95 protein-coding genes and 7 pseudogenes (1 of these 102 cut by a window edge) are annotated in these 113,734 nt (G+C 71.8%); 47 read left to right on the top strand and 55 right to left on the bottom strand.

Features of this window, described 5'->3' with window-relative positions; genetic code table 11:
* Positions 1-18: 18 nt before the first annotated feature.
* Positions 19-1,008, bottom strand: a complete 990-nt coding sequence (locus OIU81_RS01540; protein ID WP_329142296.1) for a D-cysteine desulfhydrase family protein — start codon at positions 1,006-1,008, stop codon at positions 19-21.
* 214 nt (positions 1,009-1,222) lie between these two features.
* Between OIU81_RS01540 and OIU81_RS01535 the strand changes: the two genes are divergently transcribed.
* From OIU81_RS01535 to OIU81_RS01525, 3 genes are all read left to right on the top strand, one after another.
* The gene (locus OIU81_RS01535) at positions 1,223-1,774 is read left to right on the top strand and encodes a MarR family winged helix-turn-helix transcriptional regulator (RefSeq protein WP_329142294.1); all 552 of its coding nucleotides are present in this window, start codon (positions 1,223-1,225) and stop codon (positions 1,772-1,774) included.
* Positions 1,771-4,389, top strand: a complete 2,619-nt coding sequence (locus OIU81_RS01530) for an MFS transporter (RefSeq protein WP_329142292.1) — start codon at positions 1,771-1,773, stop codon at positions 4,387-4,389. Before OIU81_RS01535 ends, OIU81_RS01530 begins: the two co-directional genes overlap by 4 nt.
* A 217-nt stretch (positions 4,390-4,606) precedes the next feature.
* Entirely contained in the window at positions 4,607-6,067 is a 1,461-nt protein-coding gene (locus OIU81_RS01525) for an SDR family NAD(P)-dependent oxidoreductase (RefSeq protein WP_329142290.1), read from the top strand.
* A 26-nt stretch (positions 6,068-6,093) separates the two neighbouring features.
* Here OIU81_RS01525 and OIU81_RS01520 read toward each other — a convergent pair whose 3' ends face one another.
* Positions 6,094-7,098, bottom strand: coding sequence for a LysR family transcriptional regulator (locus OIU81_RS01520; protein ID WP_329142288.1), 1,005 nt, complete (start codon positions 7,096-7,098; stop codon positions 6,094-6,096).
* A gap of 98 nt (positions 7,099-7,196) precedes the next feature.
* Between OIU81_RS01520 and OIU81_RS01515 the strand changes: the two genes are divergently transcribed.
* Positions 7,197-7,814 (top strand): maleylpyruvate isomerase family mycothiol-dependent enzyme, encoded by a 618-nt coding sequence (locus OIU81_RS01515; protein WP_329142286.1) that lies wholly within the window; start codon positions 7,197-7,199, stop codon positions 7,812-7,814.
* Between the two features lie 83 nt (positions 7,815-7,897).
* On the opposite strand, the gene OIU81_RS01510 is transcribed toward OIU81_RS01515, so the two are convergent.
* Positions 7,898-9,922, bottom strand: coding sequence for a M3 family metallopeptidase (locus tag OIU81_RS01510; protein ID WP_329142284.1), 2,025 nt, complete (start codon positions 9,920-9,922; stop codon positions 7,898-7,900).
* 205 nt (positions 9,923-10,127) lie between these two features.
* On the opposite strand from OIU81_RS01510, the gene OIU81_RS01505 reads away from it, so the two are divergent.
* A complete protein-coding gene (locus tag OIU81_RS01505; protein ID WP_329142281.1) occupies positions 10,128-10,562 on the top strand; it encodes a CBS domain-containing protein in 435 nt (144 codons plus the stop codon).
* A 172-nt stretch (positions 10,563-10,734) separates the two neighbouring features.
* Here OIU81_RS01505 and OIU81_RS01500 read toward each other — a convergent pair whose 3' ends face one another.
* The 3 genes and pseudogenes from OIU81_RS01500 to OIU81_RS01490 all read right to left on the bottom strand — a co-directional run bounded on the left by OIU81_RS01500 (position 10,735) and on the right by OIU81_RS01490 (position 13,322).
* Entirely contained in the window at positions 10,735-11,724 is a 990-nt protein-coding gene (locus OIU81_RS01500; RefSeq protein ID WP_329142279.1) for a glycine betaine ABC transporter substrate-binding protein, read from the bottom strand.
* Positions 11,724-11,957 (bottom strand): annotated as a pseudogene (locus OIU81_RS01495) (ABC transporter permease); the annotation flags it as partial. The pseudogene OIU81_RS01495 and the gene OIU81_RS01500, both read right to left, overlap by 1 nt.
* Before the next feature lie 537 nt (positions 11,958-12,494).
* The gene (locus tag OIU81_RS01490; protein ID WP_329142277.1) at positions 12,495-13,322 is read right to left on the bottom strand and encodes a helix-turn-helix transcriptional regulator; all 828 of its coding nucleotides are present in this window, start codon (positions 13,320-13,322) and stop codon (positions 12,495-12,497) included.
* A gap of 72 nt (positions 13,323-13,394) precedes the next feature.
* Between OIU81_RS01490 and OIU81_RS01485 the strand changes: the two genes are divergently transcribed.
* Together OIU81_RS01485 and OIU81_RS01480 are read left to right on the top strand one after the other, a co-directional pair.
* A complete protein-coding gene (locus OIU81_RS01485; protein ID WP_329142275.1) occupies positions 13,395-14,111 on the top strand; it encodes an SDR family oxidoreductase in 717 nt (238 codons plus the stop codon).
* 89 nt (positions 14,112-14,200) lie between these two features.
* Entirely contained in the window at positions 14,201-14,632 is a 432-nt protein-coding gene (locus OIU81_RS01480) for a cytidine deaminase family protein (RefSeq protein WP_329142273.1), read from the top strand.
* Positions 14,633-14,794: 162 nt separating this feature from the next.
* Here OIU81_RS01480 and OIU81_RS01475 read toward each other — a convergent pair whose 3' ends face one another.
* Positions 14,795-15,487 (bottom strand): transglycosylase family protein, encoded by a 693-nt coding sequence (locus OIU81_RS01475; RefSeq protein WP_329142270.1) that lies wholly within the window; start codon positions 15,485-15,487, stop codon positions 14,795-14,797.
* Positions 15,488-16,099: 612 nt separating this feature from the next.
* Between OIU81_RS01475 and OIU81_RS01470 the strand changes: the two are divergent.
* Positions 16,100-17,715, top strand: a pseudogene (locus OIU81_RS01470) (FAD-dependent monooxygenase).
* Between the two features lie 80 nt (positions 17,716-17,795).
* On the opposite strand, the gene OIU81_RS01465 reads toward OIU81_RS01470, so the two are convergent.
* Positions 17,796-18,284, bottom strand: a complete 489-nt coding sequence (locus OIU81_RS01465) for an EF-hand domain-containing protein (RefSeq protein ID WP_329142268.1) — start codon at positions 18,282-18,284, stop codon at positions 17,796-17,798.
* A gap of 306 nt (positions 18,285-18,590) precedes the next feature.
* On the opposite strand from OIU81_RS01465, the gene OIU81_RS01460 reads away from it, so the two are divergent.
* The gene (locus OIU81_RS01460; protein ID WP_329142266.1) at positions 18,591-19,016 is read left to right on the top strand and encodes a hypothetical protein; all 426 of its coding nucleotides are present in this window, start codon (positions 18,591-18,593) and stop codon (positions 19,014-19,016) included.
* Positions 19,017-19,204: 188 nt separating this feature from the next.
* A complete protein-coding gene (locus OIU81_RS01455; protein WP_329142264.1) occupies positions 19,205-19,936 on the top strand; it encodes a L,D-transpeptidase family protein in 732 nt (243 codons plus the stop codon).
* A 100-nt stretch (positions 19,937-20,036) separates the two neighbouring features.
* Here OIU81_RS01455 and OIU81_RS01450 read toward each other — a convergent pair whose 3' ends face one another.
* The gene (locus OIU81_RS01450; RefSeq protein WP_329142262.1) at positions 20,037-20,423 is read right to left on the bottom strand and encodes a thiol-disulfide oxidoreductase DCC family protein; all 387 of its coding nucleotides are present in this window, start codon (positions 20,421-20,423) and stop codon (positions 20,037-20,039) included.
* A 90-nt stretch (positions 20,424-20,513) separates the two neighbouring features.
* Positions 20,514-21,017: a hypothetical protein gene (locus tag OIU81_RS01445; RefSeq protein ID WP_329142260.1), complete on the bottom strand. Its 504-nt coding sequence runs from the start codon at positions 21,015-21,017 to the stop codon at positions 20,514-20,516.
* Between the two features lie 468 nt (positions 21,018-21,485).
* Here OIU81_RS01445 and OIU81_RS01440 point away from each other — a divergent pair, with 468 nt between their 5' ends.
* Both OIU81_RS01440 and OIU81_RS01435 read left to right on the top strand, forming a co-directional pair.
* Positions 21,486-22,310 carry an SDR family oxidoreductase gene (locus OIU81_RS01440; protein WP_329142259.1) on the top strand — a complete coding sequence of 275 codons (825 nt, stop codon included), beginning with the start codon at positions 21,486-21,488 and terminating at the stop codon, positions 22,308-22,310.
* A 74-nt stretch (positions 22,311-22,384) separates the two neighbouring features.
* The gene (locus OIU81_RS01435; RefSeq protein WP_329142257.1) at positions 22,385-22,888 is read left to right on the top strand and encodes a metallophosphoesterase family protein; all 504 of its coding nucleotides are present in this window, start codon (positions 22,385-22,387) and stop codon (positions 22,886-22,888) included.
* A 22-nt stretch (positions 22,889-22,910) separates the two neighbouring features.
* Here the strand turns inward: OIU81_RS01435 and OIU81_RS01430 are convergent, their stop codons facing one another.
* The 5 genes and pseudogenes from OIU81_RS01430 to OIU81_RS01410 all read right to left on the bottom strand — a co-directional run.
* Complete coding sequence (locus OIU81_RS01430; RefSeq protein WP_329142256.1) at positions 22,911-23,420, bottom strand: mycothiol transferase; 510 nt, start codon at positions 23,418-23,420, stop codon at positions 22,911-22,913.
* A gap of 479 nt (positions 23,421-23,899) precedes the next feature.
* On the bottom strand, positions 23,900-25,480 hold the full coding sequence (locus OIU81_RS01425) for an IS1182 family transposase (protein ID WP_329154787.1): 1,581 nt from the start codon (positions 25,478-25,480) through the stop codon (positions 23,900-23,902).
* Between the two features lie 93 nt (positions 25,481-25,573).
* Positions 25,574-26,563, bottom strand: a pseudogene (locus OIU81_RS01420) (IS5 family transposase).
* A gap of 75 nt (positions 26,564-26,638) precedes the next feature.
* Positions 26,639-26,857: pseudogene (locus tag OIU81_RS01415) on the bottom strand (glycoside hydrolase family 15 protein); the annotation flags it as partial.
* Between the two features lie 6 nt (positions 26,858-26,863).
* Positions 26,864-27,625 (bottom strand): annotated as a pseudogene (locus OIU81_RS01410) (transposase); the annotation flags it as partial.
* Between the two features lie 134 nt (positions 27,626-27,759).
* Between OIU81_RS01410 and OIU81_RS01405 the strand changes: the two are divergent.
* Both OIU81_RS01405 and OIU81_RS01400 read left to right on the top strand, forming a co-directional pair.
* Positions 27,760-28,368 carry a YdeI/OmpD-associated family protein gene (locus tag OIU81_RS01405; protein ID WP_329142254.1) on the top strand — a complete coding sequence of 203 codons (609 nt, stop codon included), beginning with the start codon at positions 27,760-27,762 and terminating at the stop codon, positions 28,366-28,368.
* 377 nt (positions 28,369-28,745) lie between these two features.
* Positions 28,746-28,886 carry a hypothetical protein gene (locus OIU81_RS01400; RefSeq protein ID WP_443073889.1) on the top strand — a complete coding sequence of 47 codons (141 nt, stop codon included), beginning with the start codon at positions 28,746-28,748 and terminating at the stop codon, positions 28,884-28,886.
* Here OIU81_RS01400 and OIU81_RS01395 read toward each other — a convergent pair.
* Positions 28,870-29,535 (bottom strand): HAD family hydrolase, encoded by a 666-nt coding sequence (locus OIU81_RS01395; RefSeq protein ID WP_329142252.1) that lies wholly within the window; start codon positions 29,533-29,535, stop codon positions 28,870-28,872. The genes OIU81_RS01400 and OIU81_RS01395 overlap by 17 nt on opposite strands.
* A 240-nt stretch (positions 29,536-29,775) precedes the next feature.
* Between OIU81_RS01395 and OIU81_RS42200 the strand changes: the two genes are divergently transcribed.
* The 6 genes from OIU81_RS42200 to OIU81_RS01370 all read left to right on the top strand — a co-directional run bounded on the left by OIU81_RS42200 (position 29,776) and on the right by OIU81_RS01370 (position 35,024).
* Complete coding sequence (locus OIU81_RS42200; RefSeq protein ID WP_443073888.1) at positions 29,776-30,543, top strand: GP88 family protein; 768 nt, start codon at positions 29,776-29,778, stop codon at positions 30,541-30,543.
* A complete protein-coding gene (locus tag OIU81_RS01390) occupies positions 30,533-31,669 on the top strand; it encodes a hypothetical protein (RefSeq protein ID WP_329142250.1) in 1,137 nt (378 codons plus the stop codon). Before OIU81_RS42200 ends, OIU81_RS01390 begins: the two co-directional genes overlap by 11 nt.
* Positions 31,666-32,568: a thymidylate synthase gene (locus OIU81_RS01385; RefSeq protein WP_329142248.1), complete on the top strand. Its 903-nt coding sequence runs from the start codon at positions 31,666-31,668 to the stop codon at positions 32,566-32,568. The genes OIU81_RS01390 and OIU81_RS01385 overlap by 4 nt, the downstream gene beginning before the upstream one ends.
* The gene (locus OIU81_RS01380; protein WP_329142246.1) at positions 32,562-33,326 is read left to right on the top strand and encodes a hypothetical protein; all 765 of its coding nucleotides are present in this window, start codon (positions 32,562-32,564) and stop codon (positions 33,324-33,326) included. The genes OIU81_RS01385 and OIU81_RS01380 overlap by 7 nt, the downstream gene beginning before the upstream one ends.
* Before the next feature lie 61 nt (positions 33,327-33,387).
* Positions 33,388-33,750, top strand: coding sequence for a hypothetical protein (locus tag OIU81_RS01375; RefSeq protein WP_329142244.1), 363 nt, complete (start codon positions 33,388-33,390; stop codon positions 33,748-33,750).
* Positions 33,747-35,024: an MFS transporter gene (locus OIU81_RS01370; protein ID WP_329142242.1), complete on the top strand. Its 1,278-nt coding sequence runs from the start codon at positions 33,747-33,749 to the stop codon at positions 35,022-35,024. Before OIU81_RS01375 ends, OIU81_RS01370 begins: the two co-directional genes overlap by 4 nt.
* Positions 35,025-35,114: 90 nt before the next feature.
* Here OIU81_RS01370 and OIU81_RS01365 read toward each other — a convergent pair whose 3' ends face one another.
* Positions 35,115-35,624 carry an 8-oxo-dGTP diphosphatase gene (locus OIU81_RS01365; protein ID WP_329142240.1) on the bottom strand — a complete coding sequence of 170 codons (510 nt, stop codon included), beginning with the start codon at positions 35,622-35,624 and terminating at the stop codon, positions 35,115-35,117.
* A gap of 39 nt (positions 35,625-35,663) precedes the next feature.
* Between OIU81_RS01365 and OIU81_RS01360 the strand changes: the two genes are divergently transcribed.
* From OIU81_RS01360 to OIU81_RS01350, 3 genes and pseudogenes are all read left to right on the top strand, one after another.
* Positions 35,664-35,960, top strand: coding sequence for a hypothetical protein (locus tag OIU81_RS01360; RefSeq protein ID WP_329142239.1), 297 nt, complete (start codon positions 35,664-35,666; stop codon positions 35,958-35,960).
* The gene (locus OIU81_RS01355) at positions 35,957-36,646 is read left to right on the top strand and encodes an ABC transporter ATP-binding protein (RefSeq protein ID WP_329142237.1); all 690 of its coding nucleotides are present in this window, start codon (positions 35,957-35,959) and stop codon (positions 36,644-36,646) included. Before OIU81_RS01360 ends, OIU81_RS01355 begins: the two co-directional genes overlap by 4 nt.
* Positions 36,647-36,708: 62 nt before the next feature.
* Positions 36,709-37,752: pseudogene (locus OIU81_RS01350) on the top strand (FtsX-like permease family protein); the annotation flags it as partial.
* Positions 37,753-37,962: 210 nt separating this feature from the next.
* On the opposite strand, the gene OIU81_RS01345 reads toward OIU81_RS01350, so the two are convergent.
* The 11 genes from OIU81_RS01345 to OIU81_RS01295 all read right to left on the bottom strand — a co-directional run bounded on the left by OIU81_RS01345 (position 37,963) and on the right by OIU81_RS01295 (position 55,631).
* Positions 37,963-39,171, bottom strand: a complete 1,209-nt coding sequence (locus tag OIU81_RS01345; RefSeq protein ID WP_329142235.1) for an IS701 family transposase — start codon at positions 39,169-39,171, stop codon at positions 37,963-37,965.
* 55 nt (positions 39,172-39,226) lie between these two features.
* Positions 39,227-39,676 (bottom strand): hypothetical protein, encoded by a 450-nt coding sequence (locus OIU81_RS01340; RefSeq protein ID WP_329142233.1) that lies wholly within the window; start codon positions 39,674-39,676, stop codon positions 39,227-39,229.
* A 97-nt stretch (positions 39,677-39,773) separates the two neighbouring features.
* On the bottom strand, positions 39,774-41,012 hold the full coding sequence (locus OIU81_RS01335) for a cytochrome P450 (RefSeq protein WP_329142231.1): 1,239 nt from the start codon (positions 41,010-41,012) through the stop codon (positions 39,774-39,776).
* The gene (locus OIU81_RS01330) at positions 41,009-41,749 is read right to left on the bottom strand and encodes a TetR/AcrR family transcriptional regulator (RefSeq protein WP_329142229.1); all 741 of its coding nucleotides are present in this window, start codon (positions 41,747-41,749) and stop codon (positions 41,009-41,011) included. Before OIU81_RS01330 ends, OIU81_RS01335 begins: the two co-directional genes overlap by 4 nt.
* A 257-nt stretch (positions 41,750-42,006) precedes the next feature.
* On the bottom strand, positions 42,007-44,862 hold the full coding sequence (locus OIU81_RS01325) for a condensation domain-containing protein (RefSeq protein WP_329142226.1): 2,856 nt from the start codon (positions 44,860-44,862) through the stop codon (positions 42,007-42,009).
* Entirely contained in the window at positions 44,852-46,768 is a 1,917-nt protein-coding gene (locus OIU81_RS01320; protein ID WP_329142224.1) for a non-ribosomal peptide synthetase, read from the bottom strand. Before OIU81_RS01320 ends, OIU81_RS01325 begins: the two co-directional genes overlap by 11 nt.
* 1 nt (position 46,769) lies before the next feature.
* A complete protein-coding gene (locus OIU81_RS01315; protein WP_329142222.1) occupies positions 46,770-48,689 on the bottom strand; it encodes a non-ribosomal peptide synthetase in 1,920 nt (639 codons plus the stop codon).
* Positions 48,686-51,874, bottom strand: a complete 3,189-nt coding sequence (locus OIU81_RS01310; RefSeq protein ID WP_329142220.1) for a non-ribosomal peptide synthetase — start codon at positions 51,872-51,874, stop codon at positions 48,686-48,688. The genes OIU81_RS01315 and OIU81_RS01310 overlap by 4 nt, the downstream gene beginning before the upstream one ends.
* A 146-nt stretch (positions 51,875-52,020) precedes the next feature.
* Positions 52,021-53,313, bottom strand: coding sequence for a non-ribosomal peptide synthetase (locus tag OIU81_RS01305; protein ID WP_329142217.1), 1,293 nt, complete (start codon positions 53,311-53,313; stop codon positions 52,021-52,023).
* 104 nt (positions 53,314-53,417) lie between these two features.
* Positions 53,418-54,728: an MFS transporter gene (locus OIU81_RS01300; protein WP_329142216.1), complete on the bottom strand. Its 1,311-nt coding sequence runs from the start codon at positions 54,726-54,728 to the stop codon at positions 53,418-53,420.
* 327 nt (positions 54,729-55,055) lie between these two features.
* Complete coding sequence (locus tag OIU81_RS01295) at positions 55,056-55,631, bottom strand: TetR/AcrR family transcriptional regulator (RefSeq protein ID WP_329142214.1); 576 nt, start codon at positions 55,629-55,631, stop codon at positions 55,056-55,058.
* A 91-nt stretch (positions 55,632-55,722) separates the two neighbouring features.
* Here OIU81_RS01295 and OIU81_RS01290 point away from each other — a divergent pair, with 91 nt between their 5' ends.
* Positions 55,723-56,865 carry an agmatine deiminase family protein gene (locus OIU81_RS01290; RefSeq protein WP_329142212.1) on the top strand — a complete coding sequence of 381 codons (1,143 nt, stop codon included), beginning with the start codon at positions 55,723-55,725 and terminating at the stop codon, positions 56,863-56,865.
* Between the two features lie 93 nt (positions 56,866-56,958).
* On the opposite strand, the gene OIU81_RS01285 is transcribed toward OIU81_RS01290, so the two are convergent.
* The 4 genes from OIU81_RS01285 to OIU81_RS01270 are packed head-to-tail and all read right to left on the bottom strand — an operon-like array spanning position 56,959 to position 62,516.
* Positions 56,959-57,780 carry a class I SAM-dependent methyltransferase gene (locus OIU81_RS01285; RefSeq protein ID WP_329142210.1) on the bottom strand — a complete coding sequence of 274 codons (822 nt, stop codon included), beginning with the start codon at positions 57,778-57,780 and terminating at the stop codon, positions 56,959-56,961.
* A 22-nt stretch (positions 57,781-57,802) separates the two neighbouring features.
* The gene (locus tag OIU81_RS01280) at positions 57,803-59,134 is read right to left on the bottom strand and encodes an MFS transporter (RefSeq protein ID WP_329142208.1); all 1,332 of its coding nucleotides are present in this window, start codon (positions 59,132-59,134) and stop codon (positions 57,803-57,805) included.
* Positions 59,131-61,146, bottom strand: a complete 2,016-nt coding sequence (locus OIU81_RS01275) for a PEP/pyruvate-binding domain-containing protein (RefSeq protein WP_329142206.1) — start codon at positions 61,144-61,146, stop codon at positions 59,131-59,133. Before OIU81_RS01275 ends, OIU81_RS01280 begins: the two co-directional genes overlap by 4 nt.
* Positions 61,143-62,516, bottom strand: a complete 1,374-nt coding sequence (locus OIU81_RS01270) for an ATP-grasp domain-containing protein (RefSeq protein ID WP_329142204.1) — start codon at positions 62,514-62,516, stop codon at positions 61,143-61,145. The genes OIU81_RS01275 and OIU81_RS01270 overlap by 4 nt, the downstream gene beginning before the upstream one ends.
* Before the next feature lie 338 nt (positions 62,517-62,854).
* On the opposite strand from OIU81_RS01270, the gene OIU81_RS01265 reads away from it, so the two are divergent.
* Both OIU81_RS01265 and OIU81_RS01260 read left to right on the top strand, forming a co-directional pair.
* A complete protein-coding gene (locus tag OIU81_RS01265) occupies positions 62,855-64,138 on the top strand; it encodes a PAS domain-containing protein (RefSeq protein WP_329142202.1) in 1,284 nt (427 codons plus the stop codon).
* A 200-nt stretch (positions 64,139-64,338) separates the two neighbouring features.
* A complete protein-coding gene (locus OIU81_RS01260) occupies positions 64,339-64,749 on the top strand; it encodes a hypothetical protein (RefSeq protein ID WP_329154785.1) in 411 nt (136 codons plus the stop codon).
* A gap of 85 nt (positions 64,750-64,834) precedes the next feature.
* On the opposite strand, the gene OIU81_RS01255 is transcribed toward OIU81_RS01260, so the two are convergent.
* The 4 genes from OIU81_RS01255 to OIU81_RS01240 form a co-directional block, all read right to left on the bottom strand.
* Positions 64,835-65,200: a hypothetical protein gene (locus OIU81_RS01255; protein WP_329142199.1), complete on the bottom strand. Its 366-nt coding sequence runs from the start codon at positions 65,198-65,200 to the stop codon at positions 64,835-64,837.
* Between the two features lie 266 nt (positions 65,201-65,466).
* Positions 65,467-66,342: an HpcH/HpaI aldolase/citrate lyase family protein gene (locus OIU81_RS01250; RefSeq protein WP_329142198.1), complete on the bottom strand. Its 876-nt coding sequence runs from the start codon at positions 66,340-66,342 to the stop codon at positions 65,467-65,469.
* A gap of 5 nt (positions 66,343-66,347) precedes the next feature.
* Entirely contained in the window at positions 66,348-67,421 is a 1,074-nt protein-coding gene (locus OIU81_RS01245; RefSeq protein WP_329142196.1) for an HpcH/HpaI aldolase/citrate lyase family protein, read from the bottom strand.
* Between the two features lie 222 nt (positions 67,422-67,643).
* The gene (locus tag OIU81_RS01240; protein ID WP_329142194.1) at positions 67,644-68,945 is read right to left on the bottom strand and encodes a glycosyl hydrolase family 28-related protein; all 1,302 of its coding nucleotides are present in this window, start codon (positions 68,943-68,945) and stop codon (positions 67,644-67,646) included.
* Between the two features lie 40 nt (positions 68,946-68,985).
* Between OIU81_RS01240 and OIU81_RS01235 the strand changes: the two genes are divergently transcribed.
* Positions 68,986-69,717 (top strand): CDP-alcohol phosphatidyltransferase family protein, encoded by a 732-nt coding sequence (locus OIU81_RS01235; RefSeq protein WP_329142192.1) that lies wholly within the window; start codon positions 68,986-68,988, stop codon positions 69,715-69,717.
* Positions 69,718-69,794: 77 nt separating this feature from the next.
* On the opposite strand, the gene OIU81_RS01230 is transcribed toward OIU81_RS01235, so the two are convergent.
* The 5 genes from OIU81_RS01230 to OIU81_RS01210 form a co-directional block, all read right to left on the bottom strand.
* A complete protein-coding gene (locus tag OIU81_RS01230) occupies positions 69,795-70,223 on the bottom strand; it encodes an adenylyltransferase/cytidyltransferase family protein (RefSeq protein ID WP_329142190.1) in 429 nt (142 codons plus the stop codon).
* A 22-nt stretch (positions 70,224-70,245) separates the two neighbouring features.
* Complete coding sequence (locus OIU81_RS01225) at positions 70,246-71,787, bottom strand: fibronectin type III domain-containing protein (RefSeq protein ID WP_329142188.1); 1,542 nt, start codon at positions 71,785-71,787, stop codon at positions 70,246-70,248.
* Positions 71,788-71,878: 91 nt separating this feature from the next.
* Positions 71,879-73,450 carry an oligosaccharide flippase family protein gene (locus tag OIU81_RS01220; RefSeq protein WP_329142186.1) on the bottom strand — a complete coding sequence of 524 codons (1,572 nt, stop codon included), beginning with the start codon at positions 73,448-73,450 and terminating at the stop codon, positions 71,879-71,881.
* Positions 73,447-75,132, bottom strand: coding sequence for a lipopolysaccharide biosynthesis protein (locus OIU81_RS01215; protein WP_329142184.1), 1,686 nt, complete (start codon positions 75,130-75,132; stop codon positions 73,447-73,449). The genes OIU81_RS01220 and OIU81_RS01215 overlap by 4 nt, the downstream gene beginning before the upstream one ends.
* Entirely contained in the window at positions 75,129-76,631 is a 1,503-nt protein-coding gene (locus OIU81_RS01210) for a hypothetical protein (protein ID WP_329142182.1), read from the bottom strand. The genes OIU81_RS01215 and OIU81_RS01210 overlap by 4 nt, the downstream gene beginning before the upstream one ends.
* 185 nt (positions 76,632-76,816) lie before the next feature.
* Between OIU81_RS01210 and OIU81_RS01205 the strand changes: the two genes are divergently transcribed.
* Positions 76,817-78,025 (top strand): glycosyltransferase, encoded by a 1,209-nt coding sequence (locus OIU81_RS01205; protein WP_443074111.1) that lies wholly within the window; start codon positions 76,817-76,819, stop codon positions 78,023-78,025.
* Between the two features lie 38 nt (positions 78,026-78,063).
* On the opposite strand, the gene OIU81_RS01200 is transcribed toward OIU81_RS01205, so the two are convergent.
* From OIU81_RS01200 to gmd, 3 genes are read right to left on the bottom strand one after another with little or no spacing between them, the layout of a single operon-like run.
* Positions 78,064-79,194, bottom strand: coding sequence for a glycosyltransferase (locus tag OIU81_RS01200; RefSeq protein WP_329142178.1), 1,131 nt, complete (start codon positions 79,192-79,194; stop codon positions 78,064-78,066).
* Complete coding sequence (locus OIU81_RS01195; protein WP_329142176.1) at positions 79,191-79,745, bottom strand: DapH/DapD/GlmU-related protein; 555 nt, start codon at positions 79,743-79,745, stop codon at positions 79,191-79,193. Before OIU81_RS01195 ends, OIU81_RS01200 begins: the two co-directional genes overlap by 4 nt.
* Complete coding sequence (gene gmd, locus OIU81_RS01190) at positions 79,742-80,755, bottom strand: GDP-mannose 4,6-dehydratase (protein ID WP_329142174.1); 1,014 nt, start codon at positions 80,753-80,755, stop codon at positions 79,742-79,744. The genes OIU81_RS01195 and gmd overlap by 4 nt, the downstream gene beginning before the upstream one ends.
* 179 nt (positions 80,756-80,934) lie before the next feature.
* On the opposite strand from gmd, the gene OIU81_RS01185 reads away from it, so the two are divergent.
* Positions 80,935-81,879 carry a GDP-L-fucose synthase family protein gene (locus tag OIU81_RS01185; RefSeq protein ID WP_329142172.1) on the top strand — a complete coding sequence of 315 codons (945 nt, stop codon included), beginning with the start codon at positions 80,935-80,937 and terminating at the stop codon, positions 81,877-81,879.
* A gap of 76 nt (positions 81,880-81,955) precedes the next feature.
* Here OIU81_RS01185 and OIU81_RS01180 read toward each other — a convergent pair whose 3' ends face one another.
* The gene (locus tag OIU81_RS01180; protein ID WP_443074110.1) at positions 81,956-83,299 is read right to left on the bottom strand and encodes a sugar transferase; all 1,344 of its coding nucleotides are present in this window, start codon (positions 83,297-83,299) and stop codon (positions 81,956-81,958) included.
* 435 nt (positions 83,300-83,734) lie between these two features.
* Here OIU81_RS01180 and OIU81_RS01175 point away from each other — a divergent pair, with 435 nt between their 5' ends.
* Positions 83,735-84,412 (top strand): AIM24 family protein, encoded by a 678-nt coding sequence (locus tag OIU81_RS01175; RefSeq protein ID WP_329142168.1) that lies wholly within the window; start codon positions 83,735-83,737, stop codon positions 84,410-84,412.
* 205 nt (positions 84,413-84,617) lie between these two features.
* Here the strand turns inward: OIU81_RS01175 and OIU81_RS01170 are convergent, their stop codons facing one another.
* Entirely contained in the window at positions 84,618-84,767 is a 150-nt protein-coding gene (locus OIU81_RS01170) for a hypothetical protein (RefSeq protein WP_329142166.1), read from the bottom strand.
* Positions 84,768-84,858: 91 nt separating this feature from the next.
* Here OIU81_RS01170 and OIU81_RS01165 point away from each other — a divergent pair, with 91 nt between their 5' ends.
* From OIU81_RS01165 to OIU81_RS01150, 4 genes are all read left to right on the top strand, one after another.
* Positions 84,859-85,608: a ribonuclease H family protein gene (locus tag OIU81_RS01165; RefSeq protein ID WP_329142163.1), complete on the top strand. Its 750-nt coding sequence runs from the start codon at positions 84,859-84,861 to the stop codon at positions 85,606-85,608.
* 93 nt (positions 85,609-85,701) lie between these two features.
* The gene (locus OIU81_RS01160; protein WP_329142160.1) at positions 85,702-86,058 is read left to right on the top strand and encodes a VOC family protein; all 357 of its coding nucleotides are present in this window, start codon (positions 85,702-85,704) and stop codon (positions 86,056-86,058) included.
* A 327-nt stretch (positions 86,059-86,385) separates the two neighbouring features.
* Positions 86,386-88,806: an excinuclease ABC subunit UvrA gene (locus OIU81_RS01155; protein WP_329142158.1), complete on the top strand. Its 2,421-nt coding sequence runs from the start codon at positions 86,386-86,388 to the stop codon at positions 88,804-88,806.
* A 263-nt stretch (positions 88,807-89,069) separates the two neighbouring features.
* Positions 89,070-90,266, top strand: coding sequence for an IS110 family transposase (locus OIU81_RS01150; RefSeq protein ID WP_329142155.1), 1,197 nt, complete (start codon positions 89,070-89,072; stop codon positions 90,264-90,266).
* Between the two features lie 8 nt (positions 90,267-90,274).
* Here the strand turns inward: OIU81_RS01150 and OIU81_RS01145 are convergent, their stop codons facing one another.
* A complete protein-coding gene (locus OIU81_RS01145) occupies positions 90,275-92,461 on the bottom strand; it encodes an FUSC family protein (RefSeq protein WP_329154782.1) in 2,187 nt (728 codons plus the stop codon).
* A 479-nt stretch (positions 92,462-92,940) separates the two neighbouring features.
* On the opposite strand from OIU81_RS01145, the gene OIU81_RS01140 reads away from it, so the two are divergent.
* A complete protein-coding gene (locus OIU81_RS01140) occupies positions 92,941-93,483 on the top strand; it encodes a DUF4232 domain-containing protein (protein WP_329142152.1) in 543 nt (180 codons plus the stop codon).
* Positions 93,484-93,580: 97 nt separating this feature from the next.
* Here OIU81_RS01140 and OIU81_RS01135 read toward each other — a convergent pair whose 3' ends face one another.
* Complete coding sequence (locus OIU81_RS01135) at positions 93,581-94,537, bottom strand: NAD-dependent epimerase/dehydratase family protein (RefSeq protein WP_329142150.1); 957 nt, start codon at positions 94,535-94,537, stop codon at positions 93,581-93,583.
* 211 nt (positions 94,538-94,748) lie between these two features.
* Between OIU81_RS01135 and OIU81_RS01130 the strand changes: the two genes are divergently transcribed.
* On the top strand, positions 94,749-95,480 hold the full coding sequence (locus OIU81_RS01130) for a TetR/AcrR family transcriptional regulator (protein WP_329154780.1): 732 nt from the start codon (positions 94,749-94,751) through the stop codon (positions 95,478-95,480).
* 77 nt (positions 95,481-95,557) lie between these two features.
* Here OIU81_RS01130 and OIU81_RS01125 read toward each other — a convergent pair.
* A pseudogene (locus tag OIU81_RS01125) lies at positions 95,558-95,635 on the bottom strand (nuclear transport factor 2 family protein); the annotation flags it as partial.
* Positions 95,636-95,673: 38 nt separating this feature from the next.
* On the opposite strand from OIU81_RS01125, the gene OIU81_RS01120 reads away from it, so the two are divergent.
* A complete protein-coding gene (locus tag OIU81_RS01120; protein ID WP_329142148.1) occupies positions 95,674-96,126 on the top strand; it encodes a MarR family winged helix-turn-helix transcriptional regulator in 453 nt (150 codons plus the stop codon).
* A 111-nt stretch (positions 96,127-96,237) separates the two neighbouring features.
* Here the strand turns inward: OIU81_RS01120 and OIU81_RS01115 are convergent, their stop codons facing one another.
* Genes OIU81_RS01115 through OIU81_RS01100 form a run of 4 tightly spaced genes read right to left on the bottom strand, consistent with a single transcriptional unit; the run spans position 96,238 to position 100,363 of the window.
* Positions 96,238-96,909: a response regulator transcription factor gene (locus OIU81_RS01115; protein ID WP_329142146.1), complete on the bottom strand. Its 672-nt coding sequence runs from the start codon at positions 96,907-96,909 to the stop codon at positions 96,238-96,240.
* Entirely contained in the window at positions 96,906-98,222 is a 1,317-nt protein-coding gene (locus tag OIU81_RS01110) for a sensor histidine kinase (protein ID WP_329142144.1), read from the bottom strand. The genes OIU81_RS01115 and OIU81_RS01110 overlap by 4 nt, the downstream gene beginning before the upstream one ends.
* A 10-nt stretch (positions 98,223-98,232) precedes the next feature.
* On the bottom strand, positions 98,233-99,402 hold the full coding sequence (locus tag OIU81_RS01105; protein ID WP_329142142.1) for an acyltransferase family protein: 1,170 nt from the start codon (positions 99,400-99,402) through the stop codon (positions 98,233-98,235).
* Positions 99,395-100,363, bottom strand: coding sequence for an alpha/beta hydrolase (locus OIU81_RS01100; protein ID WP_329142141.1), 969 nt, complete (start codon positions 100,361-100,363; stop codon positions 99,395-99,397). The genes OIU81_RS01105 and OIU81_RS01100 overlap by 8 nt, the downstream gene beginning before the upstream one ends.
* 406 nt (positions 100,364-100,769) lie before the next feature.
* Between OIU81_RS01100 and OIU81_RS01095 the strand changes: the two genes are divergently transcribed.
* From OIU81_RS01095 to OIU81_RS01065, 7 genes are all read left to right on the top strand, one after another.
* A complete protein-coding gene (locus OIU81_RS01095; protein ID WP_329142139.1) occupies positions 100,770-101,585 on the top strand; it encodes a thioesterase II family protein in 816 nt (271 codons plus the stop codon).
* A complete protein-coding gene (locus tag OIU81_RS01090; RefSeq protein ID WP_329142137.1) occupies positions 101,582-103,186 on the top strand; it encodes an MFS transporter in 1,605 nt (534 codons plus the stop codon). The genes OIU81_RS01095 and OIU81_RS01090 overlap by 4 nt, the downstream gene beginning before the upstream one ends.
* A gap of 248 nt (positions 103,187-103,434) precedes the next feature.
* On the top strand, positions 103,435-103,698 hold the full coding sequence (locus OIU81_RS01085) for an acyl carrier protein (protein ID WP_329142135.1): 264 nt from the start codon (positions 103,435-103,437) through the stop codon (positions 103,696-103,698).
* Positions 103,698-104,927 (top strand): beta-ketoacyl-[acyl-carrier-protein] synthase family protein, encoded by a 1,230-nt coding sequence (locus tag OIU81_RS01080; RefSeq protein ID WP_329142133.1) that lies wholly within the window; start codon positions 103,698-103,700, stop codon positions 104,925-104,927. The genes OIU81_RS01085 and OIU81_RS01080 overlap by 1 nt, the downstream gene beginning before the upstream one ends.
* Before the next feature lie 99 nt (positions 104,928-105,026).
* On the top strand, positions 105,027-106,562 hold the full coding sequence (gene crtI / locus OIU81_RS01075; RefSeq protein WP_329142132.1) for a phytoene desaturase family protein: 1,536 nt from the start codon (positions 105,027-105,029) through the stop codon (positions 106,560-106,562).
* On the top strand, positions 106,559-107,572 hold the full coding sequence (locus tag OIU81_RS01070) for a phytoene/squalene synthase family protein (protein ID WP_329142130.1): 1,014 nt from the start codon (positions 106,559-106,561) through the stop codon (positions 107,570-107,572). The genes crtI and OIU81_RS01070 overlap by 4 nt, the downstream gene beginning before the upstream one ends.
* Positions 107,569-108,573 carry a DUF5914 domain-containing protein gene (locus OIU81_RS01065; RefSeq protein WP_329142128.1) on the top strand — a complete coding sequence of 335 codons (1,005 nt, stop codon included), beginning with the start codon at positions 107,569-107,571 and terminating at the stop codon, positions 108,571-108,573. The genes OIU81_RS01070 and OIU81_RS01065 overlap by 4 nt, the downstream gene beginning before the upstream one ends.
* 41 nt (positions 108,574-108,614) lie before the next feature.
* On the opposite strand, the gene OIU81_RS01060 is transcribed toward OIU81_RS01065, so the two are convergent.
* Both OIU81_RS01060 and OIU81_RS01055 read right to left on the bottom strand, forming a co-directional pair.
* Entirely contained in the window at positions 108,615-110,180 is a 1,566-nt protein-coding gene (locus OIU81_RS01060; protein ID WP_329142126.1) for an FAD-dependent oxidoreductase, read from the bottom strand.
* A 79-nt stretch (positions 110,181-110,259) separates the two neighbouring features.
* Positions 110,260-111,447 carry a lycopene cyclase family protein gene (locus OIU81_RS01055; protein WP_329142124.1) on the bottom strand — a complete coding sequence of 396 codons (1,188 nt, stop codon included), beginning with the start codon at positions 111,445-111,447 and terminating at the stop codon, positions 110,260-110,262.
* A gap of 200 nt (positions 111,448-111,647) precedes the next feature.
* Here OIU81_RS01055 and OIU81_RS01050 point away from each other — a divergent pair, with 200 nt between their 5' ends.
* The 3 genes from OIU81_RS01050 to OIU81_RS01040 form a co-directional block, all read left to right on the top strand.
* Positions 111,648-112,889, top strand: a complete 1,242-nt coding sequence (locus OIU81_RS01050; protein ID WP_329142122.1) for an NAD(P)/FAD-dependent oxidoreductase — start codon at positions 111,648-111,650, stop codon at positions 112,887-112,889.
* 155 nt (positions 112,890-113,044) lie between these two features.
* Complete coding sequence (gene sigK, locus OIU81_RS01045; protein WP_329142120.1) at positions 113,045-113,635, top strand: ECF RNA polymerase sigma factor SigK; 591 nt, start codon at positions 113,045-113,047, stop codon at positions 113,633-113,635.
* Positions 113,632-113,734: the 5' portion of an anti-sigma factor gene (locus tag OIU81_RS01040; protein ID WP_329142118.1), read on the top strand. It continues 644 nt past the right edge of the window; the window shows 103 of its 747 coding nt (coding positions 1-103); it begins with the start codon at positions 113,632-113,634; the stop codon falls past the right edge of the window. Before sigK ends, OIU81_RS01040 begins: the two co-directional genes overlap by 4 nt.

The following is a 113,734-nucleotide window of genomic DNA, read 5'->3' as shown; positions in this document are numbered from 1 at the left end:
GTACGGGGCCCGCCGCCGCTACGGCGACAGGACCGTGAGCGTCTCCTGCGACCGGGCGACGGCGGCACAGTGGCCGAACAGACCGGGCAGCCCGCCGGAGTGCAGCAGTACGGTGCGCCGCCCGGCCGCCACCGAGCCGTCCCGCACCGCCGCCCGCAGCCCGGCCAGTGCCCGCCCGGTGTAGACGGGGTCCAGTGCGAGGCCCTCCGTACGGCCCGCCAGAGTCAGCGCGTCCATCGACTCCTCGGTCAACGTGCTGTAGCCGGCGCCGACTTGGTCGCGCCGCAGCCGCAGCGCCTCCGGGGCGTGGACGGTGCCGGACAGCCCGGAGACCAGCCCGGTCACGGTGCCCGCCGGATCGTCCACCGCGCCGCAGTCGACCCCCAGCACCCTGCCGGGGCCGAGGGTGTCCACCAGGCCGGCCATCATGCCGCCGGAGCCGAGCGCGACGACGACGGTGTCCAGATCCGGTGCCTGGCCGAGCAGTTCGCGCCCGCACTCGGCGTAGCCGTACGCACCCAGCGGGCTGGAACCCCCCAGGGGAATCACGGAGGGGACGGCGCCCCGCTGCCGGAGCCCTTCCGCCACCCGCTCCGCCGCGGCCGCGAGCTCCGCGCCCCGCACCTTCCCGGCCCACACGACGGTGGCCCCGAAGAGACCGTCGAGGACGAGGTTGCCGGAGGCTGACGAGCCGGGTGAGCCGGCCAGCACCAGCACCACGTCGAGTCCGAGCCGGGCCCCGGCCGCCGCGGTCAGCCGGGCGTGGTTGCTCTGCGCGGCGCCGGTCGTCACCAGTGTCGTGGCGCCCTCGGCGAGCGCCGCACCGCACAGCCACTCCAGCTTGCGCACCTTGTTCCCGCCGCCGCCGAGACCGGTGAGGTCGTCCCGCTTGACCCAGAGGTCCTCCGCGCCGAGCCCCAGCGCGCGGGCCAGCCGCGGCGCCGGTTCCAGCGGGGTCGGCCACGTCCCGAGCGCAGCCCGCCGCCGAGCGCCGTTGCCCACACCCATCGTCGGCTTCCTTCCGTCCGCCTGCCCTTACCGGTCCGCGATCAGCGTGCCATGCCCCCGGTGCCGGCGGGGCGGCACGGCCGGAAGAGGGCGGTGCCGGGCTCCTTCCCCGGATGCCGAGGGTGGTGCGACGTGGCCGATTCCAGCCGCTATGCTTGCTGGATACAAGCAATGTATTCAGTGGGCCGACGACACCACCGCGAGGATCACGACGATGAGCAAGGGCACGGTCCATACCTGCGACCGGGCTGCCGCGCAGGTCACCGCCTCATCGAGGCTGGAGGAGGCCGCCGCCGGGCTGGGGACGGAGATCGTCCGTTTCTCCCGGCTGATCGCGGCATGGAAGCAGCGCGCGAAGACCGACGGCGGCGCGGCCGACCGGGTGCTGCTGGCCAGGCTGGTGGTCGGCGGCGACCAGCGGGCGACGGATCTGGCTGCCGATGCCTTCCTCGACCTGTCGACCGTCAGCCGTCAGGTGCGTTCGCTGGTCGAACGGGGCCTGGTCACCCGGCGCCCCGATCCGGAGGACCGCCGCGGCTCGCTGCTGGCCGCGACGGATTCCGGGCGGGCCGCCTTCGCGCAGTACCGCAGACAGCGCGACGCCGAACTCGCCGCGCTCCTTGAACCGTGGTCGCCCCAGGACCGGGCCGATCTGATCCGGCTGCTGGGCCGCCTCAACGAGGACATGGCAGAACGACAACACACACGGCTGGGTCCCGGGGGAGACCAGGGCGCCGCCGTGGAGCAGGGAGACATACGTACATGAGCACAGCCACCTCTCCGCCCGAGGCGTCAGCCGGGGCGATACCCGCCCCAGGCTTCCTGAGTCACCGTCAGATCCTCACCATCCTCAGCGGCTTGATGCTGGGGATGTTCCTGGCCGCCCTCGACCAGACCATCGTCAGCACCTCGATCCGGACCATCGCCGACGATCTGCACGGCCTCAGCCAGCAGGCCTGGGCGACCACCGCCTATCTGATCACCTCGACGATCGCCACCCCGCTGTACGGCAAGCTGTCCGACCTGCACGGCCGCAAGCCCTACTACCTGGCGGCGATCACGATCTTCGTCGGTGGCTCGGTACTGTGCACCTTCTCCACCTCGATGACCGAACTCGCCGCCTTCCGGGCCGTCCAGGGCCTGGGCGCCGGCGGTCTGATGTCGCTGGCGCTGGCGATCCTCGGTGACATCGTCCCGCCCCGGGAACGCGCCCGGTATCAGGGCTACATGCTCGGCACCTTCGCCACCTCCAGCGTGGCCGGGCCGCTGATCGGCGGGGCCCTGGCAGGTCAGGACCAGCTGCTGGGCATCACCGGCTGGCGCTGGGTCTTCCTGGTCAACGTGCCGATCGGCATCATCGCGCTGTTCGTCGTCGCCAAGGTCCTCAACATCCCGCACACCCGGCGCGATCACCGCATCGACTGGTGGGGCGCGGTCACCCTCTCGCTCGGTGTCGTGCCGCTGCTGCTCGTCGCGGAGCAGGGCCGGGAGTGGGGCTGGGACTCGTCCCGGTCGATCGCCTGCTATGCCATCGGCGCGGTCGGCATCATCGCCTGGATCTTCGTCGAGCGGTGGATGGGGGAGGACGCGCTGATCCCGATGCGGCTGTTCCGCAACGGCACCTTCAGCAAGACCAGCGTGATGTCCGTGCTGATCGGTATGGGCATGTTCGGCGGGATGCTGATGATCCCGCAGTACCTCCAGATCGTGAAGGGCGCCAGCCCCACGAAGTCGGGTCTGGAGATGCTGCCGCTGATGGCGGGCATGCTGATCGCCTCGGTCGCGTCCGGCCAGATCACCGGCAAGACCGGCCGCTACAAGATCTTCCCGATCATCGGCACCGCGCTGATGGTCGCGGCGATGCTGCTCTTCCACTTCCGCGTCCAGTGGGACACCCCGCTGTGGCAGACCATGGTCTACATGCTGCTCTTCGGCCTCGGCCTGGGCGGCTGCATGCAGACCCTGGTGCTGTCCGTACAGAACGCGGTGCCACCGCGGGACATGGGCGTGGCGACCTCCTCGGCCACGTTCTTCCGGCAGATGGGCGCCACCGCCGGTACCGCGATCTTCCTGTCGGTGCTGTTCAGCACGGTCGGGGAGAAGATCTCCACGGCGTTCAAGGACGCCGTGCACACCGAACGGTTCCAGGCCGCGCTGCACGACCCCGCGGTGCTGCACGACCCGGCCAACAAGCCCGTGCTGGACATGCTCAAGCACCCCGGCAACGGCAACTCCTCGGGCGTGCTCAGCGACTCGTCGTTCATCCAGCAGCTCGACCCGCGGCTGGCGGAGCCGTTCAAGCGCGGCTTCGCGGACTCGATGCACACCGTGTTCCTGATGGGCGCGATCGTCGTGGCGCTGGCCTTCGTGCTGATGTGGTTCATCAAGGAGATGCCGCTGCGGCAGCTGTCGGGTCTCCAGGCGCGGGCCCAGGCCGACGCGGAGGCCGACGCGGAGGCGCAGCCCGCCGCGGGTACGGCGGACGGCGCCGAGGATGCCGCGACGGCGCTCGACGCCGCCGGCCCGCCCACCGCGGCCGCACCGGCCGTTGTTCCGGCGGACGCCCCCGCACCGGCCCTCACCAAACCGCCCGTGGGCGCGGTGACCGGCGCGACCGGTCCCGCGATCCGGGGCACGGTGCGCGACGGCGACGGCAGGCCGGTGGACCGGGCCGCGGTCACCCTGATCAGTGTCGGCGGCCGGCAGCTCGGCCGTGCCTCGACCGGGGCCGACGGCGGCTACTCCCTGCCCACGACGGGAGCCGGCACCTATGTGCTGATCGGCTCGGCGGGGGCCCGCAGGCCGCAGGCCGCGACCGTCGTCGTGGGCGAGGAGCCGGTGGCGTTCGACCTGACCCTCAGCGGCGCGGCCGGCCTGTCGGGCGAGGTCCGGGAGGACAAGGGCGACGACCCGGTGCCCGGCGCGCTCGTCGTGGCCACCGACGTCCGCGGCGAGGTCGTGGCGTCGGGGGCGGCCGGCCAGGACGGCGGCTTCGCCTTCGCCGAACTGAGCCCGGGCAGCTACACCCTGGCCGTCAGCGCCGAGCACCACCGGCCCTCCGCCCTCCAGGTGGAGGTCGTCTCCGGCGCCCGCAACTGGTACGAGGTCCGGCTGACGCCCGGTGCCCAGGTCCGGGGCACCGTCCGCACGGCACACGGCAGTCCGGTGGACGACGCCCGGGTGACCCTGCTGGACCCGGCGGGCAACGTGGTGGGCACCGCCACCAGCGGCCGGGACGGCGAGTACGTCTTCACCGATCTCGACAGCGGCGACTACACCCTGATCGCCAGCGGCTACCCGCCGGTGGCGACCCCGCTGTCCGTGGGGGCCGCCGGGCACGGCGAGTGCGACATCGAGCTGGGCCACGACCCGGTGACGTGACGGTCGTCGGGTGAGGCGGAGCCGAGGGGCCCGGCGCGACCGGCGCCGGGCCCCTCGGCCGTGACCTGCGCGGTGCCGTGCAGGTCACGCACCGCCTTCCGCCGGGCGGCGGCCACGGCCCGCGCGCCCACCGGGTTTGGCGCTGCCGCCCCCGGCTACGTACAGTTCCGCCGAAGCATAAATAGAACGCGCGATCCCAGGGGAAGCAGCAGCGGCAATGACGGTGACCGAAACAGGCATGGCCGCGGACGCGGGTATCGAGGCGGAACGGATGGCGGTCTGCCTCAGCGTGCTGGAGGAGCTCGACGCGCTGCCCATCGACCACCCCGACGCCATCGCGATACGCCGTGCCACCGCCGGGATCTACCGCAAGGTGAAGCAGCGCCGCCGGCAGGAGCGCCGGGCGGCCAAGTCCGCCAACGACAGGGCGGTGACCGCGGCCACCGCCACGGGCGCCCCCGACCGGATCGACGACGAGACGCAGGGCCTGGCCCTCAGCAGCTCCGTGACGTCCGAGATCGCCGGCATCCTGGAACGGCCCCGGTCCTGCTACACCTGCAAGAGCCGCTACGTCCAGGTCGACGCCTTCTACCACCAGCTCTGCCCGCCCTGCGCCAAGGAGAACCGGGCCCGCCGCGACGCCCGCACGGACCTCACCGGCCGGCGCGCGCTGCTCACCGGCGGCCGGGCGAAGATCGGCATGTACATCGCGCTGCGGCTGCTGCGCGACGGCGCCCACACCACCGTCACCACCCGCTTCCCGAACGACGCCATCCGCCGCTTCAAGGCGATGCCGGACAGCGCGGAGTGGCTGCACCGGCTGAAGATCGTCGGCATCGACCTCCGGGACCCGGCGCAGGTCCTCGCGCTCGCCGACACCGTCAGCGCCGAAGGTCCGCTCGACATCCTGATCAACAACGCCGCCCAGACCGTCCGCCGGTCGCCGGAGGCCTACGGACAGCTGATCGCCGCCGAGTCCGCGCCGCTGCCCGCCGGGGAACTGCCCGCCTCGGTCGTCCTCGGGCACTTCGGCAGCGGCGCCCCCGCGGCCCTCCCCGCCGTCGCGGCCGGCTCCGGCGCCCTGACCGCCGGGGACATCACCGCGCTCGCCCTGACCACCGGCTCCGCGTCGCCCGCCCGGATCGAGGCGGGCACCGCGATCGACGCCGGCGGGCTCGTCCCCGATCTGCACGCGACCAACACCTGGATCCAGAAGGTGGACGAGGTCGAGCCGATCGAGCTCCTGGAAGTCCAGCTCTGCAATATGACCGCGCCGTTCCTGCTGGTGAGCAGGCTGCGCCCGGCGATGGCGGCGGCCACCGCCCGCCGCAAGTACGTGGTCAACGTCTCGGCGATGGAAGGCCAGTTCAGCCGTGGCTACAAGGGCGCCGGGCATCCGCACACCAATATGGCCAAGGCGGCGCTGAACATGCTCACCCGCACCAGCGCCAGGGAGATGCTGGAGACCGACGGCATCCTCATGACCGCCGTGGACACCGGCTGGATCACCGACGAGCGCCCGCACCCCGACAAGATGCGCCTGGCGGACGAGGGCTTCCACGCCCCGCTCGACCTGGTCGACGGCGCCGCCCGGGTCTACGACCCGATCGTCCGCGGTGAGCTCGGCGAGGACCTGTACGGCTGCTTCCTGAAGGACTACGCCCCCGCGGCCTGGTGATCCCCCCCGGGTGCCTGCCGAGGGCATCAACGGGCAGGACGCACGCGCGGCGCAGCCGCCTCCTGGGCACCGGGAGGCGGCGCTGTGGCCGTCTCCCCGGGCTCCTCACGCACAGCCCCGTCGGCCCCCGGGACGGGCAGCGCGTCGCGCAGCCGCGCCAGCAGGGCCCTGGCCGCGGGGCCGCTCGGCCCCTCCGTCCGCCAGGTCAGGGCGACCCGGCCGCGCAGTGCCGGTGCGGTGAGCGCCCGTGTCCGCAGCCCGGCCGCGGCCCCGTCCGCCGGCGCCGGGACGACGGCCACGCCGAGGCCACGGGCGGCGAGCCGCTCCAGCACCTGCGGAGCGGCCGCCTCGAAGGCGATGCGGGGCCGGAACCCCGCTTCCGCGCAGGCGCGTTCGAGCACCCCGCGCAGACCGGTCCCGCGCGGCAGACTGATCAACGGGCGGTCGCGCAGCGCGGTCAGCGGGATGCCCTCACCGGCCGGATACGTGCCGAGCAGAGGGTCGTCGGGAGCGACGGCGGCCACGAGGGGCTCGTCGACCACGAGCCGCAGTGCGAGGCCCGGCGGCGGTTCGTCCGCTGCGAGGCCCGTCACGGCGAGGTCGAGTTCGCCGGCGTGCAGCGCGTCGAGCATCCGCTCGGAGGTGTCCTCGGTGAGGGAGATCTCCACCTGCGGATGGGCGTCGTGGAAATCGGCCAGCAGCGACGCCAGGTCGAATCTGCGGGTGCTCGCGCCCGAGACGAGGCCGACCCGCACCCGTCCCCGCAGCAGCCCGCTGAACTCGTCCACGCTCTGCCGGATCCCCTCGGCGGCGGCGAGGGCGGCCCGCGCGTAGGGGAGGACGGCCCGCCCCACCTCCGTCACGGTCACCGCCCGGCCCCCGCGGTCGAGGAGCGGCTGCCCCAGCTCCCGTTCGAGCTGCCGTATCTGGGCGCTCACCCCGGGCTGTGCCAGATGCAGACGGGCCGCGGCCCGGGTGAAGTTGGCCTCCTCCACCACCGTGACGAAGTACCGCAGCTGACGAAGTTCCATAACCGGTGATTCTAGTGAGCAGAAACAGCGGCTCTTGGACTTATGACGGGCGCTCCAAGATCCTTGAAGCCGGAGGCAGGGGAGAAAGGGACGTGCCGATGGACATCAAGGCGGAGATCGCGGCCGAACGGCGGGAGCTGGCGGCCGTGCTGGACGGCCTGTCGGCCGCACAGTGGCAGGCACCGACCCTGTGCGCGGGGTGGCGGGTCCGCGAGCTGGCGGCCCATATGTCGATGGGGTTCCGCTACTCGCTCCCCAGGACGCTCGCCGAACTCCTCAGATCGGGAGGCCACCTCCACCGGATGACCGACCGGTGCGCCCGCAGGGACGCCGCTGCCGCCTCGGCCGGTGAACTCGCCGGCTTCCTCCGGGACCACGCGACGCACCCCTGGACCCCGCCCGTCGGCGGACCCGCCGCGGCGCTCGGGCACGATGCCGTCCACGGCCTGGACCTCACCGTCCCCCTCGGCCTCGGCCGGCAGGTCCCCGCCGCCCGCATCCGCTTCCTCCTGGAGCAGGTCACCCCGAAGACCACCCGATTCTTCGGGGCCGACCTCGCCGGTGTGCAGCTCCGCGCCGACGACCTCGACTGGTCCCTGGGCACCGGAGCCCCCCTCCACGGCACCGCCCAGGACCTGCTGCTGGTCGCCTACGGCCGCAAGCTCCCCCCGGGCCGTCTCCAGGGGGAGCCGCAGCACCGCTTCGTATCCGGCTGACAGCGGTGACGGGCGGGTCGCGACGCCGGGGCCGTGGACCGTCGGTCCTCCGCCGACGGCCCGCAGCCCCGCGCCCGTACCGCTCAGCCGTCCAGCCCGTGGCGCGCCAGCAGCGGCTCGATCCGCGCCTCCCGGCCGACCACCGCGCGAAACGCCCCGAGCGGATCGACGCTGCCGCCCTTGCTCAGCAGCTCCCGGCGGAAGATCTCCCCGCTCTCGCGCACGGTCTTCCCGTTCTCCCGGAACCAGCACACGGTGTCGGCGTCCAGCACCTCCGCCCAGCGGTAGCCGTAATACCCGGCCGCGTAATCGCCGTGGAAGACATGGGCGAAGTAGCCGGTGCGGTAGCGCGGCGGGATCGCCGCCATCGCGAGCCCGTGGCGCTGAAGGGCGGCGGCCTCGAAGGCCTCGGCGGCGTCCTCGTCCGGCACCTGGTCGGCGGAGAGGCTGTGCCAGGCCCAGTCGAGCACCGCGGCCGCCTGGTGCTCCACCATCCGGAACCCCGCGCCGAAGGCCTCCGCCTCGCGCAGCCGGGCGGGCAGTTCGGGCGGCATCGGCTCACCGGTGACGTGGTGGCGCGCGTAGTGCGCCAGCACCTCGGGCCGGTCCGCCCACACCTCGTTGACCTGGGACGGGAACTCGACGAAGTCGCGCGGCACCTGGGTGCCCGACAGCGACGGGTAGCGGACGTCGGAGAACAGACCGTGCAGCGCATGCCCGAACTCGTGGAACAGCGTGTGGACCTCACGCCACGTCAGCAGCACCGGCTCGCCCGCCGGCGGCTTCGCGACATTCAGGTTGTTGACCACCACCGGCCGGTGGCCGAGCAGCCGGGACTGCGAGACCAGCGCGTTCATCCAGGCACCGCCCCGCTTGGACGCACGGGCGTGGAAGTCGCCGATGTACAGGCCCAGCGGACTGTCGTCGGAGTCGTGCACCTCGTAGACGCGGGCGTCCGGATGGTACGGCACCAGATCGGGGCGCGCGGTGAACGTGATGCCGTAGACCAGCCCGGCGGCGTGGAAGACACCGTCGTGCAGCACGGTCTCCAGTTCCAGATACGGTCGCAGCTCCGCCGCGTCGAGGTCGAAGCGCTCCTTGCGCACCCGCTCGGAGTAGAACTGCCAGTCCGCCGCGCCGATCTCGGCGACGCCGGCCGCCTCGGCCAGGGCGGCGCCCTCCCGCTCGGCGTTGGCGACGGCGGGAGCGACCAGCCGGCCGAGCAGGTCCTCGACGGCGTCGGTGGTACCGGCGGTCCGGTCGGCGACCTCCCAGGCGGCGTGGCTGGGGTAGCCGAGCAGCGCGGCACGCTCGGCACGCAGCCCGGCAAGGGCGACGGCCACCGGGCCGTTGCTGTCGCTGCCGCGCCCGAGCGAGGCGGCCAGCAGCCGCGCGCGCAGGGCGGGATCGGTCAGCGAGGCGAGCTCCGGCTGGTTCGAGAAGTTCTTCATACTGAGCACGAACTTCCCCTCGTGCCCGAGCGCATCGGCGTTCCGGGCGGCGGCCGCGATCTGGTCCGCGGACAGCCCGGCCAGCTCCTCGGCACGGTCCAGCACCAGCGCGGCGGCCGCGTCGGCGGTACGCAGATTCCGCCCGAACTCGGTGCACCGGGTGGCGATTTCGGCATTGAGCTCGCGCAGTCGTTGCTGTTGTTCCGGCGTGAGCCGGGCACCGGCGCGCACCCGGCGGGTGTGATGGCGCTCCAGCAGCATCCGCTGTTCCGCGTCCAGTCCGAGCTGCTCGCGCCGCTCGAAGAGCGCGTCGAGCCGGGCGAACAGCGCGGGGTCGAGCAGCAGCGCATCGTCGTGGGCGGCCAGCCGGGGCGTGAGCTCGGCCTCCAGCGCCTGGGTCTCGTCATCGGTGTCCGCGGCCGCCTTGTTGAAGAACACCCGGCTGACCCGGTCCAGCACGGCGCCGCTGCGCTCCAGCGCCTCCACGGTGTTCTCGAAGGTCGCCGGTTCGGCAGCCGCGCCGATCGCCGCCACCTCGGCCAGTTGCTCGTCCATGCCGCGGACGAAGGCGGGCAGGAAGTGCTCGTTACGGATCCGCGCGAAGGGCGGCAGCTCGTAGGGCAGGTCGCTCGGCGAGAAGAAGGGATTCGAGGTCACGTCGGCCGACACTACGCCGCAGACACGGCCCGGGTCCGGCAGTCACCACAGCTTGTGTGCGCGGGTAGTTGAGACGGAAAGGGGTGGGCGGCTCTTCTCCCGGCCGCGGCGCCTCCGCCTCCCGCCCCGCTCCCGGGGAGCGACGCCGGAGCATCCGTGATGTGATCGAAGGCAAGGCAACCACATTCCTGAGACAGGAGGAATCATGGCCGGCAAGCTGCGGGCGCGGGACATCATGTCCGGCGGAGCGCACTGTGTAGGGGCACACGAATCCTTGAGGGACGCGGCGAAGATGATGCGGGAGCTGGACGTCGGCTGCCTGCCCATCTGCGGTGACAACAACAAACTGACCGGGATGATCACCGATCGTGACATCGTCGTCTCGTGTTGTGCCGACGGCATCGATCCGGCGACGGTACAGGCCGGTTCCATGGGCGGACGGCTGCACTGGATCGACGCCGAGGCGGACGCCAGCGAGGTGCTGCAGACCATGGAGCAGCAGCACATCAAGCGCCTGCCGGTGATCGATGTCAAAGGCGGCCACCAACTGGTGGGAATGATCACCGAGGCCGATCTTGCCAAGAACCTCAGCGACCAACAGATCGCGGAGTTCGCCACCCGGGTCTACGCAACGGCCTGACCCGACACGGCTCCGTCGTACCCGACACGGCTCCGTCCGTGGCGGCCCGCCTCGTGACGCCCCTGGGGCGCCTCGTTCGGATCATGGTGTCCCGGCCCTCCGGACGGCAGCGTCCACGCGAGCGGCAGGGCGCTCCCCTCCTGCTCGTCGGACGCTCGTGCGATTCCGTCTGTCAGCCTTCCCGGATGAAGCCCTCCCGCACCAGCCAGTCCTTCGCCACCTCGTGCGGGTCCTCCCCGTCCACGTCCACCCGCGCGTTCAGCCGCTGGGCCTCCGCCCCCGTCAGCCGCTTGGTGATCGGGGAGAGGAGGTCGGCGATGGCGGGGTACTTCCTCATTGTGGCGCTGTTCATCTCGGGTGCCGCGTTGTAGTTGGGGAAGAAGTGCCGGTCGTCCTCCAGCACCTTCAGCTTGAGTTCGGGAATGCGGCCGTCGGTGGTGGCCGCCACGCCGAGGGCGCAGGCCGCGCCCTCGGCGACCTGGGTGTAGACGACGCCGTCGTCCATCTTTTTGAAGTTCCCACGCCGGAGGGCGAATCCGTACGTCTTCGCCACGCCCGGCAGGCCGTCCTCACGCACCGAGAACTCGCTTCCGCCGCAGATCGTCGCCGCGCCCGGGTCATTCTTCGTCAGACGTGCCACGTCGGAGAGTGTGCGCAGCCGGTACTTCTGCGCATTCGCCTGGTTCGCGACCAGCGCGTAGGTGTTGTTGAGCGGGGCCGCGGGCAGCCAGGTGATGCCGTTGCGGCGGTCCTCCTCGCGTACGGCCTCCCACTGCTCGTGCGGGTCGACGACCCGCTTGGTGTGACCGAGGTAGGTGATCCAGGCCGTGCCGGTGTACTCGTACATCCCGTCCGCCGCACCGGACTTGACCGCCTCGCGGGCACCGATCGAGCCCTGGATGTTCGTCCGGTCCACGACTTCCGCGCCGGCCGCTTTGAAGACCAGCCCCATGATCTGGCCCAGGATGATCTGCTCGGTGAACTCCTTTGAGGTCACGGTCAGTTGGGCGCCACCCAGCGGTCGCCCCTTCCCGATGGAGCCGGGCCGCACCGAGTCGGCCAGCGGGCTGCCGCTGGTCAGTCCGCAGCCGCTCAGCCCTGCGGCGGCGAGCAGCAGGGCGCCCGCGCCCGCGATGGCCGTCCGTACCTGGGCCAGGCGCATCAGTCCACCTCCAGGCCGCGTGGGCGTAGCGGCAGCTCGACGAGCGTTCCCGGCCAGTCCCTGATCCGCGCCATGACGACCGTCAGTACGGAGCCGAGCACCGGCACCGGCATGCGCTGGTCGGTGATGCCGGAGGTGGCCGGCGTCGCGGTGCCGAGGTTCAGCACGAGCGCGGTCCGTACGCCCGCCAGGATCAGCGGGACGGCCAGGGGCAGTTCGCCCCGGAACAGCATCAGCAGCGAGGTCACGTCTCGGTCCCTCTCTCAAGGCCGGTCCTCCAGCGGTCAGCGGTCCATACGGCGCCTGCCGCGACGCCTGGCGCACCAGTGGAGTGATCCGGAGCGGCACCGGATTCTCCAACGTGATCGCCGTCGAGGCCCGCACGATGCCATCGAATCCCCCCATCCGGTCGATCACGCGCCGCAAGTCGGCATTCGAGCGTGCCACCAAACGGCACAGCATGTCACCACCCCGACAGTGGCGAGGAGCGCTTGGCCGCGCCCGACGGGAGCCGCCTCACCGGCTCGGCAAACTCGCGCTGCTCGCCAACCGCTGACCATCCGACACGACTCCCCCGGTGGTGAGGGGACGGTACCGGGTCGGAGGGATTCCCGGTGTCCGTGACAGGTCGTTTGACACGGATGACGGCGTCGCCGGCACGCGGGGGCGTACGAAACGGCTGGACCGGGAACGTAGGCGGCCGGGTAGGGCAAGAGGCGGGTAGGTCGTGCAAGACAGCGTCCCACCCGCCTCTTGCGGCGGTGCAGCGGCTACTGGGCTGCCCAGGTCGCCTGCCTGGCCAGCGTTTGCAGGGCCCGCACGGTAGGTGATCCGGGGTCGGCCGTGATCAGGACGACTTCCTGGTCATCCTCGGGCACGAGCAGGACGTCGCAGTTCAACCGCAGTACGCCGGCTTCCGGGTGGTCCACGGTCTTGGTGCGGTGCCCGGGTGCGTGGACCGGATGCGTCTCCCAGATCTGCCGGAATTCCTCGCTGCCGGCGTGCAGTTCGTCCAGCAGGGCGGTCAGCCGCGGGTCGTGCGGGTAGCGGTCGGCGGACCGGCGCAGTCGCGCCACCACGATGTGCCCGAACTCCTCGGTACTGGAGCTCGCATACATCCGCCCCCGGCCCAGGAAGCGGCGCCGGGCCAGGTTTGTCGTCCCGCGTGCGAGGTCGCCGCCGAACAGTGCCTGGGCCAGGGGGTTCCAGGCGACGACGCCGTATGCCGCGTCAGTGACGATGGCAGCGGTCGCCGGCAGCCGCTCCAGCATCTGGGCTACGTGCGGGCGGACCCGCCGCACGGTGTTGGCGCCGGGTGGCGCGTTCGATCCCGCCAGGCGGAACAGGTGGCTGCGCTCGGCCGGCGTGAGACGCAGCACCTGGGCCAGCGCGTCCAGGATCCGGGCCGATGGCCGCGGTCCCCGTGCCTGCTCCAGCCGCGTGTAGTAGTCGACCGACATGTGGGCGAGCTCCGCCACCTCCTCACGGCGCAGGCCCGGCGTACGGCGGGCGCTGCCCGTCGTCGTCACCCCTGCCTCCTGCGGACGCAGGCCCGCCCGACGGTCCCGCAGAAAGCGGGCCAGCTCCTGCCGCGCCATGCCACCTCCGGCCGCTTGCCTGGTACAGACTGTCCCTGGCAGGGCGCCCACCGCCAGGGGACCGTAGTTTCCATGAACGATCGCACAGCTCTGGTCACCGGTGCCAACAAGGGCATCGGCCGGCACATCGCCCACCTGCTCGCGGCCGAGGGCCTCACCGTGTACGTGGGCGCCCGCGATCCGGGGCGCGGACAGCGGGCCGTCGAGGAGATCGGTGCCGGCGCCCGGCTGCTGGTCCTCGACGTGACGGATCCCGCCGGCATCGCACGGGCCGCGGCTCAGGTGGACCGCCTGGACGTGCTGGTCAACAACGCCGGCATCGCACCGTCACTCGCCCCGCCGACCGCCACCGGCGTCGAGGAATTCCGGCGCACCTACGAGACCAACGTGTTCGGGGTGGTGGCGGTGACCAATGCGTTCCTGCCCGCCCTGCGCCGGTCCCCACACCCGCGCATCGTCAACATCTCCAGTGGCACCGCGTCGCTGACCTGGAGCACAAACCCCAATCCCCAGTTCACCCCGGGAAGCGGTGGCGCTGCCGCCTACCGGTCGTCCAAGGCCGCCCTCAATGCCCTGACCGTCCTCTATGCCCAGACGCTGGCCGAGGACGGCTTCAAGGTCAACTCGCTCGCCCCCGGCCTGCGGGCCACCGATCTCAACCCCCGGGCCGCCACTGCCGGCGGTGACCCGGCCGAGGCCGCGCAGGGTGCACTCCGCCTGGCCCTGCTACCGGACGACGGCCCCACCGGCGGCTTCTTCTCCTGGGACGGAACGCCCGTGCCTTGGTGAGGGGTGGCCCGTCCTCCGGCAAGTCATCGGACGCAGAGGAGAATGCAGGCCATGCTGGTGAATGCCGACACCGGACGAAGGCAGAGAAGATGACCACGCAGCCCCACCACGTCGACCGCGAACTCATCCAGGCCGCGGCGCACGTCGCGCGCACTCGCTGTCGGGGTGACCACCACACCATGGCGGCCGCGGCCCGCGCCCAGGACGGCCGGATCGTCACGGCGGTGAATGCCTACCACTTCACGGGAGGCCCCTGCGCCGAGTTGGTCGTCATCGGCGCGGCAGCCGCCCAGGGCGCCTACGAACTGGACACCATCGTCGCCGTGGGCGATCGCGACCGGGGGGTTGTGCCCCCGTGCGGCCGGTGCCGTCAGGTCCTTCTCGACTACTTCCCCGCCCTCAAGGTCATCGTCGGCGAGGGCGACCGCGTCCGAACCGTCCCTGTCACCGACTTGCTCCCCGAAACCTACGTCTGGGCCGACCACCAGCTCGACGTCCCGCAGGCCGCTGAACCCGGGTAGCAGGACCCGCATCCACCGAAATTACCGCGCGGTGAAAGCACCTGACGGTGGCCCGTCCACCCGGACGAGCCACCGTGCCGTTCAGGAGTGGACCATCAGCGGATTCCCCCGGCCGGAGCGCCGGCTGCCGGGCCGGGTAAATCCCGTGAATTCAGGGCGTGTTCAGTGGCCGGCGGTATGCGGCACGGCCAGTCGCATTCCGGGGTAAATGAGGTCCGGATTCGCCCCGATCACCTTTCGGTTCAGCCGGTAGAATTCCTGCCAGCCGTATCCGTGTGCAGAGGCGAGGCCGCTCACCGTGTCCCCGGCGTTGACGACGAGCGACCCGCCGGTACTCCGATGGGGTCCCTCTTTGTGGCGCTTCTCGTGAGTCTGCGGATGCCGTACCCGGCTGTGGGCCGCCGCCCCGGCATGCCGCTTCGGGGCGACGTGCGCGGTGCCGGCCCGTGGCGCGCTGTGCCGGGTGGCCGAGTTGAGGCCCAGGGAGGCCGAGCAGGCCGGCCAGGCACCCCAGCCCTGACGGGCCAATACCCGCTCCGCGACCTGAATCTGCTGTGCGCGGGTAGCCCGCGCGGCCCGTGACGCGTAGCTGCCGCCGCCGAACGAGTGCCAGGTGGAGTGGGCGAGTTGCAGCCCTCCGGAGAAGCCGTTCCCCGTGTCGATACGCCAGTTCCCTCCGCTCTCGCACCCGGCCAGACGGTCCCAGGCTCCGCTGCCCCGGGCCTCGGCCGGCTGCCCGGCCGCGAGGTTCAGCGCACCGGCCGCCAGCAGGACGGCCGCCGCAGTGATGCTCCGGATCCCGTGGCCCCGGAATTCATTCCGGGCCGCCGATTCCGATGCCTGACGAAATTCCATGCGGGTACTCCCGTCGCCCGCCGCGCAGTTGCCTGGCGGCGTGTGAGGAAACCCGGCGCCGTAATGGTGTGCTGTTCGAGTCGCACTCGAACCGCATTTCCGTACGGCGCCGTGAATTTGACGGGGACGAGACAATCATGCTCCGAGTTGGCCCCGGCAGAGCGCGCGGGAGCGCCGTCGCTGCCCGCCTTGCCCCCTTGCCGTCGGTGCGCGGCCGTGCCTGTGTGCGGCGCACCTGATCAGACGGGCAGGGGCGCACCGCTCCCGCCCGAGGCGCATGACACCCACGGGCCCCGCGATCACCTGCCCGGCCGCGGGGTGTCCGCCGAGCGCATCCGGCGCACGTGATGCACGCGCTGCGCAGGTCCGCATGCACCGCGCACGGGCGCCGGCGCGATGCAACGATCCGTCCCGGACCGGTACCGCAACCGGGGGCGAGCGGGCACGCGCAAGAGCCGGACGGTTGCCACGCGCCGGCCGTGGCCGCCCTGCTCGGTCACCCCCGCAGGCCCCCCGGCAAGCCCCCATGCCCTCCCACCCCCACGAAATAGACAGCTGCCCGGCCCTGTGCTGCATTGGAGAGGAGTGCGTCTCTCGACAGGAGGCCGGGCCGTGGCCGACGTGGAGGTGCTGGTCGTGGGGGCCGGGCCGGTCGGGCTGACGGCGGCCGGGGAGCTGCGGCGCCGGGGGGTGGAGTGCCGCATCGTCGACAGGCTGCCCGCACGGCAGCCGTACGCCAAGGCGGTGGGCATCCAGCCCGGAACGCTGGAGCTCTGGGACCGCATGGGGGTGGTCCGGGAGATCCTGGCGGCCGCGGCGCCGATGCGCGGCCAGCTGCTCTACGTCAACGGCGCCCGGCAGGCGCGGGTGGAGCTGACGCTGCCGCCGGAGGTGCCGTACGGCTTCGCCGTGCTTCCGCAGAACGACACCGAGCGGATCCTGGAGGACGTTCTCGTGCGCGGCGGGGGCCGGGTCGAACGCGGCACCGAGCTGGTCGGCTTCGAGGAGGACGCCGACGGGGTCCGGGCGGATCTCGCGCTGCCGTCCGGCGCCCAGGAGCAGGTCAGCGCCCGGTATCTCCTCGGGTGCGACGGCGCCCACAGCGTCGTCCGCAGATCCTCGGGCTCGGCTTCGAGGGCGCCGCGCTTCCCGAGGAGTACATGCTGGGGGACGTCGAGGTCGACTGGGAACTGCCGTCCGGCTACGCGATCCGGTCCCTGCACCAGCGCGACGGGCGCACCGACGATCTGCTGGTCTGCATCCCGCTGCCCGGCCGCAACCGCTACCGGATGTCCATGCTCGTCCCGCCCGAACTCTCCCGCGCCCCACCGGACGCAGAAGAGGGCGTGTCGCACGGCTTGGAGGGTGGGCCGGGCCCCGGCCTGGAACACATCCAGGCCGTTCTGGACCGGCTCGCGCCCGAGCCCACCACCGCCTCCCGCCTTCGCTGGTCCTCGGTCTTCCGGATCAGCCACCGCCTGGTGGACCACTACGGAACGGACCGGGTCTTCCTCGCGGGGGACGCCGCCCACATCCATCCGCCCACGGGCGCCCAGGGCATGAACACCGGGATCCAGGACGCCTGCAACCTCGCCTGGAAGGTCGCCATGGCGGTGCGGTCGACGGCGAGCGCGCAGCTCCTGCGCAGCTACGACGCCGAGCGCCGCCCCGTGGGCGAGGAGGTGGTGCAGCGGACGGTGCGGCACGCCGGCGCCGGCATCCAGGCGGATCCGGACGACCCGTCGACGCTGATCCGGCGCGAGGCCCAGCTCCTCGTCACCTACCGGGGCAGCCCGCTCGCCGTTCCCGGCCCGGCGCCGCACCGGGGCCCCGCGCCCGGGGACCGGGCACCGGACTGCGGCGGTCTCCGCTTCGGCCTCACCGCCTTCCCGTCCCGCCTGTTCGATCTGCTGCGCGGCCAGGAGCACACCGTGCTGCTCTACGCGGACCAGGAGGCACAACTGGCGGCGTACGAGGAGGTGGTGGCAGCGGCGCGGAGCGCGGCGCACGGCCGGCTGGACGTCTGGGTGATCGTGGCTGTGCACACCCCGGCGGACGGCCTGCCGCTGCCCGTCGTCCAGGATGCGCGGGGCGAGTTCCGGCAGCGCTATGGTGCGGCCGGCGGCGCGGGGTTCGTCATCCGCCCCGACGGCTACGTGGGCCTGCGCTCTGCGCAGGTGAGCGGTCCGGAGCTGGTGTCCGGTCTCGCGGCGACCTTCCGGCCGTGAGCGGCGGGCGGCTCACACCACCCTGGCCGGAGCGGCCGTACGCATGCGTCGCTGCCGGCGATCGCTCCTGACGGCGACGGTTACTCGCTGACGGCGGCCTGCCATGCCTCGACCAGCAGCCGCCCCTCACCGTTCTGGTCCAGTGCCGTGAAGGCCGCGTCCGCCTGGGCGGCCGAGTACCCCGCCGCCTCGTGCAGCGTCGCGAAGTCCTCCCGGCTGACGACGCCGTCCCCGTCGGTGTCGGCGAGTGCGATGGTCGCGGCGATCGACGGGCCCACGACCGTGCCGATGGCTCCCGACGTGGCGGCGCGGGTGAACGCCTTGATGAACTGCTCCCGGTCCAGGCGGCCCGCACGCTCCACGTCGGCCAGGTCGGCGAGCTGCTCGAAGGTGTGGCGCATCCCCGTCCGCAGAGCCGCCGCCTTGGCCGAGCTCTCGGGCTCACCCACCGCGTCCGCGAGGATCCGGGCCCGCTCGGTGAAGTCCTGGGCGGTCAGATAGCCGTCGCCGTCGGTGTCGTACGTGGTGAAGCGCTGCTCGTACTCCGCGCGCAGGGCATCGGTGATCATGGGTCATCCCTTCTGGGCGAGGTGCTCCTGGCGGAGCCTGGGGCGGCGGCTCCCCGCGGGCGCCACGAAGAGCCACCATGAGCACACTAAGTGGCCGACTTCTTGCGGACGGTCATCGATGGGTGTGTCCGGCGTGGCTTCCCGGGCGGCGGGGCGGCCGACCCGATGCGAATAAACATTCGGTTCGGTCGGTGAAGATCACGTATGATCCCGAGCCAAAACGAATATCTGTCGCAGTCGCCCGCACAGGCGGATATTTCTCCGCCGCTCGGACCGGGGTGGCTGCGCAGGGGGGAAGGAAACCCGATGCACTCATCCCGTCTCCGGCGCCGCCTGGCCGGCACCGCGGCCGTCACCGTCCTGGTCGGCGCCGGTGCGCTGGCCGCGGCGCCGGCCGCGTTCGCCAAGGCCAACGTCCTGGCGATCGACAAGGTCGCCCTGCACGCCCCGGGCCTGCAGGTGAAGGTCACCTACTCCTGTGACCCCGGCATGAACCATCAGCTGGTCGCCAACGTCTCCAAGATCTCGACCGGTCACGACCTCTCGGAGGCCGCCGGGACGATCAAGAAGGACAAGCTCATCTGCGACTACGCCGACCACACGGCGCAGATGAACCTCAAAGTGGCCGCCGGTTCGCACTTCGGCAAGGGCGACAAGGTGAAGGCCGCCGTCCACTACTTCGATGACGACGGTTTCAGCTACGCGCAGCAGGAGACCGTCGCGGTCCTCTGAGGGTGCCGGCCCCCGGCGGACGGCCTGCCCCTCCGTCCGCCGGCGGGCGCCACCTCCGGGGGCCGGGGCATCCGGATCATGGTCACCGGTGCGGCGCGCACCGCAGTCGGGGGCACACGGTGACGTAGCAGATATTTCGGGTCGGTCACGCCTGCAACCGGCGGGTCGGGCAAACAGTCCTACCGGGCATGAAAAGACGACTGAACCTGCGTGTGCGGCGGTCCGCCGCCGGCCGCCGGGTGGGCGCCGCGCTCGCCTTCACGGCGCTGACCGTTCCGCTGACGGTGGCCTTCGGCTCCACGGCCCAGGCCGCCACCGCGTCCTCGTGCACCGCCGCCCGCGGCCCCTACCAGAAGCAGGCCGAGAAGTTCCTCGGGCGTCCGGTGGACGGCCGGCAGTCGGCCGCCGACTGCCGGGCGATCCGTGACTTCCAGACCAGCCACGGCATCTCCCCGAACATCGGCTACGCGGGCCCTGTCACCTGGGGTGTGATGAAGGTGGTGGCGCAGCAGGAGGCGGCCGGGAACAACCCCAACAAGGCGCACAAGTGCCCCACCGACAAGGGGCGGATAGCCTGCGTCGATCTGACCCGCCAGCTCAGCTGGGTCCAGGACGGATCGAAGCTGGTGTACGGGCCGGTGCCGATCCGCACCGGTCGCGACGGTTACGAGACCCGCACCGGCGCCAAGAAGATCTACTGGCGCAACCTGCACCACTATTCGACGATCTATCACGTGGCCATGCCGTACAGCCAGTTCTTCGACGGTGGTCAGGCGTTCCACTCCATCAGCGGCAGCGTCTGGTCGGCCCCCGGCTCGCACGGCTGCGTCAACATGCGCACCGGCGACGCCAAGAAGTACTGGTCCCTGCTGAAGAACGGCGACGACGTCTACGTCTACGGCCGTAAGTCCGGCACCTGATCCGGCCCGGCAAGGGGGAGCGCCCGATGGCGGGGTTGCCACCGGGCGCCGAGCCCTCCGCACACCGCGCAGGCCACGCCCGGTCCGGACATGTCCTGCCCTAGCGGGAGGCGCGGGAGGAGGGCATCGCACAGGCCGCCGTACCGCCCGGCAGCCGGTGACGATTGCGGGCGATCAGGCGGTACGCGCCGTGGGCCGGCCGGCGCACGGGCGGGAGGGTGAGCAGCGCTCCCACGACGGGCCACGCGCCGCGGGAGCTCAGCAGCAGCTTCGCGACGGCCTGGGCGCCACCGTGCACGTCTCCGGCCGGTGTCACCCACAACACCTCGTGCTCCGCGCGCTGTTGGGTGATCCCCAGCCCGGTGAGATCGGCGAACTGCCAGGGCGTGGCGGTGCAGCGCGGACGCAGCCGGCGTTCCGCGAACCGCACGGAGGACGTGCAAAAGGCACAGTCGCCGTCATAGACAAGTACGGGTTGTCGCCGCATTTCCCGTCACCCCTCGCGCGGTCGGAATCCATGCGCACTTCCGACGACCATGGTATTCGCCTCGCCGCGCAAGGAATGGCGGGGTGCCGGTCAGCGGGCCAGCAGTTTGTACAGCGCCATCGGCGTCACATAACCGGGCCAGCGGCCGTCGGCGAAGAGATGCACACCGGCGTCCTCATAGCACTGGTCGACGAGTTGGGAGCAGATCATGTGCCGGGTGCTGGCCACATAGCGGCGCAGCCCCGGAAGGGGAAGACGGAACCGGTGCGCGGCGATCGCCAGATAGTCGAGGAAGCTGTACGGCACCCCGGTGTAGCGGGTGGCCGCGGCGCAGAGGGCGGCGCGCTGACGCTCGGTGAGCCCCTCCGGGCAGACGTAACGCACCTCGTCACCGTCGTAGGTGTCGAGTGCCACGATGCGCGCCCCGCCCGGTTCGGCCTCCAGCAGCCGGTCGTCGGGCAGGACCAGAAAGGCGTGTTCGTAGTCGGCGAAGCCGTCTCCGTTGATCCATTGTCCGAAGCGGATCAACCGGCCGGTGACGCCGGATATGCGGGTGAGTCCGATGTCGCCGGGCAGGGGGTGAGTGTGCTTCATGAGCAGCTCCCGGGAGCCAAAGGGGGGTTCTCGGGGTTCATACCCTCCGAGCCTTCGCGCGGACCGTACGGCGCGGCGGCGCAGCCGAATTCCGGCCGCCGCCGGGGCGGACGCAGGACATCGGAATGCCGCCGGAATGCCGCCGTTATGCCGAGGGAATGCGGACGGAGCGCAGGGCGACTGCTACCGGATTGCCGTCCTCCGAGAGCCCGGCCGGCGCCGCGACGGTGATCCGCATTTCCCGAGCCGCGCCGATCCGGCGGGTCCGGCCCGATTCCCCCTGGCCCGATTCCGCCCCGAATCGGGCTGCTCCGTGCGGCAGATGGCAGAGGGGGAGGGACAGCGGACTCCCGGCGGGGTAGGGGTCACCGGACCGGGATGCGGGCTGCCGCGGACCGGAGGGAACGAAGGCAACGAACCGAACGAACCGAACGAACCGAACGGACGAGGGCAAGGAGCGCGCGCACGATGGGCACCTCGGAGAGCGAACACCCCCCGGTGGCGCACTCACGCGCCTCCGCGGCGGCCGGTGGCAACGGCCGGATGCCGCTGTCGGGCACCGTCGCGCTGGTGACCGGCGCCTCCAGCGGCATCGGCGCGGCCACCGCGCTGGCGCTCGCCCGGGAAGGCTGCTCCGTTGCCTTCGTCGCCCGCCGTACCGGACGGCTGGAGGAGCTCACCCGGTCCCTCGGTGCGCACGGCAGCACGTCCCTGGCCCTGACCGCCGACCTCCGCGACGCGGCCCAGCCGGCGGAGACGGTCGAGCGGGCCATGGCGCACTTCGGGCGACTGGACGTCGTGGTGAACAACGCGGGCTTCGGCGCCCGCGGCCCGCTGGCGGAGAGCGATCCCGAGGACTGGGACCGGATGATCGACCTCAACGTCAGGGCGGTGCTGCGGGTGTCCCGTGCCGCGCTTCCGCATCTGCTGCGCGCGGCGGAGACAGGGCCGCGCGGCGTGGCCGATCTGGTGAACGTCAGCTCGGTCGCGGGCCGGGTGCCGCGCAAGGACAACAGCGTCTACTCAGCCACCAAGCATGCGGTGTGCTCCTTCAGCGAGGCGCTGCGCCGCGAGGTGACCGGACGTCAGGTCCGGGTAGGGCTGGTCGAACCGGGGATGACGACGACGGAGATGACCCGCGGCGGCGGTCAGGCCGCGTCGGCCCACGGGCTGCCGCCGGACAGCTGGCTGCGGCCCGAGGACATCGCCCGCTCCCTCGTCTTCATGGTCACCCAGCCGGCACATGTGGCGATCAACGAGATCATGGTGCGGCCGACCGCCCAGGAACACTGACCGCCCGAGAACACCGACCGTCCAGGAACACCGATCGCCCTGTCGTCTCCGTGCGCCCTGCCGAGGAGAGTCCCGTGCGTCTGCTGCTCGTCTCCGACACCCATCTGCCCCGGCGCGCCAAGGTGCTGCCGCCGCAGCTGCTCGACGAGGTGCCGCGCGCCGATGTCGTCGTGCATGCCGGTGACTGGGTCGACGCCGCGACCCTGGACCTGCTGGAGGAGCGTGCCGCCCGGCTGATCGGGGTGTACGGGAACAACGACGGCCCGGAACTGCGCTCCCGGCTGCCCGAGGTGGCGTACGCGGAACTGGCCGGAGTGCGGCTGGGCGTGGTGCACGAGACGGGCCCGGCGCAGGGGCGGGAGCGCCGGTGTGCCGAACGGTTCCCCGGCCTGGACGTCCTGGTCTTCGGCCACAGCCACATCCCCTGGGACTCCACGGCCGGCGACCGGCTGCGCCTGCTGAACCCGGGCTCACCGACCGACCGCCGCCGGCAGCCGTACTGCACCTATATGACCGCGGAGATCGCGGCGGGCCGGCTCACCGCGGTGGAGCTGCACCGTCTGCCGCAGCGGAGATGAGGCCGGAGGTCCACCCGGCTCCTCAACGGCCCAGCAGGCCGCGTACGTAGGCGGCCTGTCCGGCGTGCTGGAGATCGTCGGCGACCACGCTGACCAGACGGACTCCCAGGGTGACGGGCGGCGTCCAGGCGCGGTCGATGACCCGCTTCATGTCCTTGTCGTCGATCCCGGCGAGGTACTGCACCGTGTTGTCGTGCACCGCGCCGTGATAGTCCGTCAACAGCTGCCCGCTCAGGTCCCGTACCGCTGCCACGTCCTTGGTGGAGTGGGCGAAGCCGGTGTCGTCGGCGGCGAAGGGGAGCCCGAAACGGTCGTACCAGCCGTCCGCGGTCCAGATCTGCTCGGTGCCGGCCACGCCGGCCAGATGGTCGTCCTGGATCCGGGTGAGGTGCCAGACCAGCCAGCCGATGGAGTTGGCGTCGTCCTCGGGGCGGGTGCTGAGTTCATCGGGGTCGAGCCCGCTGACCACGTCCTCGACGACCTCCTGGATCCGGCCGAAGGCATCGACGAGCAGGTCCGTGCTGGCGTTCATACAGGGCTCCTTTGCGGCGACGGAGGTCTTCGCGCGGAAGGTCCGCGGCTGCCGGTGCCGGTGCCGGTGCCGGTGACCGGTCCGTCGCGCTCCGGCGGCGGTCGCACACCCGGCGGGCGCCGGCCCCGGCAGTTCGCCCATGGTCGCAAGCCGAGCGGAGGAATCGGCGGGGGCAGGCCGAGGGGCGGCGTTTTCCCCGGCGTACCGAACTCGTTCGGCCGGGGGCCGCGCCGGGGGCTCCAGGGGGCGTCTCCCCGATCACCGGATCGTTGGTCCGATCGTGAGTGATGGGCAGATTCCTGACGCCGCCTGGGCCGTGATCGGACCGCTCCGAACCAGGCCCTCTCCGAACGATCTATAAACTGCATGTATATGTCGCGTGTATAGTGCTCTCCATGTCCATCGGTCACACACTCCTAGAAGACTCATGAAGATCTTGCTGAGGGGTCGTTCGGCCGCAGGCCGGGCGGCCCCTCCGGCTATGTGCTGGCCGGGGCGAGGTGCCAGGTTCCGTTGGTTCGGTTGAGTCCGAGGTTGATCAGTCGGCGAAGGTTGAGGGCGGCTGCTCGGGTGTGGAGCCAGGTGTCGTTCTTGATGGTGCCGCGGTAGCGGAGTTTGCGGTTGCCGTGGTGGACGAGCCAGGCGACGGCACGTTCGACCGGTGGTCTCCAGCGCCGGTAGTCGGCCTGCCAGTCGGGATCGGTGGCGGCCTGCTGGCGGGCGGCGGCGAGCAGATCGTGGTGCGGACGGATGGTCAGGATCCGCCCGGCCTTGGCCTTGGTGCACCGCTCACGAAGGGGGCATCCGGCGCACACGTCCTTGAACGAGGCTTTGCGCTGGTGGTGCTGCCCGGCGGGAGCGGATAAAGGGACGGTGTGTCCGGCGGGGCAGGTCACGGTGGCGGCGACGGTGTCGATGACGAAGTCGTCGAGGGTGAAGCCGCCAGGGACGGCGGGCCGCAGCGGTGCGGGTTTGAGGAACAGCCGGTGACCGGCGGTTTCGAGGCTGTGGCGGGCGTCACCTGTGGAGTAGGCGGTGTCACCGAAGGCGTCAACGGGCTCGTCCTCGTCGGTGAGCAGGTCGATTCCGACCATCGCCTCGTGGTGCTCGGGACCGGCTCCGGGCCGCAGGGCGACGGCGGTGTATAACCCGGTCTCGGGCTCAATGGCGAGGTGGGCCTTGAAGCCGTCCTGCTGGTGGGTGCGGGTCTTGTGCACGTGCCGGGCTTCGGGGTCGACAGTGGAGACCATCCGGTTCTGTGCGGTGCCTTGGGTGATGCGCCAGCGCCCGTCGTGGCCGTCGGAGTCCTCGGCGGGCTCCACGTCCTGGCCCGCGACCAGGGCCAGGATGCCGACCGCGTTCGCGGCCTTCTCGCCGAGCTGCTGCTCGGGCAGGTGGCCCAGCAGCCGCAGCGCGTCACCGACCAGGGCGTCGACCAGGTCGGCACGGGCCTGCTCGTCGTTCCAGGCGATCCTCGGCTTGCCCGGGTCGTTGTAGTCGTGCGCGGTGCAGTGCACCGCGACCACCTCGCCGGCCCCGGGGACGTCCCGGATCACCGCCCGGATGGCGGCGATGATCTGGGTGACGGTGTCCTGGGTGGCCACCGCGTCATCCAGCACGGTGGAATCCAGCGCCCGGCGGTGCTTGCCCTTGAGGACACCGGTGGCCTTCACGACCTCCCGCACAGCCTCGAACACCCGGTTCGGCCGGGCGGAACGGGCCAGCCGGCGGCGGAAGTAGGCCAGCAACGACGGATCGAACGCCATGTCATGAAGGCCCAGTCCGCAGGCTGCCTTCCACCTCAGGTCGCACCGCAGTTCCTGGACCGTCTCGAAGTCCGACAGCCCGTGCAGGGCCTGCAGCGTGATCGCCGAGGCCAGGATCTGCGGCGGCATACTCGGCCGCCCGTTCGCCGACGGGTACATGTCCGCGAACATCTCCGCTTCGAACAGCGTGCTGCGATGCTCGGCCAGGAAAGCGAACACACTCCCCGCCGGGATCAAATCCCGGCAGGTCTCCCACACATCCGGCCCGACCGTCTCCCCGGCCCATTCCCCCATCACCACAACAAGCAGTCTGGCCCCGCCGCTCACGCGGCGGGGCCAGAACTCCAAGATCTTCATGAGTCTTCTAGGGCCTGTGTGACGTTGTGATCAGCCAGTTACCTTCAGTAGGTCGTTGATCCAGATCATGGATGCACGGAGGTGGAGGCCAGCGAGGTAGCTCTCGGGTGACTTGTCGTATCGAGTGGCGATGCCCCGCCATGCCTTCAACTTGTTGATAAGTCGCTCGACGGTGTTCCGCTCCTTCGTGGCATGTGGGACGGCCGCCCCGGCGGCCCTTCTTCTTCCGGTTGGCGGCTTGGTCCTTCTTCTCGGGGATGACTGCCTTGATGCGGCGTTTCCGCAGGTAAGAGCGGCTAGCGCGGGAGGAATTGGCCTTGTCCGCGGCGACGGCGCCGGGCCGGGTTCGAGGCCGGCCGACAGGCAGACAGATCCGTATCTTCTGCAACACGGGGACGAACTGCGGGCTGTCGGCGGCCTGTCCTGCGGTCAGTACGAGTGACAGCGGACGGCACTTACGGTCAGCGGCGAGATGAATCTTGCTCGTCAGTCCACCGCGGGATCTGCCGAGGAGAGCTTGGCTCAAGCGAAGTTTGCGCCGTCGCCTGATTCGCCGTCGCTCTTGCTGCTCGGGGTCATACCTGCCGTCCTGTCCGTTCTGTTCCGGCGGGCCGCCCCCTTTTGCCGGGCCCGCTCCTGTTCGTCGGCTGCTTCCTCCAGGGCGTCCATGACGTCCTTGCCGATGCGCATCCCGGCTGCACCGTGGTGGGCGCGGGCAGTGGTCGAGTCCACGCTGACCAGGGATAAGTCCGTCTGCCCCCGGCGTGCGGCCTCGGCGATCATGCCTTCCAGAAGAGCTGAGAAGACCCCGGCGGCCCGCCAGACGCGAAAGCGCCCGTAGACCGTCGGCCACGGTCCGAACTCGGAAGGCATCTCGCGCCACTGGGCGCTGGACCGGAACCGCCAGATCACCCCCTCGAACTGCTCCCGCAGCCGCTCGGGGTACGGACCGTACTCACCTATCGGCAAGTACGGCTCAATGAACTCCCACTGCTCGTCCGTGAGTTGTCTACGTGTCACATCCAGCGTCCTACCAGGTCCCGCCCCCGCACGGGATCAGAACCCGAGATTGATCACGACCTCACACAGGCCCTAACCCTCCAGGTGGGACAGCTCTCGTTCGGGCAGCTCGGTGCGTCCGTCGATGCCGTACATGACCTGCAACGGGCCGGACGATCCGTTGCCGCGCCGGTCGGTGTACCGGGTGAGGAACCCCATGAACGCCTCGGCCTCCTCGGTGAAGCCGAGCCTGAGCAGGGCGTAGACGGCGAACGCGGCGTCGCGCACCCACACGTAGCGGTAGTCCCAGTTGCGGCTGACCATGGACAGCATTTTGTTGGCGAGCTGGACCATGTGGAAGTGGTCGGCCACGATGGTGGCGTGCGGCAGGCCGATGCGGATCGCGGCGCGGTAGGCGGCCGACATGTCGATGGCGACGTAGCCGATGCCCTTTCTCCAGTCCAGGTCGGTGGTGGCGAGCCAGGCCAGGACGTCGGCGACGGTGCGGCCCTCGACCTGCCCGAGCAGCCCGCCGTGGCCGAGGGCGTCGACGAAGCCGGTGTGCCACCGGTCCCGGGTCAGGCGCCACTTGTCGGTATCCGCATCCCGTTCCCAGCGGGTCCGTCCGCGGCGGGTCTCGTCGATGCCCAGGACTGCGACCCTCGGCAGAGGTGCCTCGGTGACGTCGCGGGCTTGCGTGCGGAAGGCTTCCATCACGGTCGGCCAGGACAGATGCAGATCCCGTGCGGCCTGGATGACCGTGGAGCCGGCATCCCGTATGCGGCACCCGGCCGCATCCCGCAGCCGGGCGGTCAGCCTGGCACCGGCCGGGATCTGCGGGATCTGCTCGGTGAAGGACCGGCGAGGGCAGTCGGCCTCGCGGCACCACCAGCGGCGCTTGTGCCGGCGGAACTCCAATCCGCGCTCGCCGTAAGGGAGATCGCGCGGCCGGGTCACCGCGAAGCCCTTCACCCGGGTGGCGAACACCCCGCAGGCCGGGCAGGCTCTGGCTGTCTCGTCGGCCGTGACCAGGTGAACTCGGCGCCTTCCGTCGGCCAGCCGCTCGACCCACGCGACGGACACCCCGTCGAGGTCGAGCAGCAACGTCGTATCGCTGAGCAAGCCCGTGGCTCCTGCATGATCGTTCTGCGTCGAGAACAGAGATGATCACGCAGGTCCACGGGCATCCTGCATCCAGGGCCGTGCCCGAATGCCTCATGACAATCGGCCGGGTGTGGTTCGCTGCTGGGGTGACTCAGGACTTGGAGATCGTCGCATTCGAATCCGCCGAGGCATTCCAGGCATGGCTCGGTGTGAACCACGCCGTCTCGCCGGGCATCTGGCTCAAGCTTCGTAAGAAGGGCCCCGGAATCGTCGCGCTGGACTACGCCCAGGCGCTCGACGTGGCACTCTGCTACGGCTGGATCGACGGCCAGAAGGCCAAGTTCGACGACCAGTGGTGGCTCCAGCGGTTCACCCCGCGCAAGCCGCGCAGCAAGTGGTCCAAGGTCAACCGGGACAGGGTCGCCGCCCTGATCGAGCAGGGCCGGATGCGTCCGCCGGGGCAGGCCGAGGTCGACCGCGCCAAGGCGGACGGCCGCTGGGAGGCGGCCTACGACGGTGCGAAGACCGCCACGGTGCCGGACGACCTCGCGGCGGCACTGACCGCCGACCCGGGCGCGGCGGAGTTCTTCGAGACACTGGACCGGCAGAACCGCTACGCGATCCTGTACCGGATCCAGGATGCCAAGAAGGCCGAGACCCGGGCGCGCCGGATCGAGAAGTACGTAGCGATGCTGGCGAAGGGCGAGCAGCTGCACCCGTAGCCACGGAGAGGGGACCCCCGGCGCGCCTGCGGCCCCGGCAGCAGCCACTTTGCTCCAGCCCGGGCGTCGGCTGATAGGCGGAGCCGTCCGCCGCGAGGGCGAAGCCGTGCTGCCCAGGAGGGAGCGGGCGGTGGTGGTCTCGGCTGTGGCCGTCACGGTGTGGTCGGTGAACTGGAAGCGGAGGTCCGGATCGGCTTCGGGAGTATCGGGGCTCCAGCGCGTCGTCCAGGAGAGGTCGACAATGCCGATGGTGCGGGCCAGAAGCGGGCCTTGCAGAGAATTACGAAGCCGCAGGTAAGGGGCCTGCCTCAGCGGCCCTCCGGAACGCCCCGCTCGACCTTCGGGAATGCATGAGGCCCGTGGTCCGGCTTGAGCCGGTGGACGATACGACCGCTGTCACCGCCGCCCAGCTGCGGGGTGTCGTCGAGCGGCTCAGCACCGCGGGCCAGCAGCAGACCGAAGACCCGGACATCGCGATCGTCAGCGATGCCGGCCGCGACGTCACCCGCCTGGCCTGAGTCCTGCCGCAAGCAGACTTGGCAGTCTGCGCATGTCATGAAAGACGACGGTATCGGGGCCTTCGAGACACTTCGCAGGGGTCAGTCCGCCGACGTAGCCAAAGGAACGCATCCCTGCTGCACGGGCGGCCTCCACCCCCGGCCGACTGTCCTCCACCACTACGCACGCCGCCGGATCAATGCCCATCTGCCGCGCCGCGTAGTGGAACAGGTCTGGGGCCGGTTTACCCCGGGAGACTTCGGTGGAGCTGTAGATGCGGCCTGCGAACCGTTCGTAGAGACCCGTGCGACCAAGGGTGTGACGCATCTTCTCGTGAGAACCACTTGAGGCAACACAGGTTGGAAGAGCGATGGCATCAAGTGCCTCTGTGACTCCTTCGATCGGAGCCAACCCGAGATCTACGGCCTCCCGATGCAGCTCGACGAACCGCTCCCACCAGGTCTTCGCAGTCTCCTCGCCGAGCCGAGCAGCTACTTGTTCGGTGATGAACTGACTGGAGCGACCGATGAACCGATCGATCACTTCGGCCTCGGTGAGCCGCCAGCCCAGCTCTGCCCCGAGGGCCATCTGGACACGCATGGCGATGCGTTCGCTGTCGACCAGCACTCCATCGCAGTCGAATATCACGAGCTCAATCGGCTTGGGCATCCCCGCAGGATAGAGGGGTCCTGCCCGGTCATACAAAGGTCTGACTCAGAGTCCGTACCAGACCGCCTGCAAGGCCCGCGGCCCTCTCTGCACTACACCTGCGGGCGCTACGGTGCAGAGGGAGATGCGTGTGCGAACCCCTCCCCGGAGTCCACACTCTGTGTTAACTTTTCTTGGCGCCATCAGAGGTATGAGTTCCAACGCACGCTCCTTGAAGTTGCAACGTCACTCGGGAGAAGCATGAAACGGGACATACCATCGGAACTGGAAATTCGGCGAAGAGCTCAGTACCTGGCACGCCAGAAGAGCTTACCCATCCTTGAGATCGTCACTCCATCCCTTGCGCCTGGCCTTGAGCAAGGAAACATTAAGACAGGTTTCTCGGGGAAGCATATAGGGCGCATCCTCGTATGGAACCTGCCCACCTTACGCACATGCCCGGGTGCGAGCGGTTGGTGTGCCAGTAACTGTTACAACGGGGACACAAGTGGCGAGATCGAATTCAACAGGCCCCTGTGGTATGCGAACGAACTCCACGCTCGTGACAACCCGCAAGCTCTCGGCAGGTTAATCCTGCAGCAGATAGCGGATGAGTCGAAAGGAGTATCTCCCTCAGTAGTGGCCACCAGAGTGCACTCATCTGGTGATTTCTTCAGCAGCGCCTACATCTCCATGTGGCGAGATATTAGCAGTGCAGTGCCTCAGCATCTGTTCTGGGCTTATACGAGATCTTGGGCAGTCCCTGAGTTACTACCGGCACTTGATGAGCTTCGAGAAGTGTCCAACTTCCAGCTCTTCGCCTCTGTCGATCACTCTATGCCTGAACCTCCTACAGGTTGGCGTGTGAGTCGCGTGAAGGACCCGCGGTCACCCAAAGCCGATCCAGTCACATCCTCAAGCGTAAGACAGATCGCTTGCCCTGAAGAGTACAGAGAAGGTATCAACTGCGCCAATTGTAGGTTCTGCCTGTTGCCGAGAATCGGGGATGTCACTTTCAATGTTCACTGAATCCAGCCCTCCCGCAATTTTCATCGGTGGCCCCAGCGATAGGGATCGGAAGAATCTCATAGAGAAGATAACCACACGCCCAAACTTCACTCGGATCAGCTCCCCCATGTTTAAATATGGGGGAGATTACCCGCGTGTGGCAGCTGACGTCGAGGCATTAGCAACCGCCGGGAAGGTCGCAGTGGTGGAAGCGCATCCCGACAGCTTCTCAAAACTAGCTGCGCACTCGGATAACGCATTCTGTGTTGCACTTCTCTCCGACGAGGGTAAGGGCGTCGGCAAATCGTCACCCGAGGGCAACACCGACTATGCGGACGTATCGCAGCTTACGGACAAGGCGCACTTGGTCCTCTATCGCTCCAACTGTGAGACCGTCGAAGAGATCGCTTATGCCGTATGCAAGGGATTCGAGGTACATCGGGCATCGAGTGCATACCCAGACTGTCGACGAATAGATCGCGAAAACCGCGTTGGCTATACAGCCATCGCGGAAGAGTTCATTGACGAGCTAAGACTTACTACGGCCGACTTCCACAATGCATCGGCCCCGTACCTCGGCAACATTTTGAAAGATATCCCTGAAAGCAGGCGGCTCATAGAGGTGGGGGCAGGGCGAGGGTGGCTTCGCGAGACTGTCGGGATGGGGAAAGCGGACTACTCGTGTCAGGAGACCAGCCCAGGGATGCTCGAATACCTTCCTAAAGGTACTATAGCGAACCCGATAAGGGCTCTCCCTATGAAGCATGGTACCTACGATTTCGTCGTAGGATCATTGGTCGACGGAATGGCATACCCTCTCGGTGTATTTTGCTTGTCGCAGCTCCTGGTGCGATCAGGCCAGATTGTGGTCTCGTGGCCATCTGCAGTGTGGTCCACTGGCCGTCGACGCACACAGAAGACGCACTTCATCTCCGCGAATGGAGATAAAGTTCAAGGGATTCACTCTTTCACACCCAACCAATCCCAAACAGAAGAGCTATTCCAGACGGCCGGCCTGAAGCTCACCGAATTCCTGCAATGCCCCCCGACGCCTCCCGTCGGGCGTTCATACAGCAATGACACGCTACTCGCCGATGGATCTCTCCCCGAGAGCCTCGTTTCCATAGCCGTGGGGGTTCGGTTATGAACACATTCGCGTCGTTTCACGAAGCCTTTCACTATCTCGTAGAACTCGTCTTCAAAGAGGGGAGTAAGGTCCCTGGCCCACAATCTCGAACCTCAATCGGTTCCGATTTCGGGGAGTCCAGAAAAGCGACATACGAAGTGATCTCTCCGACAGTGAAGATACTCGATCCGAGAAACCGCCTCCTCCCGGGCGGTTGCCGGCGGACGAACCTTGGATTCGCTTTTGCCAACTATCTGTGGGCCCTGACGCCAGGTGCTGAAGCGAGTCAGGTGATCTCCTACAATGAGCGAGGAAGGGATTTCACCGATGAAAAAGGAAGCCTCGTATGTGGTCTTTCGAAGAGGTTAATTGGCGATGGATCCCAGTCGCCATTGAAAGATTTGATTGACCTCATGAAGAGGGACATCAACACTCGTCGGGCATACATTGGATTCGTATACCCCTCTGATCTCCGTGACGAGCCGCGAGACTTCTCATGTTTTGGTTCCATGCAATTCCTGCATAGGCATGGGCGACTTGACTGCATTGCGTCCATGCGTTCTCAATCCATCCTCGGAGTGATGCCCTACGACATAGCGCTCCTCACTATGGTTCAAGAAACGGTCGCGAACGAGCTCGACCTCGACCTGGGGTCCTACTACCACCACTGCGGGTCACTGCACTACTATTCAAGCGAGGAAAGTCAAATCCGCAGCATCCTCAACTGCGAGGGTGTGATTGAGGCTATGTCCCCCATGCCGGCTCAGACACCGCTCAGCGAAGACAGTGTGCTGATTGCTGCAGAGAAGACCCTAAGGGAATCCGGACATATCGATGCGGATCGACTGGAACCATATTGGCTCAATATCTTTAAGTCGATGAAATCTTCACTGAAATCTGATAAAGGATTAGAGTGGTAGACGTAGCCATTATTGAGCGGGTTCAGGATCTCATGACCGCCCGTGAAGCAGGACTCCTCGGGGGCGAGGTAATGCCTGAAGATGCACTCCTTGGCGTGGTGCCCACTGCATCTCTCATGGACGTTTTGACACTGGGGATGTCGCTCAATTATCAAAGAAGTAGCTACGCCCTCTGGGAGGCAGTCGCCACGGCATTTCGAGATCCAGAATCTCGGTGGGTCTTCACTCCGGAGCTAGTTCTCGAAAGAGATTCCGGAGAGCTTGCTCGCCATCTCCTAAAGCATCGAATTGCGCTCCAGCCGAACCGTCACCCTATGATCTGGAGCCGTGTGGCTCAGGGGATTTTAAGATCGTCTAATAGTGGTGATGTCATGGGCCTTCTGATGGCTACAGAGATGGATATCGCACGACTTAAGAATGTCGTGCAGGTCATCAGAAAGAAGGAGTTCCCTTACCTATCCGGACCCAAGATCTTTAACTATTGGCTTTATGTGCTGGAGCAGTATACGGCGGTGGAGTGGAAATCTCGGGATCTCATCACGATTGCTCCCGATACACACGTCATTCAGGCGACGGTAAGACTCGGCCTGTGTGGGCGCGAGGTTCTTGAGGGGGCGGCAGGGCATCGTGCGGTGGTAGCCGAGGCGTGGGTGAATGCTCTCGCCGGTTCTTCCTTGGATCCAATTGATGTGCACACTCCGTTATGGCTGTGGAGTCGGGCAGGATTTCCGGATATCAAAAAACTCGGAGCAGGATAATAGTCAATTCCGTGACTCGGTTCCCTGCGCTGCCGTCGAACCTGATGGCGCCGCAGGACTCATGCCGGTCATGCTGCAACGAAAGAAGTCGATTCGCTTGTTGAGCCAAGGGGGAATCTTGGATATTCGTACTGCTCAAAAGCTGGCCTGGAAGAATAAAGTTACAAAGGGTTTCAATCTGGCCGATATTCCTCTTGAGTTCGGTCTGTTGAGCGCTGAAACAGGGGAAGCATTTACTGCGTGGCACCGTGGTCTTCCCGACTTCGGTGAAGAGCTCGCGGACGTCTTCTTACATCTCGCCGGTTTAGCCGAGATGAGTGGGATCGATCTCGACCAGGAAGTTGCGCGCAAGATCGATAAGAATCGACGACGTGTATACAGCCCTAACAAGGATGGGGTACAGATTCGGGTCGGCGAAGGATGACGCGATCATTGCCAGGTGCACGAGGTCTCGCAGCGCTCTTTCCTAGCACGCCAGCCCGAAGGCCTGTCCTGTTGATGGCCCTTGGGTCCTTCGCATTGGGCACTGACGCCTTTGTTATCAGCGGTGTCCTGCCTTCGCTCGGACAGGACCTTGGGGTATCAGTCGGCACTGCCGGCCTTCTCATAACCGTGTTCGCCGCTGTCTACGCCGTTGCCGCGCCCTTCGTTGCGGTCGGTGCCAGCCGATTAGACCGTCGGACGATCCTCCTGGTTGCTCTTTCTGGGTTCGTCATCGCCAACGTAGTCGCTGCCTTAGCTCCAAACTATTCAGTTCTGATGGCTGCACGAGTTATCGCTGCCCTAGCAACTGCGCTGTTCATGCCCGCAGCATCTGCCAGCGCCGCAGCCATTGTCGCTCCTGAGGAACGAGGGAGGGCTCTGACGGCCGTTCTCGGCGGGATCACCCTCGCGAGTGCCCTTGGTGTACCTGCGGGCACCATCATTGCCAGTGTTGCGAACTGGCGAGCCACATTCCTTTTCGTCGCCCTACTTAGCATGGTTGCCCTCCTTGGCCTCGCTCGCGCCCTCCCCTCGGTCCCGTCCGCAGGTGACGCCTCCATCGCTGATCGTGCACGCGCGACCGTCATCCATGGCGTACCTGCGATTCTGCTTGTCAGCATGCTGACTTTCTGTGGCATGTTCGCCCTGTACGCCTACCTGGCTTGGTTTTCCCGGGCCGTAGGAGACCTGAATGACGGAGCTATTGCTGGCGTCTACCTGACCTACGGGGTCTGCGGGATACTCTCCAATTTGATGACGGGCTTGCTGATCGACCGTTTTCCGCCAGAGCGAATTGCGTTGCTTTCCTCTGGACTGCTCGTCATCATCATGGGTCTCCTGACACTTCTAGCCTTCGTCGGATCCAAGAACGCTGCCACGGTCGTTACTCTGTTCGCCCTGATCGTGTTGTGGTCTCTGATCGGCTGGACCCTGAATCCCGCGCTGCAGAAATGTCTGATCAACGCGGGTGGGCAGCAAGCACAAGTTGTGCTCTCTCTGTCCGGATCAGCGGTGTACGCCGGGCAGGCCGTCGGTAGTTTGGCTGGCGGCCTTGCCCTCGTCCACGGCGCTGTTTCCCTGATGCTCACAGCATTAGGTTTTCAGGTGCTTACCGTCGTCATAGTGACCATCTGGACGACCCGCCGGCAGAGCGGGATCACAGCGCTGCCTGTCATCGAGGAGCCCCAGAAAGGCACCGAATCGGAGGTGTGCTGAGGTACGAACCAGCCGGTTGCTCTCATCCAGTGGACGGCGGCATTGAACATTGTTGGCAGGTACAGAAGGATCAGGTTTGGAGAGTCTGACTCACATCTCTGTGTCAATCCGTAGCGGCTCCGCTTCGACCCGCGCTTGGGCAACAGTCAGGCAGTTAGTTGCGAACACGAACTCCGCCTGCACACTTTGCCCTTCGAGGGTTTTTGCGATCCAGTACTTCGCGTCGTCCCACATCGCTTCAAGCGGAATCGAGTCCACTGGGTACCAGGACGGTGTGATCTCGTCACACTCCCGTGCGGTGCCGGCCGCCTTGTCGGTGGCGAACACCGCCACCTCCTGGTCATAGGCAGGGCGAGCGGGGAATCGGAAGACGAGTCTTGCCACCTGCCGTAGGTCTGACTCAGCCACAACCAGCGAGGACTCTTCCTCCAGCTCACGCACCGCCGCACGTGCCGGGGTCTCCCCGGCCTCCACGTGACCGCCGAGGCCCACGATGTTTCCGGCGCCGAAGCCTCGCTTCTTCCGCCCGAGCAGCACCTCCTGCCCGCCCTCGACGGTAGTCCGGGTCACCAGGCACAAACACATCGAAGTCAAAGTCATGTCTGCATCATTGCGCACTGCTCGTGGCCACGGTTCGAGATGCCTCAGAGGGTTGACGGCGTTGCCGGTGACCGGCTGCCCGCGACTTGCCACCGCACCCACGGCATCCGCTTCGCGCCCCGACGGGCCTGTCGGCGGGGCGGGGGCGGCCTCGATGCGGCCGGCGGGCCCGAGCGGAAGCGCTATGCCATCACCGAGGCGGGGGTCAGGCGCACGGGTGATTTGGCCGACCAGCTGATCTGCGACCACGCCCTGCTCCCTCTCGAAGGCGACCTGCGATGGCGGGAGTTGACGACGGCTCGGCCGGATCGACTCGTCCAGGCGGTGGCCGCGTGAATCCGCCCCTTGGTTCCCTGCTCTCCGCGCAGGACGTGCGCAAGGCGTACGGCCGGACCGTCGCCCTCGACGGCGCCGAGTTCTCCGTCCACCCCGGCGAGGTCGTCGCGGCGATGGGTCCTTCCGGTTCCGGGAAGTCGACGCTGTTGCACTGCCTGGCAGGGATAGTGGCACCCGACTCGGGCTCGATCGTCTACAACGGCCGCGAGATGGCCGGTATGAGCGACGCCGAGCGCAGTCTGCTCAGGCGGTCCGAGTTCGGGTTCGTGTTCCAGTTCGGGCAGCTGGTGTCGGAGCTGACCTGCGTCGAGAACGTGGCCCTTCCCCTGCGGCTCAACGGCATGTCCCGCAAGGAGGCCGAGCGGAACGCGCTCACCCGGATGGAGCGGCTGGAGGTCGACGCCCTCGCGAAGAAGCGTCCCGGTGAGATCTCCGGCGGTCAGGGCCAGCGCGTCGCCGTCGCCCGGGCCCTGGTCACCGATCCGCGCCTGCTGTTCGCCGACGAACCCACCGGCGCCCTCAACTCGCTCAACGGCGAGCGGGTGATGGAGCTGCTCACGGAGGCGGCCCGGTCGACGAACGCGGCGGTTGTGCTGGTGACGCACGAGGCGCGGGTGGCCGCGTACTCCGACCGTGAGGTCGTCGTACGGGACGGGAAGTCCCGGGACATGGAGCGCTCCGTATGACGACGCAAGAGCACCCGCCCGCCGGAGTGTCGAGGAGCCGGGGGACGGCCAGGGACCTGGCCATGGGCGTCCGGTTCGCTGTCAACGGCGGGCGTGAAGGGTGGATCCGGCTCCTGCTGACGGCCGTGGGTGTCGGGCTCGGCGTGGCGCTGCTGCTGCTCACCGCGGCCGTCCCGCACGCGCTGTCGGTACGGCACGAACGCGGGCAGGCGCGCCAGGACTACACCTACGGCCCGACGGACAAGCCCAAGGCGGACGACACCCTCGTCATCGCCGAGACCAACGACTGGTTCCGCGAGAAGGACATCCGCGGACGGCTGCTGGAGCCCGAGGGTCCGCGGGCACCGCTGCCGCCAGGGGTGGAAAGGTTCCCGGCGGCGGGCGAGATGCTCGTCTCGCCCGCGCTCCAGAGGCTGCTCGCCTCCGACAGCGGGAAGGCGCTGCGGAAGCGGCTGCCGTTCCGGATCGCCGGGACCATCGGAGAGAGCGGGCTCATCGGCTCGCATGAGCTCTCCTATTACGCGGGGGTGCGCCATCTCGCGCCCAGGTTCGACGGCTCGACGGTGGCCCGGATCGACCGGTTCGGAGAGCCTGATCCGACCCCCGCACGGATGGATCCGATCCTCGTCCTGCTCACCCTGGTCATGTTCCTCGTGCTGCTGATGCCGGTCGTCGTGTTCATCGCCACGGCCGTGCGGTTCGGGGGCGAGCGGCGCGACCGCAGGCTCGCCGCCCTCCGGCTCATCGGCTCCGACGGCGGCATGACCCGGCGGATCGCCGCGGGGGAGGCGCTCGCGGGCGCGCTGCTCGGGATGGTTCTCGGCACCGGCCTCTTCCTGATCGGCCGTCAGGTGGCGGGCGCCGTAGAGGTCCTCGGCGTCAGTGTGTTCCCCGGCGATCTCACTCCCTCGCCCGCCCTCGCCGTGCTCGTTGCGGTCGCGGTCCCGACGGCCGCGGTGCTGGTCACGCTGTTCGCGCTGCGCCAGGTGGTCATCGAGCCCCTCGGCGTGGTCCGCACGGCCACGCCCCGACGCCGCCGGCTGTGGTGGCGGCTGCTGCTGCCGGTGGGCGGCCTGGCGATGCTCTACCCGATGATGGGACAGGGCGACGACAAACGGGCCCCCACCGCTACCTTGCCGCCCTCACCCTCGCCGGCACGCTCATCCGGCTCGACCTGTGATCGACAAGACGCTCCCTAGTAGGGCTTTGTTAGGTGGTGTCGTAGGGCTGCCATGGGGTGGGTTGGTGGCAGGTGGGGCAGGTGCCGGTCCAGGTGGCCAGCAGGTGTTGGAAGAGGTCCAGGGCCTGGTAGAGGCTCAGGCCCTGGCAGGGACTTTTGGGCTCCTCCGTTGTTCGGTCAGGAACAGGTGGGCGGCGGTGACGAGGGTGACGTGTCGGTGCCAACCGGCGAAGGAGCGGCCTTCGAAGTGGTCCAGTCCCAGGGCGGTTTTCAGCTCTCGGTAGTCGTGCTCGATGCGCCACCGTAACTTCGCGATGCGGACAAGGTCGCGGGCGGGAATGTCGGCAGGCAGGTTCGAGATCCAGTACTGGACAGGCTCGTTTGCGTCCTCGGGCCACTGGGCGATCAGCCAGCTCAGCGGGATCGTGCCGTCCGCGGCAGGCTTTGGACGACGCCCGGCAAGACGCACCCGCACCAGCACGAAGTGCGAGCTCATCGCGGCTTTGGAACCCTTGCGCCAGGTCAGGGTCCGTCCCTGGTCTCGCCCAGCGGCCAGCACGTGCTCACGCAAGGACACCGGCCGGGTGCGGTAACGCGGCAGGGGCCTGGGCCCCAGTCCGCTGTATGCAGGCTGGTGGGGTTCGGCGGCCTCACCGTGGGCGGTCATCTCGGCCTTGGCCTGCAGGACGTAGGCCAGGCCGCGGTCTTCCAGGCCGCGGCGGAAGTCGGCGTTGGCGCCGTATCCGGTGTCCGCGACCAGCACGGCGGGCCTCAGGCCGCCTCCGGCGAGTTCGTCGAGCATCTCCAGGGCGAGCTGCCACTTGGGGCGGTGGTGTTCGTCGTCCGGGATGCGGCAGCGGTTCCTTCGGCCGTCCGCCTCGGGTGCATCCCAGCTCTCGGGCAGGAACAGCCGCCAGGACAGGGGGCATGAGGCGGTGTCGGAGGCGGCATGGACACTGACTCCGATCTGGCAGTTACCGACCTTGCCCAGCGTGCCGGAGTACTGCCGGGCCACACCGGGCGAGGAGGTGCCGTCCTTGGGAAAGCCGGTGTCGTCCACCACCCAGGCCTCAGGACGGACCACCCGCACGGCCCGCCATGCCAGCCGGGCTCGTACCGCATCGGAGGGCCAGGTGGAGGAGGTGATGAACTGCTGGAGCTGCTGGTGGTCCACCCCCAGACGGTCAGCCATCGGCTGCATCGACTTGCGTCGGCCCTCCAGCAGCAGCCCCCGCAGATACAAGGCGCCCTTCTCACGCTGATCCCGCCGCACCAACGGCGCGAACACCTCCCCGGCAAACTCCTCCAACCGGCCCCGACACGCAGCAATTTCCCCAGCCCTCATACAACCAGCGAACTACCACACACCCACCGTGACAAGACCACGTAACAAAGCCCTACTAGGGGACGGCGGCGGGAGCCCGCACCAGCAGGTGGCGGTGGAGGAGCGGTCCGAGGAGGGTGATGACGGTGGCCAGCCCGGCCGCGACGGCCAGGTCGGGGTGGGTCATCGAGTCCTCCAGCAGCCAACTGGCGCCGAGTGCGAGGGCGACCAGGGTGACCTTGGCGGTGGCCAGCCGGACGAGCGACAGCCGGAGCCGGCGCGCCGGGCGCCGGGCGGCCCGGCGGCTGCGCGCCAGATGCAGCAGCGGGGCGCCGACGAACAGGACGACCAGCAGCTTCACGGCGTGCTCCCACAGCGGTGCGCCGTGGTTCCAGGCCCAGATGCCGCCCATGACCAGTCCGGCGACGAGGTAGAGCCGGGCGATGTCCCAGGGCGACGCGGACAGGTCGGGCGGGCCGGCCGGGCCGGCCGAGCCGGGCAGAGGATGGCGCTCGGGCGTGGGCAAGGGGCCTCCGAGGGTCACTCAGGCGAGGGCGAGGGCGGCGGCGCGGGCGGTGGTGCTGGTGACACCGGATTCCCGCACGTCGGCCGGGAGATGCGGGTCAGCCGAGCGAGAGCGGAAGCCGGCTCAGCCCCCGCAGCGTGATGTGGTCCTTCCACTCCGGCTCGCCGGCCAGCCGCATCTGCGGGGCGCGGGCCAGCAGCGTCCGCAGGGCGATCTGCGTTTCGAGGCGGGCGAGCGGCGCGCCCAGACAGAAGTGGATGCCCTGGCCGAAGGCGAGGTGCCGCGGGGGCGTGCGGCCGATGTCCAGCTGCTCGGGACGTCCGTACGCCGCGGGGTCGCGGTTCGCCGCGCCGATCAGCAGCAGAAGCGTGGTGCCCGCCGGGACCGCGACCCCGGCGACCTCGGCATCCTTCAGGGCGTAGCGGACGGTGAGCTGGACCGGCGAGTCATAGCGGAGCAGTTCCTCGACCGCGTTGTCGGTCAGGTCCGGGTCGCTGCGCAGCCGCGCCAGCTGCTCGGGGTGGCGCAGCAGGGCGAGGGTGCCGTTGCCGATCAGGTTGACGGTGGTCTCGTGGCCGGCGATCAGCAGTAGCGTGCAGGTGGCCAGCAACTCGTTCTCGGTCAGGGCGTCGCCGTCGTCGTGCACGGTGACCAGCGCCGAGAGCAGGTCGTCGCCCGGTGCGCGGCGGCGCTCGACGACGAGTTCCCGCAGGTAGTCGGCGAACTCGCGGCGGGCCAGCGCTTCCTGTTCGGCGGCGCCGGGCGGTAGCAGGAAGTCGGGGACGAGGGCGCGGGCGACCGCATGCGACCAGGTCAGCATCCGGTGGCGGTCGGCCGCTGGGATGCCGAGCAGTTCGCTGATCACCGCCACCGGCAGGGGAGTGGCCAGGCCCTCGATGAGGTCGACCGGTTCCGGCGCGCGCTCCATGGCCGTGCACAGCTCATCGGTGAGCTCCTCGATCCGCGGCGCGAGGCGCTCCACCCGCCGGCGGGTGAAAGCCTGGGAGACCAGGGCCCGCATCCGTGAGTGGTCCGGCGGGTTCAGGCCCAGGAAGCCGCGTACGGGACGGCCCTCGTCATCGACGAGTACGTCGAGGGACGGGCGGTCCCGGGCGGCGAACCGGGGATCGTCGGCCTCCGGGTGCCCGAACCGTCCGTCGCGCAGGACCGCGGCACAGTCGTCGTACCGGGTGAGCACCATCAGCTGCTCGTCGAGCCGCGCGAGCGGTGTCCGCGTCCGCCAGCGGGAGTAGAGGGGATAGGGGTCGGCCTGGTGCAGCGGGTCGAGCAGGTCCTGCAGCGACGGCAGGGCGGCCGTGGCGTCGACGTGGGTCATCGGGTCTCCTCGGGCCGGTCGGCGGCCGCGGGGTCGTCCGCGGCCGCGGTGTCGTCCGTGGGGCCGGGCCCCGGGGCGCCGGCGGTGTCGCCGGCCGCGATCCCGGCGAACAGCCACTGCATCGCCTGGCCCAGCAGCTCGTCGGGCACGCTGGCGGGGTCGATCCGCCGCTGTCGCAGCAGCCCCTGGAAGAGCGCCATCGCGATGGTGGCCAGCGCGTCGGCGGGCACGGAGCCCCGCGCCCCGATGTGCCCCAGCGCCTTGCCCATGAGGTCTTCCAGCTCGGCCCGGGGGCCGCGCAGCTCCTCGGCCAGTGTCTCCAGCAGCGGGGGGTTGCGCACCGCGTAGAGCCAGAACTCGGCCTGGAGCGGGGCGAAGTCCGGGTCCTTGTCGGCGGCGTTCGCCAGCAGCCGGCCGAGCGCGGGACCCGGGTCGTCGCCGGTCTGGGCGTCGGCCACGATCTGTGTCGCCCGGGAGACCTGCTCGCTCGCGCGTTCCTTCAGCAGCTCCACGAACAGCCGGTCCTTGCTGCCGAAGTTCGAGTAGACCGCCCCGATGGAGAACCCCGCCGCCTCGGCGATCTCCTCCACGGAGGCGCCGGCGAAGCCCTTGCGCGCATACGTCCGCGCCGCCGCGTCGAGCAGCAGCCGCCGGGTGCGGGCCTTGGTCTCCGCTCTGGTCGGGCGGCGTCGGGGAGGGGGGTCGGCATCCGGGCTCATGCCTTCCACGGTAGACATAGCACTCACTATGTCAATAGCGAACGCTATGTGAAGGGTGGGTCACGGCAGGGCATGGCGAGCCGGCGGGTGCCGTCGGAGGCCGGGACGGCAACGGCCGGTGGCGCGCGCGGATCCGTCCGGCGCGGGCGGCCGGACACGGCAACGCCGCGGGCGACGCCGGAACGGCGTGCACCCGCGGCGCGATGCGGCGGAGCGGTACGGCCGCGCGGTACGGACCGGTGTCGAGACCGGTCCGCCGCGCGGTCAGTCGCGGCTCAGTCCTCCTCGGGGCCGACCATGGCCGCCAGTACGGAACGCCAGTCCTCGCCCGGCTGTTCGGCCAGGGACGGGGCCAGCCGCCCGGCGCGGTAGTGCCAGCGGTGGTCGAGGTCCGGGTGGACCTCGTCGGCGTCACGGATCTCGCTGTCGCTGCCGAGCAGTGCGGTCAGTTCGGTGGCGAGGTCCCGCCAGGAGACATGTCCGCTCACGGCGTTGGCGACACCGTGCACGGGGGCGTCCAGGCAGGAGACCACGGCCCGGGCCAGCGCCGCGGCGTGCACCCAGGCCGCGCCGTACCAGGCGTGGCCGCCGGTGCCCGGCCGCGGCAGGGCGATCGGCCGGCCCTCCCGCGCGGCCTGGTAGAGCAGACCGGTGGCGCCCCAGCGCAACTGGTCCCGCAGCCGCTGGTGAGCCCCCCACACCAGGGGGGAGCGGACGGCGCTCGCCCCGCCCCGGCCCCCGGCGCCGGCCGCCCGCAGCAGCAGCCCCTCGCAGTCGGCCTTGGCCTGTCCGTAGGCGCTCAGCGGCGCCTGGGGGGCGGACTCCTCCGCCACCCATTCACTGCCGGGGTGCCCGTAGGCGTCCACGCTGCTGACGAAGACGAACGGGCCGCGCGACCAGGCGCCGATCATCGCCGCCATCGCCGTCACATCGACCTCGGGCCGGGTGAAGGTGCAGGCCGCGTGGATCACCGCGTCGGCGCCGTCGACGGCCTTGCGCAGCGAGTCCAGGTCGCTGAGGTCACCCTCGATGACGTCCACGCCCTGTGCGGCGACCAGATGCGCGGATTCGGGGCGGGCCAGCGCCAGCACCGGCCGCCCCCGGGCGGCCAGTTCCCGCAGCACGAACGCGCCGACCCCGCCGGTGCCGCCGGTGACCAGGACCGTGCCCTCGCGCGCCCGCCGCGGACGGGAGGGGGCGGCCGACCGGGCGGCGGCCCGCTCCGCCTCGCGTGCGTCCAGCAGCGCGGTGACCGCCCGCGGGGTGCGGGCCTGCATGATGTCCAGGCCGGTCAGCGGCAGCGTCAGCGCCTGGCGCAGCCGTTCGGCGAGCTGCACGGCGATCAGCGAGTGGCCGCCGAGCAGGAAGAAGTCGTCGTCCGGCCCGGGCGCCCGACCCAGCAGCGCGGCGAAGCCCTCGGTCACCGCCTCGGCGCGCTCGCCCTCGGGAGCGGGCGCGGACGGCATGCCCGGCAGCCGGGTCACGTCGACCGAGCCGGCGGCCGTGCGCGGCATGGCGTCCAGCAGGGTCACCGCGGCGGGCACCAGGCCGGGGGCCAGTGACGCGCGCAGATGGGCGCGGAGCACGGCCGGTGCGGGGCCGCCGGTCTCCCGCAGGACGGCGTACGCCAGCAGCGGGCCGGCCGCCGGTTCGACGACGATGGCCTCGGCCACCTCGGGATGTGCCCGCAGCAGCGCCTCGGCCGGGTGCCCGCCGGCCTCGCCGTGGTGCGCCGGCGGCTCGCCGGGCATCCGGGACAGCCGCAGTTCCGGGTCGGCGGCGACCGCGGTGAGCAGGGCGGCGTAGTGCGCACCGAGCGCGGTCGCGGCCTCCTCGTCCAGCGCGGTCCGGCTGTACTGGACGAGGCCGGCCGGCTCGGCGCCGTCCACCAGGCCGAAGGACAGGTCGAACTTGGCCTCCCCGGCGCTGACGTCGACGTACTCGCCCTCGGTACCCGGCAGGTGCAGGGTGGTCGGTGCGCCCAGGACATCCGCGGTCACCCGGACCAGCGGTGTCCCCTCGGTGTCACGGGCGGTGGCGCCGAGCCGTTCCAGGATGAGGTCGAAGGGCACCTCGCGGCCCTGCTGGGCGTCGAGCAGGGCGTCCCGTACGCGCCCCACCAGCGTGGTGAACGACGGGTCCCCGGCGGTGTCCACCCGGACCGGGAGGGTGTTGACGCACAGCCCGACCAGTCGGCGCATGTCGGGGCCCTGCCGGTGGGTGCCGGCCACGCCGATCACCAGGTCGTTGCGGCCGGTGAAGCGGTGCAGGGCGGCGAAGGCGCCGGCGAGGGCCACGGTGAAGAGGGTGGCCCGGTGTTCCTGGCCGAGTGCGCGCAGCGCGGCCGGCACGTCCGGGTCGAGCGCGACGGTGCGGGTGGCGGCCGGGCGGTCACCGGCGTCGGCGGGCGGCTGCGCCGGGCGCGGCAGCGGCAGCGGGGAGGCGCCGCCGAGCCGCTCGGCCCAGTGGCTCAGCCCCTTCTCCAGCCGGTCGGCGGCCGCCTGCTCGCGCCGGGCGAAGTCCGCGTACTGCGGGGGCGCCGGCGGCAGAGCGGCGGCCGAGCCTTCGGCGGCGGCCGTGTAGAGCAGGTTCAGCTCGCCGGCCACCGTCTCCAACGACGGCCCGTCGAGGGCGATGTGATGAAACGTCAGCAAGACGGTGTGGTCCTGCGGCCCGTGCCGCAGGACCAGGGCGCGCGGCAGCGGGCCGGCGGCGAGGTCGAACGGCCGGTGGGCCTCCTCGGCCAGCAGCGCGCCGGCGCCCTCTTCGGCTGTCTCCACCAGGCGCAGCGCGATCGTCTCCGGTGCCGGGAGCACCTCCTGGTACGGCTCACCGTCCCGCTGCCCGTAGCGGGTCCGCAGAATCTCGTGGCGGCCCACCAGCGCGGTCAGCGCGGCGGCCAGCGCGTCCGTGTCGAGCGGGCCGCGCAGCCGGGTGGCGAAGGGCACGCTGTACGAGGCGCCGTCCTGGCCGAGCCGGTCCATCAGCCACATCCGGCGCTGGGCGTGGGAGAGCGGCGCCGGACCGCGCGGGGCGGCCTCGTCGGCGGGCGCGGGGCGGGCGGCGCGGGAGCGCGCCCGGCGCAGCAGTTCCTCCTGGAGCGCCGCGGCGGTCGGGGAGTCAGTGGCCATCGGTGTCCTCCGGGGCGCCGGGGCGCAGATCACTGTGGGCGGCCAGCAGCGCACGCTCGACCAGCGAGGCATGTCCGGCCACCGTGGGGGCGGCGAAGAAGTCGGCGAGCGTCAGCTCCACGCCGAGGTCCTCGCGGAGGTCGTCGGCGACGGCCAGCGCGAGCAGCGAGTGACCGCCCAGCGCGAGGAAGTCGGCGTCCGCGCGGGCGACTTCGCGCCCCAGCGACCGGCTCCAGATCTCGGCGACGGCCTGCTCCAGCGGACTCAGCGGCCCGGCCGGGGCCTCGGCCCCGCCGTCGGCGACGAGGTCCCGCAGCGCCCGGCGGTCGACCTTGCCGGAGGGGGTGAGCGGCAGCACCTCGACGAGCTCGATGTCGTCGGGGATCAGATGTGCGGGCAGGACGGCGCTGAGCGTCTCACGCAGCGCGTCGGGGCGCGGCACCGGGCCGGGCGCAGCCACCACGAACGCGGCCAGCCGGGCGTCGTCGGGCGTGGGATGCAGCACGGTGACGGCCGCGTCCGCCACCTCGGGCCGCTCCCGCAGGGCGTGTTCGATCTCGCCCGGCTCGATCCGGAAGCCGCGGATCTTCACCTGGTCGTCGGTGCGCCCGTGGAAGTCGAGCGTGCCGTCCGGCCGCTGGGAGACGAGGTCGCCGGTGCGGTAGAGACGCCCCCGCCCGGGCAGGTCGCGGAAGCGTTCGGCGGTCAGCTCCGGCTGTCCGGTGTAGCCGTGTGCCAGCCGGCTGCCGCCGATCCACAGTTCGCCGCGGGCGCCGGCCGCGACCGGCTCCCCGGCGTCGTCGAGCAGGTGCACGGTCGCCCCGGCGATCGGCCGGCCGATGGGCATCGCGCCGTGACAGTCGGCGGTGGTGACGCGGTGGGCCGTGGTGAAGGTGGTCGCCTCCGTCGGCCCGTAGCCGTTGACCAGCTCCAGCCACGGGAAGGCGGTCAGCACCTCGCCGGCGTGGTGCGCGGACAGTGCCTCGCCGCCCACGATCACCGTGCGCAGCAGCGAGAAGATCCGCGAGCGCCGGCCGGCCAGCTGGTGGAACAGCGCGGTGGTGAAGAAGGCGACGGTGACGCCATGGCGCTCCACGTGCCGCGCCAGGTCCTCCAGCGACGGCCGTTCGGTGGTGCACACCACCACGGCGGCGCCGTTGGCCAGGGCGCCCCACACCTCGAAGGTCGAGGCGTCAAAGGTCATCGGTGAGTGGAAGAGCACCCGGTCGCGGGCGGTGAGCGTGAGATACGCCGGGTCCAGGACCAGCTCGGCGATCGCCCGCTGCGGGACCGCCACGCCCTTGGGGCGGCCGGTGGAGCCGGAGGTGAACATGGTGAACGCCGTGGCGTCCGGGCCGAGTTCGGCCGCGGCGAGCGCGTCGCCGCCGAGCAGCGGTTCACCGGGCAGCGTCAGGGTGGCGCCGGCCGGCGCCACGGATTCGAGGAGCTTGCGGTCGCCGACGGTCAGCGTGGCGCCCGCGTCGGCGGTCAGCGCCTCGGAGCGGGCCCGCGGATGGGCCGGGTCGAGCGGCACGCACCCGGCACCCGCCCACCACAGCGCGAGCTGGGCGACCACGGTGCGGGCGGAGCGGGGCAGCAGCAGCGCCACGGAGTCACCGGGGCGCACACCGTTCTCGCGCAGATGGGCGGCGAGCGCCCGGGCCGACGCGACGAGCTGCGCGTAGGTCAGCGTGGTGTCGCCGTCCGCCACCGCCAGGGCGTGCGGGGTCCGTTCGGCGTGCCAGGCCACCAGGGCGGCCAGCCCGGCCTCGGGGGCGGGCCGGCCGGCCGGCGGGACGGGCCCGGTGCGGTCACCGGACGGGGTGCGCTCGTGCGGCAAGGTGCCTTCGGTGAGCACGGGGCCCTCCTTCGGGGCGTCGGGGACGTACGGGGTGCGGGTGGTCATCTCAGGCTCCCGCCGCCTGCTGCCGGGCACGGCGCTCGTCGATGAGCCGTGCCACGGCGCGCAGGTCGGGCTGGCGGAGCAGCTCGGGGGCGCGCAGCCGTACCCCGCTCTCCTTCTCGAGCACGGTCAGCAGCCGGGCGGCGACGATCGAGGTGCCGCCGGCCTCGGTGAAGTTCTCCGCCAGCGAGGTCTCGGGACGGGCCAGCAGATCGCGCACGGCGTCCAGCAGGAGCCGTTCGCCGGGCGTGGCGCCCGGGTCCGGCGCGCCGGCGGCGGTGCCGGCGTCCGGGCGGGCACCGGCCGCGGCCGCCGCCTGCCGGGTCAGCTCGGCCCGGTCCACCTTGCCGTTCGCGTCCAGGGGGAAGGCGTCCACGAGCCGTACGTCCGAGGGCACGGCCTGTTCGGGCAGCCAGGCCCGCAGGGCGGGCAGCAGCGACTCCGCCGTGGGGGCGGCGCCGGCGGCCGGCCGGACGTACGCCACCAGCCGGGTGCGGCCGTCGGCGGTACGCGGCGCGGTGACGACGGCGCTCAGCACCGCCGGGTCCTGCTCGAACGCGGCCTCCACCTCCGCCGGTTCGATCCGGACCCCGCTGATCTTGACCTGGTCGTCGAGCCGGCCGAGGAACTCCAGCTGCCCGTCGTCGAGCATCCGCACCCGGTCCCCGGTGCGGTACAGGCGCTCCACGCCCGGCAGGGTGAGGCCCTCGGGCACCGCGGTGAAGCGGCGCGCGGTCAGTTCGGGGTCCAGGTAGCCGAGCGCCAGACCACTGCCGCCGATGCGGAGTTCGCCCTCCGCGCCGTGCGGCACCGGCCGGCCGTCGGCGTCGGTGACGACGACCGTCACGCCGGGCAGGGGGAGGCCGATGGGCGGGGCGGAGTCCGTGTCCACCGCGCCGTCGGCGGCCCGCATGGTGTGGACGGTGGAGACCACGGTGGCCTCGGCCGGTCCGTAGGCGTTGTGGACGGTGGCGGTGACCTCCGCGCCGGGGCGGCGGCGCATCCGGTCACCACCCACCATCAGATGACGCAGCTTCAGGTCCGCGGGCCACGGCCGCTCCAGCAGCGGCTCGGCCATCGGGGTCGCCGCGACACCCACGGTCACCCCGGCCGCACGCCACCAGTCGGCCAGCACCACCGGGTCCCAGCGGACCTCGTCCGGCGCGGGGATCAGCGATGCCCCGGACGTCAGCCCGGCCCACAGCTCCAGCAGATGGGGGTCGAACGCGACACCGATCAGCAGGGACTGCCGGTCACCGGGGGCGAGGCCGGTCGTGGCGCGGTACCAGTCGAGGAGCGTGCCGAGCGCCGCCTCGCCCACCGCGACCGCCTTGGGACGGCCGGTGGAGCCGGAGGTCAGCACGGCGTAGAACGCCTCGGGGGGCGCGCAGAGGGCCGGACCGGCGGGCGGGGCGAACGCCGCCACCACCCGGGCGGGGGCATTGGCGCCCGCGCCCGGCAGCACCAGGTCCCGCAGCTCCGCCGAGCGGTGCCGGGGCGGCAGGACGGCGGGGTCGCCGATCAGCGCGACGACGTTCAGGTCCTCGGTGACGGCGGCGGTACGGCGCTCACCGGGGCGGGGGCCGAGCGGAAGATACACGGCACCGAGCCGGGCCAGCGCGACGGCGGTCACCACCAGGGCGGCCGAGCGGTCCAGGCAGACGCCGACCAGGTCCCCGGGCCGCACCCGGTCGCGCAGCGCGGCCGCGACCTCATCGGCGGCGAGGTCGATCTGCTCGTACGTCCAGTGGTGCGGCCCGTCGGTCACCGCGGGCGCCTGCGGGGTGCGCCGGACCCACTCCTCGTAGCGGGCGAGCACCCCGGTTTCGCCGCCGCCGGCGAGGGCGGCGCCGCGGGCGATGCTGAGCGGGTGGCCGTCCGGGGTCTGCGGGGCGGGGGCCGGGGCGGTCATCGGCTGGGTCATCGGGACTCCGTCACGGGGGTCGAAGCGGCGGAAGCGGGGACGGCGGCGGTGCCGACGGCGCGCAGCGCACGGGCCTGGTCGGCCAGCACCGGGTTCTGGAACAGCAGCCGCAGCGGCGGGCGCTTGCCCAGCCGCGGTTCGAGCCAGGCGGCCAGCTCCGCGGCGAGCAGCGAATGGCCGCCGGACCGGAAGAAGTCCGAGGACTCGTCGAAGCGGCTGTGGCCCAGCGCCGCGGACCAGCCCTCGGCCAGCAGTGCCGTCAACGGGTCGGACGGCGCCAGCGGTTGGGCAACGACACTCTCCGCGGCGGGCGCGGCCGGCTCCAGCGTGGCGGCCCGGCGGGTGAGCGCGGTGCGGTCCGGCTTGCCGCCGGCCAGTCTCGGCATGTCGTCCAGCAGCGCCCAGCGTCCCGGTACCAGTGCGCTCGGCAGCCGGCTGCTCAACTCCGTGTGCAGCGCCTGCTCGTCCCACGGCGCACTGTCATCAGCGCGCTCCAGGAAGCCGACGAGCCGGGGCCCGCCGGAGGCCTCGCGGTCCAGCACGACGGCGACGGACCGGCCGCCGAGCGCGGCCGAGGCGGCCGCCTCGACCTCCTCCAGCTCGATGCGGTAGCCCCGCAGCTTGATCTGGTGGTCGCGGCGGCCCAGGAAGTACAGCAGCCCGTCGCGGCCGCGGTAGCCGAGGTCGCCGGTGAGGTACACCCGCTCACCGCCGAGGGCCTCGATGGAGACGAACCGTGCGGCCGTCGCCTCGGGATTGCCCACATACCCCTCGGCCAGCCCGGCGCCGGCGATGGCCAGTTCACCGACGGCGCCGTCGGGCAGCGGCCGGTGCCGCTCGTCCAGGACATGGACGCGCTCGCCGGGCAGTTCGGTGCCCAGCGGGATCTCCGCACCGTCGGCGAGGCCCTCGCGGGTGATCTCGTGGACGGTGGAGCTGATGGCGGCCTCCGTGACGCCGTAGACGTTGAGCACGGTGCTGTCGGTGTCCGCCAGGAAGGCGTGCAGCACATCCGCCGGGAGCCGCTCACCGCCGAGCACCAGCAGTCGCGGTGCCCAGTGGCCGTCGCGCAGGGCGGGGCGCATCTCCTCGCGGGTGGCGAGGAAGTAACTGGTCGGCAGATTGGCCACGGTGACCCGGGCGGAGATCAGCAGGGCGGCCAGCTCGGCGCCGGTCGGCACCTCACGGTCGGGAGCCACCAGGCACGCCCCGGCGTACAGCGACGGCAGCACCTCCTCCAGGGCCACGTCGAACGACGGCTGGGCGAAGAGCAGCACCCGGTCGCCCGCGGCCAGCCCGAACCGCTCGGCCGCGCCGGTCAGATGGTTCTCCAGCGCCGCCCGGCCCACGGCGACGGGCTTGGGGATGCCGGTCGAACCGGAGGTGTGGATGATGTACGCGGCACCGGGCACGACCTCGGCCGCCCGGGCCGCCGGCAGCGCGACGGCGTCGACCGTGGCCGTCGGCAGGCCGTCCGGCACGGTGACGGGGGCGTCCGCCGAGGTCAGCACGAGCGCCGGTGCCAGCCGGCCCAGCAGCAGCGACAGCCGGGCCGGCGGGTCCGAGGGCGACAGCGGGCAGTACACCGCCCGGGTCCGCAGACAGGCCAGCAGCGTCACGACGGAATCCGCGCCGCGGGGCAGCACCGCGGCCACCGGCTGCCCGGCGGTCACGCCGGCCGCCCGCATCCGCTCCGCGAGCGCGCTCACCCGCTCGTCGAGATCGCCGTAGGTGAGTCGGCGGGCGCCGATCAGCAGCGCGGGCAGGGACGGGTCGTGGGCGGCGGCCGGGTCCAGCGGGTCGTGCCCGGACGACTGCGGGGCGGGGGCCGTGAGGGCCGGCGGCACGGGCGGCGGCGCCAGCTCCGCCAGGGCGGTGCCCGGCGCGTCGAGATACGCCCGCAGCAGATCCAGGAACCGTCCGGCGAGCAGCTTCGCCACGTCCTCGCCGAACATGTCGGCGTCGTAGTCCCACACCAGCGTCATTCCCGGCGCACCGTGCCGGATGCTGACACCGCGCCGGTCGTCCGGCAGCAGCACCACGTCCAGGTCGAACCGGGTGGTGCCGGTGTTGAAGCCCTCGAAGAGGGTGATCTCCAGGCCCGGGACGTCGATCTCCGGCAGCTCGGCGTCGTGCGCGCTGAACATGACGCTGAACAGCGGGTTGTCGGCGCCCGAGGTGTGCAGGCCGAGCGCGCGGGTCAGCTCCTGGATCGGCACCTCCTGGTGCGGCAGCGCACGGAAGAGGGTGTCGGTCACCTCGTCCATGGACTCCTCGGCCGGGGCGGCCGGGTCCAGCCGGAGCGGGAGCGGGATGGTGTTGACGAACATGCCCACGGCGTCCTCGAAACCGCGCGGGCGGTTGCCGACCGCGGTGCCGACCACCATCTGCGTGCGGCCGCTGTGCCGGCGCAGCAGCTCGGCGAAGAGCCCGAGGAGCGTGGCGAACGGCGTCAGCCCGCGGTCCCGGGCGTGCGCCCGCAGCCGCTCGGCGAGATCCGCGCCGATCGACTGCCGCAGCTGACCGCCGTGGTGGCGGCGCCGGGAGCCGGGCCGGGTCAGACCGGGCAGCGGCATGTCGTAGGACAGCTCGCGCAGTGCACCGGTCCAGAACTCCAGCCCCTCGTTCCGCTGCGCGCTCACCTCGTCGGCGGACCGGGAACGGACGTGATCGGCGTAGGAGGACGCCGGCGGCAGCTGCACCGGCTCGCCCAGGACGTGGCCCCGGTAGACGGTGAACACGTCCCGCAGCAGGATCGCGAACGAGTGCCCGTCGTGGATCAGATGGTGTTCGACGTGGATGAGCCGGTGCCGGTCGTCCGCCAGCCGGACCAGGGTCCAGCGCAGCAGCGGCGCCTCATACGTGTCGAGCGGGGTCTCCGCCTCGGTGCGCAGCAGCTCCTGGAAGGCGGTCTCCGGGTCCGCGGCCCCGCTCAGGTCGACCGTGCGCAGCCGCGGGGCACAGACCTCGGCGACCCGCTGCCCCGGCATCGCCCCGGCGACGGCGACGAGTTCCAGCCGCAGCCCGGCGTGCCGGTCGAGTGTGGCGGCGAGACCCAGGCGCAGCGCCTCGGCGTCGAGTGTGCCCCACAGATCGAGTGCGGCGGTGAAGTTGTAGGCGCGGCTGCCCGGTTGCACCTGTTCGTGCAGCCAGACGATCTCCTGCGAGGAGGAGAGCGGAAGCATGGGCGATCCCTGAGGTTGTCGGGTCGGGTGTGTTCTCCGGCCGGGGCGTGGTCGGGCCCGGCCTGGGGTGCGCGGACCGCGCCGCGGGTTGTGCGGCGGGTCCGGCGGAGTCGGTGGGTGAGGAAGGGGCTGGGCCCCGGGGCGGATCAGCCCGCCGTCGGGGCCGGGGTCCGCAGGGTGTCGGCGAGTGCGGCGAAGGCGCGCTCGGCGCTGAGGTCGGGGAGGATCGTGCGGTCCCACACCATGCGCAGCCCCAGTTCGGCTCCCTGGGTGACGGAGACCGCGAAGGGGCCGCGTACCGCTCGGCCGTCGACATGGACCTCACGGCCCGTCACCCCGCCGAGGCACAGCGGGGGATGGCGCCGGGTGTCCTCCACGGTGAGCAGGCCGTCGAGCCGGCCGCTCCAGCCGGAACCGGCCGCCCGGGCGGCGTGCACCACGGCGTCGAAGGGGGTGGCGGCATGGTCCAGGTCGTCCCACCAGGCCCCGGCCGTCGCCGACGCGTCGGGCCGCTGCCCGGTCTCGGTCGGGAAGACCACGGTGTTCAGGAAGCAGCCCAGCACCGGCGCGGCACCGGAGGGCCGGCCGCCCCACGGGTAGCCGATCGGCACCACGGGGCCGCTTCCGTACAGCGCCGCGGCGGCCGCCCGGCAGGCGTCCAGCAGCTGGGGGAAGGGCACCCCGCCCGCGGGCGCGGGCAGCCGCACGGTGGCCGAGCCGCCCGGCGTGCCGGGTGCCGGCGGCGCCGACTGCGGCGCCGGGGCCGCCTCGCGCACCGCGCGCAGCCGCTCGCCCCAGTACGCCAGCGCCTCCGGCGAGCCCGCGCGCTCCTCCGCGGCGAGCTGGAGCAGGACGGCGTCCCGGTAGGCGGTCAGTTCGGCCTCGGCCTCGGCGGGGGAGGGGCCCTCGACGCCGGTGCCCCGGTCGTAGGCGGCGCCGAGTTCTCCGGCGAGCCGGGCCAGCGACTGGCCGTCGCAGGCGAGATGGTCCAGGACCACGGCGAGCACCTCCTCGGTGCCCTGCGGACCGTCCGGCACCAGGAACAGCCGCAGCGGTGCGCCCTGCGTGCTCCACCCGTCCAGGGCGCGCCGCAGCACGACCGCCGCGTCCTCGCCGGGCGCGCACGCCAGGCGGACCACGGGGACCTGCGGCTGCTCCAGGCGCAGCGCGGGGGTGCCGCGCTGCACGGTGGGCCGGGACCGCAGCACGGGGTGCAGGGCGGCGAGACGGTTCGCGGCCGCCGCGAGGCGGTCGGCGTCCACCGTGCCGCGCGGGAAGGCGAAGAACATCGGCACGAGGTCCGGCCGCCCGGCGGGGTCCATGGCACGCACCAGCGCGAAGCGGCGCTGGGCCCCTGTGACGGGCAGCAGGACCGGGGCCCCCTCGCCGGCGTCGAGTCGCCGGAAGCGGGCCAGATACTGGCTCGTGATGCTGGGCACCGTGATCCTCTGTGTCGTGACGGACCCGCATCACCGGAGCGGGATGCGGGGGGAACTGCCGTACAGGGGGGAGGGGGAGAGAAGAGCCGGGAGACGGTCGGCGGTCAGCCGAGCGTGGCGGCTTCGGCCGCGTCCGCGGCGCCGGGCCGGGCGGTGTCCTCGTCGGGGCCGGTGGCGGGCAGATCCCGCATCCGGCGCAGCGGGGAGAGCAGCAGCGGCAGCGGTACGGCCAGGAATCCGGCCGCGCACCACGCGAGCGCCGTACGGGCGCCGAAGGCGTCGGCCAGCGCACCGCCGGCCAGGGCCCCGAGCGGCAGGGTGCCCCACATCAGGAACCGCAGGGTGGCGTTCATCCGGCCGAGCAGCCGGGGCGGGCACAGGGCCTGACGGAAGCTCACCTGCGCGACGTTGTAGACCACGGCGCCGAAGAAGACCACGCCGGAGCCGACCGCGAAGAGCACCGCTCCCGCACCACGTCCGGACAGCGGCCACAGCAGCGCGAACGGGCCGGTGACCAGCGCGGACAGCCAGATCAGCCGGGCCTGGCCGAGCCGGGCGGCGAGCCGGCCCGCACACAGCGCGCCGGCCAGCCCGCCCACTGCGGAGGCGGACAGCACCAGGCCGACCATCCCGGGCGCCAGCCCGAGCACCCGGACCAGGAAGACGGACTGGGTGGCCATCAGCGTCGCGGTGAAGAAGTTGCCGAGGCCGGTGGTGAAGGCGATCACCCGCAGCAGGGGGTGGGCGAAGACGAACCGCAGCCCCTCACCGATGTCCTTGCGCAGCGAGGCGTCCGGCACGGGCTCCGGGCGCTCCTCGGGCCGCTTGATGGCCCACAGGAACAGCGCGGAGAGCGCATAGCCGGCCGCGTCGGCGGCGATGGCCAGGGCGGCCCCGAGCAACTGGACGAGACCGCCGCCGAGGCCGGGGCCCGCCACCTGTGCCGTGGAACGGATGGTCTCCAGCGCCCCGTTGCCCGAGACCAGTTGGTCCTTGGGCAGCAGCTGGGGCAGATAGCTCTGGTGGGCCACGTCGAAGAACACCGTGGCCACGCCGGTGACCAGGGCGACGAGGTAGAGCTGAGCCATCGTCAGTACACCGGCGACGCCGGCCAGCGGGATGCTGGCCATCGCCACCGCGCGCACCACATCGGCCCGGATCATCAGCGACAGCTTGCGCATCCGGTCGACCCACGCCCCTGCCGGCAGCCCGACCAGCAGGAATGCGGCGGTCTCGGCGGCCGTGAGCAACCCCACCTGGAAGGCGGGGGCGTTGAGCTCGAGCACGGCGACGAGGGGCAGGGCGACCAGGGTGACCTGGGCGCCGAGCTGTCCGGCCGCGGCACCGGCGAGCAGAAGACGGAAGTCGCGGATGCGCAGCGGGCCGCTGGCCGCGGGTCGGGGTATGGCGGGCATGGGAAAGACCATGGCTGAACGGTCGATCAGCGGTCAAAACCCGATGCACACTTTCGGTCGCTTTTCTTCACCAATTCGCCACCACGACAGAAAATTCTTCATCAGATCCTGGTGTCCACCGGATGACCAGCGTCCGCCGCGCCTGCCCTGAAGTGGGAAGCTGCGCCGCACACCGGGCGAGAGGGAGAGGTCGGGCACAGAGAGTGACGTGGCGGAATCCGACCGAAAACAGTCGTTGATGTCCGTTTATTAACCGAAGCGTTCGGTTCACCCGCTATGACATGCGGCGGGGCACCTCCTGGCGTGATGCCCGGAGCTGCCGGCGGGTCAGGCCGGCCCGAGCTCCGCCCGGACGGCGCCGCGCACCAGTTCATGGGCGCGCTCCAGCGCGGTGGTGCCGCTCAGCCAGCGCTCGCTCAGGCCCTCGACCAGCGCGGAGAGCCGTTCGGCCGCCGCCGTCGGGTCGGCCCCCGGGGCGGCGGTGCCGACGGCCTGGGCCCGGCGGATCAGGTCGGCGAGGTCCTCGATCCAGTCCTGGGTCGCGCCGGCCAGCAGCTCCCGCAGATCCGGGTCGAAGACGGCGGTGGCCCGCAGCTCGCCCCAGGCCGCACTGTTCTCCCTGACCTGGGGGGTCTCCTGGAACTCCAGCAGCAGCATCTCGGTGAGCTGGGCGAGCGGGGCGTCGGAGGAGTCGAGGGCGGCGTCCGTGTAGCGGATCGCCCGCCGGTTGATGAACTCCAGCGTGCGCCGCAGCAGCCCGGCGCGGTCCTTGAAGTGGTAGTAGATCAGCGCGGTCGAGACGCCGGCCTCGGCGGACACCTGCTCGACCCGCAGTCCGCGTACCCCGCTCCGGGCGATCAGCCGGGCGGCGGCTTCGAGGATCTGAGTGGGGCGGTCCGGCATCGAGGCTCCCGGGTGCGAGAAATCAACTGTGGCTCGGCTCCGATCATGCCTTAACATGCTCCTGACTAAAATTTCAGTCAGGAGGAGTCCCGTGGAGATATCACGACGTCAGACCCTGCAGGCGGTGGCCGCCGCCGCGGTCGGCGGAGCACTGACCGCCTGTAGTGGCACCGACGCCGCCGGGTCGGCGCCCCGCACGGACCACGTGGCGGCCGCCGCGGCCGCGCGGCCCGCCGGGCGCCGGCGCCTGCCCGAGGAGACCCATCCGCACGCGGCGACGTACATGGCCTGGCCCACCCGGGAGATCTGGGGACCGGAGGTGACCGGTGTCCGTGACGACATCGCCCGGATCGCACGGGCCATCGCCGAGTTCGAGCCGGTCACCCTCCTGGCCAACGAGCGGGAGACGACGGCGGCCCGGCGGGCGTGCGGATACGGGGTGGAGGTGCTCCCGACCCCGGTCGACGACCTGTGGATGCGGGACAGCGGACCGGTCTTCGTCCTCGGCCCCGAGGGCGTCGCCGGCGTCGACCTCCACTTCAACGGCTGGGGCAAGAAGCAGGAGCACGGCCGCGACCGGCACGTCGCCCGCTCGGTCCTCGCCCATGAGCGCCTCACCCGGATCACGGCCCCGATCACCGCCGAGGGCGGAGCCGTGGAGACCGACGGCCGGGGCACCCTGCTGGCGACCAAGAGTTCGCTGATCAACGACAACCGCAACCCCGGCAGGTCCCGCGAGGACATCGAGCGGGCGCTCAAGGACCTGTTCGGCGTCTCCCGGGTGATCTGGGTGAAGGGCGTCAAGGGCAAGGACATCACGGACTATCACATCGACGCGCTCGCCCGGTTCGCCGAACCGGGAGTCGTGGTCATGAGCACCCCGGCCGCCGGCGCCCCGCGGAACGCCTTCACCGCCGCCTACGAACAGGCCCGCACGGTCCTCGACGGGGCCATCGACGCCCGCGGGAAGCGGCTGGAGGTCGTCGAGCTGCCCGAGCCGTCCGACACCGGCCGCCACGGCGACGGGTTCCTGGCCTGCTATGTGAACTACTACGTGGCCAACGGGGCCGTCATCATGCCCCGTTACGGCGACAAGAAGGCCGACAGCAGGGCCGCGTCCGTCGTGCGCGACCTGTACCCGGGGCGCAAGGTCGTCCAGCTGCCGCTCGACCACCTCGGCGAGGGCGGCGGCGGCATCCACTGCGCCACCCAACAACGCCCCCGGGCCGCCTGAAGCCACCGCCCGCGGGTCCCGCTGCGACGGCGCCCCGGACCGCCCGGCCGCCCCCGCGGCCCGTGTGCGGCAGCCGCCGTGCTCCGTGCCCGGTCAGCCGTGCCGGTCCGGGGCGGCCCGGTCGGTCCGCCAGCCCCACGCGGTGAGCATCCCGGGGGAGAGGGCGGCGCCCCCGGGGGAGGCCAGCTCGTGCCGGGCGCGCGCGATCTGCGCCGCGTCCACCCGCCCCGTCGCCACCATGGCGTCCTGTGACCGGTCCCAGGTATCGGCCCAGAAACGGCTGAGCGCGCTGCCCGGCGCCAACGGGGGAGCGTGCATCTCGGCACCGACCTGGCGCAGCCCTTCCTCCCGCAGGAGGTAGGGGTAGTCGGGCACCCAGGAGATGTCCGTGCCGATGGTCTCCCGGAGCGCCTGCCACATCGCGCGCATGACCGTGGTGTACGCAGTGGCCGGCGCGCCCGCGGACGTCAGGTCCACGGCGTCGCTCAGCACCAGTACGCCATCGGGCGCGAGCAGCGAAGCCAGTGTGGCGATCATCCGGCGCCAGCAACGCAGATGCATCAGCACGAACCGGGCGTGGACCAGCTGGAACCGGCCGGGATCGAAGCCCGGCGCGGTGACATCGGCGCTCAGGGCCGACAGGCCCGCTGTGTCCCCGGCGGCGAGGAACCGCGTGTCCCGGTCCACCGCGAGAACCGTCTCGACACCGGCCGACTCCAGCAGCCACCGGGCGAGGGTGCCGGTCCCCGCGCCGACGTCCAGGCAGTGCCAGCCGGGGCCGGCCCCCAGTGCCGTCAACCGGGCGGCGCTCACCTCGTCATAGGCGAGCGCTCCCAGATCGATGCGGCCGGCCTCGCCGGTCTCCTCCGGGCGGAACAGGCCTTCGCCGTACCGCCCGGCCTCCGTAGCGCGCACCTCCCCAGTATGACGGCGCCGCTCAGGGGTTTCCTGCCGTGGTGACCAGCTCCGGCACGGGCTCCGCGTCCGGCGCCTTGCGCCGCCGTCCCGGAGCGCGCCGCAGGACCAGGTGCAGGACGACCATCACCACCCCGGTCACCAGCGCGCTGTGCCACAGCAGCGCATCCAGCCGGCCCGCCGAGAGGTACGCCCCCGCGGCCACCGCCGCCAGCGCGCACACCGCCCGGTCCACGATGCTCTCCACCGACAGCAGCGTGGCCCGCGGCGCACCCGCCGGGATCGCGTCGTTCACCAGCTTGCGCTGGAGCGGATAGGCGAAGCCGGTGACCGCGGCGAACACACACAGCAGGGCGATCACGGTCCACGGTCCGCCGAGGGTGCTGCCCGCGAGTGCCGCCGCCATCGCGAGGCTGAGCAGTGACACCCAGGCCACCGGCGAGAGCCGCGAGCCCAGCCACTGCGGACGGGCCGAGGCCACCGCCTCCGCGACGGTCATCGCGGCCAGCACCCCGCCGTGCGAGCTCTCGGGGATGCCGTGGTGGAGCAGCACCGGCTGGAAGAGATTGACCTGGCAGATCCGGGAGAGGGTGAAGACGGCGACGCCCTGGAGCATGATCAGGCCGAGCCACGGGGTGGCCCACACACAGCGCAGCGCCTTCGTGGCATCGCGCAGGAAGGCCAGCCCGTCGCGCGGCGCCTCCTTGGCGCGGGCCGGGTTGCCGGCGCGCGCCGCGGCCTGCCGCGGCAGCACCACGGCGCAGACCAGTGACCCCGCCGCGCTCGCCGCACTGAGGACGTACGGCGCGGGATGCGCCAGCGCCATCAGCGGCCCGACCAGCGGCCAGCACAGCACCTTCGCCGCCAGCCCCCACGCCCGCGCCTGCCCCTCGGCCTTCAGGTAGTGCTCCCCGGCGCCCTCGGCCGCCAGGCCGTCGTAGAGATAGGCGCTGGCGGCGCCGGAGGTCAGCGAGCGGCCGGCCGCGATCGCCAGGAAGTGCACCAGGAAACCGGTGTAGCTGGGGGAGAGGACCGGGGTCAGGTTCGCCACGGTCATCACGACGGCACCGGCCCGCAGGCAGTTGCGGGCCCCGATACGGTCGGCCACGATCCCGGTCGGGATCTCGAAGAGGCAGAACGCGACGTAGTAGATGCTCTGGATGCCGAAGATCTGCCCGTCGCTCAGGCCCGCCTCACGCTGGTAGGCGTAGAAGACCGGCATCCACCACAGCAGGTTGAACAGCAGCTGGAAGCCGTTGTTGAGCCCGATGATCCGGCGGGCCCGCGGTGTCAGGGACGCCGCTCCGGCCTGGGACCCACGGGCGCGCCGCAGACGGGTGAGGGGGCCGCTCACAGGGCGTAGGGGCGGATCTGGACCAGGCGGAAGTCCCCCTGATCGGTCATCAGCCACTCGATGTCCAGCGGATGGTCCACCTCGTCGTCGCTGAAGTGCGACTGCAGCAGCCGCCCGGCCAGCGCCAGCTGTGCCAGCCCGTCCCGGGTGGCGTCGGGCAGGTCCCGGCCCGTCGAGCCCAGGGCGACGGTGCGGCCGCCGCCCTCGACCGTGTTGTACAGGTACTGCAGCGGCAGCGTCGTGCCGTCGACGACCGTCTCCGGTGAGCCGGGGGAGCAGTTGAGGTAGACGTTGCGGAAGTCCTCGCGGCGGGTCGGGTTGCAGGTCACCAGGACACCGCCGAGTTCCGCGGGCACATACTGCTGGATGATCACGCCCATATAGGTGTCGTCGAGGGAGATGCCCGCCTGGTGCCGCAGCCGGACGCTGCGCGGCGACAGCAGCGAGGCCCACACCTGCCGCACCGCGTCCAGGAGTTCCTCCGCCCCGTGGACGGTGGTGATCGAGTCGTAGACCCCGGCCGCGGAGAACCCGGGCAGGTCCTCGGCGTTGGAGGACGAACGGACCACCAGCCGGCGGCCGGCGGCGGGACCGTCGGGCAGCGCCAGGGTGATCTGCCGGGTCACGTCCTCGGGCATGGGGGTGTTGCGGATCAGGTGCTGCAGATGCAGACAGAGCGCGTCCAGCACGTCGACGGCATCGAGTTCGAGGGCCATCTTGAGCTTGCCGATGCCCTGCTGCACGGCCGGCGAGGACGTCAGAAAGCGGTGCTGGAGCGCGAACGGGAGGGCGATGCCCTCGGGCGCCGCGATCACCCGGCTCACGAAGTCGGCCGCCGCCGCCCGCAGTTCGCCGTCCGCCGTCGCGCCGGTGACGCCCAGGCGGGCCGCGAGGTGGCCGTAGAGGTGGGCGCGCGGCGGCCTGGGCTGCCCGTAGAAGGCGGTGAGGTCGACGCTGCGGCTGTCGAGGATGTGGTGCAGCTCGCCGAGGTTGGCGGCCTTGGTGCCGTAGCGGTCGTGGTCGGCGCGGCGCAGCCGGTGCAGGGCCAGCGCGGGCACGTCCTCCAGCAGCGGAGGTTCCATCCGGATGCGCTGCTGGTGCCAGGTCGGGGCGTCCAGGGCCGGGGCGTGGGCCAGCGGGACGAGGCTGATCTCGTCGTCCTGCACCCGGTAGCGGACCCAGGCGCCGTCCAGGGCGTCCCGCTCGACGAGGCGGTCCAGGTCGCGGACGATCGCATTGGGGATGCCCCAGCCGGAGGCCAGCACATTGGTGTGCGAGAGCGGGGTCCCGGGCGCGGTGTTGAGGAAGCCCGCCACCCGCGGGATGTCGTCCGGCAGACACGGCATGGCCACGATGTCCGACCAGCCGAGGTCGCCGGCCACCGCCGCGTACTCCTCGGCGGTGCGGAAGTAGCGCAGCCGGCCGACGGCCTCGCCGGGGTTGAGCGGCGTGCGGGTGCGGTTGCCGAACAGCTCATGGCCCAGGATCCGCGGCACCCGTACGTCGCTGATCGCGGCGAGTTCCTGCTCCTGTCCGTGGTTCGCCGGCTTCAGCAGCAGCGGCAGCCGGCCGTCGACCCGGTGGCGGACGAAGGTGTAGAACTCCTCCAGCAGCAGGCCGTTCATGGTGTCGGCCTCGGTCGTCTCCAGCACGAGGAAGGGCCGCTCCCGGCCCTCGGTGTCCTCGTCGGTGTGCAGCGAGAGCACGCCCAGCAGGAACCGGCGTTCGGGGTCCATGTAGACCGAGGCGTTGAAGGCGTCCAGTCCGGAGTCCAGGTCCGTCAGGTTCATCCCGAGGACCCGCAGGGCGATGTAGTTGACGTGGAAGGGGTGGACGGCGGTGTCGAGCAGGTGCCAGGTGTTCTCGGTGCGGTCCACCACGACCTTGAGGTAGGGGTGGCCGGCCAGGACGCCGGAAATACTGCGGAACAGCGGGAGCGAGAGGTTCTCGCCGATGACGGTGCGGTCGGTGACCGGCCCCGGTGCGCCCGAGGGCAGGACGGTGGTGGTCATGACTGCGCCTCCATGATGCCGTCCGTGGGCAGGACCTTCGGCAGGGCGTCCACCAGGGTCCGGAAGTCGCGCAGCACGGTCTCCGGGTCGGTGGCGGACAGCAGACACAGCGCCGCCATGGTGTTGGCGCCGGCGGCCGGGTCGTACACCGGCACCGGAGCCCCGTCCGGCAGCGAGTTCTCGGCGACCACCGACAGATGACTGCCGACGCTGAGCGGCACGGCGTCCCGCACCGTCGGGAAGTCCCAGACCCGCTGGTCCGGCCAGGCCTCACCGGCGCCGTCGACGGCCAGGACGACCAGGGAGCCGGCCGCGCCGCGCGCCTCCAGCGGGGTGCGGACCTCCTCGGGCCAGGACACGGGACGCCCCAGGAGGTGGTCGGTGAGCATCCCGATGAGGTCGAGGCCGAAGACCTCCTCGATCTGCGGGACGGTCATCGCCCCGCCGAACCGGGCGGCGGTCTCGATCACCCACATCTGCCCGTGCGCCCCGAGCTTGATCTCGGTGTGCGTCCCGCAGGTCTGCAGCCCCAGCGCGTCGACGGCCTCACAGGCCAGGTCCACGATGCGCCGCTGGGCGTCGTCCGGCAGGGCCGCGGGGGTGATCCCGGCGCGCTCGGTGAACGGCTCCACCGTCGGCATCCGTCCGCTGAGACAGACCGGGCGGAAGTCGCCGTCCACGACGACGCCTTCGACGCTCACATAGTCGCCCCAGCCCTCCTGCTCGAACCAGTCCGCCGCGGTGCCCGGCACGATCTCCTCGACGAGGAAGTCCGCCCCGGCGCCGGCGACATGGAGCTCGGCGTAGCCCAACTGCGCGGATTCGGCCATCACCTCCCGCGCCCGCTCCCAGGCCGCCGGTACCTCGTGGGGCGCGCGCAGCGTGCGGTGGGCGGTGGAACCGGCGCTCCAGGCGGCCTTCAGCAGCAGCGGGAAGCGCAGCGCGCCGGCCGCGTCCCGCAGATCCCCCTCCGTGGCGACGGGCCGGAACCGGGGCTGGGATATGCCCCGCTCCTCCCAGGTGCGGCGCATCATCCGCTTGTCCCGGGCGAGGGCACAGGAGGTGCCCGCCCCGGCGAGCCCGAGCTTCTCGCAGGCTTCGGCGACCGCGACGACCGCGTACTCGGAGAACGTGACGACCGCGTCCGCGCCGACGGCCTGGGCCCGGGAGACGATCAGGGACACCAGATCACGCCGCTCCGCCTCGGAGGGGCTCAGCACCGAATCACACAGCCGGTCCACCGACGCGGCCACGGTGGGCGGGAGCGCGCTGAGCGCCAGCAGGTGCACTGCCGACCGTGCGGCGACCCGTGACAGGGCATACCCCAAGGGCGGTCCACCCTTGGCATATACGAACAGCACCTTGCTCACTGGAATCCGACTCCTCTTCATCGTCATACGGGCAGGAACCATCGACAGCTGAAGGCGCGCGGACCACGTCGTCCACACGCCGCCTTCAAGCGAAGCAGCCGTGCGAGACCTGCTTCCCCGGATCGGGCCGCAACCGCTCAGGCAAATGCCAGAGTTGCGGATATGGTCGGTTCGAAGTGAAGGTTCCGTGATGCCGTAGGGCAGCCGTGTGGCACACCGTTTCCCGGCCCGCCGCGAGATCGGCCGAGAACCGGGCATGCCACACAACGCTGAGGGATACGCATGGCGATGACGCGCCGTGCGCATCCGTTGAACTCTTCCTTGCAGAGGGGCCCGTCGTGGACGAGACCAGTCTGAAGTCGCTGCTCGAACACCTTCCGGTGTCCTGGTGGGAGGCCGACCGTGAATTACGGGTGATCGACAGCGGTGGCGGGGCCTTCGACGACACGAGCACCGCCCAGCGCTTCCTCGACGCCGTGCGCGCGGAGCTCCCCGAGCCTGCCGCACCCACCGAATCAAGCCATTGGCAGGCCCAGTTCGACGGCCGCACCTTCGACGTCAACTGGCCCCTCGGCGTGCCCCGGCAGGGCCGCTCCCGCGGACTGGCCGTGGAGGTCGGCACGCGGACGCCCGACCCCCGCCGCTACGACGCCTTCGCGGATCTCGCCCCCGCCGCGGCCTTCATCCGGGACGCGAGCGGGCGCTACCTCTGGACCAACCACGCCTACGCCCACCTCTACGGCACCACACCGGAAGACATCATCGGCAGGTCCGTCACCGACGTCGACGGCCCCGACGACGCGGCCCAGGTCCTCGCCCTGGACCGGGAGGTGCTCGCCCGTGGCAAACCGGTACGGCACACCCTGACCTACCACCGCTTCGACGGCGGCAGCGGGCAGGCGGCGGGCCATCGCTTCCCCGTCCTGGAAGGCGGCCAGACCTGTGTGGCCGGCATCTACATCGACATCAGCGACTACACCCGTGCCCTGCACCAGCGCCGCGAGGCCGAGGAGAACCTGCACGCGCTGCGCGACCACAGCGGGCTGCCCTGCGCCCTGATATCGGCGGGCGGACGCATCCGGCAGGCCAGCGCGGCAGCCGCCGAGCTGCTGCAGACCCGGCTCTCGGACCTCGTCGGCCGCCGCGCGCACACGGTGCTGGCGCCCGCCCCGGAATTAACCGGGCTGCGGCGCAGCTGGCACGATCTGATCGCGCGCCGCAGCCGGCGGATCCAGACCTCTGCCCTGTTCGTGGACGCCCGGGGCCGCCAGCGCCGCGCCCGGCTGCATCTGACGACCGTGGGACGGAGCGCGGATCGCGCCAGAAGCGTCTGGGCGGTCGTCACCCACCAGGGCATCGCGCACGAGGCCGGTCCCGCACTGACGGCCACGCAGGTACGGCTGCTGTCCCTGCTGGCCGCCGGCCACAGCAACGCGGAGATCGCCGGCTCCCTGCACCTCTCCCGGCAGACCGTCGACTACCACCTCAGCCGGCTGCGGGACCTGCTGGACGCGCCGACCAGACCCGCGCTCGTCGCCCGCGCCTATGTCCTGGGCATCCTCGCCCCGCAGACCTGGCCGCCCCGCTCGGCGACGGCCTGCCATCCGCACAGCGTCACCTGACGGGTACACCGGGCTGCCGGCGGCGGTCCACCGTGCCCAGGACCGTGCCGACAGCGGCGCGAGGTGTTGGGCCACCCGGTTGATTGTGGGCGGCGGGCGGTTTGCTCCTGCGGGTTGAAGGACGCCCCTGGACGCCAACGGCAGCACGATACGTCTGGCACCGGACGGACGCGGAGGCGAGGAGCGACGTGAGAAGAATCGTGCAGGCAGGAACCATCGTCGGGGCATGCGGGCTGATGATGCTCGGTAGCGGGGCGGCGCACGCCGTGACCGTCCCGGGCGACTCACTGCTCTCGGCCGTGGCGGACGCCGATGTCGGCACGGTGACCGGCACGGTCAACGGGGTGCTCTGCAATAACCGCCTCGGCCAGATCCACTACCGCTCGCCGCAGCTCGCCTCGCCCCACGCCTGCGTCAACGGGCCCGTGCACAGCGGAAACAGCCTGCACAGCGGCAACTTCATCAACCACGGGAACCCGAACAACAGCGGCAATCTCTCCAACACCAACGGGTCCACCAACAGCGCCGACTCCGCCACGGGTGCCGCGTCGGGCAGCAACAACAATGTGCAGCGGGTCATCGGGGGCCTCGGCGGCCTCTTCCACCGCTGACCCGGCTACGGCGCCGACGGAGCATGCCGGCCGCTGCCCCTGCGGGCCCCGAGGTGCGAGAGCCCGCAGGGGGGTCAGCGCACGGTCACAGCGCCTGCTCCCCGTCACTGCCGAGGTGCTGCTGGTTGTTGCTGCTCTTGGTGGCGGTGCCGGTCGTCCCGCCGGTGTCGGAGTTGGTGTTGGCGTTGGTGTTGGTGGGGCTGCCGCTGTTGCTGACCGTGCCGGAGACGTGCACGTTCTGCGCCCTTCCGGGGTTCCCACTGAGCACCGGACCGTTGATGCAGAATCTGGCCCGGTGACCGCAGTGGAACTTGGCGTCGAAGCGGGCGACGGTGGTGCTGTGGGAGACCCCGTCCCCGCCGGACCCGGCCCATGCCGGGGCCCCGCCGGCGGCCAGAAGCAGACCGCAGGCTCCTGCGATCACGGTGGGGACGCGTGCCGTGTTCTTCACTGTGTGCTCCTGCACCTCATGGTTGGTACCCGGGATCTTGCTATCCCGGATGCCCCGAACCACCAGGGCGGAGCAACCTCCGGCACCCGTAATTCACCCTGTCCGATGAAAGGATTCACCGTGACGGCCCTCGGCGCCGCCCGGATGCGTGACGGCCGGGGCCGGCGTCACCACAGCGCCGGCCCCGGCCCTCCCCCTCCTCGGCGACGGCTCCAACTAACCGTCGGCCGAGAGTATCTGACGCCCCGTCGGCTCGGGGGCGTCGCTCACTCGCGCCCGGCGACCGCCTCGGCCAGGGCGAGGATCCTGCGGGCGTCCTCGACGTGCAGGTTCTCGATCAGCCGCCCGTCGACGGTGACCACTCCGCGGCCCTCGCGGGTGGCCTCCTCGAACGCGTCGATGATCCGCTGCGCGCGGGTGATCTGCTCCGGCGACGGCGCGAACACCCGGTTGCACGGTGCGACCTGCGACGGATGGATCAGCGTCTTCCCGTCGAAACCGAACTGCCGCCCCTGCACACACTCGGCCTCGAAGCCCTCGGCGTCCTTCACGTCGTTGTAGACGCCGTCCAGGATCACCTTGCCGGACTCCCGCGCCGCCAGCAGCGCCAGCGACAGCCCGGTCAGCAGCGGAGCCCGGCCGGGGACGTGCTCGGCGTGCAGCTCCTTGGCCAGGTCGTTGGTGCCCATCACCAGGACGGTGAGCCGTTCGCTGGCGGCGGCCACCGCACGGGCGTCCAGCATCGCGCGCGGCGTCTCGACCATGGCCCAGATGGCCGTACGGTCCGGGGCGCCGGCGGCCTCCAGCGCACGCTCGACGGCGCGCACGGTGTCGGCGGACTCCACCTTGGGCACCACCACGGCGTCCGGGCCCGCCTCGGCGGCGGCCCGCAGATCGTCGTCGTGCCAGGCGGTGCCCGGGGCGTTGACCCGGATGGTCACCTCGCGGAAGCCGTACTCCCCACTGGCCGCGGCGGCCGCCACCCGCTTGCGGGCCTCGGCCTTCGCGTCGGGGGCGACGGCGTCCTCCAGATCGAGGATGAGCGCGTCGGCGGGGAGGGACTTGGCCTTCTCCAGGGCGCGTTCGTTGGCACCGGGCATGTACAGCACGGAGCGGCGCGGTCGCAGGATCGCGTCGGACATGGGACTTACTCCTCGTTCTGCCGGGTCTCGGCCGCCGCGTAGGCGTCACGCAGTTCGGGGTCGCGGGCGGCGAGGGCCTCCGCGAGTTCGACGACCACCCGGCACTGCTTGTAGGTGGCGTCGTCCTGCATCTTGCCGTCGATCATCACCGCGCCGGTGCCGTCGCCCATGGCCTCGATGACCCTGCGGGCCCAGGCGACGTCGGCGGGTGCGGGCGAGAAGACCTTCTTGGCGAGGGCGATCTGCACCGGGTGCAGGCTCCAGGCGCCGACACAGCCGAGCAGGAAGGCGTTGCGGAACTGGTCCTCGCAGGCCGTGGTGTCCTTGATGTCACCGAACGGCCCGTAGAACGGCAGGATGCCGTGCGCCGCACAGGCGTCGACCATGCGCGACAGGGTGTAGTGCCACAGGTCCTGCTGGAAGGTGGCGCGCGGTGCGGTGCCGCCCTCGCCGTGCGGGTCCTCCCGGACCAGATAGCCGGGGTGCCCGCCGCCGACCCGGGTGGTCTTCATCCGGCGGCTGGCGGCCAGGTCGGCGGGGCCGAGCGAAATGCCCTGCATCCGGGGGCTGGCGCCGGCGATCTCCTCGACGTTGGCGACGCCGGTCGCGGTCTCCAGGATGGCGTGCACCAGGATCGGCCGCCGGATCTGCGCCTTCGCCTCCAGCTGGGCGAGCAGCCGGTCGACGTAGTGGATGTCCTCGGCGCCCTCCACCTTCGGCACCATGACCACGTCCAGCTTGTCGCCGATCTCGGTGACCAGCGTCAGCAGGTCGTCCAGCGCCCACGGCGAGTCCAGGCTGTTGATCCGGGTCCACAGCTGGGTGTCGCCGAAGTCCGTGGCCTTGGCGATCTTCACCAGGCCCGACCTGGCCGCTTCCTTGCGGTCGGCGGCGACCGCGTCCTCCAGATTGCCCAGCAGGATGTCCACGGTGGGCGCGATGGACGGCACCTTCGCGGCCATCTTCTCGTTGCCCGGGTCGAAGAAGTGGATCATCCGGGAGGGCCGGAACGGTACCTCGCGGACCGGTGTCGGCGCCCCGACGGCCAGCGGGCGGAAGAAATCCTTCGGAGAGCGCATGCAGTCTCCCTGGTCGGCTCACAGGACGGGCCGCCGCCGGGACTCCGGCGGTGCCATTCGGGCCTCACTCTAGGCCCGCACGACCCTCACGCTACTGGCCAGTACGTGTGCCGTTGATCACCGTCGGCAATCGGGGCGTCCGGCGCGGCGGATGCCGATCCGGTGCGTTCCGGGCGGGCCGGGGACGGACTGTGCGTTCCCGGCCCGCCCGCCCGGGAACGCTCAGGACCCCAGGCAGTCGACGAAGCTCACCCGGTCGCCCGAGCCGGCGATGAAGTCCTGCTGGGAGTGATTGCGGAAGTGGCACATGTCGTAGCGCGCCCGGGGACCCGCCCCGCCGGTGCCGTCCGGCTCGTAGGAGTGCTGCCCCGACAGCTGGCACGAGTCGTAGCGCACCAGCGGGCCCCGCGCGCCGATGCGGTAGCGGTGCGGGCGGCTGTCCTGCGCGAACGACTTGAAGGCGTTCGCGGTGTCGTCGCAGTCGTTGAAGTGCACCGTTCCGCTCTCCCAGGCGCAGTCCATCACGACGGTGTCCGGGGTGCGCACCTCGAAGCGGATGTCCTCGGCATGGAAGCGCTGGACGGAGTCGTGGTGCGGACCCCGCGGGAAGCGGAAGAAGGTGCTGGTGCCGCCGTAATCGGGGGAGTCCTCGGGGCGGCTGCCGGTGATGATGTAGGAGCCGCCGCGGCAGGTGATGGAGCCGCCGTAGGGGAACTCCAGGAAGTTGCCCCAGGAGTACTCGACCTTCATGTCGTTGAACCAGTAGTTGAGGAACTGGTCCTGCTGCTTGCGGCTCAGCGAGTTCTGCGACAGCCCGGAGTACAGGAACGCCTTGCGGTAGGCGCCGCCCACCCGGCAGGCGTCCCAGCGCATCTCGGAGTTGGTGTTGCTGCCGTCGAGGGCGACCCCGTAGGTCCACTCACCGGTCCACTCGCACTCGGTGAAGCGGTAGTCCTGCGCCTGACCCGTCGAGTACGAGTAGAAGAACGAGGCGCCGGGGGTGCCGCAGGCGAAGCCGAGCTGCTCGAACGTCACATTCGCCCAGCTGTCCTCGTTGCGGCACAGATAGGCGTCCTCGGCCTGGTGGGGCGCGAAGATCAGCTGGGTCATGCGCTTGCCGGCCCCGCGGAACCGTAAGCCGTTGGCTTTGAGCTTTCCCTTCCGGGCGTCGAGCAGCGCGTTGGGGGCACGGATGAGGTAGGTGCCGGCCGGTATGTCCACCACCGTCCGGCCGATGTGGTCCCACACCCGGCCGGCCGCGTAGGAGTACGCGCGGGCGAACGCCCGGCTGTCGTCGGTGCGTCCGTCGCCCTTGGCACCGCAGTCCGCCACCACGTCGATGACGTCCTTGCCCTTCGGCTTGTGGCCGGTGACCACGGGAGCCTCGGCGTCGTCGGAGGTCTGCCGGCCGGCAGGCGGCGCCGAATCGCACCCGGAGAGGGCGCCGGCCAGTGCGGCGGCCGTGCCCGCCAGCAGTGTCCGGCGGGTGGCGCCACCGGTTGACGGAGAGGTCCTGCCTGCCATGATGTTGCTCCTTCGGGGGTCCATTCATCAGGTGGGGAATATGAGCCAGTTCGGATATGCGATCAGACAGCTGTCGGCGGCCCAGAAATCCGCGAAGGGGGTGTCCCTGTACTCGCGCTATGTGAACCGTCCGGCCGGCCGGATACTGGCCGCCGCGGGGTACAGCATGAAACTGACGCCAAATCAGATCACCATGATCAGCGGGGTTTTCACCTTCGCCGGCGTGGCGATGATTGCGTTGCTGCGTCCCTCGCCCGCCGCGGCTCTCGGCATCTTCGCGGCGTTGGTCGTCGGATTCGCCCTCGATTCCGCCGACGGGCAGCTCGCCCGGCTGACCGGGACCGGAAGTGCCGCGGGGGAGTGGCTGGACCATGTGGTCGACTGCGCCAAGATGTTGGCCCTCCACATGGCCGTGCTCCTCTCGTTCTACCGCTACTACGGATTCTCCGATCCTCGGTATCTGTTCCTTCCCATCGCCTTCCAGTTCACCGCGGTGATGGTCTTCTTCGGCGGCATTCTCACCGAACAGCTCAAGCGCGCCGCACGGCTGCGGAGCGCCGCGGACGGCCCGGCGCCCGCGGCACCCGCCTCCACGCTGCGCTCCGTCGCCCTGCTGCCGGTCGACTACGGGGTCTTCTGCGCGGTGTTCCTGCTGTTCGGCAGCCGGGACGTGTTCGCGGCGCTGTACTGCGCGCTGCTCGCCGCCCATGTGCTCTTCATGGTCGCGTTCCTGGCCAAGTGGTACCGCGAACTGTCCGCCCTCGCCCGCTGACGGGCGGCGGCAGCCGCCCCACCGGGCGGTCGGGCCGATGCGCCGGCCTGGACGAGATGCCAGGCCGGCGCGTCAGCTCACGCCGAATCCGCGAGCCCGTCAAGCACCTTGCGCAGCAAGGAACTCGACGTGTGCACGGTGTAGGGGAAATAGATCACATCGACCCCGACCGTCGCGAAGTCCCGTTCGAGCTTGTCGCCCTTGGCCGTCCCGCGCCAGTCGTCGCCCTTGAAAATGACGTCGAACCGGACCTGCTGCCAGGTCTCCAATTTGTCGGGCACCGTCTCGACGAACGCCGCGTCCACGAACCGGACACTGCGTACGATCTCCAGCCGCTCGGTGAGCGGAACAACCGGTGCCTTTCCCTTGGCCTGGGCCGCCATTTCATCCGAGACCACACCGGCCACCAGATAGTCGCACTGGCTTTTGGCGTGCCGGAGAATGTTCAGGTGCCCGACGTGGAAAAGGTCGTAGACCCCGGGCGCGTAACCTACTCGGTGCGTCATATACCCCCCACTCGGAATACGGTCAGTTCCTGGCCGTCACATAGACCGGGCCATTGCGTCCCGACACGTTGGTGCCGTCGGTGACCTCGATCGAGTAACGGTGCTCGGACCCCGGGTCCACGGTGTCCGTGTAGCTCATGTCGGGCCGGTTCCAGTACCGCGAGTCCTGGCTGACCGAGGTCAGATAGACACCGTCACGGTAGATCTTGTAGGTCAGCACCCCGTTGTCCCGGTCCCACGAGGCCTTCCACTTCAGCGTGACCTGGCCCCGGGACCCGCTCGCGCCGCTGAGCAGCGGCACCTGCGGCGCCCCGGTGTCCGGACCGGCCGCGAACCGGGTCAGGCTCTGCTGCGGGGCGTCGTTGACGGTGGTGAACTCGCCGCCCGCCCACAGGATGCCGTCCGCCATGGTCATCGTCCGCGGACCGATCTGCTCGCCGATCCCGTCGTTGGTGTCCGGGAACCACGGCAGGATCGTTTTGTCGGAGATCGACTGCGCCAGGAAGTGCTGGCGGTTGTTGATGTCGGTGAATCCGCCCGGGGTGTTGGAGCAGTCGTGCGCGTGCGAGCCGCTGTAGAGGACGCCCTTGTACGGCAGCACCGTCTGGGTGGCTCCCAGACAGGTGTCCTTCCAGAGCTGGGCGCCGTCCGACAGCCGGCCGGCGGCCCGGCCGTCGAAGACCCCGCCGCCGGTGCCCTCGGCGCCCAGATAGAAGTTGGTGCCGTCGTTGGCGAGCGCCTTGACCGCCGAGCGGCTGGGGATCCAGCCGGTGAAGGAGTCAACCACCCTGCCGGTGGTCGCGTCGAGACCGGCCAGCGCGTGCACCCCGAACAGGCTGCCGTTCACCGAGGTGAACCGGCCACCAATGATGATCTTGTTGAGCTTGGGCACCACCGTGAGGGCGTTGACCGCCGGTGTGGGGTCGTTGGAGACCGAGGAGCCACGGATCGTCGCCTTGAACGGCAGCAGCGTGCCGTCCGGCCGCAGCGCGGCGACCCGCTCGCGGGTCTGCCCCTGGACCGTGCCGAACCCGCCGCCGATGTAGACGGAGTCGTCGGTGACGTCGATGGCCCGCACGGTCGAGCTGACCGTCGGTTTCCAGGCCGCACCGATGGTGCAGTCGGCGGTGTTGAGCGTGGCCGTGTTGGACCGGCCCACGGAGCCGGCCTTGCCGAACGAGCCGCCGATGTAGATCGTCGAGCCGTCGGGCGAGGCCTTCATGGCCCGGATCGTGCCCGTCCCGCCCGTGAACGCCGGAGCGCACGGCAGCGGGGCACCCGTCTTGGCGTCGAACGCCGCGAAGTTGGTGCGGGCCAGCTCACCGGAACCACCGGGGGCGGTGCCCGGCGGCCGGATGTGGCTGAAGGTGCCGCCCACGTAGACGATCCCCTTGGCGTAGGCCATGGCCCACACGATGCCGTCGGTCTGCCAGGTGCTCAGCGGATCGGCGGTCAGGGTGGTTTCGCCGGTGGCCTGAGCGGGACCGGCGGCAAGTGCTGCCGACGCGGTGCCCAGTACCGCGGCGGCCAGCAAGAGATGGGCTGATTTGTTTCTTTGGCGCACAGGTCCCCCCTGGAAGCATGGCGCGATGGGAATTATCAGGATAGGGAGCGGGAACCAGACGCGTTCTGTGCGGAAATGGTCCCGGTGTTCATCACGAGTTTCCCGAACCGCGCTTGCGCAGCGCTCCGAAGAACTCCCCTACCCCCAGCGGCAAACGATAGCGCCAGACGGCCGCGCCGAAAGCCCCAATGGCTAAAACAATTCCCAAGACAGCACCCGGAACGCGGTCCCCGAAAACTGTCCGCACGGCGAACACCGGGAGTGCCACCGTCCCGACGGCGATCACCGCGGCGTGGACGTACCCCCGGTCGACGGTGCGAAAGCCCAGCCGGTAGCGGGCCAGCAGCGCCGAGGCACCGTTGTCCACCACGATCGCCAGCCCCCAGGAAACCGCCGCCCCCAGCACCCCGTACCGCGGCACCAGCCATACCCCGCTGCCCAGTTGGACCACGAAAGCGGCGCCGGCGACCACCAGATTCCAGACACTTCGCCCGGCCATCAGAAGGACCGTCTGCGCATTGCCGACGCCCACATTGACCAGGCACGCCACCGCCACCGTCAGCAGCCCCGCCGAGCCGCCGCCGGCGAAACCCGGGCCGAACAGCGAGAGCACGGTCCCCGGGAACGCCGCCAGGACCACGAACACCGGCCAGGAGAAGAGCGCGATCCAGCGGGTCGACAGCCGGTGCAGCCGATGGGCTCCCCGCTCGTCGCCGCCCGCCAGCAACCGGCTGATCTGGGGAGCCACCGCCAGCCGGATCGCCAGCTGGAGCAGCGTCCCGGCGGTGACCAGCCGCCCGATCGCCGTGTAGATGCCGGCCTCGGTGCCGCTGCCCAGCACCGACAGCAGGATCACACCGATCCACACCGCGGTGATGTCGAAGACCGAGGACACCGCCCGCGGCCCGGCGAAGGACCAGAACTCCCGTGTCTGCGACGGCGGCCGGCCGGTCCCCGGATGCCTGCGAAGGGACCGGCGCAGCGACACCCAGGCCGCCACCGCGCCCAGCACCCCGGGCGCGAGCCAGGCCGCGGACAGCCCGGCCACGCCCGGTGCGAGCAGGACCAGCGGCACCGCGAGCAGGACCCGCAGCGCCGGTTTGCCGATCTGCTCCACACCCACGAACGGCACCACCGAGCCGTACCCCCGGGTGGCCCCGAGCAGCACCAGCGCCACCGTCGTCACCGGCAGGAAAACCGCGAACAGCCGCAGCATCGCCATGGCCTGATCGGCCACCAGATCGGGTAGCAGCCAGCCGGCCAGGCCGGGGGAGCACCACAGCACCGCCGCCCCCGCGGTGCTCGCCAGCAGCGTCGGCAGGACCGCGGTCTGCAGCAGGGCCGGCACACCGGCGCCCCCGCTGAGTTCCAGGTCCCGGGAGACGAAGCGGACCAGGGCGGTGTCGGCACCCAGCTTCAGCGCGTTGCTCAGGATGGTGAAGGCGGCGACCCCGGTGAAGACGGCGCCGGCCCCGCGGGCCCCCAGCCCATGGGTGACCACGGCGACGAGGACGAACCCGAACAGGGCGTTCGCGGCCGAGCCCGCCAGGCCGAACACGCTGCCGCGGGCCGTGCCGGTGACACCGCCCCCGGCGGCCGCGGACCGTCCGGGAGCCGGTGGTGCCGACGGGCCGGACGGGACCGCCGGGCCGATGGCCGTCACCCGCGGAGCGTGGTGGTGTCGGCGTCGAGGGGCGATCCCGTCCGGCCCGTCGGCGCGGGACCGGTACGGGGCGGCGGGCCGGGCAGCGACGGCGGGGGCACCGCGCCGGCCCGCGGACGGCTGCGGCCGCGTTTGCGATGGGTCGGCCCGCCGTCCGAGAAGCGGCGCAGCGACGGCCCGTGGCTGCCCTTGTCCAGGACGGCACCCAGGATGTGGCCGCCGGCCCCGGTGATCAGCTCCCACACCCGGTCCAGATCGTCGCGGCGGACCTCGTTGAGATCGCAGACCACCACCACGCCGGCCGCCTGCTTGGCGACGGCCAGCCCGTCCGCGTGCGCGAGCAGCGGACCGGTGACGACCACGACGTGCTCATTCGGGTCCGACGGCGCGTTCAGCAGCCGGGCGAACTCCGCGGAGGCCAGCGCCCGGGCGGGGTTGGGCACCTCCCGGCCGGGCAGCAGGTCGAAGCGCCCGTCGACGCCCGCGTCCACCGCGAGCCGCTCACCGTTCGCCCAGCCGCCCGGCACCGGCCGGCCGTGGGCCGGGTGCACCGGCAGCCGCCGGGCGAGCCCGGGGGTGCGCAGATCGGCCTCGACCAGCAGGATGTCGCTGCCGATCTCGGCGAACGCACCGGCCAGATTGACCGCGACCGACACGGCGTCGGAGTGCTCCCGGGGAGCGACGACCAGCAGGCTGCCCCGCCCGGCGAAGCGCTGGTCGTGCGCCAGCCGGAAGGCGATGGTGCGATAGGCCTCCGCGCGGTTTCCCCGGCCGGCCCGGCCGACCTCCAGCACCTCGCTGCCGCCCTGCCGGCGCGGCAGGATGCCCAGCACCGGCGCCCGCAGATTGTCCTGCACATCCGCCACCGACCGCACCCGCGGCTCCAGCACCGATCGCACCCAGGCCGCGAGAATGCCCAGCACCAGACCGATCACCGCTCCGGTCAGCAGCATCATCGCCAGCCCGGGGCTCGACGGGAAGGCCGGCGGATCGCCCTTGCGGACGATGTCACCGGGCGTGGTGTCCAGGGACTTCAGACTGGAGATCCGCCCCTGCAGATCCGCTATCTCCGACACCAGACTGCTGCGCTCGGACTCGTCGGTGGCCCGCCCCGCCCCGCCACCGGCGTTCGCGATCCGCCGGTCCAGCACCTTGCGCTGGTCCTGAAGGGGCTTCAGCTCCTCACCGAGCTTGCTCACGGTCTTGTCGATCCGCTGCGTCGCGGCGTCCTGCCGGTAGTCGAGATACGCGTGCACGAAGGCATTGACGAGGGCGGACGCCCGGTCCGCGGAGTCCGCGCTGTACTCGAACATCAGGGTCTGTGTCTCGGGCGGATTGCTCACCCGCAGATCCCGCTGGAGCACGGCCGGATCGGTGCCGATCCGCAGGGACTTGGCCGCACCGGCCGCGACCGAGGCGCTCTGCGCGATCTGCCGCTCGGTGCCCATGCTGATCTGCTTGTCCGCCGAGACACCCCCGGCCTCGAAGGGCGCCGTGCTGATCGCATGCACCACGACCTCTCCGGTGGCCGTGTACGTCGAGCCGCCGAGCACGGACACGGCGCCGCCGCCGAGCATGCCCAGCAGCAGCCCGAGCACCAGTAAAGCGCGATACCGGAAGAGCTGGCGCAACTGGTCACGGATCTGGTCCGGCTCCTCCGCGGGCTCGTCGAAGACGCTCACGTACGTGCTCCTCCAGTGGATAGCGACAAGGCATCGCGACGGGGCCGGGGCTCCGGTGCGCTCGCGGTCGGTGCCGCGGACGGCGGCAGGGCCCGCCGTCCCGCCTTACGGGTGATCAGAAGTGGGATGCAGACCAGCAGCGCCAGCGGGCCCACGATGGCCATGAGACTGCCGCGCAGCAACACCAGCTGGTAGAAGCCGAACGCCGGTACCAGCAGCGCCGCGAGGGTGCCGCGGCGGCGCCGCAGCCGGTGCCTCAGGTCGTCGACGCGCCGTCCCACCGCGCCGATCAGAGCGAAGACCACGAGGACCGACGGGAGGCCCGCCCACATGTACGTCTCGACCCACAGCGGCGCGGACAGATTGGTGAAGGTGTAGCCCGCGTGCCGGGCGAGCAGGATCCCCGCGTCGTCGGGCTTGCCGGGCCAGGCGGCACGCGGCACGAAGAACAGCGGCGGCCCCAGCGCCGCCGTCGGGGTGAAGCCGTGCGAGCGGACGTAATCCACGCCCGTCTCGACCTGCTGGAAGGCGTCATAGTCGCCGTTGGACGTGAACTGCTCGGCGAGCGAGACCACCTTGACCGGCTCCCGCTTGTCGTAGCGGAAGTAGTCGCTGTACGGGAAGACCACCAACACCACGGCCGCCACGGCCGCGGCCCCGATCCGGAAGGCCCGCGGCCCGCGCATCCAGGACGCGCTGAAGACCAGCGCCAGCAGCACCGTCCCGGCCCAGAAACGCGGCTGGCTGATGGGGTTGTTGACGGTGACGTTCACCGCGATCAGCAGGGGCAGCAGCAGCCACCGTAACCCGCGCAGCGTCCGGTCGCCCGCGGTGAACCGCGGGACGTGCACCAGCGCCACCAGCGCCCAGAACGCCGGCACCGACAGCGCCCAGGCCGCCATCGCACGGTCCGCCGAACCGGCCGGCTCCGCCGCGGCCGCCGCCTCGTTGGCCGCCTGCCTGCTGAGGAAGAACGCCGAGAGCCCGCCCTGGCCGGGGATCAGCACGACGGCCAGCAGCAGTGCCAGAGCGCACAGCAGCAGCACCCGCGCCGGCGACAGGCGCCGGGCGAGGAGTGGTTCGAGGACCGTGGAGGTGCGCGAGGACCGCCAGCTCGCCACCGCGGATCCGGCACTGTAGGCGAGAAGTCCCGTCTCCACCACGAGTGTGGTCAGGAAGGCGGTGTGCGCATCGACCATGAACCCCCGCGGATAGGCGTCCGTCGCGAGCATCGCCAGCGGCGCCAGCCCCAGCCACACATACGAGAAGAGCCAGAAACCGAAGCCGATCACCCGCGCCCGGACATCCGTCAGCACCCGCGCCAGCGCCGCACCCGTGTGCACCACCACCACGCACTGCACGGCGGTCGCCGCGCCGAACCGGGCGTCCGTCGACTGCAGGATCAGTACCGGAAGCAGCACCACCAACAGCAGCGCCCAGCACCCGAGCGCGGCGATGCCACGCACCGGCCGCGAGGTACCCCACTTCCCGGGCATCATCGGCCCACCTCCCCCCAACTCCCCACCAGCAGCCACAATCTAAGGGACTTCGGGAAACAAGGTCGCCTTCGGGACACAATCGCAACCCAATTCACAGCCCGCGGCCCCCGGTGGCCTCCTACGATGACGGCACATTCAGAGGGGGGCCAGTCGTGGAAGACTCGTTCGCAGGCCGGTGTGTGCTCGTGGTCTCGACCAACTACGCACCCGAACACACCGGCATAGGGCCGTACTCGACGCAGATCGCCGAGCATCTGGCCGCGTCCGGAGCCGACACCCATGTGCTCGCGGGCATGCCGCACTACCCGGCCTGGCGGGTGGCCGAGGGATACCGCGGCCGGTGGCGGCTGCGGGAGCGCCGTGGCGGTGTGACGGTGCACCGCCGTCGGCATACCGTGCCGTCGCGTCAGACCGCGCTGCGCCGGGCGCTGTTCGAGGCCGGCATTCTCGCGCACGGGCTCGTGGGACCACCGCGCATCCGCCCCGATGTGGTGCTCAGTCAGATGCCCAGCCTGGCCGGGGGAGTGCTGGGCGGCCGTCTGGCACGGCGGGCCGGAGTGCCCCATGTCGTGGTCGTCCAGGACCTCATGGGTGCCGCCGCCGAGCAGAGCGGCATCCGCGGCGGGGGCCGGGCCGCCGCCGCGGCCGGGGCACTGGAGGCCCGGATCCTGCGCGGTGCCGATGTCGTCGGGGTGGTGCACGAGTCGTTCGTGGACCGGGTCACGGCGATGGGTGTGCCGCGTGAGCGGGTGCATGTGGTGCCCAACTGGACGCATGTGAAGGGCCCCAGCGGCGACCGGGCGACGACCCGGGCACGACTGGGGTGGCAGGCGGACGAGACGGTGGTGCTGCACGCCGGCAACATGGGGCTCAAGCAGGGCCTGGAGGTACTCGTCGAGGCCGCCATGCTCGCCGACCAGGAAGCGGCGCCGGTGCGGTTCGTGCTCATGGGTGACGGTAATCAGCGTGCCCACCTGCAAGCGCTCGCCGCGGGCTGCTCCGCGCTGACGTTCCTGCCGCCGGCCGGCGCCGAGGAGTTCCCCGAGGTGCTCGCCGCCGCGGATGTCCTCGCGGTGACCCAGAAGGCCTCCGTGCTCGACATGAGTCTGCCGTCCAAACTGACCTCGTACTTCATGACCGGACGGCCGGTGATCGCCTCGGTGGCCGCCGAAGGGGGCACCGCCCAGGAGGTGCTGCGCGCGGGCGCCGGGGTGCTGGTCGCGCCGGAGGACCCGAAGGCACTGCTGGCGGAGGTGCGGGCGCTCGCCGCCGACCCCGACGAGGCGTCGCGGCTGGGCGCCCGCGGTCCGCAGTACGTCGAGGAGCGGCTGAGCAGCCGGGCCGGCCTGGAGCGGATCACCGCGCTGCTGCGGCTGGCGAGGGCCGGCCGGTAGCCGCGGGCGGCGGGGGCCCGGCCCCCGCCGCCCCCCCGTCATCCGGCTCCCGGCCGGGCGAGCAGCGCGTACCACTCCTCCAGCCGGTCGCCTACCGCCGGGAGCGAGAACTCCTCCTCGACGGCCGTCCGTCCCGCGCGGGTGACGCGCTCGCGCAGCGGAGCGTCCTCCAGCAGCCGCAGCACCGCGTCCGCCAGCTCCTCCGGCGAGCCGTCGGTCACCAGCGCGGCCCCGCGCCCCTGGAGCACGGCGGCGATCCCGCAGCGGTCCGTGCAGACCACCGGGGTCCCCACCGCCAGGGACTCCAGCACGCTCATCGGGAACGGCTCCTCGACGCTGGGCAGGACGTACACGGTGGCCCGTGCGGTCCGGCGCACCGCCTCGTCGTGTGCGAGGGCACCGCCGTACGTCACGACCTCGCCGAGCCCCTCCGCGGCGATGAGCCGGCGGACCTCCGCGAGCCGCCCCTCGTCCGAACCGTGCAGGGTGAAGGACACCTCGGGCCGTTTGCGGTGCACCAGCGCCGCCATCCGCACGAAGGCCTCGGGGCGCTTACGGGTCTGCAACCGGGCCAGGAACAGCACATCCGTCGCGCCGCGCTCCTCGTCCTCGTCGGCCGGCCGGACCCGCACCCCGTTGGGCAGCCGCACCAGCCGCGGCCCGCCCGGTCCCAGCACCTGCCGCAGCCCGGCCTCCTCCTCGTCGGTGAGCACCAGCGCCGCGATGGCCCGGCGCAGCAGCGGGACATACACCCGGTCGAAGAGCCGGGCCACGGCCGAGCCCCGGGGCTGGACCATGCCGTGGGTCTGCACCACGAAGGGGCGGCGGCGCAGCACGGCGACCACGAGCGCGGCCAGGGAGACCAGATCGCGCCCGGCATGCAGATGGAGCGCGTCCGCGCGGCCCGTCCGGCGCCAGAGCACCGGCAGCAGCCCCGGGTGGAACAGGCCAAGGAACCCCTGCCCCGGCACCAGGGTGCGGGCGGGCCGGGCGCGCAGCGGCACCCCGTCCACCGTACGTGGGGGTGCGCCGTGGCCCCGCCACAGGGACACCAGCTCCACCTCGTGCCCCCGGGAGGCGAGTTCGCCCAGCTGCCCGGTGGCCACGCTCACCGGCCCGCCGTACGCCCCGTCGTCGCTCACCAGGGTCACGACATGGGTGATCTTCATCCGGCACCCCCGGTGGTGTGCACGGCCCCGGCGGGCACATCGCGGTGGGCGACCACTCCGGCGCCGACCACCGCGCCCTTCCCGACCGTGACGCCGCGCAGGATCACGGCACGGGCGGCCACCCAGGCGCCCTCCTCGACGCTGATCGGCGCGTTGTCGAACTCGAAGGTGGGGGAGTGGCGTTGGTGGCTTCCGGTGCACAGGACGGCGCCCTGCGAGACGCAGACGTCATCGGCGATGCGGATCGGCTCCAGATTGATCAGCCAGGCGTCCTCGCCCACCCAGACGTCGTTGCCGATCGTCAGCTTCCACGGCCACTGCACCCGTACCCGGTGCCGGATCAGCACCCGCTGACCGACCCGGGCGCCGAAGGCGCGCAGCAGCGGGGGCCGCAGCCGGGGCGGGAACCACCACTTCATGAACACCAGGTTGAGCACGGCGAACCAGGCCGCCTGGGTCAGCAGCCCGCGGCCCTTGTCATAGCCCGAGCCGCTGAAGCCGCGCAGCCGGCGGGCGGTGGCGGAGGTCGTGGAGGTGGTGGACGTGGTCATCGGTCCACCCGCACCCGGTGCCCGGAGAGCTCGTCCTGCAGCTGGCGGACGTCCGACTCGACCATGATCCGGGCGAGTTCGTCGTACTGCACCTTCGCCGACCAGTCCAGCAGGCTCTTCGCCTTGGACGGGTCGCCGATGAGCGCGTCCACTTCGGAGGGCCGCTCGTACTTCGGGTCGAAGCGCACACTGCGCTCCCAGTCCAGGCCCACCGTCTCGAACGCCGCCCGCAGGAAGTCGCGTACGGTCGCGGCCACACCGGTCGCGACCACGTAGTCGTCGGGCTCGTCACGCTGGAGCATCAGCCACATGGCCTCGACGTACTCCGGTGCGTAGCCCCAGTCGCGGACGGCATCGAGGTTGCCCAGATAGAGGTGCTCCTGCAGACCCGCCTGTATGCGGGCGACCGCACGAGTGATCTTGCGGGTGACGAAGGTCTCGCCCCGTCGTGGGCTCTCGTGGTTGAAGAGGATGCCGTTGACGCCGAACAGGCCATACGCCTCACGGTAGTTGACGGTCGACCAGTAGGCCATGACCTTGGCGCAGCCGTACGGACTGCGCGGGTGGAACGGCGTCGCCTCGTTCTGCGGCGGCGGGGTCGCGCCGAACATCTCCGAGGACGAGGCCTGGTAGAGCCGGGTGTGCACCCCGCTGGCGCGGATGGCCTCCAGCAGCCGCAGGGCACCCAGGCCGGTCACATCACCGGTGTACAGCGGGGCGTCGAAGGAGACCCGGACATGGGACTGGGCGCCGAGGTTGTAGACCTCGTCGGGCTGCACATCGCGCAGCAGATTCACCAGCGCCACGCCGTCGGACAGATCGACGTGGTGCAGCAGCAGCCGGCGGTCCGGCGTGTGCGGGTCCTGGTAGATGTGGTCGATGCGCTCGGTGTTGAAGCTCGAGGAGCGTCTCATCAGCCCGTGCACTTCATAGCCCTTGCTCAGCAGCAATTCGGCGAGATACGAACCGTCTTGACCGGTGATTCCGGTGATGACCGCGGTTTTCGGCATGGCTTCCCCCCACGAGAAGTGATGTGCATCGGGATCGAACGATGGATGTCCCACGCGTGGGCGGACCGCGCGGGGCGTGGACGCTACCTGCACCGTGGCCGGTGGTCGAGATCAAGAAGCGCCAGATATTTCCTGAAATGGCCGGTGGGCGACTCGGATTGACTGCGACAATCCGCCCCATGGATGACTTGCTGCCCACACCTGCCCGTGTCTTCGTCGCGGGCCACCGAGGCCTGGTGGGATCCGCCGTGGCCCGGCGCTTCGCCGCCCGGGGCTACGACGTGCTCACCCGTACCCGTGCGGAACTCGACCTGCGCGATGCCGAGGCCACGGCGGCCTGGCTGCGCGCGGCCCGGCCCGACGCCGTCGTGCTGGCGGCCGCCAAGGTCGGCGGAATCATGGCCAACAGCACCTACCCCGTACAGTTCCTGGAGGACAATCTCAGCATCCAGCTCAGCGTCATCGCCGGTGCCCACCACGCCGGGGTGCGCCGCCTGCTGTTCCTCGGATCGAGCTGCATCTACCCCAAGCACGCCGCCCAGCCCATCACCGAAGACGCCCTGCTGAGCGGGCCGTTGGAGCCCACCAACGAGGCGTACGCGATCGCCAAGATCGCCGGCCTGGTGCAGATCCGGTCCTACCGCCGCCAATACGGTGCCTCTTTCATCTCCGCCATGCCGACGAACCTCTACGGCCCCGGCGACAATTTCGACCTCGAAACCTCGCATGTGCTGCCGGCACTGATACGCCGCTTCCACGAGGCCAAGCAGCAGGGCCTGCCCGAACTCACCCTCTGGGGCACCGGAACGCCCCTGCGCGAGTTCCTGCACGTCGACGACCTGGCCGCCGCCTGCGAGGTGCTGCTGCGCGGCTATGACGGGGACGACACGGTCAACGTCGGCTGCGGCGAGGACCTGACCATCGCCGACCTCGCCTCCTGCGTCGCCGCCGCGGTGGGCTACGAGGGACGGATCGCCTTCGACCCGTCCCGCCCCGACGGCACCCCGCGCAAGCTGCTCGACATCAGCAGGATGCGCGCCCTGGGCTGGGCGCCCACCGTGCCGCTCGCCGAGGGCATCGCCCGGACCTATGAGGCCTGGCAGGCGGAGCCGGCCCCGGCGTGAGCGGGACCGGCCCGTGGTGTGCGCCCGGCGCCCGCCCCTCGGCGGGGCACCGGACGCACACCACGGGCCACGGCGGCTAGTACGCACCACGCCCGTCCACGACGGCCCGCACGGTACGCACCAGCACCCCTATGTCGCGGGAGTAGGACCAGTTGTCCACATAGCTCAGATCCAGTGCGACGGTCTCGTCCCACGAGAGGTCGGACCGCCCGCTGACCTGCCACAGACCGGTCAGCCCCGGCTTGACCGACAGCCGGCGGATCTCCGTGCCGTCGTACCGCTCGACCTCCTCGGGCAGCGGCGGCCGCGGCCCGACCAGGGACATGTGGCCCGCCAGGACGTTGAAGAGCTGCGGCAGTTCGTCCAGCGAGAAGCGGCGCAGCAGCCGGCCCACCCGCGTCACCCGCGGATCCCGCCGCATCTTGAACATCGCCCCGTCATGCTCGTTGGCCGGCTCCAGCGCGGCCCGCATCCGGTCGGCGGTGACCACCATGGTGCGGAACTTCCACATCCGGAACGGCCGCAGATCCTGGCCGACGCGGATCTGCCAGTAGAACACCGGGCCCGCAGTGGTGCACCGTATGGCGGCGGCCACCGCGGCGAAGACGGGGGAGAGCAGCATGAGCAGCAGCAACGCCCCCAGCCGGTCGGTGGCCTGCTTCAGCAGTACCGGAATGCCCCGCCGCGCCGCCGGGTCGATGTGCATCACCGTCAGCCCCGCCGCCTTGGCGAGCCGGACACGGTGCTGTGAGACATCGATCAGGCCCGGAAGTATGGCCAGATTCCGGCCCCCGTCGTGCAGCGCCCAGGCCAGCCGCCGCACGCGCGCCGCCGACATCTGACGGCCCGGTGCCACGAAGACGAGATCGGCGCCGAGTTCGGCGGCACAGCCGAGCACCCGCTCCCCGTCCAGCGCCCCCTCGGGCGCGTCACCGTCGGACGCGAGCCGGTCGCACACCGGCAGCGCCGAATCGGTGGCCTCGTCCCCGACGAGACAGCTGCCGACGACGACATACTCGTGATCGGTGCGGTGCCCCAGCTCCGCGAGCACCACATCGACCGCGCCCGCCTCCCCGACGATCAGCACCCGCCGCAGCGCCTGCGCGCGGCGCCGGATGGCCAGCAGATACCGGTGCGCGAGCTTGCGCCGGGCCACGCCCAGCGCAAGACAGGGCAGCAGCGCCAGCACACAGATCTCGATGGAGAAATCGATCCGCGCGCCGACGCAGGCAACGGCCAGCACGCCCAGCATGGTCAGCCAGTCCCGGAAGACGGGCAGCACGGCACCCGCACCCAGTTCATCTCTGGAGTAACGATTCTTCGATGCCCCTACCGCCAGCCACGACATACCGGCCAGCGCCGCCGTGAGCAACGGATGCGGCTGCCGCGTCGTGACACACAGCGCGGCCACCGGCAGCAGGGCGCCGACCGCGTCCACCGCCAATGCCACCGGTAAGAGCCGTCGTTCGGTCGGCTTGTGGCTGCCTCCCCTGTCGTGTTCCGGCGCGCGATCCCACTTGGCTGTCCCGGCGGGTGACTCCATCACCCGTGATCCGGCAGCTTCGAACAACCCCATGGCCCCCCACTTGGTCGTCCCCTCATTCCGGCGCAGCCGTCGCCCCCTGGCACAGACAACCGCCCCGTGTCGGACGTGACGCTAGAGCACGTTGCGCCTGACTGCTGTGGTTTACCTATTTTGAGTGTTCTTGTGTCCCATTGTTTACAAGCCAGGGAACACACGATCCGGTTTCAGCCGCCTCGCCGGCGGGGGAATCCGGCCCGGCAGTGGGCCTGGGGCACCCGTCGTCGGACGTCTCCGGGCCGCCCTGCCGCGCCCCGCTTTAGCATGCCCCTCATGAACAGTGATCTCTTTGCCGCCGAGAACATGGCGACGCAGGCCACCACACCCGGCATGGTGCAGCAGAACGCGAAGTCGCTCAAATACGCGCTGGACGGGGAGTGTTACGCGAGACAGGGCGCGATGATCGCCTACCGCGGCGATCTGCACTTCGAGAAGCAGGGGCAGGGCGTCGGGAAGTTCCTCAAGCGCGCGGTCACCGGCGAGGGGCTGGCACTGATGGCCGTCCGGGGCCGCGGCGAGGTGTGGTTCGCGCACGAGGCCGCCAACTGCTTCATCATCGACCTCGCCGCCGGCGACGGCCTCACCGTCAACGGCCGCAACGTGCTGTGCTTCGACCCGTCCCTCTCCTACGAGATCAAGGTGGTCAAGGGCGCCGGCATGATCGGCGGCGGACTCTTCAACTCCGTCTTCAGCGGCCAGGGCAAGCTGGGCGTGATGTGTGAGGGCAACCCCCTCGTCATACCCGTCTCCCCGCGGTCCCCGGTCTTCGTCGACACCGATGCCGTGGTCGGCTGGAGCAGCGCGCTGCGGACCGGACTGCACCGTTCGCAGAGCCTCGGCTCGATGCTCCGCGGCGGCTCCGGCGAGGCCGTCCAACTCCGGCTGGACGGTGAGGGGTTCGTCATCGTGCGGCCCAGCGAGCTCCGTCCGGAGAAGTCGACCGGAAACTGACCTTGCGGCAGACACAACGGGCGGCGGTCTCAGGACCGGCCGCATCCCGGTCTCCGGCCCGCGGTCCCTCCGTCTCGGACAGGCGGGCGTCCAGCCGGTCGAAGACCCGCTGCTCGAAGAGCGCGCGGCCCATGGGCTCGCAGTGCAGGTGCGCGCCCTCCGCCGCGGAGAAGGGGGCCAGTTCCTTTGCCGACCAGGTCGACAGTCAGGCCCCGGCATCGCCGTCCGACGTGGCGGACGTGGCGGACGCGGCGGCCGGCACCTCGACCATGTCCGCGCCCTGCCGCCAGGCGGAACCCAGGGCCGGCAGGATCTCGTGGTGGAACTGATCGTTCTCGTGGAACCGGTAGGTCATGACGACTCCAGCCACGCCGTGCGGGCGTCCCCCTGCCCCCGGCGCGGGGCGGAGACCCGGGCGGCTTGGCCCCGGGGCGCCGCCGCCTGGCATGATCGCGCGCATGGCTGAACGCGTGAGTGCCGCATGTGACGGCGCGTCGAAAGGAAACCCCGGGCCGGCGGGCTGGGCCTGGGTCATCGCCGACGGTGCGGACACCGTCGTGCGGTGGGAGGCCGGCCCGCTGGGCACCGCGACCAACAACGTCGCCGAGCTCACGGCGCTGGAGCGCTTGCTGACCGCCACCGATCCGGCCATGCCGCTGGAGATCCGGATGGACTCCCAGTACGCGATGAAGGCCGTCACGACCTGGCTGCCCGGCTGGAAGCGCAAGGGCTGGAAGACGTCCGCGGGCAAGCCGGTCGCCAACCAGGAACTGGTGATGCGCATCGACGCGCTGCTCACCGGCCGCTCCGTGGAGTTCCGGTATGTGCCCGCGCACCAGGTCGACGGCGATCCGCTGAACGACTTCGCCGACCGGGCCGCGAGCCAGGCGGCGACCGCCCAGGAGGCCGCCGGCAGCGAGCTCGGCTCCCCGTCGCCGCCCGCCGCCCCGGCTGCCGCGCGGCCCGCCGGCGCCCGTCGGGGTGCCTCCGGCGCCACCGCGGGGACGGCCTCGACGCCGCAGCGGCGCGGCGCGGGCAAGACGATGCGCACGCTCAAGGCCAAGTTCCCCGGGCGCTGCCGCTGTGGCCGCTCCTACGCGGTGGGCGAGCAGATCTCCAAGAACGACGAGGGCTGGGGGCACCCCGCGTGCCGCTCCGGCGCGGGCGGGACGGACCCGGCCACGGCAGGCGGCTGACCGGGCCGGCCGGGAACGGGAAGGCGCGGACTCCCCGGCCCGCGGCTACCGTGACGGCAGGGGCATCACCCCACGACGTCAGGAGGGACCACCATGACCAGCTCGTCCACCCAGGGAATCAAGACCGTGCTGCATCCCGTGTCCGACCTGGCGGCGGCCAAGGAGGTGTACACCGCCCTGCTCGGCGCACCGCCGCAGGCCGACGAGTCCTACTACGTCGGCTTCGACATCGGGGGCCAGCACATCGGGCTGGTGCCGGGCGGTGCGGCGCAGGGCATGACCGCACCGGTGGCCTACTGGCACGTGCCGGACATCGAGGCGAAGCTGGCCGAGGTGACCGCCGCGGGTGCCACGCTGAAGGAGCCCGCGCGCGACGTCGGTGGCGGCCGCCTGGTGGCCACCGTCACCGACCCCGACGGCAACGTCCTCGGGCTGCTCCAGGACCCGTGAGCGAAGGGCCCCGCTTCCGGCCGTCCGTCCGGGGCTGAGCCACCCCCGCGCGGCATCGACCCCCGCCCGGCATCCACCCCCGCGCGCATCCGGGCCCGGCGCGAGGTGCGCGCGCCGCCCGGCCGGGGTGTCGCGCCACCCCGCACGACAGGCGGGCAGCCCAGCGCGGCCACCCCGGCCGATACCGCCGGTCGGCCGGACGGCGTACCGTTGCCGCGATCGCGCCGGCCGAGGAGCGCCGGCTCTCCTGCTCGAAGCCGGTCGGACCGAGCCGGGCGACGCCGACGGGGGCCGCGCAGGCGGCTCCGCCTCACAGATGGACAGACGATGAGCATGGCCACAGGGACGGACCCGCAGTCGCCCGCGCCGCATGGTGCCGACAGCCACGATCTGATCCGCGTGCACGGCGCGCGCGTGAACAACCTCAAGGACGTCAGCGTCGAGATCCCCAAGCGCCGGCTGACGGTGTTGACCGGGGTCTCCGGCTCGGGCAAGAGCTCGCTGGTGTTCGGCACGATCGCCGCGGAGTCGCAGCGACTGATCAACGAGACCTACAGCGCCTTCGTGCAGGGCTTCATGCCGACGCCGGCCAGGCCCGAGGTCGACGTGCTCGACGGGCTGACGACCGCGATCGTCGTCGACCAGCAGCGCCTGGGCGCCGACCCGCGCTCCACGGTCGGCACCGTCACCGACGCCAACGCCATGCTGCGCATCCTCTTCAGCCGGCTCGGACAGCCGCACATCGGTCCGCCCAGCGCGTTCGCCTTCAACGTCGCCTCGGTCCGGGCGAGCGGGGCGATCACCGTCGACCGCGGTGCCGCGAAGACCAAAACGGTCAAGCAGACCTTCAGCCGCACCGGCGGCATGTGCACCCGCTGCGAGGGCCGGGGCGCGGTCTCCGACATCGATCTCACCCAGCTCTACGACGACTCCAAGTCGCTGGCCGAGGGCGCGTTCACCATCCCCGGCTGGAAGTCGGACAGCTTCTGGACCGTGCGGGTTTATGCCGAGTCGGGCCTCCTCGACCCCGACAAGCCGATCCGCAAGTACACCAAGAAGGAGATGCAGGACTTCCTGTACCGGGAGCCGACCAAGGTGAAGGTCGAGGGGGTGAACCTCACCTACGAGGGGCTGATCCCCAAGATCCAGAAGTCGTTCCTGTCCAAGGACAAGGAGGCGCTGCAGCCGCACATCCGGGCGTTCGTGGAGCGGGCGGTGACCTTCACCACCTGCCCCGAGTGCGAGGGCACCCGGCTCAGCGAGGCGGCCCGGTCGTCGCGGTTCGGCGGGATCACCATCGCCGAGGCGTGCGCGCGGCAGATCAGCGACCTCGCCGAGTGGGTGCGGGGGCTGGCTGAACCGTCCGTCGCGCCGCTGCTGGCGACGCTCCAGCAGACGCTCGACTCGTTCGTGGAGATCGGGCTGGGATACCTCTCGCTCGACCGGCCGTCGGGAACGCTGTCGGGCGGCGAGGCGCAGCGCGTCAAGATGATCCGCCACCTCGGCTCCTCGCTCACCGACGTCACCTACGTCTTCGACGAGCCCACCACGGGCCTGCACCCCCATGACATCCAGCGGATGAACGCCCTGCTGCTGCGGCTGCGGGACAAGGGCAACACGGTGCTCGTCGTGGAGCACAAGCCGGAGACGATCGCGATCGCCGACCACATCATCGACCTCGGCCCCGGTGCCGGTCCGGCCGGCGGCACCGTCTGCTTCGAGGGAACCGTGGAGGGACTGCGGTCCGGCGGCACCGTCACCGGCCGCCATTTCGACGACCGGGCCCGCCTGAAGGAGACGGTGCGCAAGCACACCGGCACGCGGGAGATCCGCGGCGCGACGACGCACAACCTGCAGGGCGTCGACGTCGACATACCGCTCGGGGTGCTCACCGTCGTCACCGGCGTCGCCGGGTCCGGCAAGAGCTCGCTCGTGTACGGGTCGCTGTGTCAGCGGCCGGGGGCGGACGGCGCGGGTGTGGTGTCGGTCGACCAGGGCCCGATCCGCGGCTCGCGGCGGAGCAACCCGGCCACCTACACCGGACTGCTCGACCCGGTCCGCAAGGCGTTCGCGAAGGCCAACGGCGTCAAGCCGGCACTGTTCAGCGCCAACTCCGAGGGCGCCTGCCCGCACTGCAACGGCGCCGGCGTCGTCTACACCGACCTGGCGATGATGGCCGGCGTCGTCACCCCCTGCGAGGAGTGCGAGGGCAAGCGCTTCCAGCCGACGGTGCTGGAGTACCACCTCGGCGGCCGCGACATCAGCGAGGTGCTGGCGATGCCGGTGACCGAGGCGGAGGAGTTCTTCGGGGCCGGCGAGGCGTACACCCCGGCCGCGCACCGCATCCTGGGCCGGCTCGCCGACGTCGGGCTCGGCTACCTCAGCCTCGGCCAGCCGCTCACCACGCTGTCCGGCGGCGAGCGGCAGCGGCTCAAGCTGGCCACCCACATGGGAGAGAAGAGCGGCGGCCGCTCCGTCCTGGTGCTCGACGAGCCGACCGCCGGTCTGCACCTCGCCGACGTCGAGCAACTGCTCGGCCTGCTCGACCGGCTGGTGGACTCCGGCAGGTCGGTCATCGTCGTCGAGCACCACCAGGCGGTGATGGCGCACGCCGACTGGATCATCGACCTCGGCCCGGGCGCCGGCCACGACGGCGGCCGGATCGTCTTCGAGGGCACCCCCGCCGACCTCGTGGCCGCCCGCTCCACCCTCACCGGCGAGCACCTCGCGGCCTACGTCGACGCCTGACCCACTCCGGTGTGCGGCCGACCGGCTCAGGCGGCTCTACCTTCTTGATCGGGTTGATCGAGCCATTCGTAGGGTTGGGTCGCCCAGGGGTGCTGGGTGTGGCTGTCAGGCGGCTGCCACCTTGTGGCTTGCGAGGCTTCGCCGCCCGGCACCCCACGACGACTCGGCCGCCGATTAGGAAGTGCGAACAAGTCGCTGCGTAGAGCAATGCCGGCGAAGTCGTCCGTGGCACGAACAGTACGAACACGAACGTCAGGAGCACGATGAGCCGGATATGGGCGGGGATCGACAGCGGCAAGGGCCACCACCACGGCCTCGCCTTGGACACCGACGGCAAAACACTGCTGTCGCGGCGGGTCGCCAACGACGAGCCCGAGCTGCTGAAACTGCTCGGTGACGTCCTCGACCTGGCCGACGGGCGTCAGGTCACCTGGGCCATCGACATGACCGGCGGAGAACCCGCACTGCTGCTGGCCCTGCTGGTCAACCACGGCCAGGAGATCCTGTACATGCCCGGCCGGCTGGTGAACCGGGCCTCCGACGGCTACCGCGGCGAGGGCAAGACCGACGCCCGCGACGCCTACGTGATCGCCGACCAGGCCAGGATGCGCCGCGACCTGCGGCCCATCCGCCCCGGCGACGAAGCCGCCATCGAGCTGAAGCTGCTGACCGGACGCCGCGCCGACCTGGTCGAGGACCGCACCCGCACCGTGAACCGCCTGCGCGGCACCCTGCTGAGCATGTTCCCCGCCCTGGAACGGGCCCTGGACGTGACCAACACCGGCCCGCTCAAGCTGCTGACGGGGTACCAGAGTCCGGCCTCGATCCGCCGCGCCGGGGTCACACGGCTGACCAAGTGGCTGGCCAACCGCACCGTCCGCAACGCAAGATCCCTGGCCGAAGCAGCCGTTGAGGCAGCAGAGCGGCAGCACACCGCCATCCCCGGGGAGAAGACCATAGCCAAGCTGGTCCACACCCTGGCCGGGGAGGTGATGACCCTCAACGAGCAGATCTCCGAGATGGACAAGCTCATCGAGGGCCGGTTTCGCGAGCACGAACTCGCCGACATAGTCCAGAGCGTCCCCGGCATCGGTGCCGTGCTGGGAGCGGAATTCCTCGCCGCTGTCGGCGGCAGCCTGGACGACTTCGACTCTCCGGACGCCCTGGCGGCCTTCGCCGGCGTTGCGCCCGCGCCTCGCGACTCGGGCAAGGTCAGCGGCAACCTCCACCGGCCGGTCGCCTACCACCGAAGACTCCAGCGCGTCTTCTACACCTCCGCGCTCGTCAGCGTCCGCTGCGACCCCAACTCGCGGAAGTTCTACGACCGCAAACGCGCCGAGGGAAAGAAGCACGTCCAAGCCGTGCTCGCCCTCGCCCGCCGCCGCGTCAACGTCCTGTGGGCCCTGATCCGTGACCGACGGTGCTACGAGGTCGCACCCCCAGTGGCTACAGCGGCTTGACAACTTCATTAGGAAGCCTTGCCGCCGCCGGGGCCGGCCACCGGCACGTCGAGGGGGCGGGCGATACCCACCACCCCCTCGTCGAGGCGCTGGAGATGCCGCAGCACGCGGAAGGTGACCGTGCCCGACTGCAGCGCGCCGGAGCCGGCGGTTTCCAGCATCGAGGCGATGCTGGCACCGGACTGGACCTCGCCGTCGGTGCGCTCCTCCAGCACCCGCGCGACGATCAGATCGATGTTGTACGCGATCCGCCGGCCGGCCCGCTCCAGGCGCGGGTCGGCCGCGATGGTCTTGCTGAACGGGACGAGTTCCGCGGTCGCCGCCAGGGAACGGGCGTGATAGGCGGAGGTCTCCAGGAGCGCCACCAGATAGCGGGCGGTCCGCCGCCGCACCCGCAGCGGTGTGATCGGGTGGGTCAGCGGCTGGATGGAGGCGCGCAGCTCGTCCAGCGCCTCGTCCAGATCGCGTGCCTTGCCCAGCAGGTCGACGGCGGGCCCGCCGCTGAGCTGTTCCACCGCTGCGGACACCACGTCCCGCAGCCGGACCAGCACCGTGCCCAGCAGCTCGTCCGTACGGCGGTCGGTGTGCACCGGCAGCACCAGCACCGCGCCGATGATCCCGCAGGCGGCACCCAGCGCCGTCTCCTCGATGCGCAGCACCAGCACATCGAGGCTGTAGGTGTTGAGCAGGGTGTAGAGCAGTCCGAGCATCGTGGTGACGAAGAAGGACATCAGCGCGTAGGACAGCGGCGCGGTGAAGAACATCCCGAAGATGCAGAGCAGCACCAGCGCGAACGCGATCCAGGTGTGGTTGCCGACGAGCCCGGCGAGCGCGACACCGGCGACCACGCCGAGCACCGTGCCCACCAGCCGGCGGTAGCCCTTGACCAGGATCTCGCCGGTGGACGCGGTGTTGAGGAAGACCACCCAGCAGGTCAGCACGGCCCAGTACCAGCGCTGGCTGGACAGGAACTCGCCGCCGATCATGGCCAGGGTCGAGCCCACGGCGACCTGGAACGCGGCCCGGGTGGTGGGCCGTTGCAGCCCGGTACGGTCGTCCGCCGGCTCCTCGGCCTCCTCGGCGACGACGATCGCGAGGTCCTCGGCGTCGAACTCCTCGCGTGAGCGCGTGGTGGCCGGGCTGTCGTCGGACTCGTCCTGCGGCCCGTCCAGTGCCAGCCGCAGACCCAGGACGGAACGCGCGGCCTCACCGAGCCCGCGGAAGACGTCCTGGACGGCGGGGGAGGCCGGCGGCAGATTGTCCTCGTCCCGGTAGCCGAGCAGCCGGTTGCGTACATGCGCGAGTGCGGTGCCGCGCTCGCCCGGCGCGGTCCGGGCGATCAGCAGGAGCAGGGCGTTGAGGTCCCGGCGCAGGGTGCGGATCGCGTCGTCCTCGGTCCGTATGCGGGTGCCCGTGGCGGGCACGGGCGCATGCGGCAGATGCATGGTGAGGGTGTCCGCGCGCCCGGCGCTGCGGGCGTTGAGCAGCAGCATGCCCAGCCGCTCGGCGGCGATCTCGGCCTCCGCCACGCGGCGCTGTATCAGCCCCGCCGCGGCCTCGTCCCGCGTTCCCTCCTCCAGGAGGCCCTGGATCATCAGCGCCGCCTCGTGCAGCCGGGCGGTGTGCCGCCGCAGGTCGTCGAGGACCTTGTCCAGCTCGTCGGGTTCCACGTCCAGCAGCTCGTGCTGGGTGGCCAGCAGCTGGGCGAGACGGGCCCGGAAGGCCTCGCGCAGCCGGCCCAGGGTGCGTTGGGGAGTCTGCGGGACGACGGCGAACCGGACGAGGGCGCTGCACCCGAAGGCGACGGCCAGCGTCAGATACAGCACCGGAAGGGTGGGGACGCTCGCATGCACGAACAGCGAGATGAAGTAGACCTGAAACCCGATCAGACCGAGTGCGGTGCCGCGGTCACCGAAGCGGCGGGAGTAGACGGCGCCGAAGATCAGCAGCACGAAGAACACATCGCCGGCCACGACCAGGGCGTGCAGCAGCGCACCCAGCGACATCGCGGTGAGCGCGACGGGCAGGCCGAGCGCCAGTGTGACCGCCTGGCCGCGCACCTCCTTCTCCCGGATCGCGAAGGTGGACACCATGGCGACCATCGCGCCCGCGACCATCAAGGGGACGCCGGTGCCGAGCAGTGCGAGGACCAGGAGGGTGAGCACGATCGCCCCGACCGTCCGCAGTCCCGCCATCAGCCGCAGCAACCCCGGGTCGGATGCCGCGAAGCGGTCCCAGGTGTTCGTACCAGCCCGTCGTATCGCTGCCACCACGCTGCCGTACGCTCCCACTTCTTGCCATGATCCCCGGTGCCCCAGCATCGCACGTCTGCTCGGACCGGCTTCAGCCGCCTCGTGCCCGGCCCGGCCGCACCACACCGCACCCCACCTGCCGGATCCGCGCCCCGCACCCCTTCCCCTCCTCCCTGAGCTGCTCGGCCCCTTTGCGTATTTCGGGTGTTAGTGAGGCGTTAGTCGAGCATCAGTGGGGGCGCCCAGGGTGGGGGGCGCGGAAAAGCACAACCCACCGCCGGGACCGACGGTCCTGCGCTGCCGCCCGCGGGGCACCCTGCCCGGTGCCCCGCGCGGCGGCAGCGCGCCGCACCGTGCGGGACCGGGGGTGGGCCGGGCACCACCATGTCTCCGGATGCCGGAGAAGAAGGAGTTGATGACTGATGACCATCCGTGGTCTGCGTACCGCTGTCACCGTCACCGCCGCTGTCGTGCTGGCCGCGGGGGCGAGTGCGGGCATCGCCGCCGCGGCGGGCCCGGCCGGATCCGGCGGGGCGGCCGCCGGCGCGTGCGGTCCGGGGACGCTGAAGGTCACGACCACCACCGCGGGTTCGAGCCAGGCCGGCATGAACCACCAGGGCACCTACCTGCGGGTGACCAACACCGGCACGAGCACCTGCGCGATATCCGGCTACCCGGGGCTGGCGCTGGAGGGCGCCGGGCACTCGGCCATGAAGACCACGGTGCACCGCGGTGACACCTACTTCGCCAAGGACCCGGGCGCGCACCGCGTCACCCTCAAGCCGGGCAAGAGCGCCTACGCCGATCTCGTCTGGACACACGCCGGACCGTCCGCGAAGGCCAAGTACCTCCAGGTCTCCCCGTCGGGCGGCAACGCCCACGGCATCCTGCCCTTCGCCAACGACGTCGACGGCGCCGCCCTGTCCGTGACCGCCTGGTCGGCAACCCCGCCCAGCGCCTCCTGACCGCAGCCACAACGACCGGGGGCCGGCGCATCACGCGTCGGCCCCCGGTGTCTGTGCGTCCGTCCGCCCAGGGGCGTCAACGGCTCCCCGCGGCCGCTCAGTTCCGCGTGCCGGCCAGCAGCGCGCGGTACCAGTCGAGGGTGACGTCGAGCGTGGTCTCCAGCGGCGTCGGGCGGATGCCGAAGGCGCGCGCGAAGGCCGAGGAGTCCACGATCTGCGGCTCGGTGTGCTGGTAGAACATCTCCGCGTACTCGTTCATGAAGGTCTCGTCGAACGGGCCGAAGGGGCGGGGCTCGGTGAGGATCACCGATTGCAGCGGGCGGCCCACCCGCTCCTCGATCATCGAGTGGATCTCGCGGGTGGTGCGGGCGGGCGCGGTGGGCAGGTGCCATACGCGGCCGTCGCCTGCCGGGTCTTCGCCGAGGACGGCCAGTCCCTTCGCCACGTCCTGGATGGCCGTGTAGCTGTGCGGGAGGTCGACGTCGCCCAGCCCGAGGACCTCGCCGCCGGTCAGCGCGGGCGGGAACACCGTGCCGCCGAGCGTCGAGTTGAGCACGCCGGGCCCGACGAAGTCGGCCGACCGGCCGAGGACGACATGGGCCTGCCCCGCGCGGTGGGCGGCGAGGTAGGCCTCGTCCAGCTGCGCCCGCATCACACCCTTACGGCTCGTCGCCTGCCAGGGGCTGTCCTCCGTCATCACCTCGCCGTGCGTACGGCCGTAGGGGTACAGCGTGTCCAGGACGACCAGTCGCGCGCCGGTGGTCCCGACGGCGGCCAGCACCGCCTGCTGGACCCGGGGCATGACCTCGACCTGCTGGTGATAGGCGACGTTCACGCAGTGGTACACCACCTCGGCGCCCTCGACGGCGGTCAGCGCCCCCTCCGGCGTGCTCACATCGGCGGCCAGGCACTGCACGCCCTCGGGGGCGTTCTCCGGCGCCGAGCGGCTGACCAGCCGGACGGCGTGCCCCCGGCGGACGAGTTCGGCGGCGAGCGTGGTGCCGGCCGGACCGGCACCCAGGACGGCGTGGAGAGGGCGGGCGGCAGTAGACATGGCGATTCCTTCTCTGTGGAGCGGCGGGTGGAGCCGAGCGGGAGCGGGTGAAGGCGGGTGAGGGGCGGTACAGCGGGATTCCGTTGCCCCTCCTCGCTTCTGTTAGAGACCATAACTATTGTGATGGAGCATCGCAAGAGAGGTGATGGATACGATGCGCGAGGGCGGCTCACGCTTGCCGTCCCACCCCGCCGCGACGCAGGAGGAGAACATGGCCGCCGAGGTACGAAGCCCCCGGGCGCGCTACCGCGAGCAGAACCGTGCGGAGATCAAGACGGCCGCGCTGCAGCAGCTCGCCGAGGGTGGCGTGCAGGCGGTGGCGCTCACCCGGATCGCCAAGGAGCTGGGGCTCTCCGGGCCGGCCCTGTACCGCTACTTCGCAGGTCGGGACGATCTGCTGGGGGAGCTGATCCGGGACGCCTACGACGACGTCGCGCAGGTCACCGAGGGGGTCGGCGGCGCAGCGTCCGCCGGGGACGCGCGGGCGGCCCTGCATGCCCTGGCCGACGCCTACCGGGGCTGGGCCGTCGCGCAGCCGCACCGCTATCTCCTGATCCAGGGCACCCCGCTCCCCGGTTACGCGGCTCCGCCCGACACCCTGCGGCGCGCGCGGGCCGTGCTGGGACCGTTCCTGACGGTGTTCGCCACCGGTGTGCCCGCGGAGGCGATGCGGCCGGTCGTCGCCGAAATGGCCGCTTGGGTGCGCAAGGACGCCGGCATCGCCGACTGGGTGGCGCAGTACACCGGGCTGCCACCGCAGGACGGGGCGGCGGCCATCGCCCTCGCCGGTACGGTGCTGGCCTGGTCGCAGCTGCACGGCACGGTCGGCCTGGAGGTGTCCGGCCAGTACGCCGGCATGGGACACCAGGCGTCGACGCTCCTCGTCGCGCAGATCGACACCCTGGCCGACTCCTTCGGGCTCCAGGGGCCCGGGCGTCCGTGACCTGACTTTCCGTCAGGAAGCGTTCGTACAGGCCGGATTGTGCCCCGTGGTGGAGTGCTTCCCGTCGGCGGCGCCGCTCAGCGAGCGCTTCCGAGGTTTCGGTCCGCTTCGCTGCCGTCCAGCATGAGCGTGGTTTCCTCGATGCGCCGGAACCGGCACCACATGTGTGCGCGGCGCACGCTATCCTGGGGGTATGGAAAACGAGATGGGTCACGCGGTCGCCGAAGCCCTGGGCGACCTGCTCAAGCGCACCCTGCGGGCCAACCTGTACCAAGCCCTGACCGAGAACATCGGCGAGGGCGTCGACGAGGTCACCTATCCGGTGCTGAGCGGACTGGCCAGAACGGGACCCTGCAGCGCCGCCGACCTGGCCACCGCGGTGGGCCTGGACCGGTCCGGCGTCAGCCGACGCGCCTCACGTCTGGAGGCGGCCGGCCTCGTACGGCGCGCACCGGACCCCGCCGACCGGCGGGCCGTTCTGCTGACGCTCACCGATCAGGGCACCGAGACGGTGGCGCTGATGCGCACGCGCCTTGCCGCGCGCATCGAGGAGTCCCTGAGTTCCTGGCCCGAGGGGGAGGCGCGGTCCTTCGCCCGGAATCTGCGCAAGTTCCTCGATGAGGGGCCCTTCAAGGACGTGAAGTAGCGTCCGGCGTCGGTGGCGACCGACTGGCGACCGACTGACGATCGGCCGGCGGAGGTCCGCTTGCCGGGGGTGTGCGGGTGGCGGACCGGTACCTGTGCCGCAGGCCGAGGTTCAGTATCCGGCCGGCCGGATCAGCCCCGTCTCGTAGGCGAAGACGGCGGCCTGGGTCCGGTCGCGCAGGCCCAGCTTGACCAGGATGCGGCCCACATGGCTCTTCACCGTCTGTTCCGCCACCACCAGCCGCTCCGCGATCTCCCCGTTCGACAGGCCCTGGGCGATCAGTGACAGGACCTCGGTCTCCCGTTCCGTCAGAGTGCCCACCCGGTCCTTGAGCGGGGTGCGCGGGGCGCTGGTCACCCGGGAGAACTCGGCTATCAGGCGCTTGGTGATGTTCGGGGCGAGCAGGGCGTCGCCGGCCGCCACCACCCGTACCGCCTGGGCGAGTTCGGCCGCCGAGGCGTCCTTGAGCAGGAAGCCGGAGGCGCCCGCGCGCAGCGCCTCGTACACGTACTCATCGAGGTCGAAGGTGGTCAGGACGAGGACCTTGACGGTGGCGCCGGCCGGCCCGGTGAGGCGGCGGGTGGCCTCGATGCCGCCGAGGCGGGGCATCCGGACGTCCATCAGGACGACGTCCGGGGCGAGTTCGGCGGTCTTCGCGACGGCGTCGAGACCGTCCACGGCCTGGCCGACGACCTCGATCCCGGGTTCGGCGTTGAGCAGCACGGTGAATCCCTGGCGGACCATCATCTGGTCGTCGGCGATCAGCACACGGATGGTCGTCATGGGGTGTCCTCACCGGTCTCGGCCGGTTGTCTCGCGGGGGCGGGCAGGAGGGCGGCCACCTCGTAGCCGCCGTCCGGGGTGGGGCCGGCGGCCAGTTCGCCGCCGAGCATCGCGGTGCGTTCGCGCATGCCCAGCAGCCCGTGCCCGGAGCCGGGGGAGGGCGGGGCGGGCCCGGCCGGCGCGGTGTTGGTGACGTGGAGGGTGAGACCGTCGGGTGCGTATCCGAGCCGCACCCGCACCGCCGCGCCGGGCGCGTGCCGCATCGCGTTGCTCAGTGCCTCCTGGACGATGCGGAACGCCGACAGCTCGGCCCCCGGCGACAGCGCGTGCGGCTCGCCGGTGGACTCGGTGGTGACGGCCAGTCCGGCCGCCCGCACATTGTCGAGCAGTTCGTCCAGCCGGTCCAGGGTGGGCTGCGGGGCATGCCGTACGCCCTCCGCCGCAGGGTCCTCGGAGCGCAACACGCCCAGTACCCGGCGGAGTTCGCGCAGCGCGTCGACGGCGTTCGTGCGGATGCCCGCGAGGTTCTCCTTCAGCTCGTCGGTGGGGTCCGCGACGAGATGCGGGGCGACCTGTGCCTGGATGGAGATCACCGACATGTGGTGGGCGACCACGTCGTGCAGCTCCCGGGCGATCCGGTGGCGCTCCTCCAGCAGAGTGCGCCGGGCCCGCTCCTCGGCGGTGAGCTCCTCCTGTTCGACGAGCTGGGTGCGCGCCACCCGGCGGCCGCGCAGTGCGGCCCCCAGCACCGTCGCGATGATCAGCAGCGGGACTGCCTGCGTCACGTTCTCGTGGTGGCCCGGTCCGAGGAACGTCAGACAGCACAGTCCGGCCAGGACGTGGAGACCCAGCGCCTCGGCCGCGACCCGCGGGCGTACCCGCAGCGCCAGCAGGAACACCGTCGCGGCCTGCACGAGGAGACCCGGTTCGGTCCAGGGGAAGCCCTCCGGCCCGGGGAGCCCGTTCCCCGCGGCCCGCGCCGCGACGACCATCGCCGCCGTCGACACCCACCAGGCCGGTATCGGACGGAACATGGCCGCGAACAGCGCGAGGGACTGACACAGCGAGAGCAGCAGCGCCAGGCCCATCTCCAGCCCGTAGACATGGGCGAGGAAGTCCGTGTTGAGGACGGCTGTCGCATAGACGAGGACGCCGATCACCACATGCGGCAGCCGGGCCAGCAGGCGGGGCCCCCGCATCCTCGGCAGCGGATCGGCCGCCGCCGTCCACAGATCGTCGCGCAGCGTACGCGGCACCGCCAACAGCACCGCCCGCAGCCGCGGTTCCCCGCTTTTCCCGCCCCCCGTGACCATGTGAACCACCCTAGACACGCGGTGTCTGCGCCGGCCGGGCGGGGCGCAGCTCGGATACCGGCCGGGAACGCCCGCGCCGCCCCGCGCGGCCCTGCTCGTAGGCCCGGAACGCGGCCAGGCACACCAGCAGCGCCAGCCCGAACACCGGCAGCCAGGCCAGCCGGGCGAGCACCCACGCCGCGCCGTCGGGGGCCGTGTGCAGTCCGGGGAGCGGCCGGCCCGCGAGCAGGCCGAGCGCGGTGACCGCCATCATCGCCGTCTGGTGCCACAGGAAGACCGTCATCGCCGCGAGGTTCAACAGCGCCACCGGCGCCCAGACCAGGGGGCGCCGCAGGACCCGGCGCAGGGGACCGAGCAGCAGCAGGGCCGCCCCGCACTGGGCCAGACCGAAGGTGACGACCGCGAGGGTGGGCGGGTTGAGGTTGGATATCGCGGCGCCCGGCACCCCGACCATCGCGGCCGGATATCCGGCCCACCCGACGAGGCCGGCGGTGGCGGCGGCGCCGCCGAGCAACAGCACCCAGCCGGTCGAGCGGCCGGCCAGCCGCCCGTGCGCCCAGGCCGCGCCCAGACAGTACGGAACCAGCCAGCCCACGGGCACATTGATCCAGCCGAGCCACGCCGGACCCCCCAACCCGAAGCGGAGCAGGTCGACATGGAGGACGACGGCCAGTGGCCACAACGGGTGCAGCCGGGCGACCAGCGGGGTCGCCGCCGTCAGCGCGGTGAAGACCAGCAGGAACCAGAGCGGGGAGCACACCAGGGTGCCCAGGGTGCTGACGGTCTCCACCCGGGCTCCGGAGGCGAGCAGGGCGACCGCCACCACGCCCCAGAGCACCAGCACGGCCGCGACCGGCCGCAACAGCCGGGCCGTACGGGCGCCGAGCCACCGCCCGTACCTCTCGCCCCGGGCACGGGCCGAGGCATGACTGCGCGCCGCCACCCGGCCGCCGACCAGGAAGAAGACCGCCAGGGTCTGGAAGACCCAGGAGACGGGCGTGAGCTGCGGCATGGAGTGCAGCGGGCTGGCCCCGTGCACCGCGCCGCTGTCCGTCACGAGGGCGGTCACCAGCCAGTGCCCGAGCACCACACCCAGGATGGCGAGCGCCCGCAGGGCGTCGACGGCACGGTCCCGGCCCTCCGGAGTGGCGGCGGCGATCCGCCGGGCGAGCTCACGCATCACGATGCCCCTCGGACGGTGCCCGTCCGGAGACGATCCGGGCGATGTTGCGCAGCGCGACGGAGCCGGGCGCGAGATAGTCGCTGTGGCCGCCGGCGCCGGCCGCGAAGCCCCGCGCCCCGAAGGCGTCCGACACCGGATCGGCGCCCAACCCCAGGGTGGCGAAGGGGAGATGCAGCCGGCCGTGCGGCACGTGGGCGATCCAGTCGTCCGCGCCCCGGCCGGCCCACACGGCCGCCCGGGTGTGCAGGGCGGAGGCACTCTCGGCCCCGGCGCCGGGGCTGCCGTACAGCACGAGGTTCGCCACCGCCAGCCCCGGCGCGGCGCGGCCGCAGACCACCGAACCGTAGGAGTGGCACAGCACGGAGATCCGGGCCGCGGGCCGCAGTGCCGCCATGTCGCCGAGGAACGCGCGGAGTTGCGGGGCGGCCGCGTCGGCGAGCCCGGTCGTCAGCACGTCGGGGCTCACCGTGCCCGGCGTCTCGTACCCGAGCCAGGCGACCACGGCGGTGCGTGCGTCCAGCGACCGCCGGAGCGCCGTCGCGCCTTTCAGGAACCGCTCGTAGGTGTCGAGGTTGGTGTCCGAGCCCGGTACCAGGACGGCGATCCGCTCGGCCCGCGTCAGATCGCCGAGGACCTCGGCGGTGCGGCCCCCGCCGCGGCCGTCGAAGGACAGGAACTGCCGCTCCGGGCCCGCCATCCGGCGCAGCGCCCGGACCCGTGCCCGGTCGCCGTGGCCCTCGGCCATCCGGGCCGCCGCGCGGATGCCGGCACGGTTGACGGCATAGCGCCCGGCGAGGCCGCCGGGGCCGACCGCCCGCAACGGGGCGAGCGCCACCGGCGCGGGCGCCGGGACGGCCGCGGGGCGGGCCGCGCCGGACACGGGCACGGCCACCGAGGCGGCCACGAGCGCGGCGAGCAGGGTACGCAGCAGTCTGCCGCTGCGCGGGCGGGACGCCATGGGGATCGGTCCTTCCGTCACGGAAGCCGTCGTGCTTCCGGGACGCACGCTATGAAGCGCACCGGTTGATCCACGTCCCGCCCGGGAGCGCACTTCCCGCCTGGCTCTCAAGTACTAGGGGTAGGGGGCGGCGCCCCCGAACGGACGGCGCACGGCGGCCCGGTGCGACGCGCCCCGCACCCCCGGGGCCGGCGTCCGCTGACGGCGACGGCTGCCGCCGTTGGTGTCAGACGGGCCCGGCGCCTTGCGTGGTGTGTGGAGTGAGCGGGCGGGGGAGTGCAGGGTCGGCGTGGGCACCGGTGCGGTGCCCGGCCGGAGTACCACGGCCGTCCGCGGCTCTGCCGGGCGGACGGCGGGGCCGGGGCGGAGCGGCGAACGGCGGAGCGCGAGGCGAAGGGCGTGAGTCATGGGTGTCGGTTTCCCACAGGAGACGGCCACGGCGTCGGCCGCGGCGTCGGCGGTGCCGGAACGCGTCGTGCTGGCCGCCCGCCCGCGGGCCTCGATGCGGCTGTACGCCCTGCCGCCCGCCGGGGCCGGCCCGGACTGCTATCTGCGGTGGGTGCCGCTGCTGCCGCCCTGGGTCGAGCTGTGTTCCGTGGCGCTGCCCGGCCGTGGCACCCGCGCCGGGGAACCGTCGCTGACCGATCCCGCGTATCTGAGCGCCCGGCTGGCGGCGGTGCTAGACGACTGGACCGACCCCCGGCCGTTCGCGGTCTTCGGGCACAGCGCGGGCGCGCTGCTGGCCTACGAGGCGATCCGCCATCTGCGGCGCACCCATGGCCGCCCGCCCGCGCTGCTGGCGGTGTCCTCCCTGTCGGCGCCGCATCTCGACGCCTACACCGCGGACCTGCCGCCGCGTCTGACGGCCGGTCTCGCGGGCCTTGACGAACTCGTCGGCCCGATCCCCGAGCAACTGCTCGCCGACGCCCGCCTGATGGCCGCGGCCTGCACCCCGCTGCTGGCCGACCTGCTGCTGCTCCTGCACTACCGGCACCACCCGGAGCCGCCCCTCCAGGTGCCCCTGGTGCTCTACGGCGGCGAGCACGACCCCGTCACCGATCCGCGCCAGCTCCAGGCCTGGAGCGACCTGGTCACCACCCCGGCCGACGTACACCTCTTCCCCGGCGGGCACAGCTATCCGCAGACGGCGGCCAAGGAACTGGTCGGGCACCTGACCGGCGTCCTCGGCACGGTCACCCGGCACCCGGTGGCCACGGCATGACGGCCACCGGGCAGGCCGGAGGTGCCCGGCGTACGGGCGCGGCCGCCGTGGTGTGCCTCGGGCTGTTCATGCTCGGCCTGGATCTGACCGTCCTCAATGTCGCCGTCCCCGGCCTCCAGGGCGACCTCGACACCTCCACCGCCCAGGTGCAGTGGATCGTGGACGGCTACGCCGTCGTCCTGGGCGGAACGGTGCTGGCCGTGGGCGCCTTCACTGACGCCTGGGGCCGGCGCCGCTCCTTCGTCTGCGGAGTGGCGGTCTGCGCGGGCGCCTCACCGGTCGGCGCGCTGGCCGGCCACCCCGGGCAGGTGATCGCCGCCCGCTGCGTCATGGGGGCCGGGGCCGCGCTGCTGATGCCGGCGACCCTGGCGGTCCTCCACCACCTGTTCCCCGAACCCCGGCTGCGCAGCCGGGCGATCGCCGCATGGGCCGCGGTCGGCGGCATGGGGGGCCTGTGCGGTCCGGTCATCGGGGGCTGGCTGGTGGAGCACTTCTCCTGGCGCGCCGCCTTCTGGATCAATCTGCCACTCGCCGGCGTCCTCGTCGTCCTCGCCCTGGTGCTGGTGCCCGAGTCCCGTACGGTGCGCCGCGCCGGCTTCGACGTGCCCGGCGCCGTCCTGTCCGCCGCGGGGCTGCTGGCGCTGGTGTGGTCCATCACCGAGAGCCCGCACCGCGGCTGGACCAGCCCGGCGGCCCTGACCGGATTCGCCGCCGCCGCGCTGCTGCTGGCCGCCTTCGTCGCCCGGCAGCTGCGCACGCCCGCCCCCATGCTGCCGCTGTATCTGCTGCGGGTGCCGGGCATCGGAGTGGCGGCGGCGGCCCTGGCGTTGATGTCCTTCGCCATGTTCGGGGCACTGTTCGTGCTGACGCTCTATCTCCAGGGGGTGCTCGGCTTCAGCCCTTGGCAGGCCGGTCTGCGGACGCTGCCGCTGCCGGGCGGACTGGCGCTCGGCGCGGGGTGCGCCGTGCCCCTGCGGAACCGGCTGGGCGGCCGGGTCCCCGTCGTCGCCGGCCTGACACTCGTCACGGCCGGCTTCGCGGTCCTGGCCACCACCACCCCCGACTCCGGCTACCCGCACTGCGCGGCCTTCCAGCTGGTCGCGGGCGTCGGCGCGGGGCTCGTCGCGGCGGCGGCCACCGAGTCGGTGATGGGCTCGGTCGCCACCGAACGGGCCGGACTCGGATCGGCCATCAACGACGCCACCCGCCAGGTCGGCTCCGCCCTCGGCGTGGCGGTTCAGGGCTCCCTGCTCGCGGCCGTCTTCACCTCCCGGTTCAGTACGTCCCTGACGGGTCTGCACGCCCCCGCGCCCGTGACGGCGGCGGCCGAACACAGCATGCTGTCCGTCCCCGAACAGGCGCGGCACCTTCCCCCACCACTGCGTGCCGGCGTGCTGGCCGCCGCCCGCAGCGCCTTCACCGACGCGATGACGCTCACCGCCGTCGTCGCCGGGGCCGTCACCCTGCTCACGGCCGTGGCGGCCGCCCGCTGGCTCGGCCGGCCGCCCCGTCCCCCTGCCGAGTACGGCGCCACACCGGCGCCGGCCCCGCCCGCCATGGCCGCGGACCGGGAGCGCACACCCGGCGCCACCGGGCGATGAGCCACTCGTTCGGAGGTGCCTTCACGCCCGGTGCCCGGGGACCCGGTCGGCGACAGTGGAAGACGCGCCGACCGACCCCCGCGCACCGCCCGCGGTGCCGCCCGCCCGTCCGGAGCCGCGATGCCGCACCCCGTCCGCATCCGCACGGCCCCATGCGCCCGCGCACGGACACCGGAGACCTGTCCCCACCGGCGTCCTACGTCCAGGGCCCGCGTCCGGCACCACCCCATCCACCGAAGGAGTCATCCGTGCCCACCACCACCGAGCTGATCACCACCACCCTCACCGAGACCTTCGACCTCGACCCGTCCGAGGTCAGCCCCGGGCGCACCTTCGAGGAACTGGGCCTGGACTCCCTCGCCCTGGTCGAGATGGGGCTGATGCTGCAGGAGCGGACCGGCATCTCGCTGGAGGACGTGCCCCTGCAAACGACCATCGGCGGGCTGGCGGCCCTCATGGACCGTGCCGGGACCGAGCAGGCGCTGACGGCCGCACCGAACAGCACCCACTGATGCCCGGCGCCTGCCGCGAGGTCGCCGTCACCGGGCTGGGCGTCGTCAGCCCGGCCGGTATCGGCGCCCGGGCCACCTGGGACGGTCTGCTCACCGGCCGGTCCACCGCCGCCCGGGACCCGGGCCTGGCGGGGCTGCCGGTGGACATCTCCTGCCAGGTGCCGGACTTCGACACCGCGCGGCTGGTCGGCCGGAAGGCCGCCTGGCGGCTGGACCGCTTCGTCGCCATGGCCCTCCTCGCCGCCCGGCACGCCGTCGCCGACGCCGGCCTCGTCCCCGGCGACTGGGACGCCGCCCGCGTCGGCGTGGTCATCGGGACGGGAACGGCCAGCATGGAGCGCTACGTCGGCGAGTTCGCCAAGCTCGCGGCCGGCCGCCCGCTGGACATCTCGCCGCTCGCCGTCACCCGCAGCGTGCCCAACATGGCGGCCGCCGAGATCGCCCTCGACCTGACGGCCCAGGGCCCCAACTTCGCCGTGTCCACCGCCTGTGCCTCCGGCAGCAGCGCCCTCGGCGTCGCCCGTGATCTGCTGCGCGCCGGGACCTGCGACATCGTGCTGGCCGGCGGCGCGGAGTCGGCCCGCCACCCCATCCCCGCCGCCTGCTTCCACCGCATGGGTGCCCTCTCCGCACGGGTGGCCGACCCCGCGGGCGCCTGCCGTCCGTTCGACGCCGCCCGCGACGGCTTCGTGCTCTCCGAGGGCGCCGCGGTCCTGGTCCTGGAACGCCCTGCCCACGCCCGGGCCCGCGGCGCCCGCCCGCGGGCACAGCTGGCCGGCTACGGGGCGACCTGCGACGCCTACCACTACGCCGCCCCCGACCCGGAGGGCCGGGGCGCCGCCGCGGCCCTCACCGCCGCCCTGGCGGACGCCGGTCTGACGCCGGGGGACATCGACCACGTCAACGCGCACGGCACCGGAACCCGCCTGAACGACCTGGCCGAGGCCAGAGCCCTGCACACGGTCTTCCCCACGCCGCCCGCCGTCACCTCCCTCAAGGGCGCCCTGGGGCACGCCATCGGAGCGGCCGGCGCCATCGAGGCGGCGGTCACCGTCATGAGCCTGCAGGAGTCCTGCATCCCGCCCACCGCCAACCATGAGGACCGCGACCTCGACATCGATCTGGACATCGTGTCCAAGGCCCCGCGCAGCACGCCGCTGTCCGCCGCCGCCAGTACGTCCTTCGGCTTCGGCGGCCAGAACGCCGCACTCGTCTTCCGGGCCGTCTGACCGCCGCTCAACCCCGCCGCTCAACCTTGCCGCTCCACCCCGCCGTTCCGACCCGCCGTCCCCCGCCGTCCCGATCCGCCGCGCCGAAGGGAGCGACGTATGAGAGCCGTTCCGGGCCGCACCGACCACGTGGTGGTGGTCGGAGCCGGGCTCTCCGGACTGTCCGCCGCACTGCATCTGCTCGGCGCCGGCCGCCGGGTGACGGTCGTCGAATGCGAGGAGCGGCCCGGCGGCCGGGCCGGCCGGATCGAGCGCAACGGCTACCGCATCGACACCGGACCGACCGTGCTGACCATGCCCGACCTCCTCGACGAGGCGTTCGCCGCGGTCGGCGAACGCCTCAGCGACCGGGTGCAACTGCGGGCACTGCACCCCGCCTACCGCGCCCGCTTCGCCGACGGCAGCGAGCTGGCGGTGCACACGGACCCGGCGGCCATGGAGGCCGAGGTCGAACGGTTCGCCGGAGCCCGGGCGGCCCACGGCTACCGCCGGCTGCGCCACTGGCTCCAGCAGATGTACGCCGTCCAGCGGCACCGCTTCATCGACACCAACTTCGACTCGCCCCTCCAACTGCTCCACCCCGACCTGGTGCGGCTCGCCGCCCTCGGCGGATTCGGCCGCCTCGACGCCCGGATCGGCCGCTTTCTGCCCGACCCGCGGCTGCGCCGGGTCTTCTCCTTCCAGGCGTTGTACGCCGGGGTGCCGCCCGCCCGCGCCCTGGCCGCCTACGCCGTCATCGCCTACATGGACACCGTCGCCGGGGTGTACTTCCCCCGCGGCGGCATGCACGCCCTGCCGCAGGCCATGGCCGAGGCCGCCGCGGACGCCGGCGCCGCCTTCCGCTACGGGCAGCGGGTGACGGGCCTGGAGCGCGCCGGCGACCGGATCACGGCGGTGGTCACCGCGCACGAGCGGATCCCCTGTGACGCGGTCGTGCTCACCCCCGATCTGCCCGTCGTCCACCGGCTGCTCGGCCGGCGGCCGCACCGCCCGATGCCCCTGCGCCACGCGCCGTCCGCCGTGATCCTGCACGCCGGCACCGACCGGACCTGGCCGCACCTGGCGCACCACACGCTCTCCTTCGGTGCGGCCTGGGAGCGGACCTTCGACGAACTCACCCGCACCGGCCGGCTGATGAGCGACCCCTCCCTGCTGCTCACCCGCCCCACCGCAACCGATCCGGAACTCGCCCCGCCCGGACGCCACTTGCACTACATCCTGGCGCCCTGCCCCAACACCGAGACCGGCCCCGGCGCCCGCACCTGGCACGACCTCGCCCCCCGCTACCGCGACAGCCTGCTCGCCGTGCTGGAGCGCCGGGGACTCACCGGTATCGACGCCGCCATCGAGGAGCAGCACCTGGTCACCCCGGCCGACTGGACCGCACAGGGACTCGCCGCCGGCACCCCGTTCTCCGTCGCCCACACCTTCGCGCAGACGGGCCCCTTCCGCCCCCGCAACCTCGTGCGCGGCACCGAGAACGCCGTGCTCGCGGGCTGCGGCACCACCCCGGGCGTCGGCATCCCCACCGTCGTGCTCTCCGGCAAGCTCGCCGCGGCCCGCATCACCGGACTCCGGCCGCCCCGCTCCGCCGCCGGCCCGGCCCGTCCCGCGAAGAGAGGCATCCCGGTATGACCGACCGCGAACTGGACGCCGCAGGGGTCACCGATCCCCTCCTGCGCGACGCCTACGCCCACTGCCGCCGGCTCAACGCCCGGCACGGCAAGACCTACTTCCTCGCCACCCGGCTGCTGCCCGCGGCCCGCCGGCCGGCCGTCCACGCCCTGTACGGCTTCGCCCGCTGGGCCGACGACCTCGTCGACGAGCCCGGCGCCGGCCGCACCACCGCCGGCCGCGCCGCCGCGCTCGACGCCCTGCGGCAGTGCCTGGAAGACGGCCTGCGCGGCGCCCCGACCACCGAACCCGTGGTGCGCGCGGTGGCGCACACCGCCGCACGGTACGGCATCGACCACCGCCACTTCCTGGACTTCATGGCGTCCATGCGCAGCGATCTGACGGTGACGGACTACCCCACTTACGCCGAGCTGCGCCGCTATATGCACGGCTCGGCCGCGGTGATGGGGCTGCAGATGCTGCCGGTGCTCGGCACGGTCGTCCCGCAGGAGGAGGCGGCGCCGCACGCCGCGGCCCTCGGCATCGCCTTCCAGCTCACCAACTTCCTGCGCGACGTCGGCGAGGATCTCGACCGGGGCCGGATCTATCTGCCCGCGGATCTGCTCGCGGCGCACGGCGTCGACCGCCACCTGCTCCGCTGGAGCCGGGACACCGGCGCACGCGACCCGCGGATCACCGCGGCCCTGATGGCCGCCGCCGACCTCACCCACGGCGTCTACCGCGAAGCGGCGCCGGGCCTCGCCCTGCTCGAGCCGTCCGCGCGCCCGTGCATCCGCACCGCGTACGTCCTCTACCGCGCCATCCTCGACGCCGTGCGCGACGACGGCTACGCCGTGCTGCACCGCCGCGCGGTGGTCTCCCGCCGGCGCCGGATGGCGACCGTCGCGGACGGTCTGGCCCGCCTGGCCGCCACCCGCCTCACCGCCGGGCGGCCCGCCGCGCCGCCCGGCAGACCACAGCGGCCCGCTCCGGCGCACGCGTCGGTGTCGGTGTCGGAGCAGACCCCATGAGCCGGGCGCCCCGCCCCCAGCCACGCCTCCCGCTGCGGCTGCGGCGGCCGCAGCCCTGGGCACAGCAGCGCCCCACCTGGCGTGACGCCCGGCCCGCGGTCATCGCCGGCGCCGTGAAGACCGCGCTCGCCCGCCCCTCCGGCAACTGGTTCGTCCTCGGCGCGGCACGCGACATCGCCGCCGGCCGCGCCTTCGGCCGTACCGTCGCCGGCGTCGAGGTCGTCGCCTGGCGCGACGCCGCCGGCCGCCTGGTCGCCGGCCCCGGCGCGTGCCCCCACCTGGGCGCGCCCCTCGCGCTCGGCCCGGTGCACTGCGGCATCCTCCGCTGCCGGTGGCACGGACTCGCCCTGGACGGCGCCCCGTTCGCCGGCTGGGAGCCGTTTCCCGCCCACGACGACGGCCTGCTGGCCTGGGTGCGGCTGGACGAGGCGGGCGGCGAACTGCCGCTGCCGGCGCCGGTCCTCCCCGCCCGGCCGCGGCCGGGCGGGACCGTCGCCGCCGTCCACACCGCCACCGGCGTCTGCGAACCCGAGGACGTGGTGGCCAACCGCCTCGATCCCTGGCACGGCGCGTGGTTCCACCCCTACTCCTTCGCCGACCTCACCGTGGCCGGCTCCCCGGCCGACGGCGAGCCGGCCGAAGGCTTCACCGTGGAGGTCTCGTTCAAGGTCGCCGGCCGGGCCGTCGTGCCGGTCACGGCGCGGTTCACCGCCCCCGAGCCGCGCACCGTGGTGATGCACATCGTGGCCGGCGAAGGGCGCGGCTCGGTGGTGGAGACCCACGCCACCCCGCTGGGCCCGGACGACCGGGGACGCCCGCGCACCGCCGTCGTCGAGGCGATCGTCGCCACCTCCCGGCGCCCGGGATTCGCCCTGGCACGCGCGGCCGCGCCCGCCCTGCGCCCGCTGATGCGCGCCGCCGCGGGCCGTCTGTGGCGCGACGACATGGCCTACGCCGAGCGCCGCTGGGAACTGCGCAACAGCGGACGCCACCCGGGCTGAGGCGCAGCACGCCCGGAGCCCGGCGGGCGCCCCCCCCCAGTTCACCCTCCGGTCTGCCGGGCCGCCCACCGCAGCACCGCCGAACGCCCCTTGCCCGGCACGGTCCACAAGGTCTGGCCGCGCACGCCCCAGCGCGCCAGCAGGGCGTTCGCCGCGAGGAACCCGGTCGTCGCGGCGCGCTCCATCAGTGCCACCGGGAGCGCGGTGCGCACCGCGTCGCCCGCCACCACCAGCCGCGGGTCGGGGGTGTGCACGGTGGGCCGGTCGCCGTAGCCGCCCACCGGGAACAGTGGGCAGTCCGCGCGCCACTCATGGCGCCGGTCGATGATCCGGGTGCCGCGGGTTTCCGGATAGAGGGCGTGCAACTGGCTCACCAGACGGCGCTGTTCGCGCCCACGGTCGGCATCGGGGGACACGGCGTAGGCGTGCAGTTCGAGCACCGAGCCGCCGGTACGGGCGGACCAGCGGGCCGCCTCCCCCTCCCAGCGCTCCAGCACGCTGACGTTGTCCAGCGAACCGTAACCGCTGGTCCCCAGGAAGCCGGGCCGGTCGGCGTACACCCGGCGCTCCAGCCACAGCCGGGACACCACGAAGGGCGGCGCGGTCCGCAGCCGCCCGACCCGCGCCCGCCAGGCGGCGTTCCCCAGCCGGGGCGAGGCGGCGACGAGCCGGCGCAGCCCGCCGGGGTCCAGCGCGAGGACCACCGCCTCGAACCGGCGCTCCGCGCGCTCCCCGCAGACGGCGACGCGCAGCCCGTCGTCCGCCGCCGGTTCCACCCCCGCCACTTCCGTGTCCGTGTGCAGCGCCACCCCGTGTCCGGCGAGGTACCGGCCGAGGGGCTCCCACAGGGCCTGCGGGAAGGGCTCGCGCGGCACATCGAACAGCAGGCCCTCGCTGGAGCCGAGAAAGTAGATGTGGAACATCAACGCCAGCTCCGCGGCCGACAGTTCCCGCGGATCGGCGAAGAAGCTCCGGGAGAACACCTCGAACGCGAGGTGCCGGGCGGCTTCGGGGAACCGGATGCGGGCGAGGAAGTCCCAGGCGCTGGTGCGGTCCAGCCGCTCGTAGACCTGCGGCACCCGCACGTCGAGCAGCGGCAGCGCCGCCCCGGGGTGCATCCGCGCCAGGTCCCGCCAGCCGAAGCTGGGGCTGAGCGCCGCGAAACCCAGCGCGCTCCAGGGCGGTGTCCGCGGCACCCGCGCGAAGCTGTCCCGCAGGCCCGAACGGTGGTGCAGCGGATAGTCCGGCAGCCGCCGGAGCACGTCCAGCCCCGGGTCGGCCCGCCGCAGCAGCCCCCGCAGGTTGTAGTACTGCGGGAAGAACGCATGGAACCCGCGGCTCATGGTCGCCCGCGAGCCGTCGGCGAGCCGCACCGGCCAGCCCGCCAGCCGGCCGCCGAGGCTCCGCTCCCGCTCGTACAGGGTCACCCGCACACCCCGCTCGGCCAGCGCCGTCGCGGCGGCGAGGCCCGCGATGCCGCCGCCGATCACCGCCACGCACGGCCCCTCGGGCGCGGCCCGGTCCCGCCCCGGCGGCCCCGGCACCCGGTGGGCCCGCCGGTCACGTCCGCGCCGCGCGGCCCCGTCGTGCCGCTGTCGAGGTGTCACGAGCCCTCCTCAAGGGGTCGGTACGAGGAGCGAAGGGCGCAGGCGCGGCGGACGCCCGGCGCCGGGGAAGGGGGACGGGTCACCAGGGCGCGGAACGGCGGGGCAGCAGCGGGAGTTCGGCGACGGTGCGGAGCATCGGCAGCACGGGCGTGCGCAGGCCGATGCTGACGTCCTCCCACAGCCGGGAGCGGCCGTCGAGGAACCGCAGCAGCCGCGCCGTCGGCACCGTGCGGAACAGCCCGGTGAAGAACTCGGCCCCGTCCACCCGTCCGCTGTCCAGCGCCCGCAGCAGCACCGCGTCCATCGCCCGGTGCCACGGAGTGTGCGCGGGCGGGGGGAGTGGCGTCCGGCCCGCCCGCAGGGCCGCCGCGATCAGCGTGCTCTGCCGCTGCACGGCGGCGAAGGTGTACCCGGTCGACGGACGGGTCGCGCCGCCCGCGGTCCCGATGCGGAACACCGCGCGTCCGCCCCGCCGCGGGAAGCGCCCGTCGGTCATCGGGATCACGCCCTGCTCGGTCCCGGTGACGCGGAACGCGCCCAGGCGCAGCACCTGTTCGGTGTAGTGGCGCAGGGCCCGCTCGTAGGCGGCGGTGTCCGCGGCGCGGCGGGAGAACTCCGTGTACTCCACCAGCGCGGCACACTCGCCCAGCGGCAGCACATAGCCGAACGACAGACCGTGGGCGGGCTGCGGGGTGCGGAAATCCATCAGATCCGCCGTCGCGGGGTCGAACGCGGGCCGCCGGGTCCGCACGAACCACCCGCGGAAATGCTGCCGGAGCGTCGTGCGGGCCAACGGCAGGCGGCCGGCCGGCCGGGAGTCGAAGGCCCAGCGCGCCCGCAGCAGCACCGGCCGCCCCGCCGTGTCGCGCCCTCGTACTTCGGCCCCACCGGCGGCGTCCCGTACGGAATCCACGGTCGCCTCGATCCGGACCACACCGTCCTCACCCGAGAGCCGGGCGCCGACGAGGGCCTCGAAATCACGCGAGCGCAGCATCTTGTACCGGAAGGGCGCGGGGCTGCCCACGGTCGCCGCGCCGCCGGGCCCGTGGACGCGCAGCCGTTCCCACGAGGCGGTCAGCGCGCCGTCGAAGGCGCCGCCGGGTGTCTCCCAGTAGCACCAGGTGCGCTCCGGCGGCGTGCGGGGTCCGGGCGGTGCGTCGACCAGCAGCACCCGGGGCCCGGGACCCGCCGCCGGGGCGCACAGCCGGTGGGCGAGCGAGAGCCCGGCCGCTCCCGCGCCGACGATGACGGCATCCGCGTCCCGCACACCCGGTCCTCTCCGTGCCTCGGTGCCCCGACGGTGATCCTTGCGCAGTTCCCGGCCGGGCGGCGGGGTGCGACGCGCGGGAATTCCGGCGGATCCGGCCGGGCGTCGCGGCGGGACGGTACGAAGAGCCCACAGCGGCGCACCGGCCCCGCCGGCCCGCGGCGTGCGGACACGGTGCCCGAGGCGAAAGGCGGTGCCCCATGACGGCAGCCGGCAGTGCGGTCGATGTCCTGGTCGTCGGTGCGGGAGCGGCCGGGCTCGCCTGCGCCGGTGATCTGCGGTCGGCCGGACTGACCGTCCAGGTCCTCGAAGGCTCTGACGGGGTCGGCGGGCGGATGCGTTCGGACCGGGTGGACGGGTTCGTCATCGACCGCGGATTCCAGGTGTTCAACACCGCCTACCCCCAGGTCAAAAAGCGGATCCAGCGACGCGCGCTCCGGCTCCACCCGTTCTCGCCGGCCGTGCTCGTGCACACCGGGAAGGGCCGGCTGCGCTTCGCCGACCCCAGCCGCGAGCCGCGCCGGGCGGCCGATCTGCTGCCGGGCCGGCTGGCCGGCCCCCGGGATCTGCTGGCGCTCGGCGCGCTGTCGGCCCGCGACGCGCTGGCGCCGGCCGCCCTCCTCAAACGCGGCACGGAGCGCACCACCCGCACCGCGCTCGCCGCGGCGGGGGTGTCCGAGGAGTTCGTCGAGCGGTTCTTCCGGCCGTTCCTGTCGGGGGTCTTCCTGGAGGACGAACTGGAGACCTCCAGCCGCTTCTTCCATCTGGTGTGGCGCAGCATGCTGCGCGGCACCCTGTGCCTGCCGGGCGACGGCATCGGCGCGGTGCCCCGGCAGCTCGCCGGCGTGCTGCCGCCGGACGCGGTGCGGCTGGACTGCCCCGTCGCCCGGCTCACCGACGACGGGGTGATGACCGCCGGCGGCGAGCACCTCGCGGCCCGCACCGTCGTGGTCGCCACCGGAGCCGCCGCGGCCGCCTCCCTGCTGCCCGGGCTGTACATCCCGCCGCACCGCGAGGTCACGACCTACTACCACGCGGCGACCGTGACACCCCTGGCCGAGCCGACCCTGCTCGTCGACGTCCGCCGGCGGTTTCTGCACACCTGCGTCCTGAGCGAGGTGGTCCCCGGTCACGCGCCGGACGGCTACAGCCTGGTGGCCACCTCGGTGCTCGGCGCGGACACCCCCGGCCGGGAGGACGGACTGCGTACGGCGCTGGCCGAGGGCTATGACGCCGACACCGCCGCATGGGAGCTGCTCACCGTCCGCACCGTCCATGACGCGCTGCCCGCGATGCTGCCGCCGCAGCCACTGAGCCGGCCGTCGCGCATCGGCCCCGGCCGCTATGTGTGCGGGGACCACCGGGCGACCGGCTCCGTCCAGGGGGCGCTGGCCTCCGGCGCCCGTGCGGCCCGCGAGATCCTGCGCGACCTCGGCCGGTAGCCCGTACCCCGTACCGGCGGGCCGGCGGGCCGGCGGTACGGGCCCCGGGGCGGGTGCGGTGTCCGCCGGGCGATCGGCAAGAATCCTCTCTCCACCAATCCAGGTGTCATCCGGCGCCGAATCAGCTGTGACCACGTCACAGTCCGGAGGTGTCCATGCCCGTCGCAGCCCGCCGCGGCGACCGCTCCTCAGCGCCGCACGCCGGTGCCCTGGAGTCCCTGCTCGACCGCGTCTCCCGGGGCGATCAGCAGGCGTTCGAGAGTCTCTACACGGCGGTGGCCGGGACCGTACTGGGCCTGGTGCGCCGGGTGGTGCGGGACCCGGCGCAGTCCGAGGAGGTCGCGCAGGAGGTGCTCATCGAGGTGTGGCGGACCGCGGCCCGCTTCGACCCGCGGCAGGGCAGCGCCATGGCCTGGATCATGACGCTGACGCACCGCCGCGCGGTGGACCGGGTGCGCTCGGCCCAGGCGGCGGCCGACCGTGACCACCGGGCCGCGGTGTACGGCTACACCGCGGCGTTCGACGAGGTCAGCGAGCAGGTCGAACGACGGCTGGAGCGCGAACAGGTCCGGCGCTGCCTGGGACAGCTGACCGAGCTCCAGCGGGAGTCGGTGACGCTCGCCTACTACCGCGGGTACACCTACCGTGAGACCGCCGACCTGCTCGGCACGGCACTGGGAACGGTCAAGACACGGCTGCGGGACGGGCTGATCCGGCTCCGCGACTGCCTGGGGGTATCGGCATGAGCACCGTCGAACTGCACACCCTGACCGGCGCCTACGCCCTGGGCGCGCTGACCGGCCGGGAGGCCGCGGAGTTCGCCCGCCACCTCGACCGGTGCGTGG

The sequence above is a fragment of the Streptomyces sp. NBC_01454 genome (assembly GCF_036227565.1).
In the GTDB taxonomy this organism is placed as follows: domain Bacteria; phylum Actinomycetota; class Actinomycetes; order Streptomycetales; family Streptomycetaceae; genus Streptomyces.
This window is presented reverse-complemented; position numbering and strand designations above follow the sequence as displayed.

Bases quoted from the DNA above. Each gene is read 5' to 3' on its own strand.
- OIU81_RS01175 (WP_329142168.1), top strand. From the start codon at position 83,735: ATGAACAGTGATCTCTTTGCCGCCGAGAACATGGCGACGCAGGCCACC.
- OIU81_RS01230 (WP_329142190.1), bottom strand. From the start codon at position 70,223: ATGACGCACCGAGTAGGTTACGCGCCCGGGGTCTACGACCTTTTCCAC.
- OIU81_RS01515 (WP_329142286.1), top strand. From the start codon at position 7,197: ATGGACATCAAGGCGGAGATCGCGGCCGAACGGCGGGAGCTGGCGGCC.
- OIU81_RS01185 (WP_329142172.1), top strand. From the start codon at position 80,935: ATGGATGACTTGCTGCCCACACCTGCCCGTGTCTTCGTCGCGGGCCAC.
- OIU81_RS01475 (WP_329142270.1), bottom strand. From the start codon at position 15,487: ATGGAATTTCGTCAGGCATCGGAATCGGCGGCCCGGAATGAATTCCGG.
- OIU81_RS01490 (WP_329142277.1), bottom strand. From the start codon at position 13,322: ATGGCGCGGCAGGAGCTGGCCCGCTTTCTGCGGGACCGTCGGGCGGGC.
- OIU81_RS01105 (WP_329142142.1), bottom strand. From the start codon at position 99,402: ATGCGTGAGCTCGCCCGGCGGATCGCCGCCGCCACTCCGGAGGGCCGG.
- OIU81_RS01450 (WP_329142262.1), bottom strand. From the start codon at position 20,423: ATGCGGCGACAACCCGTACTTGTCTATGACGGCGACTGTGCCTTTTGC.
- OIU81_RS01210 (WP_329142182.1), bottom strand. From the start codon at position 76,631: ATGATGCCCGGGAAGTGGGGTACCTCGCGGCCGGTGCGTGGCATCGCC.
- OIU81_RS01065 (WP_329142128.1), top strand. From the start codon at position 107,569: ATGAGCCGGGCGCCCCGCCCCCAGCCACGCCTCCCGCTGCGGCTGCGG.
- OIU81_RS01540 (WP_329142296.1), bottom strand. From the start codon at position 1,008: ATGGGTGTGGGCAACGGCGCTCGGCGGCGGGCTGCGCTCGGGACGTGG.
- sigK (WP_329142120.1), top strand. From the start codon at position 113,045: ATGCCCGTCGCAGCCCGCCGCGGCGACCGCTCCTCAGCGCCGCACGCC.
- OIU81_RS01140 (WP_329142152.1), top strand. From the start codon at position 92,941: ATGACCATCCGTGGTCTGCGTACCGCTGTCACCGTCACCGCCGCTGTC.
- OIU81_RS01505 (WP_329142281.1), top strand. From the start codon at position 10,128: ATGGCCGGCAAGCTGCGGGCGCGGGACATCATGTCCGGCGGAGCGCAC.
- gmd (WP_329142174.1), bottom strand. From the start codon at position 80,755: ATGCCGAAAACCGCGGTCATCACCGGAATCACCGGTCAAGACGGTTCG.
- OIU81_RS01240 (WP_329142194.1), bottom strand. From the start codon at position 68,945: ATGGCAGGCAGGACCTCTCCGTCAACCGGTGGCGCCACCCGCCGGACA.
- OIU81_RS01120 (WP_329142148.1), top strand. From the start codon at position 95,674: ATGGAAAACGAGATGGGTCACGCGGTCGCCGAAGCCCTGGGCGACCTG.
- OIU81_RS01245 (WP_329142196.1), bottom strand. From the start codon at position 67,421: ATGCGCTCTCCGAAGGATTTCTTCCGCCCGCTGGCCGTCGGGGCGCCG.
- OIU81_RS01170 (WP_329142166.1), bottom strand. From the start codon at position 84,767: ATGACCTACCGGTTCCACGAGAACGATCAGTTCCACCACGAGATCCTG.
- OIU81_RS01095 (WP_329142139.1), top strand. From the start codon at position 100,770: ATGGGTGTCGGTTTCCCACAGGAGACGGCCACGGCGTCGGCCGCGGCG.
- crtI (WP_329142132.1), top strand. From the start codon at position 105,027: ATGAGAGCCGTTCCGGGCCGCACCGACCACGTGGTGGTGGTCGGAGCC.
- OIU81_RS01370 (WP_329142242.1), top strand. From the start codon at position 33,747: ATGACGCGATCATTGCCAGGTGCACGAGGTCTCGCAGCGCTCTTTCCT.
- OIU81_RS01480 (WP_329142273.1), top strand. From the start codon at position 14,201: ATGACCACGCAGCCCCACCACGTCGACCGCGAACTCATCCAGGCCGCG.
- OIU81_RS01275 (WP_329142206.1), bottom strand. From the start codon at position 61,146: ATGACCACCACCGTCCTGCCCTCGGGCGCACCGGGGCCGGTCACCGAC.
- OIU81_RS01345 (WP_329142235.1), bottom strand. From the start codon at position 39,171: ATGAGGGCTGGGGAAATTGCTGCGTGTCGGGGCCGGTTGGAGGAGTTT.
- OIU81_RS01445 (WP_329142260.1), bottom strand. From the start codon at position 21,017: ATGAAGCACACTCACCCCCTGCCCGGCGACATCGGACTCACCCGCATA.
- OIU81_RS01530 (WP_329142292.1), top strand. From the start codon at position 1,771: ATGAGCACAGCCACCTCTCCGCCCGAGGCGTCAGCCGGGGCGATACCC.
- OIU81_RS01100 (WP_329142141.1), bottom strand. From the start codon at position 100,363: ATGGCGTCCCGCCCGCGCAGCGGCAGACTGCTGCGTACCCTGCTCGCC.
- OIU81_RS01385 (WP_329142248.1), top strand. From the start codon at position 31,666: ATGAACACATTCGCGTCGTTTCACGAAGCCTTTCACTATCTCGTAGAA.
- OIU81_RS01110 (WP_329142144.1), bottom strand. From the start codon at position 98,222: ATGGTCACGGGGGGCGGGAAAAGCGGGGAACCGCGGCTGCGGGCGGTG.
- OIU81_RS01235 (WP_329142192.1), top strand. From the start codon at position 68,986: ATGAGCCAGTTCGGATATGCGATCAGACAGCTGTCGGCGGCCCAGAAA.
- OIU81_RS01150 (WP_329142155.1), top strand. From the start codon at position 89,070: ATGAGCCGGATATGGGCGGGGATCGACAGCGGCAAGGGCCACCACCAC.
- OIU81_RS01310 (WP_329142220.1), bottom strand. From the start codon at position 51,874: ATGCTTCCGCTCTCCTCCTCGCAGGAGATCGTCTGGCTGCACGAACAG.
- OIU81_RS01460 (WP_329142266.1), top strand. From the start codon at position 18,591: ATGCACTCATCCCGTCTCCGGCGCCGCCTGGCCGGCACCGCGGCCGTC.
- OIU81_RS01455 (WP_329142264.1), top strand. From the start codon at position 19,205: ATGAAAAGACGACTGAACCTGCGTGTGCGGCGGTCCGCCGCCGGCCGC.
- OIU81_RS01160 (WP_329142160.1), top strand. From the start codon at position 85,702: ATGACCAGCTCGTCCACCCAGGGAATCAAGACCGTGCTGCATCCCGTG.
- OIU81_RS01250 (WP_329142198.1), bottom strand. From the start codon at position 66,342: ATGTCCGACGCGATCCTGCGACCGCGCCGCTCCGTGCTGTACATGCCC.
- OIU81_RS01360 (WP_329142239.1), top strand. From the start codon at position 35,664: ATGCCTCAGAGGGTTGACGGCGTTGCCGGTGACCGGCTGCCCGCGACT.
- OIU81_RS01440 (WP_329142259.1), top strand. From the start codon at position 21,486: ATGGGCACCTCGGAGAGCGAACACCCCCCGGTGGCGCACTCACGCGCC.
- OIU81_RS01520 (WP_329142288.1), bottom strand. From the start codon at position 7,098: ATGGAACTTCGTCAGCTGCGGTACTTCGTCACGGTGGTGGAGGAGGCC.
- OIU81_RS01130 (WP_329154780.1), top strand. From the start codon at position 94,749: ATGGCCGCCGAGGTACGAAGCCCCCGGGCGCGCTACCGCGAGCAGAAC.
- OIU81_RS01365 (WP_329142240.1), bottom strand. From the start codon at position 35,624: ATGACTTTGACTTCGATGTGTTTGTGCCTGGTGACCCGGACTACCGTC.
- OIU81_RS01050 (WP_329142122.1), top strand. From the start codon at position 111,648: ATGACGGCAGCCGGCAGTGCGGTCGATGTCCTGGTCGTCGGTGCGGGA.
- OIU81_RS01070 (WP_329142130.1), top strand. From the start codon at position 106,559: ATGACCGACCGCGAACTGGACGCCGCAGGGGTCACCGATCCCCTCCTG.
- OIU81_RS01200 (WP_329142178.1), bottom strand. From the start codon at position 79,194: ATGAAGATCACCCATGTCGTGACCCTGGTGAGCGACGACGGGGCGTAC.
- OIU81_RS01525 (WP_329142290.1), top strand. From the start codon at position 4,607: ATGACGGTGACCGAAACAGGCATGGCCGCGGACGCGGGTATCGAGGCG.
- OIU81_RS01115 (WP_329142146.1), bottom strand. From the start codon at position 96,909: ATGACGACCATCCGTGTGCTGATCGCCGACGACCAGATGATGGTCCGC.
- OIU81_RS01195 (WP_329142176.1), bottom strand. From the start codon at position 79,745: ATGACCACGTCCACCACCTCCACGACCTCCGCCACCGCCCGCCGGCTG.
- OIU81_RS01145 (WP_329154782.1), bottom strand. From the start codon at position 92,461: ATGGCGGGACTGCGGACGGTCGGGGCGATCGTGCTCACCCTCCTGGTC.
- OIU81_RS01155 (WP_329142158.1), top strand. From the start codon at position 86,386: ATGAGCATGGCCACAGGGACGGACCCGCAGTCGCCCGCGCCGCATGGT.
- OIU81_RS01080 (WP_329142133.1), top strand. From the start codon at position 103,698: ATGCCCGGCGCCTGCCGCGAGGTCGCCGTCACCGGGCTGGGCGTCGTC.
- OIU81_RS42200 (WP_443073888.1), top strand. From the start codon at position 29,776: ATGAAACGGGACATACCATCGGAACTGGAAATTCGGCGAAGAGCTCAG.
- OIU81_RS01335 (WP_329142231.1), bottom strand. From the start codon at position 41,012: ATGACCCACGTCGACGCCACGGCCGCCCTGCCGTCGCTGCAGGACCTG.
- OIU81_RS01425 (WP_329154787.1), bottom strand. From the start codon at position 25,480: ATGGGGGAATGGGCCGGGGAGACGGTCGGGCCGGATGTGTGGGAGACC.
- OIU81_RS01090 (WP_329142137.1), top strand. From the start codon at position 101,582: ATGACGGCCACCGGGCAGGCCGGAGGTGCCCGGCGTACGGGCGCGGCC.
- OIU81_RS01295 (WP_329142214.1), bottom strand. From the start codon at position 55,631: ATGCCGGACCGCCCCACTCAGATCCTCGAAGCCGCCGCCCGGCTGATC.
- OIU81_RS01165 (WP_329142163.1), top strand. From the start codon at position 84,859: ATGATCGCGCGCATGGCTGAACGCGTGAGTGCCGCATGTGACGGCGCG.
- OIU81_RS01375 (WP_329142244.1), top strand. From the start codon at position 33,388: ATGCCGGTCATGCTGCAACGAAAGAAGTCGATTCGCTTGTTGAGCCAA.
- OIU81_RS01320 (WP_329142224.1), bottom strand. From the start codon at position 46,768: ATGACCACCCGCACCCCGTACGTCCCCGACGCCCCGAAGGAGGGCCCC.
- OIU81_RS01325 (WP_329142226.1), bottom strand. From the start codon at position 44,862: ATGGCCACTGACTCCCCGACCGCCGCGGCGCTCCAGGAGGAACTGCTG.
- OIU81_RS01300 (WP_329142216.1), bottom strand. From the start codon at position 54,728: ATGCCCGCCATACCCCGACCCGCGGCCAGCGGCCCGCTGCGCATCCGC.
- OIU81_RS01485 (WP_329142275.1), top strand. From the start codon at position 13,395: ATGAACGATCGCACAGCTCTGGTCACCGGTGCCAACAAGGGCATCGGC.
- OIU81_RS01500 (WP_329142279.1), bottom strand. From the start codon at position 11,724: ATGCGCCTGGCCCAGGTACGGACGGCCATCGCGGGCGCGGGCGCCCTG.
- OIU81_RS01330 (WP_329142229.1), bottom strand. From the start codon at position 41,749: ATGTCTACCGTGGAAGGCATGAGCCCGGATGCCGACCCCCCTCCCCGA.
- OIU81_RS01315 (WP_329142222.1), bottom strand. From the start codon at position 48,689: ATGACCCAGCCGATGACCGCCCCGGCCCCCGCCCCGCAGACCCCGGAC.
- OIU81_RS01390 (WP_329142250.1), top strand. From the start codon at position 30,533: ATGTTCACTGAATCCAGCCCTCCCGCAATTTTCATCGGTGGCCCCAGC.
- OIU81_RS01465 (WP_329142268.1), bottom strand. From the start codon at position 18,284: ATGATCACCGATGCCCTGCGCGCGGAGTACGAGCAGCGCTTCACCACG.
- OIU81_RS01430 (WP_329142256.1), bottom strand. From the start codon at position 23,420: ATGAACGCCAGCACGGACCTGCTCGTCGATGCCTTCGGCCGGATCCAG.
- OIU81_RS01395 (WP_329142252.1), bottom strand. From the start codon at position 29,535: ATGCCCAAGCCGATTGAGCTCGTGATATTCGACTGCGATGGAGTGCTG.
- OIU81_RS01535 (WP_329142294.1), top strand. From the start codon at position 1,223: ATGAGCAAGGGCACGGTCCATACCTGCGACCGGGCTGCCGCGCAGGTC.
- OIU81_RS01135 (WP_329142150.1), bottom strand. From the start codon at position 94,537: ATGTCTACTGCCGCCCGCCCTCTCCACGCCGTCCTGGGTGCCGGTCCG.
- OIU81_RS01405 (WP_329142254.1), top strand. From the start codon at position 27,760: ATGACAATCGGCCGGGTGTGGTTCGCTGCTGGGGTGACTCAGGACTTG.